Annotated in this window: 110 protein-coding genes, 2 pseudogenes and 2 riboswitches (2 of these 114 only partly in view); of the genes and pseudogenes, 58 read left to right on the top strand and 54 right to left on the bottom strand. The window is 65.0% G+C overall.

What is annotated here, in order from left to right; translation table 11 throughout:
• Window positions 1-1,354 carry the 5' portion of an ABC transporter substrate-binding protein gene (locus tag XH87_RS05865; RefSeq protein ID WP_271586492.1) on the bottom strand. It extends 257 nt beyond the left edge of the window, so only the first 1,354 of its 1,611 coding nucleotides appear in the window; its start codon is at window positions 1,352-1,354; its stop codon lies beyond the left edge, outside the window.
• Window positions 1,355-1,623: 269 nt separating this feature from the next.
• Here XH87_RS05865 and XH87_RS05860 point away from each other — a divergent pair, with 269 nt between their 5' ends.
• The 9 genes from XH87_RS05860 (at window position 1,624) to XH87_RS05820 (ending at window position 13,810) form a co-directional block, all read left to right on the top strand.
• Window positions 1,624-2,754 carry a M20/M25/M40 family metallo-hydrolase gene (locus tag XH87_RS05860; protein ID WP_035674943.1) on the top strand — a complete coding sequence of 377 codons (1,131 nt, stop codon included), beginning with the start codon at window positions 1,624-1,626 and terminating at the stop codon, window positions 2,752-2,754.
• Window positions 2,755-2,936: 182 nt separating this feature from the next.
• A riboswitch (glycine riboswitch) is annotated at window positions 2,937-3,041 on the top strand.
• 3 nt (window positions 3,042-3,044) lie between these two features.
• Window positions 3,045-3,148: riboswitch (glycine riboswitch) on the top strand.
• Window positions 3,149-3,215: 67 nt separating this feature from the next.
• On the top strand, window positions 3,216-4,517 hold the full coding sequence (locus tag XH87_RS05855; RefSeq protein WP_271586491.1) for a D-amino acid dehydrogenase: 1,302 nt from the start codon (window positions 3,216-3,218) through the stop codon (window positions 4,515-4,517).
• A gap of 182 nt (window positions 4,518-4,699) precedes the next feature.
• Window positions 4,700-5,641, top strand: coding sequence for an ABC transporter permease (locus XH87_RS05850; protein ID WP_271586490.1), 942 nt, complete (start codon window positions 4,700-4,702; stop codon window positions 5,639-5,641).
• 21 nt (window positions 5,642-5,662) lie between these two features.
• Window positions 5,663-6,550 (top strand): ABC transporter permease, encoded by an 888-nt coding sequence (locus XH87_RS05845; protein ID WP_035701965.1) that lies wholly within the window; start codon window positions 5,663-5,665, stop codon window positions 6,548-6,550.
• Window positions 6,551-6,564: 14 nt separating this feature from the next.
• Complete coding sequence (locus XH87_RS05840) at window positions 6,565-8,214, top strand: ABC transporter ATP-binding protein (RefSeq protein ID WP_271586587.1); 1,650 nt, start codon at window positions 6,565-6,567, stop codon at window positions 8,212-8,214.
• Between the two features lie 297 nt (window positions 8,215-8,511).
• Window positions 8,512-10,017, top strand: a complete 1,506-nt coding sequence (locus XH87_RS05835; RefSeq protein WP_271586489.1) for a M81 family metallopeptidase — start codon at window positions 8,512-8,514, stop codon at window positions 10,015-10,017.
• Window positions 10,018-10,030: 13 nt separating this feature from the next.
• Window positions 10,031-11,203, top strand: coding sequence for a M20 aminoacylase family protein (locus tag XH87_RS05830; protein ID WP_271586488.1), 1,173 nt, complete (start codon window positions 10,031-10,033; stop codon window positions 11,201-11,203).
• On the top strand, window positions 11,196-12,617 hold the full coding sequence (locus XH87_RS05825) for an amidase (RefSeq protein WP_271586487.1): 1,422 nt from the start codon (window positions 11,196-11,198) through the stop codon (window positions 12,615-12,617). The genes XH87_RS05830 and XH87_RS05825 overlap by 8 nt, the downstream gene beginning before the upstream one ends.
• 302 nt (window positions 12,618-12,919) lie before the next feature.
• Window positions 12,920-13,810, top strand: coding sequence for a crotonase/enoyl-CoA hydratase family protein (locus XH87_RS05820; RefSeq protein ID WP_271586486.1), 891 nt, complete (start codon window positions 12,920-12,922; stop codon window positions 13,808-13,810).
• Between the two features lie 101 nt (window positions 13,811-13,911).
• Here the strand turns inward: XH87_RS05820 and XH87_RS05815 are convergent, their stop codons facing one another.
• From XH87_RS05815 to XH87_RS05805, 3 genes are all read right to left on the bottom strand, one after another.
• Window positions 13,912-14,889, bottom strand: coding sequence for an NADPH:quinone oxidoreductase family protein (locus XH87_RS05815; protein ID WP_271586485.1), 978 nt, complete (start codon window positions 14,887-14,889; stop codon window positions 13,912-13,914).
• Window positions 14,889-15,497, bottom strand: coding sequence for a 2-hydroxychromene-2-carboxylate isomerase (locus XH87_RS05810; protein ID WP_271586484.1), 609 nt, complete (start codon window positions 15,495-15,497; stop codon window positions 14,889-14,891). Before XH87_RS05810 ends, XH87_RS05815 begins: the two co-directional genes overlap by 1 nt.
• 139 nt (window positions 15,498-15,636) lie before the next feature.
• Window positions 15,637-16,338, bottom strand: a complete 702-nt coding sequence (locus tag XH87_RS05805) for a glutathione S-transferase N-terminal domain-containing protein (protein WP_271586483.1) — start codon at window positions 16,336-16,338, stop codon at window positions 15,637-15,639.
• Window positions 16,339-16,471: 133 nt separating this feature from the next.
• Here XH87_RS05805 and XH87_RS05800 point away from each other — a divergent pair, with 133 nt between their 5' ends.
• Entirely contained in the window at window positions 16,472-17,494 is a 1,023-nt protein-coding gene (locus tag XH87_RS05800) for a methionine synthase (RefSeq protein ID WP_158671701.1), read from the top strand.
• 22 nt (window positions 17,495-17,516) lie between these two features.
• Here the strand turns inward: XH87_RS05800 and XH87_RS05795 are convergent, their stop codons facing one another.
• The 3 genes from XH87_RS05795 to XH87_RS05785 form a co-directional block, all read right to left on the bottom strand.
• Window positions 17,517-18,134, bottom strand: coding sequence for a hypothetical protein (locus XH87_RS05795; protein WP_271586482.1), 618 nt, complete (start codon window positions 18,132-18,134; stop codon window positions 17,517-17,519).
• A 107-nt stretch (window positions 18,135-18,241) separates the two neighbouring features.
• Window positions 18,242-18,769 carry a xanthine phosphoribosyltransferase gene (gene gpt, locus XH87_RS05790; protein WP_035702019.1) on the bottom strand — a complete coding sequence of 176 codons (528 nt, stop codon included), beginning with the start codon at window positions 18,767-18,769 and terminating at the stop codon, window positions 18,242-18,244.
• Window positions 18,770-18,797: 28 nt separating this feature from the next.
• Entirely contained in the window at window positions 18,798-19,535 is a 738-nt protein-coding gene (locus XH87_RS05785; protein WP_035702022.1) for a competence/damage-inducible protein A, read from the bottom strand.
• Between the two features lie 282 nt (window positions 19,536-19,817).
• Between XH87_RS05785 and XH87_RS05780 the strand changes: the two genes are divergently transcribed.
• From XH87_RS05780 to XH87_RS05755, 6 genes are all read left to right on the top strand, one after another.
• The gene (locus tag XH87_RS05780) at window positions 19,818-21,236 is read left to right on the top strand and encodes a circularly permuted type 2 ATP-grasp protein (protein WP_271586481.1); all 1,419 of its coding nucleotides are present in this window, start codon (window positions 19,818-19,820) and stop codon (window positions 21,234-21,236) included.
• A gap of 4 nt (window positions 21,237-21,240) precedes the next feature.
• Window positions 21,241-22,185 carry an alpha-E domain-containing protein gene (locus tag XH87_RS05775; protein ID WP_035702027.1) on the top strand — a complete coding sequence of 315 codons (945 nt, stop codon included), beginning with the start codon at window positions 21,241-21,243 and terminating at the stop codon, window positions 22,183-22,185.
• Between the two features lie 118 nt (window positions 22,186-22,303).
• A complete protein-coding gene (locus XH87_RS05770; protein WP_271586480.1) occupies window positions 22,304-23,152 on the top strand; it encodes a transglutaminase family protein in 849 nt (282 codons plus the stop codon).
• 67 nt (window positions 23,153-23,219) lie between these two features.
• Window positions 23,220-23,627, top strand: a complete 408-nt coding sequence (locus tag XH87_RS05765) for a carboxymuconolactone decarboxylase family protein (RefSeq protein ID WP_271586479.1) — start codon at window positions 23,220-23,222, stop codon at window positions 23,625-23,627.
• A gap of 210 nt (window positions 23,628-23,837) precedes the next feature.
• On the top strand, window positions 23,838-24,596 hold the full coding sequence (locus XH87_RS05760; RefSeq protein WP_158671708.1) for a proteasome-type protease: 759 nt from the start codon (window positions 23,838-23,840) through the stop codon (window positions 24,594-24,596).
• A gap of 26 nt (window positions 24,597-24,622) precedes the next feature.
• A complete protein-coding gene (locus tag XH87_RS05755) occupies window positions 24,623-25,381 on the top strand; it encodes an SDR family oxidoreductase (protein WP_158671709.1) in 759 nt (252 codons plus the stop codon).
• 218 nt (window positions 25,382-25,599) lie between these two features.
• Here XH87_RS05755 and XH87_RS05750 read toward each other — a convergent pair whose 3' ends face one another.
• Window positions 25,600-26,838, bottom strand: coding sequence for an MFS transporter (locus tag XH87_RS05750; RefSeq protein ID WP_271586478.1), 1,239 nt, complete (start codon window positions 26,836-26,838; stop codon window positions 25,600-25,602).
• A gap of 160 nt (window positions 26,839-26,998) precedes the next feature.
• Here XH87_RS05750 and XH87_RS05745 point away from each other — a divergent pair, with 160 nt between their 5' ends.
• The gene (locus XH87_RS05745) at window positions 26,999-28,267 is read left to right on the top strand and encodes a NupC/NupG family nucleoside CNT transporter (protein ID WP_271586477.1); all 1,269 of its coding nucleotides are present in this window, start codon (window positions 26,999-27,001) and stop codon (window positions 28,265-28,267) included.
• Window positions 28,268-28,380: 113 nt separating this feature from the next.
• On the opposite strand, the gene XH87_RS05740 is transcribed toward XH87_RS05745, so the two are convergent.
• Window positions 28,381-28,908 (bottom strand): cupin domain-containing protein, encoded by a 528-nt coding sequence (locus tag XH87_RS05740; RefSeq protein ID WP_271586476.1) that lies wholly within the window; start codon window positions 28,906-28,908, stop codon window positions 28,381-28,383.
• 214 nt (window positions 28,909-29,122) lie between these two features.
• Between XH87_RS05740 and XH87_RS05735 the strand changes: the two genes are divergently transcribed.
• Window positions 29,123-31,252 carry an O-linked N-acetylglucosamine transferase, SPINDLY family protein gene (locus XH87_RS05735; RefSeq protein ID WP_271586475.1) on the top strand — a complete coding sequence of 710 codons (2,130 nt, stop codon included), beginning with the start codon at window positions 29,123-29,125 and terminating at the stop codon, window positions 31,250-31,252.
• 8 nt (window positions 31,253-31,260) lie between these two features.
• Here the strand turns inward: XH87_RS05735 and XH87_RS05730 are convergent, their stop codons facing one another.
• Window positions 31,261-31,548 (bottom strand): usg protein, encoded by a 288-nt coding sequence (locus XH87_RS05730; protein WP_028177340.1) that lies wholly within the window; start codon window positions 31,546-31,548, stop codon window positions 31,261-31,263.
• A gap of 380 nt (window positions 31,549-31,928) precedes the next feature.
• Between XH87_RS05730 and XH87_RS05725 the strand changes: the two genes are divergently transcribed.
• Together XH87_RS05725 and groL are read left to right on the top strand one after the other, a co-directional pair.
• Window positions 31,929-32,243, top strand: coding sequence for a co-chaperone GroES (locus tag XH87_RS05725; RefSeq protein WP_025037205.1), 315 nt, complete (start codon window positions 31,929-31,931; stop codon window positions 32,241-32,243).
• A 45-nt stretch (window positions 32,244-32,288) separates the two neighbouring features.
• Window positions 32,289-33,929 carry a chaperonin GroEL gene (gene groL, locus XH87_RS05720; protein ID WP_128965592.1) on the top strand — a complete coding sequence of 547 codons (1,641 nt, stop codon included), beginning with the start codon at window positions 32,289-32,291 and terminating at the stop codon, window positions 33,927-33,929.
• A 169-nt stretch (window positions 33,930-34,098) separates the two neighbouring features.
• Here the strand turns inward: groL and lepB are convergent, their stop codons facing one another.
• Both lepB and XH87_RS05710 read right to left on the bottom strand, forming a co-directional pair.
• Window positions 34,099-34,845, bottom strand: a complete 747-nt coding sequence (gene lepB / locus XH87_RS05715) for a signal peptidase I (RefSeq protein ID WP_271586474.1) — start codon at window positions 34,843-34,845, stop codon at window positions 34,099-34,101.
• 103 nt (window positions 34,846-34,948) lie between these two features.
• A complete protein-coding gene (locus XH87_RS05710; protein WP_271586473.1) occupies window positions 34,949-35,788 on the bottom strand; it encodes a LysR family transcriptional regulator in 840 nt (279 codons plus the stop codon).
• Window positions 35,789-35,920: 132 nt separating this feature from the next.
• Between XH87_RS05710 and XH87_RS05705 the strand changes: the two genes are divergently transcribed.
• Both XH87_RS05705 and XH87_RS05700 read left to right on the top strand, forming a co-directional pair.
• Window positions 35,921-36,514, top strand: a complete 594-nt coding sequence (locus XH87_RS05705; protein ID WP_271586472.1) for a cysteine hydrolase family protein — start codon at window positions 35,921-35,923, stop codon at window positions 36,512-36,514.
• A gap of 11 nt (window positions 36,515-36,525) precedes the next feature.
• A complete protein-coding gene (locus XH87_RS05700; RefSeq protein ID WP_271586471.1) occupies window positions 36,526-37,155 on the top strand; it encodes a glutathione binding-like protein in 630 nt (209 codons plus the stop codon).
• A 7-nt stretch (window positions 37,156-37,162) separates the two neighbouring features.
• On the opposite strand, the gene XH87_RS05695 is transcribed toward XH87_RS05700, so the two are convergent.
• Window positions 37,163-38,263, bottom strand: coding sequence for a DUF2778 domain-containing protein (locus XH87_RS05695; protein WP_271586586.1), 1,101 nt, complete (start codon window positions 38,261-38,263; stop codon window positions 37,163-37,165).
• Between the two features lie 623 nt (window positions 38,264-38,886).
• Here XH87_RS05695 and XH87_RS05690 point away from each other — a divergent pair.
• Both XH87_RS05690 and XH87_RS05685 read left to right on the top strand, forming a co-directional pair.
• Window positions 38,887-39,411 carry a FecR domain-containing protein gene (locus XH87_RS05690; RefSeq protein WP_271586470.1) on the top strand — a complete coding sequence of 175 codons (525 nt, stop codon included), beginning with the start codon at window positions 38,887-38,889 and terminating at the stop codon, window positions 39,409-39,411.
• Between the two features lie 61 nt (window positions 39,412-39,472).
• Complete coding sequence (locus XH87_RS05685; RefSeq protein WP_271586469.1) at window positions 39,473-41,362, top strand: CHASE2 domain-containing protein; 1,890 nt, start codon at window positions 39,473-39,475, stop codon at window positions 41,360-41,362.
• Window positions 41,363-41,649: 287 nt separating this feature from the next.
• Here the strand turns inward: XH87_RS05685 and XH87_RS05680 are convergent, their stop codons facing one another.
• The 4 genes from XH87_RS05680 to XH87_RS05665 form a co-directional block, all read right to left on the bottom strand.
• The gene (locus XH87_RS05680; protein WP_271586468.1) at window positions 41,650-43,152 is read right to left on the bottom strand and encodes a glycosyltransferase family 39 protein; all 1,503 of its coding nucleotides are present in this window, start codon (window positions 43,150-43,152) and stop codon (window positions 41,650-41,652) included.
• Window positions 43,153-43,158: 6 nt separating this feature from the next.
• Window positions 43,159-44,292, bottom strand: a complete 1,134-nt coding sequence (locus XH87_RS05675; protein ID WP_271586467.1) for a glycosyltransferase family 2 protein — start codon at window positions 44,290-44,292, stop codon at window positions 43,159-43,161.
• A gap of 243 nt (window positions 44,293-44,535) precedes the next feature.
• Window positions 44,536-44,739: a hypothetical protein gene (locus XH87_RS05670; RefSeq protein ID WP_271586466.1), complete on the bottom strand. Its 204-nt coding sequence runs from the start codon at window positions 44,737-44,739 to the stop codon at window positions 44,536-44,538.
• 139 nt (window positions 44,740-44,878) lie between these two features.
• On the bottom strand, window positions 44,879-45,259 hold the full coding sequence (locus XH87_RS05665) for a hypothetical protein (RefSeq protein WP_271586465.1): 381 nt from the start codon (window positions 45,257-45,259) through the stop codon (window positions 44,879-44,881).
• A 117-nt stretch (window positions 45,260-45,376) separates the two neighbouring features.
• Between XH87_RS05665 and XH87_RS05660 the strand changes: the two genes are divergently transcribed.
• Both XH87_RS05660 and XH87_RS05655 read left to right on the top strand, forming a co-directional pair.
• Complete coding sequence (locus XH87_RS05660) at window positions 45,377-46,198, top strand: DUF72 domain-containing protein (protein WP_271586464.1); 822 nt, start codon at window positions 45,377-45,379, stop codon at window positions 46,196-46,198.
• Window positions 46,199-46,205: 7 nt separating this feature from the next.
• Entirely contained in the window at window positions 46,206-46,667 is a 462-nt protein-coding gene (locus tag XH87_RS05655) for a DUF488 domain-containing protein (RefSeq protein WP_158669735.1), read from the top strand.
• A gap of 61 nt (window positions 46,668-46,728) precedes the next feature.
• Here the strand turns inward: XH87_RS05655 and XH87_RS05650 are convergent, their stop codons facing one another.
• The 9 genes from XH87_RS05650 to XH87_RS05610 form a co-directional block, all read right to left on the bottom strand.
• Window positions 46,729-47,643, bottom strand: coding sequence for a PhzF family phenazine biosynthesis protein (locus tag XH87_RS05650; protein ID WP_271586463.1), 915 nt, complete (start codon window positions 47,641-47,643; stop codon window positions 46,729-46,731).
• 120 nt (window positions 47,644-47,763) lie between these two features.
• Window positions 47,764-48,582: an amidohydrolase family protein gene (locus XH87_RS05645; protein ID WP_271586462.1), complete on the bottom strand. Its 819-nt coding sequence runs from the start codon at window positions 48,580-48,582 to the stop codon at window positions 47,764-47,766.
• On the bottom strand, window positions 48,575-49,816 hold the full coding sequence (locus XH87_RS05640; protein ID WP_271586461.1) for an MFS transporter: 1,242 nt from the start codon (window positions 49,814-49,816) through the stop codon (window positions 48,575-48,577). Before XH87_RS05640 ends, XH87_RS05645 begins: the two co-directional genes overlap by 8 nt.
• A 48-nt stretch (window positions 49,817-49,864) precedes the next feature.
• Window positions 49,865-50,596, bottom strand: a complete 732-nt coding sequence (locus XH87_RS05635) for a GntR family transcriptional regulator (RefSeq protein WP_035715979.1) — start codon at window positions 50,594-50,596, stop codon at window positions 49,865-49,867.
• Between the two features lie 80 nt (window positions 50,597-50,676).
• On the bottom strand, window positions 50,677-51,984 hold the full coding sequence (locus XH87_RS05630; RefSeq protein WP_271586460.1) for an adenylate/guanylate cyclase domain-containing protein: 1,308 nt from the start codon (window positions 51,982-51,984) through the stop codon (window positions 50,677-50,679).
• Between the two features lie 106 nt (window positions 51,985-52,090).
• Window positions 52,091-53,254 (bottom strand): ABC transporter permease, encoded by a 1,164-nt coding sequence (locus XH87_RS05625; protein ID WP_271586459.1) that lies wholly within the window; start codon window positions 53,252-53,254, stop codon window positions 52,091-52,093.
• Window positions 53,251-54,183, bottom strand: a complete 933-nt coding sequence (locus XH87_RS05620) for an ABC transporter ATP-binding protein (protein WP_158669740.1) — start codon at window positions 54,181-54,183, stop codon at window positions 53,251-53,253. Before XH87_RS05620 ends, XH87_RS05625 begins: the two co-directional genes overlap by 4 nt.
• Window positions 54,180-54,968 carry an HlyD family secretion protein gene (locus XH87_RS05615; protein WP_271586458.1) on the bottom strand — a complete coding sequence of 263 codons (789 nt, stop codon included), beginning with the start codon at window positions 54,966-54,968 and terminating at the stop codon, window positions 54,180-54,182. Before XH87_RS05615 ends, XH87_RS05620 begins: the two co-directional genes overlap by 4 nt.
• Window positions 54,965-55,660 (bottom strand): TetR/AcrR family transcriptional regulator, encoded by a 696-nt coding sequence (locus XH87_RS05610; protein ID WP_271586457.1) that lies wholly within the window; start codon window positions 55,658-55,660, stop codon window positions 54,965-54,967. Before XH87_RS05610 ends, XH87_RS05615 begins: the two co-directional genes overlap by 4 nt.
• A 108-nt stretch (window positions 55,661-55,768) precedes the next feature.
• Between XH87_RS05610 and XH87_RS05605 the strand changes: the two genes are divergently transcribed.
• Genes XH87_RS05605 through XH87_RS05595 form a run of 3 tightly spaced genes read left to right on the top strand, consistent with a single transcriptional unit; the run spans window position 55,769 to window position 56,991 of the window.
• Window positions 55,769-56,104, top strand: a complete 336-nt coding sequence (locus XH87_RS05605) for an ArsR/SmtB family transcription factor (RefSeq protein ID WP_271586456.1) — start codon at window positions 55,769-55,771, stop codon at window positions 56,102-56,104.
• Window positions 56,101-56,562 carry an SRPBCC family protein gene (locus XH87_RS05600; protein ID WP_271586455.1) on the top strand — a complete coding sequence of 154 codons (462 nt, stop codon included), beginning with the start codon at window positions 56,101-56,103 and terminating at the stop codon, window positions 56,560-56,562. Before XH87_RS05605 ends, XH87_RS05600 begins: the two co-directional genes overlap by 4 nt.
• 15 nt (window positions 56,563-56,577) lie before the next feature.
• Entirely contained in the window at window positions 56,578-56,991 is a 414-nt protein-coding gene (locus tag XH87_RS05595) for a GFA family protein (protein WP_035715962.1), read from the top strand.
• A gap of 29 nt (window positions 56,992-57,020) precedes the next feature.
• Here XH87_RS05595 and XH87_RS05590 read toward each other — a convergent pair whose 3' ends face one another.
• From XH87_RS05590 to XH87_RS05535, 12 genes are all read right to left on the bottom strand, one after another.
• A complete protein-coding gene (locus XH87_RS05590; protein ID WP_271586454.1) occupies window positions 57,021-58,301 on the bottom strand; it encodes a family 4 glycosyl hydrolase in 1,281 nt (426 codons plus the stop codon).
• 19 nt (window positions 58,302-58,320) lie between these two features.
• On the bottom strand, window positions 58,321-59,346 hold the full coding sequence (adhP, locus tag XH87_RS05585) for an alcohol dehydrogenase AdhP (RefSeq protein ID WP_271586453.1): 1,026 nt from the start codon (window positions 59,344-59,346) through the stop codon (window positions 58,321-58,323).
• Between the two features lie 136 nt (window positions 59,347-59,482).
• Window positions 59,483-59,893, bottom strand: a complete 411-nt coding sequence (locus tag XH87_RS05580) for a DUF2000 family protein (protein ID WP_271586452.1) — start codon at window positions 59,891-59,893, stop codon at window positions 59,483-59,485.
• A gap of 124 nt (window positions 59,894-60,017) precedes the next feature.
• Window positions 60,018-60,407 (bottom strand): DUF4189 domain-containing protein, encoded by a 390-nt coding sequence (locus XH87_RS05575; protein ID WP_158669905.1) that lies wholly within the window; start codon window positions 60,405-60,407, stop codon window positions 60,018-60,020.
• 108 nt (window positions 60,408-60,515) lie between these two features.
• Window positions 60,516-62,120: a molybdopterin-binding/glycosyltransferase family 2 protein gene (locus tag XH87_RS05570; RefSeq protein ID WP_271586451.1), complete on the bottom strand. Its 1,605-nt coding sequence runs from the start codon at window positions 62,118-62,120 to the stop codon at window positions 60,516-60,518.
• On the bottom strand, window positions 62,117-62,818 hold the full coding sequence (locus tag XH87_RS05565) for an XdhC family protein (protein WP_271586450.1): 702 nt from the start codon (window positions 62,816-62,818) through the stop codon (window positions 62,117-62,119). The genes XH87_RS05570 and XH87_RS05565 overlap by 4 nt, the downstream gene beginning before the upstream one ends.
• Window positions 62,819-62,820: 2 nt before the next feature.
• A complete protein-coding gene (locus XH87_RS05560; protein ID WP_008564652.1) occupies window positions 62,821-63,144 on the bottom strand; it encodes an XdhC family protein in 324 nt (107 codons plus the stop codon).
• Between the two features lie 9 nt (window positions 63,145-63,153).
• The gene (locus XH87_RS05555) at window positions 63,154-64,356 is read right to left on the bottom strand and encodes a vWA domain-containing protein (protein WP_271586449.1); all 1,203 of its coding nucleotides are present in this window, start codon (window positions 64,354-64,356) and stop codon (window positions 63,154-63,156) included.
• A 127-nt stretch (window positions 64,357-64,483) separates the two neighbouring features.
• On the bottom strand, window positions 64,484-65,407 hold the full coding sequence (locus XH87_RS05550; protein ID WP_035707717.1) for an AAA family ATPase: 924 nt from the start codon (window positions 65,405-65,407) through the stop codon (window positions 64,484-64,486).
• A gap of 62 nt (window positions 65,408-65,469) precedes the next feature.
• Window positions 65,470-66,276 carry an FAD binding domain-containing protein gene (locus XH87_RS05545; protein ID WP_271586448.1) on the bottom strand — a complete coding sequence of 269 codons (807 nt, stop codon included), beginning with the start codon at window positions 66,274-66,276 and terminating at the stop codon, window positions 65,470-65,472.
• A 27-nt stretch (window positions 66,277-66,303) separates the two neighbouring features.
• Window positions 66,304-66,789: a (2Fe-2S)-binding protein gene (locus XH87_RS05540; protein ID WP_158669908.1), complete on the bottom strand. Its 486-nt coding sequence runs from the start codon at window positions 66,787-66,789 to the stop codon at window positions 66,304-66,306.
• Window positions 66,790-66,924: 135 nt separating this feature from the next.
• On the bottom strand, window positions 66,925-67,371 hold the full coding sequence (locus XH87_RS05535; protein ID WP_074123747.1) for an SRPBCC family protein: 447 nt from the start codon (window positions 67,369-67,371) through the stop codon (window positions 66,925-66,927).
• A gap of 170 nt (window positions 67,372-67,541) precedes the next feature.
• Here XH87_RS05535 and XH87_RS05530 point away from each other — a divergent pair, with 170 nt between their 5' ends.
• The 3 genes from XH87_RS05530 (at window position 67,542) to XH87_RS05520 (ending at window position 70,214) form a co-directional block, all read left to right on the top strand.
• Window positions 67,542-68,897: a 3-carboxy-cis,cis-muconate cycloisomerase gene (locus tag XH87_RS05530; protein ID WP_271586447.1), complete on the top strand. Its 1,356-nt coding sequence runs from the start codon at window positions 67,542-67,544 to the stop codon at window positions 68,895-68,897.
• A gap of 15 nt (window positions 68,898-68,912) precedes the next feature.
• Complete coding sequence (gene pcaD / locus XH87_RS05525; RefSeq protein WP_271586446.1) at window positions 68,913-69,695, top strand: 3-oxoadipate enol-lactonase; 783 nt, start codon at window positions 68,913-68,915, stop codon at window positions 69,693-69,695.
• Between the two features lie 126 nt (window positions 69,696-69,821).
• Window positions 69,822-70,214, top strand: a complete 393-nt coding sequence (locus XH87_RS05520) for a carboxymuconolactone decarboxylase family protein (RefSeq protein ID WP_158672182.1) — start codon at window positions 69,822-69,824, stop codon at window positions 70,212-70,214.
• Here XH87_RS05520 and XH87_RS05515 read toward each other — a convergent pair.
• Complete coding sequence (locus XH87_RS05515; protein ID WP_271586445.1) at window positions 70,176-70,715, bottom strand: hypothetical protein; 540 nt, start codon at window positions 70,713-70,715, stop codon at window positions 70,176-70,178. The genes XH87_RS05520 and XH87_RS05515 overlap by 39 nt on opposite strands.
• A 213-nt stretch (window positions 70,716-70,928) precedes the next feature.
• Between XH87_RS05515 and XH87_RS05510 the strand changes: the two genes are divergently transcribed.
• The 6 genes from XH87_RS05510 (at window position 70,929) to XH87_RS05485 (ending at window position 76,580) form a co-directional block, all read left to right on the top strand.
• A complete protein-coding gene (locus XH87_RS05510) occupies window positions 70,929-71,216 on the top strand; it encodes a hypothetical protein (protein WP_271586444.1) in 288 nt (95 codons plus the stop codon).
• A 226-nt stretch (window positions 71,217-71,442) separates the two neighbouring features.
• Window positions 71,443-72,360, top strand: a complete 918-nt coding sequence (locus tag XH87_RS05505; RefSeq protein WP_035707691.1) for an ABC transporter permease subunit — start codon at window positions 71,443-71,445, stop codon at window positions 72,358-72,360.
• A 27-nt stretch (window positions 72,361-72,387) separates the two neighbouring features.
• Window positions 72,388-73,683, top strand: a complete 1,296-nt coding sequence (gene livM / locus XH87_RS05500; protein ID WP_271586443.1) for a high-affinity branched-chain amino acid ABC transporter permease LivM — start codon at window positions 72,388-72,390, stop codon at window positions 73,681-73,683.
• Entirely contained in the window at window positions 73,680-74,537 is an 858-nt protein-coding gene (locus tag XH87_RS05495; protein WP_035707685.1) for an ABC transporter ATP-binding protein, read from the top strand. The genes livM and XH87_RS05495 overlap by 4 nt, the downstream gene beginning before the upstream one ends.
• Window positions 74,534-75,277 (top strand): ABC transporter ATP-binding protein, encoded by a 744-nt coding sequence (locus tag XH87_RS05490; RefSeq protein WP_050991029.1) that lies wholly within the window; start codon window positions 74,534-74,536, stop codon window positions 75,275-75,277. The genes XH87_RS05495 and XH87_RS05490 overlap by 4 nt, the downstream gene beginning before the upstream one ends.
• A gap of 184 nt (window positions 75,278-75,461) precedes the next feature.
• Entirely contained in the window at window positions 75,462-76,580 is a 1,119-nt protein-coding gene (locus tag XH87_RS05485; protein ID WP_035707683.1) for a branched-chain amino acid ABC transporter substrate-binding protein, read from the top strand.
• Between the two features lie 82 nt (window positions 76,581-76,662).
• On the opposite strand, the gene XH87_RS05480 is transcribed toward XH87_RS05485, so the two are convergent.
• On the bottom strand, window positions 76,663-77,049 hold the full coding sequence (locus XH87_RS05480) for a response regulator (protein ID WP_271586442.1): 387 nt from the start codon (window positions 77,047-77,049) through the stop codon (window positions 76,663-76,665).
• A 237-nt stretch (window positions 77,050-77,286) separates the two neighbouring features.
• On the opposite strand from XH87_RS05480, the gene XH87_RS05475 reads away from it, so the two are divergent.
• Window positions 77,287-80,112 (top strand): PAS domain S-box protein, encoded by a 2,826-nt coding sequence (locus XH87_RS05475; protein WP_271586441.1) that lies wholly within the window; start codon window positions 77,287-77,289, stop codon window positions 80,110-80,112.
• Between the two features lie 58 nt (window positions 80,113-80,170).
• Window positions 80,171-81,166, top strand: a complete 996-nt coding sequence (locus tag XH87_RS05470) for a P1 family peptidase (protein ID WP_271586440.1) — start codon at window positions 80,171-80,173, stop codon at window positions 81,164-81,166.
• Between the two features lie 148 nt (window positions 81,167-81,314).
• On the opposite strand, the gene XH87_RS05465 is transcribed toward XH87_RS05470, so the two are convergent.
• Window positions 81,315-82,100, bottom strand: coding sequence for an EF-hand domain-containing protein (locus XH87_RS05465; protein ID WP_271586439.1), 786 nt, complete (start codon window positions 82,098-82,100; stop codon window positions 81,315-81,317).
• 254 nt (window positions 82,101-82,354) lie between these two features.
• Between XH87_RS05465 and rpe the strand changes: the two genes are divergently transcribed.
• Both rpe and XH87_RS05455 read left to right on the top strand, forming a co-directional pair.
• Entirely contained in the window at window positions 82,355-83,056 is a 702-nt protein-coding gene (gene rpe, locus XH87_RS05460) for a ribulose-phosphate 3-epimerase (protein ID WP_035707671.1), read from the top strand.
• A 165-nt stretch (window positions 83,057-83,221) separates the two neighbouring features.
• Complete coding sequence (locus XH87_RS05455; protein ID WP_271586438.1) at window positions 83,222-83,365, top strand: hypothetical protein; 144 nt, start codon at window positions 83,222-83,224, stop codon at window positions 83,363-83,365.
• A 425-nt stretch (window positions 83,366-83,790) separates the two neighbouring features.
• Here the strand turns inward: XH87_RS05455 and XH87_RS05450 are convergent, their stop codons facing one another.
• From XH87_RS05450 to XH87_RS05430, 5 genes are all read right to left on the bottom strand, one after another.
• On the bottom strand, window positions 83,791-85,230 hold the full coding sequence (locus tag XH87_RS05450; protein WP_271586437.1) for a protein kinase domain-containing protein: 1,440 nt from the start codon (window positions 85,228-85,230) through the stop codon (window positions 83,791-83,793).
• A 6-nt stretch (window positions 85,231-85,236) separates the two neighbouring features.
• On the bottom strand, window positions 85,237-85,977 hold the full coding sequence (locus XH87_RS05445) for a metallophosphoesterase family protein (protein WP_271586436.1): 741 nt from the start codon (window positions 85,975-85,977) through the stop codon (window positions 85,237-85,239).
• A 116-nt stretch (window positions 85,978-86,093) separates the two neighbouring features.
• On the bottom strand, window positions 86,094-86,699 hold the full coding sequence (locus XH87_RS05440; protein ID WP_035707655.1) for a hypothetical protein: 606 nt from the start codon (window positions 86,697-86,699) through the stop codon (window positions 86,094-86,096).
• Window positions 86,692-87,378 carry a hypothetical protein gene (locus tag XH87_RS05435; RefSeq protein WP_035707652.1) on the bottom strand — a complete coding sequence of 229 codons (687 nt, stop codon included), beginning with the start codon at window positions 87,376-87,378 and terminating at the stop codon, window positions 86,692-86,694. The genes XH87_RS05440 and XH87_RS05435 overlap by 8 nt, the downstream gene beginning before the upstream one ends.
• The gene (locus tag XH87_RS05430; RefSeq protein ID WP_271586435.1) at window positions 87,375-88,145 is read right to left on the bottom strand and encodes a MotA/TolQ/ExbB proton channel family protein; all 771 of its coding nucleotides are present in this window, start codon (window positions 88,143-88,145) and stop codon (window positions 87,375-87,377) included. The genes XH87_RS05435 and XH87_RS05430 overlap by 4 nt, the downstream gene beginning before the upstream one ends.
• 198 nt (window positions 88,146-88,343) lie before the next feature.
• Here XH87_RS05430 and XH87_RS05425 point away from each other — a divergent pair, with 198 nt between their 5' ends.
• The 3 genes from XH87_RS05425 (at window position 88,344) to XH87_RS05415 (ending at window position 90,789) form a co-directional block, all read left to right on the top strand.
• The gene (locus tag XH87_RS05425; protein ID WP_271586434.1) at window positions 88,344-89,711 is read left to right on the top strand and encodes a sensor histidine kinase; all 1,368 of its coding nucleotides are present in this window, start codon (window positions 88,344-88,346) and stop codon (window positions 89,709-89,711) included.
• A gap of 7 nt (window positions 89,712-89,718) precedes the next feature.
• Complete coding sequence (locus tag XH87_RS05420; RefSeq protein WP_035707641.1) at window positions 89,719-90,372, top strand: response regulator; 654 nt, start codon at window positions 89,719-89,721, stop codon at window positions 90,370-90,372.
• Between the two features lie 111 nt (window positions 90,373-90,483).
• Window positions 90,484-90,789, top strand: coding sequence for a hypothetical protein (locus XH87_RS05415; RefSeq protein ID WP_035707638.1), 306 nt, complete (start codon window positions 90,484-90,486; stop codon window positions 90,787-90,789).
• A gap of 116 nt (window positions 90,790-90,905) precedes the next feature.
• Here XH87_RS05415 and XH87_RS05410 read toward each other — a convergent pair whose 3' ends face one another.
• A complete protein-coding gene (locus XH87_RS05410) occupies window positions 90,906-91,493 on the bottom strand; it encodes a TetR family transcriptional regulator (RefSeq protein ID WP_035707636.1) in 588 nt (195 codons plus the stop codon).
• A gap of 557 nt (window positions 91,494-92,050) precedes the next feature.
• Between XH87_RS05410 and purB the strand changes: the two genes are divergently transcribed.
• Both purB and XH87_RS05400 read left to right on the top strand, forming a co-directional pair.
• On the top strand, window positions 92,051-93,358 hold the full coding sequence (purB, locus tag XH87_RS05405) for an adenylosuccinate lyase (RefSeq protein ID WP_271586433.1): 1,308 nt from the start codon (window positions 92,051-92,053) through the stop codon (window positions 93,356-93,358).
• A 115-nt stretch (window positions 93,359-93,473) separates the two neighbouring features.
• Window positions 93,474-94,646 (top strand): M20 aminoacylase family protein, encoded by a 1,173-nt coding sequence (locus XH87_RS05400; RefSeq protein WP_271586432.1) that lies wholly within the window; start codon window positions 93,474-93,476, stop codon window positions 94,644-94,646.
• Window positions 94,647-94,753: 107 nt separating this feature from the next.
• Here the strand turns inward: XH87_RS05400 and XH87_RS05395 are convergent, their stop codons facing one another.
• Window positions 94,754-96,661 carry an acyl-CoA synthetase gene (locus XH87_RS05395; RefSeq protein ID WP_271586431.1) on the bottom strand — a complete coding sequence of 636 codons (1,908 nt, stop codon included), beginning with the start codon at window positions 96,659-96,661 and terminating at the stop codon, window positions 94,754-94,756.
• A 249-nt stretch (window positions 96,662-96,910) separates the two neighbouring features.
• Here XH87_RS05395 and XH87_RS05390 point away from each other — a divergent pair.
• The 7 genes and pseudogenes from XH87_RS05390 (at window position 96,911) to XH87_RS05360 (ending at window position 104,229) form a co-directional block, all read left to right on the top strand.
• Window positions 96,911-98,001 (top strand): annotated as a pseudogene (locus XH87_RS05390) (SecDF P1 head subdomain-containing protein).
• A 245-nt stretch (window positions 98,002-98,246) separates the two neighbouring features.
• Entirely contained in the window at window positions 98,247-99,053 is an 807-nt protein-coding gene (locus XH87_RS05385; protein ID WP_271586430.1) for a Crp/Fnr family transcriptional regulator, read from the top strand.
• Between the two features lie 164 nt (window positions 99,054-99,217).
• Window positions 99,218-100,015: a glutamate racemase gene (gene murI, locus XH87_RS05380; protein WP_035707621.1), complete on the top strand. Its 798-nt coding sequence runs from the start codon at window positions 99,218-99,220 to the stop codon at window positions 100,013-100,015.
• A gap of 61 nt (window positions 100,016-100,076) precedes the next feature.
• Window positions 100,077-100,850 (top strand): annotated as a pseudogene (locus XH87_RS05375) (HpcH/HpaI aldolase family protein).
• Between the two features lie 344 nt (window positions 100,851-101,194).
• Complete coding sequence (locus tag XH87_RS05370) at window positions 101,195-101,962, top strand: acyltransferase (protein WP_271586429.1); 768 nt, start codon at window positions 101,195-101,197, stop codon at window positions 101,960-101,962.
• Between the two features lie 236 nt (window positions 101,963-102,198).
• Window positions 102,199-102,816 carry a 30S ribosomal protein S4 gene (rpsD, locus tag XH87_RS05365; RefSeq protein ID WP_035707594.1) on the top strand — a complete coding sequence of 206 codons (618 nt, stop codon included), beginning with the start codon at window positions 102,199-102,201 and terminating at the stop codon, window positions 102,814-102,816.
• 345 nt (window positions 102,817-103,161) lie between these two features.
• A complete protein-coding gene (locus tag XH87_RS05360) occupies window positions 103,162-104,229 on the top strand; it encodes a threonine aldolase family protein (protein ID WP_271586428.1) in 1,068 nt (355 codons plus the stop codon).
• A gap of 112 nt (window positions 104,230-104,341) precedes the next feature.
• Here the strand turns inward: XH87_RS05360 and XH87_RS05355 are convergent, their stop codons facing one another.
• On the bottom strand, window positions 104,342-104,911 hold the full coding sequence (locus tag XH87_RS05355; protein ID WP_158671400.1) for an O-acetyl-ADP-ribose deacetylase: 570 nt from the start codon (window positions 104,909-104,911) through the stop codon (window positions 104,342-104,344).
• Window positions 104,912-104,914: 3 nt separating this feature from the next.
• Window positions 104,915-105,241 carry a Grx4 family monothiol glutaredoxin gene (gene grxD / locus XH87_RS05350; protein ID WP_035707586.1) on the bottom strand — a complete coding sequence of 109 codons (327 nt, stop codon included), beginning with the start codon at window positions 105,239-105,241 and terminating at the stop codon, window positions 104,915-104,917.
• A 238-nt stretch (window positions 105,242-105,479) separates the two neighbouring features.
• Here grxD and egtB point away from each other — a divergent pair, with 238 nt between their 5' ends.
• Both egtB and egtD read left to right on the top strand, forming a co-directional pair.
• On the top strand, window positions 105,480-106,778 hold the full coding sequence (gene egtB, locus XH87_RS05345; protein ID WP_271586427.1) for an ergothioneine biosynthesis protein EgtB: 1,299 nt from the start codon (window positions 105,480-105,482) through the stop codon (window positions 106,776-106,778).
• A 48-nt stretch (window positions 106,779-106,826) separates the two neighbouring features.
• Entirely contained in the window at window positions 106,827-107,798 is a 972-nt protein-coding gene (egtD, locus tag XH87_RS05340; protein ID WP_271586426.1) for an L-histidine N(alpha)-methyltransferase, read from the top strand.
• Between the two features lie 9 nt (window positions 107,799-107,807).
• Here the strand turns inward: egtD and XH87_RS05335 are convergent, their stop codons facing one another.
• Together XH87_RS05335 and XH87_RS05330 are read right to left on the bottom strand one after the other, a co-directional pair.
• A complete protein-coding gene (locus XH87_RS05335; protein WP_271586425.1) occupies window positions 107,808-109,001 on the bottom strand; it encodes a low temperature requirement protein A in 1,194 nt (397 codons plus the stop codon).
• 39 nt (window positions 109,002-109,040) lie between these two features.
• On the bottom strand, window positions 109,041-109,295 hold the full coding sequence (locus XH87_RS05330) for a BolA/IbaG family iron-sulfur metabolism protein (protein WP_035707582.1): 255 nt from the start codon (window positions 109,293-109,295) through the stop codon (window positions 109,041-109,043).
• Between the two features lie 195 nt (window positions 109,296-109,490).
• On the opposite strand from XH87_RS05330, the gene XH87_RS05325 reads away from it, so the two are divergent.
• A complete protein-coding gene (locus XH87_RS05325; protein ID WP_271586424.1) occupies window positions 109,491-109,850 on the top strand; it encodes a DUF427 domain-containing protein in 360 nt (119 codons plus the stop codon).
• Between the two features lie 133 nt (window positions 109,851-109,983).
• On the opposite strand, the gene XH87_RS05320 is transcribed toward XH87_RS05325, so the two are convergent.
• Entirely contained in the window at window positions 109,984-110,157 is a 174-nt protein-coding gene (locus tag XH87_RS05320) for a DUF1328 domain-containing protein (RefSeq protein ID WP_035707576.1), read from the bottom strand.
• Between the two features lie 181 nt (window positions 110,158-110,338).
• On the opposite strand from XH87_RS05320, the gene XH87_RS05315 reads away from it, so the two are divergent.
• Window positions 110,339-111,523 (top strand): acyltransferase family protein, encoded by a 1,185-nt coding sequence (locus XH87_RS05315; RefSeq protein WP_271586423.1) that lies wholly within the window; start codon window positions 110,339-110,341, stop codon window positions 111,521-111,523.
• A gap of 136 nt (window positions 111,524-111,659) precedes the next feature.
• Here XH87_RS05315 and purL read toward each other — a convergent pair whose 3' ends face one another.
• On the bottom strand, window positions 111,660-113,206 hold the 3' portion of the coding sequence (gene purL, locus XH87_RS05310) for a phosphoribosylformylglycinamidine synthase subunit PurL (protein WP_271586422.1). 664 nt of this gene lie beyond the right edge of the window; only the last 1,547 of its 2,211 coding nucleotides appear in the window; its start codon lies beyond the right edge, outside the window; it ends in the stop codon at window positions 111,660-111,662.

The following is a 113,206-nucleotide window of genomic DNA, read 5'->3' as shown; positions in this document are numbered from 1 at the left end:
CCCCGATCGAGACGTTGGCGATCGGATTCATCACGTCCGCGGCGACCCAGTTGGTGAAGAACATGTTCCATCCGCCCTCCTTCACCGGCTTCTGGCCGGCACGGCGGGCAACCACCGTCTGCCAGTCGGTCGCCTGGAGATCGACCTTGAAGCCGGCCTCACGGAGCAGCTGCGCGGCGACGATCGGCTGCGCCTTCAAAGTCGTGACGTCGCCGGGGGCCATGATCGCAATCGGCGTCCCGTCATAGCCGGATTCGGCGAGCAGCTTCTTGGCTTCCGCCATGCCGCCGCCTTTCACCAAGGTCTCCGAGCCGAGGTCGGTCGCGAGCGGCGTGTCGCAGATAAAGAAGGCGCCGCAAATCTTGTAGTATTTCGGATTGCCAACAAGGGCGTCCAACACGTCCTTCTGGTTCATTGCCAGAAGTGCAGCGCGGCGCACCTTGGGATTGTCGAAGGGAGGCAGCAGGAAGTTCATGCGGCCGAGCGTCTGGAAGCCGAACTTGTTCAGGACCTCGATCTTGAGGTCTTTATTGCCCTCGACGACCGGAAGCATGTCCCAGGGCACGTTCTCCATGAAATCGATATCGCCCGACTGCAGCGCGTTCACCGCGGTCTGGGAGTCCGGCATGGTAATCCACTCGACGCGATCAACCTTCACCACCTTGCCGCCGGCGGTCCAGCTCGCCGGCTCCTTGCGCGGCACGTAGTCGGTGTTCTTGACGTAGACCGCCTTCACGCCGGGCTGGAATTCCCCCTGCACGAACTTGAAGGGACCCGAGCCGATCTGCTCGGCAATTTGCTTGCCCGCCGGCGTTTCTGCGAGCCGCTTCGGCATCATGAACGGCACCAGCGAGGACGGTTTGCCGATCGATTCGAGCACCAGGCCGTAGGGCTGCTTCAGCTTCAGCACGATCGTCTTGGGATCTGGCGCCTCGATGCTGGCGGTGAAGTCCATGAGCTTCTGGCCCATGCCGTCGTTCCTGCCCCAGCGCTTCAGTGAGGCGACGCAATCCTCGGCAGTCACCGGCGCGCCGTCATGCCACTTCAGTCCGTCGCGCAGCGTGAAGGTGTAGGTCAGCTTGTCGTCGGAGACCTTCCAATCCGCCATCTGCGGCTGAATCTTGAAATTGGAGTCGGTCGCAAGCAGCGTGTCGTAGACCATGTAGCCATGGTCGCGCGTGATGTAGGCCGTGGTGAAGCCCGGATCGATGATGCGCAGATCCGAATGCATCACCGCCGTGATGGTCTTGCCGGCCGCAAGCACTGGCGAGGCCAGCGCGGTCGAAAGCGCGACGACCGACAGCGCAAGTTTGGAGGCGAACGCGCGGCGCCCCCGGCGCATGAAGTGGAACATAGAAAGTTCTCCTGACGTGAAACTGTTCAAAGGCAGGTGATTGGTTAAGCATTCGGTTCATTCGTTGGGCGAACTAACCTCATGCAATGCCTTTATCTTTTCGAGACTTGCAGACAGCGCCGAGCGCGTCAATCCGGTTTCGCTGCAAGCCCTTGCGGCGCGCGCAAGGGCTCCACAAAGATCGGTTTGGCCCTACAACACCCCCCGCTTGTCCTGCCCCGCGCCGATGCAATGCGCGTTCCATCTTTCGAAGCTTGAGAGACATTAAGATGAATCCTGCCAATCTTCCCTTTGATTCCGAGGCGATGCTCGAGGGCCTGCGCGGCTGGGTCGAATGCGAAAGTCCGACCTGGGACGCAGGCGCCGTGGACCGCATGCTCGATATCGCAGCACGGGATATGGCGATCATGGGTGCGACGATCGAGCGCATCGCCGGCCGTCAGGGCTTTGGCGGCGTCATTCGCGCGCGCTTTCCCCATCCGAAGCAGGGCGAGCCGGGCATCCTGATCGCCGGTCACATGGATACCGTTCACCCGGTCGGCACCATCGAGAAGCTGAAATGGCGGCGCGAGGGCAACAAGTGCTACGGCCCCGGCATCTACGACATGAAGGGCGGCAACTATCTCTCGCTGGAAGCGATCCGACAGCTCGCGCGCGCGTCGTTCACGACGCCGCTGCCGATCACCGTGCTGTTCACGCCGGATGAGGAAGTCGGCACGCCCTCCACGCGCGATATCATCGAGGCGGAAGCCGCGCGCAACAAATACGTGCTGGTGCCCGAGCCCGGCCGCGCCGACAACGGCGTCACCACCGGACGCTACGCCATCGCGCGCTTCAATCTCGAGGCGACGGGCCGGCCGAGCCACGCCGGCGCGACGCTGTCGGCGGGACGTTCGGCGATCCGCGAGATGGCGCGGCAGATTCTCGCGATCGACGCGATGACGACGGAGGACTGCACCTTCTCGGTCGGCGTGGTGCATGGCGGCCAGTGGGTCAATTGCGTTGCCACCACCGCGACCGGCGAAGCGCTGTCCATGGCCAAGCGTCAAGCCGATCTCGACCGCGGTGTCGAGAGGATGCTGGCGCTGTCGGGTACCACCAACGACGTCACCTTCAAGGTCACGCGCGGCGTGACGCGTCCGGTCTGGGAGCCGGATGCCGGCACCATGGCGCTGTATGAAAAGGCGCGCGGCATCGCCAAATCTCTCGGCGCGGAATTACCGCATGCAAGCTCCGGCGGCGGGTCCGACGGTAACTTCACCGGTGCAATGGGCATCCCGACGCTCGACGGCCTCGGCGTGCGCGGCGGCAATGGCCACACCCTGGAGGAGTTCATCGAGGTGGACAGCCTGGTCGAGCGCGGGCGCCTGATGGCGGGGTTGCTGGCCACGCTGGAATAGTGAACTCGTCATTCCGGGGCGATGCGACAGCATCGAACCCGGAATCTCGAGGTCCCGGGTTCGATGCTTCGCATCGCCCCGGGCCGACGAGGTGGGCTTTGCACTGCACAATGCGTTGGCAGTCGCGGTCGAAATTTAGCCTTGTCCAAAAATGAGGCGTATCGTACTGCTCCGCCTGTCCACGCGACGATGCGGGAGAGATCGCAACGAAGGCTTTCGGCCTCCGCTGCGGCGCCGACGGAGCAACCGCCCCGGAAACTCTCAGGCAAAAGGACCGTATCGTCAGGACGATCTGGAGAGAGACGGCACGATTCTGCGATCGTGACGTCCACCGAAGGGGATAGTCCGTCGCAAGGTGCGCGGCGGATCAAGCTCTCAGGTAACCGTGACAGATGGGGCGCCGCCAACGGCCTTTGGCCGGCGGTCAGCCGTCTCGAACTCACGGGAGCCCCGAACCTGACATGACCCATATCGCCATCATCGGCGCCGGCATCACCGGCGTGACGACCGCCCATGCCCTGCTCGAACGCGGCTACAGGGTGACGGTACTCGACAGGCACCGCTACGCCGCGATGGAGACGTCTTTCGCCAATGGCGGACAGCTCTCCGCATCGAACGCCGAAGTCTGGAACAGCACTGCGACGATCCTGAAGGGCCTGCGCTGGATGTTCCGGCGCGACGCGCCGCTGCTGATGAACCCGCGGCCGAACTGGCACAAATATTCGTGGATGAGCGAGTTCGTCGCCAACATCGGCAACTACCGCGCCAACACCATCGAGACCACGCGGCTCGCGATCGAAGCGCGCAGGCACCTGTTCGACATCGCGGCGCGCGAAGGAATCGACTTCGATCTCGAACGCCGCGGCATCCTCCACATCTATCGTGACAAGGCCGGCTTCGAATCCGGCCTGCGCGTCAACGCGCTGCTGCAGGAAGGCGGCCTCGAGCGCCGCCCGGTGACGCCGGAGGAAATCCGCAGCATCGAGCCGACACTGCGCAAGGACTATTATGGCGGCTTCTACACGCCGTCGGATGCGACCGGCGATATCCACAAGTTCACCCGCGGGCTGGCGGACGCCTGCAAGCGGCGTGGCGCGACCTTCATCCACGAGGCCAATATCGATTCGATCGCACGTGCCGGCAGCGGCTTCGTCATCGGCTGGGCCGATCTGGCCGCGAGCGATGGTGTGGCGGCCGCGCGCGGCGCACTGAGCGCGGACGGCGTCGTGGTCTGCGCGGGCGTTGCGAGCCGTCACTTCGCCGCCCTGCTCGACGAGCGCGTCAACGTCTACCCGGTCAAGGGCTACTCGATCACCGTGCAGCTCGACACTGCCGAAAGCCGCAACGCCACCCCGACGGTGAGCCTGCTCGACGAGGCCGCCAAGATCGTCACCAGCCGGCTCGGCGTCGATCGTTTTCGCGTCGCCGGCACCGCCGAGTTCAATGACTTCAATCGCGACATCCGCGCCGACCGCGTGCAGCCGCTGATCGACTGGGTGCGCAGCAACTTCCCCGCCGTCGAAACGTCGCGCGTCGTGCCCTGGGCCGGGCTGCGCCCGATGATGCCGAACATGATGCCGGTCGTGCGCGCAGGGCGGATACCTGGTGTGTTCTTCAACACCGGCCACGGCCATCTCGGCTGGACTCTGTCGGCGGCGACGGCGCAGATGATTGCCCAGACCATCGACGGCTGGCGCGGCCTCAACGCGCCACCGTCGGCACCTTCACTTGGGGTTGAGCGTGAACTGCGACATGCATCCTGAGTGGTCGATACCGTGGACATGCCGGCCTCTTGCGACAGCGCAGCCCTTGGCACACAATTTGCCCCCCCCGAGAGGACACCGTCTCCGGGCGGCCTTGCCAGCCCAAGCGATAGGCATGATAGACACGACAGAGTTCACGGGCGCCTCGGGGCGCCACACGTTCCGTAGCCGGAGATAGGTGCATGCTGGGTTATCTTATTCGCCGCGTTCTGGCCGCGGTGCCCGTGATGGGCGTCGTCGCGCTGTTCGTGTTCCTGCTGCTGCGGCTGACGCCAGGCGATCCCGCCGCGATTCTCGCCGGCGACAACGCGACGCCGGAACGGCTTGAGCGCATCCGCACCTCGCTCGGCCTCAACGAGCCGCTGATCGTGCAGTTCGTCACCTGGGTGAACAAGCTGCTACACGGCGATCTCGGGACTTCGCTGATCTCCAACCTGCCGGTGATGAAGATGATCGGCCAGCGCGTCGAGCCCTCGATCTCGATCGCGTTGTCGACCATCATCCTCGCCGTGATCGTCGCCGTTCCCTTGGGGGTGATCGCGGCGTGGAAGCACGGCACCTGGATCGATCGCTTCGTGATGGGCCTGTCCGTGCTCGGCTTCTCGGTGCCGGTGTTCGTGGTCGGCTATGTCCTGATCCAGATCTTCGCCATCGACCTGCGCTGGGTTCCGGTGCAGGGCTTTAAGAGCATCAGCGCCGGCTTCGGGCCGTTCTTCGAGCGCATCATCCTGCCGACCTGCGCACTGTCCTTCATCTACATCGCCCTGATCGCGCGCATGACGCGCGCGGCGATGCTCGACGTGCTCGGCGAAGATTACGTGCGAACGGCGCGTGCGAAGGGCATCAACGAGGTCGCTGTGATGATGCGCCATGCGCTGCGCAACGCCGCGGTGCCCGTGATCACCGTGATCGGCACCGGCTTTGCGCTGTTGATTTCCGGTGTCGTCGTCACCGAGAGCGTGTTCAACATCCCCGGCATCGGCCGGCTCACCGTCGATGCGGTGCTGGCGCGCGACTATCCGGTGATCCAGGCAATGATCCTGCTGACGTCGCTGATCTATGTCGTTGTCAATCTTCTCATCGACGTCGCCTACACCCTGCTCGATCCCCGGATCCGGTACTGAGGCAAGGATATAAGGACAAACATGTCAGTCGATACCCTTCCCCAGTCGTCGATTCCGATCACGTCGCCGCTGCGGCCGCGATTCGGGTTCCTCACCTCGACGCCCATCATCGCCACGGCGACAGTCCTGCTCACGTTGATCGTGGTGATCTCGATCCTCGCGCCGCTGATCGCGCCGCATGATCCGATCCAGCTCGCGCCGTCGCAGCGGCTCAAGCCTGCCTCCGCGCAATTCCTGCTCGGCACCGACGCCTACGGCCGCGACCTGTTGTCGCGCGTGATCTATGGCGGCCGCGTCTCGCTTCTGATCGGCATCGGCTCGGCGATCCTGTCGATCGCCATCGGGCTCGCGATCGGCCTCGTCTCCGGCTTCTTCAAGCTGGTCGATTCCGTCCTGATGCGCGTGATGGACGGCCTGATGGCGATGCCGAGCGTCCTGCTCGCGATCGCCGTGGTCTCGCTGTCCGGCGCCAGCATCTGGACCGTGCTGATCGCGATCACGATTCCGGAGATCCCGCGCGTGGCGCGCCTGGTACGCTCGGTCGTGCTGTCGGCGCGCGAGGAGCCTTACGTCGAGGCAGCGATCTCCGTCGGCTCCAGCCTGCCGAAGATCATGTGGCGCCACCTGATGCCGAACACGATCGCGCCGCTGATCGTCCAGGGCACCTATGTCTGCGCGAGCGCCATCCTCACCGAGGCCATCCTCTCCTTCCTCGGCGCCGGCATCTCGCCGGAGACGCCGACCTGGGGCAACATCATGGCCGAGGGCCGCCAGTACTTCCAGATCAAGCCGTCGCTGATCTTCTGGCCGGGCCTTTTGCTCTCGATCGCCATCCTCAGCATCAACCTGATCGGCGACGCCGCCCGCGACGCACTCGATCCGCGCATGAAGCAGCGGGAAGGCAAGTGATGAGCGATCAAGCGATGACCAATACCATCCTCGACATCAACAACCTCGTCGTCTCCGTCGGCAAGAAGCCGGGCGGACACAAGATCATCGACGGCATCTCGATCCAGGTGCGCGAGCGCGAGACGCTGTGTCTCGTCGGCGAAAGTGGCTCGGGCAAGTCGGTGACCTCGCTCACCACGATGGGCCTCTTGCCGAAGGGCACGCTGGTTCCCACCGGCGGCAGCGTCAAGCTGGTCGGCGAGGAGCTGCTCACGGCGACCGACCGCCGCCTGCGCCAGCTTCGCGCCACGCAGATGGCCATGATCTTCCAGGAGCCGATGACCGCGCTCAATCCGGTGGTGCCGGTCGGCCGCCAGATCGACGAGGTGCTGCGCGCGCACACCGATCTCGACGCGAAAGCGCGGAAGAAGCGCATCCTCGACATGATGGAGCAGGTCCACCTGCCCCAGGTCGAGCGCATCTTCGCCTCCTACCCGCACCGGCTCTCCGGCGGCCAGCGCCAGCGCATCATGATCGCGATGGCGCTGGTGCTGGAGCCGAAGCTGCTGATCGCCGACGAGCCGACCACCGCGCTCGACGTCACCACGCAGAAGCAGATCCTGACCCTGATCCGCGAGCTGCAGCGCGATCACGGCACCGCCGTGCTGTTCATCACTCATGACATGGGCGTGGTCGCCGAGATCGCCGACCGCGTCGCGGTGATGCGGCAGGGCCGCCTGGTCGAGACCGGCCCGCTCGAGACCGTGCTGCGCAATCCGACCATGGAATACACCCGAAACCTGCTCGCCTCGGTGCCGAGCCTGGTGCCGCGGCCGCCACGCGAGGAGAGCCGCGAGCCCGTGGTGCTGGAGGCCAACGACCTCAGCAAGGTCTACAAGGAGCGCGCCCTCTTCGGCAAAGGCCGCGAGGTCGTGGCCGCCGACAAGGTCACGCTGACGCTGCGCAAGGGCCGCACCCTCGGCATCGTCGGCGAAAGCGGCTCCGGCAAGTCGACGGTGGCACGCTGCATCGTTCGCCTGATCGACCCGACCTCCGGCGGCGTGCGCCTCGCCGGCCGCGAGATCGCCGACATCTCGCGGCGCCTGCTGCAACCGCACCGGCAGAAGATCCAGATCGTGTTCCAGGACCCCTACCGTTCGCTCAACCCGCGCGTCACCGTCGGCGAGAGCATCGCGGAAGGTCCGATCAATTACGGCGTCTCCCAAGCCGATGCGATGAAGCGGGCGCGCGAGCTGCTCGAGCTGGTCGGCCTGCCAGCGGATGCCGTGTCGCGCTATCCGCACCAGTTCTCCGGCGGCCAGCGCCAGCGCATCGCCATCGCCCGGGCGCTGGCGCTCGATCCCGACGTGCTGGTCGCCGACGAAGCGGTCTCCGCGCTGGACGTCTCCGTGCAGGCACAGGTGCTGGAACTGCTCGACGAGATCCAGAAGCGGCTCGGCATCGCCATCCTGTTCATCACCCACGATTTGCGCGTCGCCGCGCAAATCTGCGACGAGGTCGTGGTGATGCAGCATGGCCGCGTCGTCGAACAGGGACCTGCAGCCGAAGTGCTGACGCATCCGAGGGAGGCCTACACCAAGGCGCTGCTGGACGCAGCTCCGGGCCGCAACTGGGACTTTGCCAATTTCCGGCCGGTGACCGAGGGCGCGGCGGCCGCCGTGTAACGACGTTCTCGGTGTCGTCGCGGCGAACGCCGGGAGCCATACCGCGGAATCTATCGATAGTATGTGGGGCCAATCCCGAACGACCAATCTTCGCCAATCTCCTTCCTGGGGTTATGGGTCCCCGCGTTCGCGGGGGACGACACCGAGAGTGTGATTGGCGGAGCGGCTCACGACGCGCACCGCATCAGCAGCATTCCCAAAACGGCTTGAGGCCATGCACGATGCGATTGCTTCCCGGCTTGCTCTTGCGGCAAGGCCGGGGCTAACGTCGCGCACTTTCAATCGGGACTGAACTGAATGACACGCATCGCCGTCGGCGGCTTCCTGCACGAGACCAACACCTTCGCCCCGACCAAGGCGACATTCGCGGACTTCCAGCATGGCGGCGGCTGGCCGGCGATGACGCGAGGTGCCGACGTCTTGAAGGTGATGCGCCGCATCAATGTCGGCCTCGCCGGCTTCGTCGACAGCGCCGATGCCAATGGCTGGGAACTCGTTCCGACGATTGCCTGCGGGGCGAGCCCCTCGGCCCACGTCACCAAGGATGCCTTCGAACGCATCGTGAAGGTGATGGTCGACGGCATCAAAGCCGCCGGGCCGATCGATGCGGTCTATCTCGACCTGCACGGCGCCATGGTGACCGAGCATCTCGAGGACGGCGAAGGCGAGATCCTGGCCCGCGTGCGCCCCGTCATCGGCAAGGATGTTCCGCTGGTCGCAAGCCTCGACCTGCACGCCAACGTCACGCCCGACATGATCGAGCATGCCGACGCGCTGATCGCCTATCGCACCTATCCGCATGTCGACATGGCCGAGACCGGCCGCGCCTGCGCCAGGCACCTCGCGCTGCTGCTGAAGTCGAAGCAGCGCTTCGCCAAGGCGTTCCGGCAATTGCCGTTCCTGATCCCGATCAGCTGGCAGTGCACCAACGATCAGCCCACCAAAGGCATCTACGAGAAGCTCGCCGCGCTGGAGGGCGATGTGGTTCCAACGCTGTCTTTCGCGCCCGGCTTCCCCGCTGCCGATTTCCGCGATTGTGGGCCAAGCGTGTTCGCTTATGGCAAGACGCAAGCGGACGCCGACCGCGCGGCCGATGCGATCGTGAAGCTGATCGAAGGCCACGAGGACGATTTCGACGGCAAGATCTGGTCGCCTGACGATGGCGTGCGCCATGCGATGGAACTTGCGAAGAATGCGAGCAAGCCGATCATCATCGCCGATACCCAAGACAATCCCGGCGCCGGCGGCGATTCCGACACCACGGGCATGCTGCGCGCGCTGGTGCGCAACAAGGCAAGCGCCGCGACCGGCGCGATTTACGATCCGGAATCGGCCAGGGCCGCGCATGCGGCCGGCGTCGGCGCCACCGTGACGCTCTCGCTCGGCGGCAAGTCCGGCATTCCCGGCGACGAGCCCTATCGCGAGTCCTTCCTGGTCGAAAAGCTCTCCGACGGCCGCTTCACTGCACCCGGTCCCTATTACGGCGGCCGCGAGATGGAGATGGGACCGTCCGCGTGCCTTCGCATCGGCGACGTCCGCGTCGTCGTCTCCTCTCACAAGGCCCAGCTCGCCGACCAGGCAATGTACCGCTATGTCGGCATCGAACCGACGCGAGAGAAGATCCTGGTCAACAAGAGCTCGGTGCACTTCCGCGCCGATTTCGAGCCGATCGCGGCGAAGCTCCTGATCTGCGCCGCCCCCGGCGCGATGCCGGCCGACACCGCCTCCCTGCCCTGGACGAAGCTGCGCCCCGGCGTCCGCATCAAGCCGAACGGCCCCGTTTTCACGCCTCCCTCACGCTAACTGGACGGACCCTATGCCCACGATTGATCGCATCGACGGCTATGCCGACGAACTCACCGCTATCAGGCGCGACCTCCATGCTCATCCCGAGATCGGCTTCGAGGAAGTGCGCACCTCCGGCATCGTCGCCGACAAGCTGAAGAGCTGGGGCATCGAGGTGCATCGCGGCCTCGGTGGCACCGGCGTGATCGGCGTCATCAAGGGCAAGGGGACGGGCGGCAAGCGCATCGGCCTGCGCGCCGACATGGACGCGCTGCCGATGGAGGAGAACACCAATCTGAAGTGGAGCTCGAAGATCCCCCGCCGCTTCCACGGCTGCGGCCATGACGGCCACACCACCATGCTGCTCGGCACCGCGCGCTATCTCGCCGAGACCAGGAACTTCGACGGCACCGTGCACCTGATCTTCCAGCCGGCCGAGGAAGGCCTCGGCGGCGCCCGCGCCATGATCAAGGACGGCCTGTTCGAGAAGTTTCCCTGCGACGAGCTCTACGGCCTGCACAACGCGCCCGACCTCAACCACGGTGAGATCGCGATCCTGCCCGGCCCCGCGATGGCCAGCGCCGACTTCTTCGACCTCCGCATCACCGGCTACGGCGCGCATGGCGCGATGCCCGAACGCTCCAAGGACGCGGTGATCATCGCGACCACGCTGGCGCAGGCGATCCAGACCATCGTCAGCCGCAACGTCGAGCCGCTGCAGGCCGCCGTCATCTCGATCACACAGATTCACGCCGGTTCCGCCTACAACGTCATTCCCGGCGACGCGCATCTTTGCGGCACCATCCGCACCTTCTCGAAGGAAGTCCGCACCCTGATCGCCGAACGCATCCGCACGATCTGCGCCGGCATCGCGAGCGCCTATAGTTGCGTGATCGACGTCGACATCCGCGACACCTTCGACGTGCTGGTCAACCAGGTCGAGCAGTCCAAGGTGGTCGAGGAGGTCGCGCGCACCATCGTCGACCCCGCCAACGTAATCACCCGCACCCAGCCGAAGATGGGCAGCGAGGATTTTGCCGACATGCTGCAGACCGTCCCCGGCGCCTATTTCTGGGTCGGCCATGACGGCTCGGTACCGGTGCACAATCCCGGCTTCGTTCTCGACGACAAGATCCTGCCAATCGGCGCCAGCATGTTCGCCCGCATCATCGAGACGCGCATGCCGGTAGGCGCTCATGCATAAAAAGAGTGCCGAAGAGGCGGTCACCTCGCTGCACGATCTCTCCGCGGTCGATCTGATCGCGGGCTATCGCGCCAAGCAGTTCTCGCCGAGCGAGGTGCTGGAGGACGTGCTCGCGCACGTCGCTGCGTGGGAACCGCATCTGAAGGCGCTCTATGCATTCGATCCCGACGGCGCGCGCGAGGCCGCCAAGGCCTCGACCGCGCGCTGGGCCGGCGGCGAGCCGTCCGGCGCGCTCGACGGCGTGCCTGTCACGGTGAAGGACAACATCGCGACCAAGGGCGTGCCGGTGCCGCTCGGCGCGGCCAGTGTCAGGCTCGTGCCGGCTGAAAAGGATGCTCCGCCCGCTGCGCGGCTGCGCGAGGCCGGCGCGATCATCTTCGCCAAGACCACCATGCCCGATTACGGCATGCTGTCCTCCGGACTCTCCAGCTTCCACGCGCTGGCGCGCAATCCCTGGGACCTCACCAAGAATCCCGGCGGCTCCAGCGCGGGCGCAGGCGCTGCCGCAGCGGCCGGCTACGGTCCCTTGCATCTCGGCACCGATATCGGCGGCTCGGTCCGCCTGCCCGCCGCTTGGTGCGGCCTCGTCGGCCTGAAACCGAGCTTCGGCCGCGTGCCGATCGATCCCACTTATGTCGGCCGCGTTGCCGGCCCGATGGCGCGCACGGTCGACGACTGCGCGCTGATGATGAGCGTGATCGCAAAGCCCGACCGGCGCGACGGCATGAGCCTGCCCGCCGAGCCGCTAAATTGGAGGGGACTGGACAAGTCGCCGCGAAAACTGCGCATCGGCCTGATGCTCGATCCCGGCTGCGGCCTGCCGCTGGAGAAGCCGGTGCGCGAGGTCGCGGTGAAGGCCGCCAAGGCCTTCGAATCCGCAGGCAGCGTCGTGACCGAAGTGGACGGCATTCTCACGCGCGAAATGCTCGACGGCCTCGACAATTTCTGGCGCGCGCGGATGTGGGACGATCTGTCGAAGCTGACGCCGGCCGAGCAGGCGAAGGTGCTGACCTATATCTTCAAGTGGGGCGAGTCCGGTGCCAAGCTCTCCGGCGTCGACGTCATCCGCGGCTTCAATCAGACCATGGCGATTCGAGCCGCGGCTTCAAAGCTGTTCTGCGAGCTCGACTATGTGGTCTCGCCGACCGCACCGAACGTGAACTATGCGGCGGAATGGGCCTCGCCGACCAACGATCCCATGAAGCCGTTCGAGCACATCGCCTATACCGTGCCGTGGAATATGTCGGAGAACCCGGCGATCTCTGTCAACGGCGGCTTCGACGCCAAGGGCTTCCCGATCGGCGTGCAGATCGTCGGCCGCCGCTTCGACGACATCGGCGTGCTCGGCATGGCGAAGGCATTCGAGGGCCTGCGTGGTCCGCAGCGGCCCTGGCCCAGGCCGCCGGCGAAGTAAGACGCTCTCGTCATCTCGGGAAGCGCGCCCTTTAGGCGCAAGCCCGAATGACTTGGGACAGGCAGCATGCGGAGCCTCTTGCTTACCCTCCCCTGGAGGGGGAGGGTCGGATCACATTGAGCGAAGCAAAATGTGAGACGGGGTGGGGTGACGGTCTCTCCGCGTCCGACAGTGCCCGCGAGGAGAGATCACCCCACCCCGCTCGCGCTACGCGCGATCGACCCTCCCCCTCCAGGGGAGGGTGACGAAAACTTAAGCCCTCTGCCGTCTGCGCAGCGAAAAACTAAAGGAAGGAAACACCCATGGCGTATGAGACGATCAAATACGAGCTCGCCGAGCAGATCCTCACCATCACGCTGAACCGGCCCGACAAGCTCAACGCCTTCAATGCGCAGATGCAAGCAGAACTGATCGACGCGTTCGACGCCGCCGACAAGGACGACAACGTCCGCGCCATCATCGTCACCGGCGCCGGCCGCGGCTTTTGCGCGGGCGCCGATCTCTCCTCCGGCGCCGATACGTTCGATCGCGACGCGCGGCGCGGGCCGGTGAAGCGTTTTGCCGACGGCAAGGTCGACTACAGCGACCCGCAGGTGCGCGACGGCGGCGGGCAAGTGACACTGCGCATCTTCAAGTGCCTGAAGCCCGTGATCGCCGCGGTGAACGGCCCCGCGGTCGGCATCGGCGTCACCATGCAGCTCGCAATGGACATCCGCATTGCCTCGGACGTCGCGCGGTTCGGCTTCGTGTTCTCCCAGCGCGGCATCGTGCCGGAGGCCGCCTCCAGCTGGTTCCTGCCGCGCATCGTCGGCATCTCGCAGGCGCTGGAATGGTGCTATTCGGGCCGCGTTTTCCCCGCGCAGGAAGCGCTCGCCGGTCGTCTCGTCAGCAAGGTCGTAGCGCCTGACGATCTCCTGCCGACCGCTCGCGCGCTCGCCAAGGAATTTTGCGCCAAGACCGCACCGGTCTCGGTCGCGCTGATCCGTCAGATGATGTGGCGCATGATGGGCGCCGACGATCCCATGGAAGCCCACAAGGTCGACAGCCGCGGCATCTACGCCCGCGGCCGCTCCGACGACGTCAAGGAAGGCGTGGTGTCGTTCCTGGAGAAGCGCCCCGCGCAATTCAAGGACAAGGTGTCGACCGACATGCCGGACTATTTCCCGTGGTGGACGGAGCGGGAGTACAAATAGCTTCGTAGGGTGGGCTAGGTTAGCCGAAGGCGTAACCCACCTCTTTAGTGTCCGCGGTAACAGAAGCGGTGGGTTACGCTTCGCTAACCCACCCTCCTCCCTCACTCCATCATCAGCGCCACGCGCCCGATCGCCTTGCGGTCGATCAGCAGCCGCATCGCCTTCGCACAGTCCTCCAGCGGCAGGCGGTGCGAGACGTTGGGGCGCAGCTTGCCCTGCTCCGCCCATTGCAGCAGCGCGTTCAGGCGCACTTGTCCGAGCGCGGGGTTCTTCCGCACCGCCTCACCCGCGCGCACGCCGAGCACGCTGGCGCCCTTGATCAGCAAGAGATTGGTCTTCGCCGATCCGATGCCCCCCGTGAAGCCGATCACCAAGAGGCGCGCGCCCCAGGCGATGCAGCGCATCGAATCCTCAAAGACCTCCCCACCGACCGGATCGAACACGACGTCCGCGCCCCGCCCGTCGGTGATGCGCTTGACCGCATCGCGAAACGGCTCGCGGTCGTAACGGACGAGATGATCGGCGCCGCGCGCCTTGGCAATGGCGAGCTTCTCGTCGCTGGACGCGGTCGCGATTACGGTCGCGCCCAGCATCTTGCCGATCTCGACCGCGGCAAGGCCAACGCCGCCGCCGGCGCCGTGCACCAGCAGCACCTCGCCCGGCTCGACCCGGCCGCGATCGATCAACGCGTGGTAGGCGGTGCCGTGACCGGCGAGATAGGTCGCAGCTTCCGCGTAGTCGAACGTGGACGGCATCGGCGTGAGCTGCGACGGTACGACGACGGCTTCGTCGGCGAAGGCGCCGTGGCGCATCTTGACGATGACCTTGTCGCCGACAGCAACACCTCTCGCCTCCGCACCCACTTCGGTGACGTCGCCGGCCGCCTCCATGCCAGGTGTAAACGGAAGCTCCGGCTTGAGCTGATATTGGCCGGCGGCCATCAGCACGTCAGGGAAATTCAGGCCGGCGGCGCGAATCGCGACGCGCACCTCGCCCGGGTTCAGGGCGCGCGACGGAAACTCCTCCAGCCGCAGCGTCTCGGGCGGGCCAAGCGCGCGGCAGACGACAGCGCGCACCATCAGGCCGCGCTCGCCTTGTTGCGCAGCAGCGCTTCGCGGATCAACGGCAGGCGGTCGTTGCCGAAGTACATGTCGATCCTGTTCACGAAGATCGTCGGCGAGCCGAAGCCGCCGCGGGCGACGACCTCTTCGGTATTCGCCTTGAGCTGATCCTTGATCGCCTGCTCGGAAATGCCGGCGAAGAACTTCTGCTCGTCGATGCCGACCTTCCTGCAGATCTCGGCAAGCACGGAGTCCTGCGAAATGTCCTTGTCGTCGCCCCAATAGGCCTCGAACACGGCCGTTGCGAACGGCACCATGTCCTTGCCCAACCAGATGCAGCCGCGCATCGCCTTGACGCTGTTCACGGGAAACACCGTCGGCGGCATCTTGATCGCAAGGCCCGCCGAGCGCGCCCAGTCCTGAAGATCCTTCTTCATGTATCGCGCCTTCAGCGGCACCGGCTTCTCCCGCTGCGCATAGACGCTCGGATTGACCGTATTGAAGATGCCGCCGACCAGGATCGGCAGCCAGACGATCTCGGTGCCTAGCTCCTTGGCCAGCGGCTGGATGTTGTGGAAGGCGAGGTAGGTCCAGGGACTGGAGCAGTCGAAGAAGAATTCGATCATGACGTTTCCTTTGTATTGCTTGCGTTGCTCCCTCCTCCGTCATTGCGAGCGAAGCGAAGCAATCCAGGATCTTTCCGCGGAAACAGTCTGGATTGCTTCGGCGCTTCGCTCCTCGCAATGACGAGGATGGGGCGGAGGCCTACTTCCTTCCCAACACTTCCTTAGCCCTTTGCCCGAACATGATCTTGCGTGATTCCTCATCGAACGGCTCTTTCACGAATTTGCCGATCGCAAGTCCCGCCTGCACCTGCGGCCTGGCGCGGACCTCGGCATACCAGCGCTTGACGTTCGGATAGTCGTCCAGCGTAAAGCCCTGCGCCTTGTGGGTCATGGTCCAGGGAAAGCAGGCGATGTCGGCGACGGAATAGTCGCCGGCGACATAGGAACCGGTCTTCTCCAACTGCCGGTCGAGCACCCCATACAGCCGGGCCGCCTCATCGCGATAGCGTTCGATCGCGTAAGGGATCTTCGCCGCCGCATAGAGCGCGAAATGGCCGTGCTGGCCGAGCATCGGCCCGAGGCCGGCCATCTGCCACATCACCCACTGGATGGTGGTGGAGCGGCCGCGCAAGTCGGCGGGCAAGAAACGGCCGGTCTTTTCGGCGAGATAGATCAGGATCGCGCCGGTCTCGAAGGCCGAGAACGGTTCTCCGCCGTCGGCGGGAGCGTGATCGACGATCGCGGGGATGCGGTTGTTCGGGGAGATCGCGAGAAATTCCGGGCTGAACTGCTCGCCGGCGCGGATGTTGACGGGCTTCACGCGATAGGGAAGCCCGAGTTCCTCCAGCATGATCGAGATTTTCCAGCCGTTCGGCGTCGGCGCGTAATAGAGGTCGATCATGACCTTTCCCTTGAGATCTTCCTGGGCATTTCCTGTCGCCGCCGCCGGATTGGAGAGCGACTTTCGTTGTTCTGTACCTCGACGTTAGGACATGGCAGGAAGGGGCGCAACACAACCTGCCGGGAGGTCCGCCATGCTGTTTCCAACCACGATCGCCGGCTCCTTGCCGAAGCCCGAATGGCTCGCCGAGCCCAACATGCTGTGGGCGCCCTGGAAATCGCAAGGCGATGAGCTGCTCCGCGCCAAGCGCGACGCGACGCTGATCTGGCTGAAGATCCAGGAGGACGCCGGCATCGACATCGTCACCGAGGGCGAGCAGGCCCGTCAGCATTTCGTCCACGGTTTCCTGGAGAAGATCGAGGGCATCGACTTCGCCCACAAGGTCGAGATGGGCATCCGCAAGGACCGCTACAAGGCAATGGTGCCGCAAGTGGTCGCCCCGCTCCGGCTCAAGGGACGCGTCCATGCCTTCGAGGCGCGCGTGGCGCGCACGCATACCGGGAAGCAGCTGAAGTTCACCCTGCCCGGCCCGATGACCATCATCGACACCATTGCAGATCGCTACTATGGCGACCGCGTGAAGATGGCCTTTGCCTTCGCCGAGCTGCTCAACGAGGAGGCCAAGGCATTGCAGGCCGACGGCGTCGATCTCGTGCAGTTCGACGAGCCGGCCTTCAACGTCTACATGGACGAGGTCAACGATTGGGGTATCAAGGCGCTGGAGCGCGCCGCGCAAGGCCTCAGCTGCGCCACCGCCGTTCACATCTGCTACGGCTACGGCATCAAGGCGAACACCGACTGGAAGGAGACGCTAGGCAGCCAATGGCGGCAGTACGAGCAGATCTTCCCGGCGATCGATGCGAGCCCGATCCAGCAGGTCGCAATCGAATGTCGCAATTCGAAAGTGCCGCTCGACCTGCTGGCGCTGCTCAAGACCAAGATCGTGCAGGCGGGCGTGATCGACGTCGCCAGCGACACGGTGGAGACCGCCGAGGACGTCGTGAAGGTGATCGACGCGGTGTCGAAATTCGTGCCCAAGAGCAACATCATCGCCACCACCAATTGCGGCATGGCGCCGATGCGGCGGGAGATCGCTGAAGCGAAGCTGGCGGCGCTCGGCGCCGGCGCTGCGCTGGCGCGCGAGAAGCTGGGGTGATTACGACGTCGTCGGCCTCGCTTCAGCCCAGCGCCGTTGGATGTAGCATCGGCTGATAGCCGGCGATGATCGCGCGCAGTGTCGAGGGGGGCGTCAGCAACTTCACGTCGTCAAGCCGACGCGCGCCGGCGGCATAGCCCGCCGGCGACCACAGCAACGCCTTTCCCTGCACCACCAGGAAGCTCTCCTCGCCCTGCTCCACCATCGCCCCGTCGGGCAGGTCTGCCAGCGGCATCGGGAGCGGGTGCAACCGCTTGCGACTGCGTTCGAGACGCTCCCGATGCAGAACGGCATCCATCGTCTTCGCACTGATGTCGCTTGCAGCATTCCCCGCTTCCCATGCCGCGCGAAACCGTTTGGCATCGTCGCGGCGGCAGAAGAAGCACGGCCGATGTCCGGCTGCGAAGGCCGTGGCTTCGTCGAGAAAGAACAGCTCGGTCCAGCTCCGCCGCGCCATCACCGGCCGCCGCCAGCCGCGAAACTCACACAGACACGTAATCCAGGCCAGCGACGACCAGCGCTTCTTCAGCAGCGTCTTGGTCGCGGGATCGTGGATGATGCCGCGGTTACCGGTGAACATTCCGCGATGCGGCGTGGCGATGATGTCGCCAGTGGGGGTGACGCGATTCTGAAGGGGCACGGGTGCCTCCGCCCGTCATTGCGAGCGAAGCGAAGCAATCCAGAAATGCATCCGCGGAAGCAGTCTGGATTGCTTCGTCGCTTCGCTCCTCGCAATGACGGCGGCAGTCACGCCGCGCCGTCGCGAAGCGGCGGGTGATAGGACAGCGCGGTGTCCCAGGGGAAGAAGATCCAGGTGTCCTGCGAGACTTCCGTGATGAAGGTGTCGACCAGCGGACGTCCCATCGGCTTGGCATAGACGGTGGCGAAATGCGCGTCCGGCAGCATCTCGCGTACCAGCTTGCCGGTCTTGCCGGTGTCGACGAGGTCGTCGACGATCAGGAGCCCCTTGCCGGTGCCGCCGCCGAGCGTCATCGCCGCTTCCGAAATGCCCTTGAGGACCTGGAGTTCGCCCTGCTTGTCGTGGTCGTAGCTCGCGATGCAGACCGTGTCGATCACGCGCACCCCTAACTCGCGCGCCACGATCGCAGCCGGCACCAGGCCGCCGCGGGTGATCGCGATCACCGCGTGGAACGGACCGACCTCGTTGAGCCGCCAGGTCAACGCCCGGCAGTCCCGGTGGAACTGGTCCCACGAGACCGGAAAGGCCCTGCCAGCCTTCTCCTGCGCGTTCGGTTCCGGTGCTTCACCAGCCATCGTCGTCTCCTGCTTCGTCAGGGCCGTGCTAGCGGCTGATGTTCAATCCCGCCAGCATTTCCTTCACCGCAGCCATCGCCGCCGCCAGCTTCTCCGGATCGCGCGAGCGCACCACCAGATTGGTGTTCGGCCTCTGCTCCTCGTCCATGAAGGGATAGCTGCCGATGATGGTGTCGGGATGGGCGGCGGCGATCGCCCGCAGCGGGCCGCCGATGTCTCCCTCGCGCGCGTTGGCGCGGACCGACTCGGAGAGCATGCGCACGCCCGATTTCAGCTTGGGAGAGACGATGTCCATCATCGCCTGCATGATCGACGGCACGCCCGCCATGACGATGACATTGCCGATCTTGAAGCCGGGAGCGAGTATGGTTGCGCTCTGGATCAGTTCGGCACCGTCGGGGATGCGAGCCATCCGCAGGCGGGCCTCGTTGAGATCCTGCTCGCTCCAGCGCTCGCGGAAGCGGGCGACGACCTCCGGGTGATGATCGATACCGACGCCAAACGCCTTGGCGACGGCATCGGCGGTGATGTCGTCATGAGTCGGGCCGATGCCGCCCGTTGTGAAGACGTAGGTGTAGCGGTGCCGCAGTGCGTCCAGCGCGGCGATGATGTCCGCCTCGTCGTCGGAGACGACCCGGACCTCCTTCAGGTCGATGCCGATATTGGTCAGATATTCGGCGATGAAGCCGATATTCTTGTCCTTGGTCCGGCCGGACAGGATTTCGTCCCCAATGACCAGAATGCCCGCCGTGACGATGTCGCTCATGCCTTAAGTCCCTCACCTGTAGCACCGACTTTGCCGAGGTAACGCGTTGAAGTCACGCGGTTTTGCTTCTGAAATAAGCAGTCCTCAGCCATTTTTTCAGGCAAGCCACCGGCCGTCCGCGGCAAATGCCCCTCCTCAATGCTTATCGCGCTGGCCCGGCCCTTGCTACCTCCTATGGAAGTCATGCACTCTCACGGCATGGTCACAGGACGTTGCGGTCGTCAGCAAGGCCGAAACGACCTGATCGATGGCGCAACGCCTGGGGAAGAACAGTCGGAATCTATGGCAGTCGCGTTTGACGAAATGTATATTCCCGGCGGAGACCTTCGCCCCGCCTATCAGGAGCTGGCGCGCTGGCTCGAGGAGACGCCCCCCGAAGCGCTCGAGTATCGGCGCCAGGAGGCCGAGCTCCTGTTCCGCCGGATCGGCATCACTTTCGCGGTCTACGGCGATTCCGAGTCAACCGAGCGCCTGATCCCGTTCGACGTGATCCCGAGGATCATGTCCGGCAAGGAATGGGCGCGGCTGGAGAAGGGCCTGAAGCAGCGCGTGCGCGCGCTCAACATGTTCCTGCGCGACATCTATCACGGCCGCGACATCCTCCGCGCCGAAATCGTGCCCGACGATCTGATCTTCCAGAATCCGGTGTTCCGTCCCGAGATGAACGGCCAGCAGGTGCCGCACGACGTCTACGTGCACGTCGCCGGCATCGACATCGTCCGGGTCGACGCCGAGGACTTCATCGTGCTGGAGGACAACGCCCGCACGCCGTCGGGCGTGTCCTACATGCTGGAAAACCGCGAGATCATGATGCGGCTGTTTCCGGACCTGTTCGCCCGCCACAAGGTGGCGCCGGTCGAACGCTATCCGGACGAGCTGCTCGCGGCCCTGCGCTCGGTCGCGCCGCTGAGCGCGTCCAGCGAGCCGACCGTCGCCCTGCTCACGCCCGGCGTCTACAATTCGGCCTATTACGAGCACTCGTTCCTCGCCGACAAGCTCGGCATCGAGCTGGTCGAAGGCCGTGACCTCATCGTCAAGAACAACGAAGTGTTCATGCGGACGACGGAAGGGCTGAAACGGGTCGACGTGATCTATCGCCGCGTCGACGACGATTTCCTCGATCCCCTCACCTTCCGTCCCGACTCCGTGCTCGGCGTGCCCGGGCTGATGTCAGCCTATGCGGCCGGAAACATCACCCTCGCCAACGCCGTCGGTACCGGCATCGCCGACGACAAGGCGATCTACTCCTACATGCCTGACATCGTGAAGTTCTATCTCGGCGAGGAGCCGATCCTGAAGAACGTGCCGACCTGGCGCTGTCGCGAGCCGAAGGACCTCGCCTATGTGCTGGACAATCTTGGCGATCTCGTCGTCAAGGAAGTGCACGGCTCCGGCGGCTACGGCATGCTGATCGGCCCCGCTGCGACCAAAGCAACGATCGAAGCGTTCCGCGACAAGCTCAAGCGCGAGCCGGAAGGTTTCATCGCGCAGCCGACGCTGGCGCTCTCGACCTGCCCGACCTGCACCGCATCCGGCCTCGCCCCGCGCCATGTCGATTTGCGGCCCTTCGTGCTCACGGGCAGCAAGAGCACCACCATCGTGCCAGGCGGGCTCACACGCGTCGCGCTCAAGGAAGGCTCCCTGGTGGTGAATTCGAGCCAGGGCGGCGGCACCAAAGACACGTGGATTTTGGACGAGTAGAGAGATGCTGTCGCGTACCGCCGAAAACCTCTACTGGCTCGCCCGCTACGTCGAACGGGCCGAATATCTCGCGCGCACCATCGACGCGACGCTGCGCGTCACCGCGCTTCCCGCCGCCTATATCGGCAAGACCAATGAGTGGGACTCGGCGCTGCTCACCGCCGGCGTCGCCGCCAGCTTCTATCAGACCTATGAGGAAGCCAACGAGCACAACGTCGTCGACTACCTCTCCTTCTCGCCGAACAACCCGTCCTCGATCAGGAACTGCATCGAAGCGGCGCGGCTGAACTCGCGCTCGGTGCGCACTGCGCTGACCAGCGAGATGTGGGACACCATCAACTCGGCCTGGATCGAGCTTCAGGCGGTGTGGAGCAAGGGCACCTCGACGCGCGAGGATCTCGCGAAGTTCCTGCGCTTCGTGCAAGAGACCTCGCTGCGCTTCGACGGCTCCGCCTACCGGACCATGCTGCGCAACGACGCCTACTGGTTCTCGCGAATGGGCGTGCATCTTGAGCGCGCCGACAACACCGCGCGCATTCTCGACGTGAAATATCATGTGCTGCTGCCCGAGGAGGAGCACGTCGGCGGCCCGCTCGACTTCTATCAGTGGAGCTCGATCCTGCGCTCGGTCTCGGCGTTGACCGCCTATCACTGGGTCTATCGCGAGACGCTGAAACCGTGGCTGATCGCGGACCTGCTCATCCTCAACGACACGCTGCCGCGCTCGCTCGCCAGCTGCTACGGCAATCTCGTGCGCAACCTCGACCAGATCGGCGTCGCCTATGGCCGCCAGGGCCCGGCCCAGCGCCACGCCCGCGGCATCCGCAACCGGCTGGAACACAGCAACATGAACGACATTTTCCAGCATGGCGTGCATGAATTCATTCAGGAATTCATCGCGGACAATTCCAGGCTGGGCGAAATCGTTACGAAGCAGTATTTGATCTAGCCGAGACTGAAACCTTCACTTTTCGTCATTCCGGGGCGATGCGAAGAATCGAACCCGGAATCTCGAGATTCCGGGTCTGGCGCTTCGCGCCATCCCGGAATGACGGAATCGAAACACCATGCGCCTGCGAATCCAGCACACCACGACCTATCGCTACGAGCCGCCGGCCACCAGCGTGATCCAGATCCTGCGCATGACGCCGGGCAGCCATGACGGGCAATACGTCGCGGAATGGCAGATCGACGTCTCCACCGATACCAAGCTCGACATGCATGAGGACGCGTTCGGCAACGTCACCCACGTGCTGTCCTGCGGGCCTGTCGGCGACATCCAGATCATCGCCGAAGGGCTGATCGAGACCCACGACACCGGCGGCGTGCTGCGCGGCACGGATGAGCGTTTCCCGGCCGGCATGTTCCTGCGCTCCACCGATCTCACCGCCGTCGATCCGGCGATGACGGCGGTTGCGCGCCAGTTGCGCAGCGAGGCCGAGAGCGACACGCTGGGCTTCCTGCACACGTTGATGACGCAGATTGCCGATCACATGACGTTCGACGAGGACCCCACCAACAGTGGCACGACCGCGGCGGAGGCGTTCGCGCTCAAGCGCGGGGTCTGCCAGGACTACGCGCACATCTTCATCGCCTGCGCCCGCGCCGGCGGCGTTCCGGCGCGCTTCGTCTCCGGGCACTTTCTGCGTTCGGACGAGACGGTGCATCAGGAGGCCGGCCATGCCTGGGCGGAGGCTTACGTGCCCGATCTCGGCTGGGTCGGCTTCGATCCCGCCAACAGCATCTGCGCCACCGACGCCCATGTCCGCGTCGCGATCGGGCTCGACTATCTCGGCGCGGCTCCCGTGCGCGGCACGCGCTATGGCGGCGGCACGGAGACGCTGGCGGTGGCCGTGAAGGTCGAACAGGCCGGCCGCGGCGGGCAGTCGCAATCGCAGTCCCAGCGGCAGAGCTAGGCACTGCCGGCCGAGCGCATGCGCCGTGCTACAATTGCAGGATCAGATCAGACCGGCGAGGTAGCCCATGACGACCGTAAAACTGCTTTCGGATGATGAACTCTCCGCCGAGGCGCGCGCCGTCTTCGACGATATCCGAAAGGTGCGGCAGTCGGATTTCGTCAACAATTTCTGGCGCGCGCTGGCGCATGATCCGAAGACGCTGCGGCGGACCTGGGAGAGCATCAAGGAAGTGATGGCTCCGGGTGCGCTCGATCCCAAGGTCAAGGAAATGCTCTATGTCGCGGTTTCGATCGCCCATGGCTGCAGCTACTGCATCCATTCGCACACCGCCGCGGCGCGGGCCAAGGGCATGACCGAGGCCGAATATGGCGAGCTGCTCGCCATCGTCGGCATGGCCGCGGAGACAAACCGGCTGGTCACGGCGCTCGGCGTGCCGGTCGATCAGGCGTTTCTCGTCGACGCGGCGGATTGAGGCCGATCGCGGTCGCAGAGTTCACTGTCATTCCGGGGCGCGACGAAGTCGCGAACCCGGAATCCAATCATCCACCAACTCTGCGGCCCAATGGATTCCGGGCTCGCGCTGACGCGCGCCCCGGAATGACGGCCTCTCGCGGCAATCGGGGGTTGGAGCGGCTCCGGAAATTGGCTAGTAATTCCGCGCAAACGCGTTCGGGGACTGGAAATGACCTATTGTTGCGGAATCCTGGTTCGGGACGGTCTGGTGATGATCGCCGACACCCGCACCAATGCCGGCCTCGACAACGTCTCGACCTTCCGCAAGCTCCACATCTTCTCCAAGCCCGGCGAGCGCATCATGGCGATCGCCAGCGCCGGCAATCTCGCGATCAGCCAGTCGGTGCTCTCCACCCTGACCGAAGGCCTGGAGGATCCCAACACGGGCGAGATCGAGACGCTGATGAACGCACCGACCATGTTCCAGGCCGCCCAGCGCATCGGCCGGGCGATCCGGGCGGTGCATGCCACCGAAGGACCGGCGCTGAAATCCGAGGACGTGTCCTTCGACGTCTCCTTCCTGTTCGGCGGCCAGATCAAGGGCGCGCGGATGCGCCTGTTCATGGTCTACACCGCCGGCAATTTCATCGAGTGCACCACCGACACGCCCTATTTGCAGATCGGCGAGCACAAATACGGCAAGCCGGTGCTCGACCGCGCCATGCACTACGACGTCGAGCTCTACGAGGCGCTGAAGACCGGCCTGATCTCGATGGACTCGACCATGCGCTCGAACCTCGGCGTCGGCCTGCCAATCGATGTGCTGGTGGTGCGCGCCGACGCCTGCGAAGCCGATCTCAACCACCGCATCGAGGCGGGCGAGCCCTATTTTCACGATCTGCGCTCGCGCTGGTCGGCGGCTTTGCGCGCGGCGCATCAGAACATTCCGCGGCCGCCCTACAAGAACGAAAAAGAACCCAAAACCTGACAGCAGAAGAGAAAAGGCAGGAAACGATGAGTGAAGCGAAAAAGATCGCAGTGGTGACGGGCGCCGGCACCGGCGTCGGCCGCGCGGCGTCGCTGGCGCTGATGAACACCGGCTTCACCGTGGTGCTCGCAGGCCGCCGGCTCGACATGCTCGAGGAGACGGCGAAGCTCGGTCCCGCGGGAAAAAGCCTCTGCGTCACCGCCGACATGACCAAGCCGGACTCCATCGCTGCGCTGTTTGCCAAGGTGAAGGACACCTATGGCCGCCTCGACGTGCTCTTCAACAATGCCGGCATGGGCGCGCCGGCCGTGAACTTCGAGGACCTCAGCCTCGAGCAATGGCAGGCGGTGGTGAACACCAACCTCACCGGCCCGTTCCTGTGCACCCAGCACGCCTTCCGCATCATGAAGGACCAGACTCCGCGCGGCGGCCGCATCATCAACAACGGCTCGATCTCGGCTCACGCGCCGCGGCCGTTCTCGGCCGCCTACACCTCGACCAAGCACGCCATCACCGGCCTGACCAAGGCCAGCAATCTCGACGGCCGCATGTACGACATCGCGGTCGGCCAGGTCGACATCGGCAATGCTGCGACACCGATGACCGACCGCATGGTCAACGGCCCCGGCGTGCTGCAGCCCGACGGCACCACCAAGCACGAGCCGCGCATGGACGCCAAGGCGGTCGGTGATGCCGTGGCCTACATGGCCGGCCTGCCACTCGATGCCAATGTGCTGACCATGACGGTGATGGCTACGAAGATGCCGTTCGTCGGACGGGGCTAACTCAAAAACGCGAAAACAACCCCATGCACAGTAGGGATGCCATTGATTTCCCTACGCTCTATCCACGACCGTGCCCCGGACGCAGCGCGGCATGAAATGACGCGCTGCTGAGCCGGGGCCCACGCCACCGCGATCTTGTTCTGGATCTTCTGGGTCCCGGCTCTGCGCCGCAACGCTGACGCGTTGCAGCTTGTCCGGGACGCGAGACCGTCTCTCCCCTACTCCAAGCTCTCCACCTTCCGCAGGCTCGGAAACAGCTTCATCCAGAGCAGCGCCACTGCGACGGTGGCGACGCCGCCGAGCACGGCGGCGGGCATGGCGCCGAACAGTGCCGCCGCCACCCCGCTCTCGAACTGGCCGAGCTGGTTCGAGGCGTTGATGAAGAGAAAGTTGACCGCGCCGACCCGGCCGCGCATCTCGTCGGGGGTGGACAGCTGCACCAGCGAGAAGCGGATCACGACGCTGATCGTATCGGCCGCACCGAGCACGGCGAGCGACAGCGCCGACAGCCACATCCACGGCGACAGCGCAAATACGATCGTGGCGAGACCGAACACGATCACCGCCTGGAACATGCGCAGGCCCACATGCCGCGAGACGGCGTGACGCGCCAGCACCATGGTCATCAGGAGCGCGCCGACAGCCGGCGCGGCGCGCAGCACGCCGAGCCCGACCGGGCCGGTCTGGAGGATATCGCGGGCATAGATCGGCAGCAGCGCCGTGACGCCGCCGAACAGCACGGCGAACAGGTCGAGCGAGATGGTGCCGAGGATGGCGGGATTGGCGCGGATGAAGCGGACGCCGGCGAAGATATTGTCCGAGCTCGTCCCCTCCTGCGCGATGGCCTGCGGACGCGGCCGGATGAAGCCGGTCAAAATCATCCCCAAAATCCAGAACAGCACCATCACGGCATAAGCGAGATGCGGGGCGACGGCATAGGCGAAACCGCCAAGCGCCGGCCCCGTGATGGTCGCGACCTGCGCCGCGCCGCTGGAAATGGCCGTGGCGCGCTGGAGCGAACCTTGCGGTGCGATCAGCGGCAACAGCGCGGCCGTGGTCGGGCTCTCGAATGCGCCGGCAATGCCGAGCACGAAGGTCGCGATGAAGATCTGCACCTCCCCGATTGTCCCGAAACAGGTGGCGAATGCGAGATAGAGCGCAGTCGCGGCCTCCACGAGCTGGCAGAGCTGGACCACGCGCTTGCGCTCGTAGCGGTCGGCGGCGTGGCCGGCGACGAACACCAGGAGCGCGGTCGGCAGGAACTGCACGAGGCCGACCATGCCGAGGTCGAACGCCGAGCCGGTGAGATCGTAGATCTGCCAGCCGATCGCGACCGCCGCGATCTGGCTGGAAAACCGCGACAGGCTGCGCGAGAGCAGGAAGAACAGGAAGGCGTGGTGGGACAGGAGCACGCGGGCGGTAACCGGCGAATTCGCTGCTGATGGCTGCTCTGGCATCGCCTCTCGGTGCACCCCTGGGTCGCTTGCGCCCTGATCTCGACGTGCCCCGCGTGGCCGAGGCGGATTTGCTTGTCAACAGCGAGACGCTCTCCGCCGCTTGCCGGCATTGCCTTTGCAGCGCCTGCCCGGCCATAATCATTGAGGGTTTGGGAACATCATGCTGCGGCTGCAATCGGCACTGGGCATTTTCGCATTGCTGCTGATCGCCTGGGCGCTCAGTGAGAATCGTCGCGCGGTCTCGCTGCGCCAGGCGGCGATCGGCCTCGTCGTCGCTTTCGTCACCGCAATCATCCTCCTGAAGCTTCCGGTCGTCGCACATGCGTTCGGCGCCATCAACGACGCGGTCGGCGCGATCTCCGCGGCCTCGCGCGCCGGCTCCTCCTTCGTGTTCGGCTATGTCGGCGGCGGCCCCCCGCCGTTCGATCTGAAGGTGCCGGGCGCCGATTTCATCCTGGCGTTCCAGGCCCTGCCGATCGTGCTGGTCATGAGCGTGCTGACGACATTGCTGTTCCATTGGCGGGTGCTGCCGCCGATCGTGCGCGGCATGGCCTGGCTGCTCGAACGCACGCTCGGCGTCGGCGGCGCGGTGGGGCTGTCAACCGCCGCCAATATCTTCCTCGGCATGGTCGAGGCGCCGCTGTTCGTGCGGCCGTATCTGGCACAGATGACCCGCAGCGAGTTGTTCCTGGTGATGACCGGCGGTATGGCGGGCATCGCCGGCACGGTGCTGGTGCTCTATGCGACACTGCTTGCGCCCCTCATCCCCGACGCCGCCGCGCATTTCGTCATCGCCTCGGTGCTGGGCGCACCGGCCGCGATCCTGGTCAGCCTGATCATGGTGCCCGAGACCTCCGACAAGCGCACCGGCGGCGCGCTGGAGGATCCCTGGGTCGCCAGCGATCCCGGGATGAACGTGTCCGGCACGATGGATGCGATCGTGAAGGGCACCACCGCCGGCCTCGAATTGTTGCTCAACATCGTCGCCATGCTGCTGGTGCTGGTGGCGCTGGTCCATCTCGTCAACGCCACCCTCGGTCTCTTGCCTGATATCGGTGGCGCCGCGATCTCGTTGCAGCGCCTGCTCGGCCTCGTCATGGCGCCGGTATGCTGGTTGATGGGATTGCCGTGGGATCAGGCAGTCACCGCCGGCAGCCTGATGGGCACCAAGACCGTGCTCAACGAATTGATCGCCTATGTCGACTTCTCGAAGCTGCCACCCGACGCGCTCGATCCGCGCTCGCGCCTGATCATGCTCTACGCGATGTGCGGCTTCGCCAATTTCGCCAGCCTCGGCATCATGATCGGCGGCCTCGGCGTGATGGCGCCGGAGCGGCGCGAGGAAATCAACGCGCTCGGGCTGAAGTCGATCGTGTCGGGGACACTGACGACGTGTCTGATGGGTGCGATGGTGGGGGTGCTGAGTTAGGCTACCTCCCCGCCGTCATTGCGAGCGAAGCGAAACAATCCAGAAATGTATCCGTGGAACAAGTCTGGATTGCTTCGTCGCAAAAGCTCCTCGCAATGACGACGGAGAGAACCCTACGCCTTCAACTCCACCGTCTTGAACTCCGCCGGCAAAATCACTTCCAGCAGTTCCACGTCGTCCGAATAATCCAGAATCATGTGCTTGATCTTCGGCGGCTGGGTCCAGGCGCTGCCTTGCTTCATCAAGGTCTCGCCCTGCCCGTCCATATAGGTCTTCACCCAGCCCTTGAGCACGTAGACCATCTGGAATTCGACGTCGTGATAGTGGAGCTTGGAAACCTCGGCCGGATTGCAGGGGCCTTGCAATCGGATCACATGCGCCTGCGCGAGGCCATGGGTCGCCTCGGCGATGCCGAGATCGCGGTACTTGGCATAGGCACGCAGGCCGTCGGCCTTGAAGTCTTCCTCGCGGTGATGGCTGATGGCGATGCGCTGCTTCGGCCGCACGGACTTCTTCGGAGCGACGGTGGGCGCCTTCGCCTTCACCGCCTTGCGCGCTGAGGATCGTGCCGCAGCCTTCACGCCGCTCCGCTTCTTCACCGCGGTCTTCGTTGCCGGTCTTGATGCCTTTTGCTTGGCCATTGTCTGCCTCCCTGATCTGAGCCGCGCCCTCCGGACGAGCCCGAAGGCAGACTATCCAGTCTTGGACGAGGCAGCAATTGCGGAGCTTGGGGCCAACTACTCGATGCCCCGATCGGTCGTAGCTTGCCCCAGGCTGTCGTGGCGAACGGTCATCGTCTCGTATTGGTTTTCGCGCTGAAATAATCTCACCGCGAGATTCTGGGGGAATTGATTCATGAGCAGCAGCGTCGGTCAGCGTGCATTTCAGAATGCCCGGCTTCAGAAGCGGCAAAAAGCCGAAGTGCTGCCATTGCTCGGGCGCGCACTGCAGCTGCACAAGAAGGCACTACTCTCCGAGGCCCGGGCTGCCTATCGCCAACTCCTGCAGATCGCGCCCAACCAGTTCATCGCACTGCATATGTTCGGAGTTCTGGAGTCTGATGCCAAAAACTATCAGCAAGCCGAAACTCTACTGAGCCGGGCGGTTGCCGTGGATCCGCGATCTGCCGAGGCTCATATGAGCCTGGGTGTCGCGCTGAATGGGCTAAAACGCCACGCCGAGGCCCGCGAGAGCTATCGAAAGGCCCTCGCCTTGCGACCCAGCTACGCCCTGGCCCTGTCCAATCTCGGCAATGCGAGCGCGGCCCTTGATCTGCACCAGGAAGCGCTCGAGAGCTACGACAGGGCGCTCGTAATCGACGGAAACCTTGCCGAAGCCCACAACGGCCGGGGTGGGGTACTCTGCCGACTGCGCAACTATGATGAGGCTCTCGCAAGCCTCGACCGCGCGCTCTCGATCAAGCCTGACTATGCCGCGGCGCTGGCAAACCGCGCCGTTGCCTTGCGGGAGCTTCAGCGATTTGACGAAGCCATGGCGGATTGCAATCGGGCAATCGCGCTGGCGCCCGACGACGTGAATGGGTGGCTCTGGCGCGCCAATGTCCTGCTCCAGACACGGCAAATTGCCCAGGCAATGGCCGATTGCGAGAGGGCTCTCGCGATCGCTCCCGATTCCGCGCAAGCTCATCTGGTGCTCGGCCTTTGTCTCGCCGGACTTGGCCGGGTCGACGAAGCGCTCGCCAGCTTCGACCGGGCCCTCGGCATCCAGCCTGACCTCCAGAGCGCGATCTCCAGCAAGATATTCACGCTCGACTTCGTGGCGGACGCCAGCGTTGAACAGCATCAGCTGGCGCGGCAGGTATGGTGGGAGCGGATCGGGGCAAAAATCGCGTCAGAAGCTGCGGCACCGCATGACAACAGCCGAGACCCGGATCGCCGTCTCGTGCTTGGCTATGTCTCCTCGGATTTCAACGCGCATTCGGCCGCGTTCATTTTCAAGCCGGTCCTGCAACACCATGACCGGGCGCGGTTCGAGATCGTGTGCTACTCGTGTTCGTCAAAAATGGATGCGACGACCAGCGAATTTCAAGGGATCGCCGATCGCTGGCGCGACGCCTCGCAATGGACCGACGATCGCCTCGCCGCTCAGATCCGCGCCGATCGCGTCGACATCCTGATCGACCTGTCCGGCCACACCAGAGGAAACCGCCTCGGCGTGTTTGCGCGCAAGCCGGCACCGATCCAGGTCCATGGCTGGGGCCACGGCACCGGCACCGGACTGCCAACGATCGATTATCTGTTCTCGGACCCGGTCGCTATCCCTGTCGCGGTGCGGCACTTGTTTGCGGAGACCGTTGTCGACCTGCCGTGCTTTGTGACGCTGGCGCCGCTGCCGGCCGGGATTGCGCGGGCGGAGGCGCCGGCTCTCTCGAACGGCTTCGTCACGTTCGGCGTCTTCAACCGCATCAGCAAGATTTCGGACGAGGCGGTTGAAGCCTGGTCCAGGATTCTCGAGCGGGTGCCGGGTTCACGACTTCTGGTCAAGGATTTTGCGCTGGACGATCAACTGGTCCGCGACGGTCTGCTGGCTCGGTTTGCAGCTTGCCGGTTGGCGGCCGAACGCGTCGATCTGGTCGGCGCCACCTCGCGAGACGAACATCTGGCATCGTTCAATCGCGTCGATGTTTGCCTCGATACGTTCCCGCAGAATGGCGGCGTCAGCACTTGGGAAGCCTTGCAGATGGGCGTGCCGGTGGTCGCGAAGCTCGGCAATAGCCTGCCCGGCCGTGCGGCCGGCTCCATCCTTGCGGCGCTTGGCCTGCCGGACTGGGTCGCGGAAAGTGATGAGGCGTATATCGAAATCGCGGCTGGCCATGCGGCGCAGATCGGCGACCTCGGTCGATTGCGCCGAGGACTGCCCGGACAGATCAACGCTGCGACCGCCGGCAACCCTGTCTCATATGCGCGAGCGGTGGACGATGCCTATCGCGCGATGTGGACACGCTATTGCAAGGACGGCGTCTGATCTCCGCCTCAATGCAGCCGGAACACGCCATCCACGGCGCGCAGCTCGGCCGGCTTGATCAGCTTGGAGTGCGCGACGGTGACCGAATGGAGGGGGCCATCGAGCTTCTCCTGCCAGAACGCCAGGAAATCCTTCAGCGCCGGAAATTTCGGAAACATGTCGTAGTTCTGCCAGACGTAGGTCTGGAGTAGCGAGGGATGATCCGGCATCCGATAGAGAATTTGCGCCGTCGTCAGTCCGTAGCCCAGCATCTGTTTCCGGAAATCCTCGGAAACGCCCCCACTCCGCAGTCCCATGCCAAACCTCCTTTGCAGGAGCGCATTCAAGGGGCGGCCTGATCGGTGTGCGCCTTACGAGCCACCCGGTACTGATGCGCTCACATGAGAGAAATGTGACGCAAACTGATAATCCATCTCAAGCCCAAAAGTTTAACAAGCTGTTGAAATTCAATGCGTTAGCAGCAGACATGACTCCGTGCTAATACGGTTTCGGGCGCGGGTTAACGATGGACATGAGATTCTGGCAGTCCGCGCTTCCGGGTGCTGATTTTTCTGCTAGAAGCCCTTGCCCCCGCAAAAATCCTGTCCTATCTCTGCCTCGCTCGTGCTAGCACTCGCGGGCAACGACTGCTAACAATCCAAAATCCTCAACACGTGCAATTGCTTAGGAGGACTGCATGAAATTCCGTCCGCTTCACGACCGCGTCGTGGTCAAGCGCATCGACGCAGAAGAGAAGACCGCTGGCGGCATCATCATTCCCGACACTGCCAAGGAAAAGCCCTCCCAGGGCGAAGTCGTCGCCGTTGGCCCGGGTGGCCGCGACGAGGCCGGCAAGCTGATCCCGATCGACCTGAAGGTCGGCGACCGCGTGCTGTTCGGCAAGTGGTCCGGCACCGAGGTCAAGATCGACGGCCAGGACCTGCTGATCATGAAGGAGAGCGACGTGATGGGCGTTCTCGAAGTCAGCGAGTCCAAGAAGAAGGCGGCCTAAGAGCCTCCTCTCCCTCCCCAGTCAAACACCTCAAGGAAAATCCAGATGGCAGCCAAAGAAGTCAAATTCTCGGTTGAAGCGCGCGACAAGATGCTGCGCGGCGTCGACGTTCTCGCCAACGCGGTGAAGGTCACGCTCGGTCCGAAGGGCCGCAACGTCGTGCTCGACAAGTCGTTCGGCGCTCCCCGCATCACCAAGGACGGCGTCACCGTCGCCAAGGAGATCGAGCTCGACGACAAGTTCGAGAACATGGGCGCCCAGATGGTGCGCGAAGTCGCCTCCAAGTCCGCTGACGCGGCCGGCGACGGCACCACCACCGCAACCGTGCTCGCCCAGGCGATCGTGAAGGAAGGCGCCAAGTCGGTCGCCGCCGGCATGAACCCGATGGACCTCAAGCGCGGTATCGATCTCGCGGTCGAAGCCGTCGTTGCGGACCTGCAGAAGAACTCCAAGAAGGTCACCTCGAACGACGAGATCGCCCAGGTCGGCACCATCTCGGCCAACGGCGACCAGGAGATCGGCAAGTTCCTCTCCGACGCCATGAAGAAGGTCGGCAACGAGGGTGTCATCACCGTCGAGGAAGCCAAGTCGCTCGAGACCGAGCTCGACGTCGTCGAGGGCATGCAGTTCGACCGCGGCTACATCTCGCCCTACTTCGTCACCAACGCCGACAAGATGCGCGTTGAGATGGACGACGCCTACATCCTCATCAACGAGAAGAAGCTCTCCTCGCTGAACGAACTGCTGCCGCTGCTCGAGGCCGTGGTGCAGACCGGCAAGCCGCTGGTCATCGTCGCCGAGGACGTCGAAGGCGAGGCCCTCGCGACCCTCGTCGTGAACCGCCTCCGTGGCGGCCTGAAGGTCGCGGCCGTCAAGGCTCCGGGCTTCGGCGATCGCCGCAAGGCCATGCTGCAGGACATCGCGATCCTGACCGGCGGCCAGGCGATCTCGGAAGATCTCGGCATCAAGCTCGAGAACGTCACGCTCAACATGCTCGGTCGCGCCAAGAAGGTGATGATCGACAAGGAGAACACCACGATCGTCAACGGCGCCGGCAAGAAGGCCGACATCGAGGCGCGCGTGGCCCAGATCAAGGCGCAGATCGAGGAGACCACCTCGGACTACGACCGTGAGAAGCTCCAGGAGCGTCTGGCCAAGCTCGCGGGCGGCGTCGCGGTGATCCGCGTCGGCGGCGCGACCGAGGTCGAGGTGAAGGAGCGCAAGGATCGCGTTGATGACGCGATGCATGCGACCCGCGCGGCTGTCGAGGAAGGCATCGTCCCGGGCGGCGGCGTCGCCCTGCTCCGTGCCTCCGAGCAGCTCAAGGGCCTGCGCACCAAGAACGACGACCAGAAGACCGGCGTCGAGATCGTGCGCAAGGCGCTGTCGGCTCCCGCTCGCCAGATCGCGATCAACGCCGGTGAAGACGGCTCGGTGATCGTCGGCAAGATCCTGGAGAACAAGACCTACAATTACGGCTTCGACTCCCAGACCGGCGAATATGCCGACCTCGTCAAGAAGGGCATCATCGACCCGACCAAGGTGGTCCGCACCGCGATCCAGAACGCAGCCTCGGTGGCCGCGCTCCTGATCACCACGGAAGCCATGGTCGCCGAACTGCCCAAGAAGGGCGGCGCCGGCCCCGCGATGCCCCCCGGCGGCGGCATGGGCGGCATGGACTTCTAAGGCGACGAAGTCGTCCCGGACGCGGTGCAGGCGCAGCGGTGCACCGCAGATCCGGGATCTCGCTCCACAACTACGAAACCCCGGCAGTGATGCCGGGGTTTTTGTTTGAACTCCGTCATCCGGCGCGCCTTTGGCGCGCGCCCGGAATGACGAGACGGGGGACTGCTCCCTACTGCACTTTCCCCATCCGCTCAGGGCGCAGTTCGCCCCTGGAGTCCAGCGACCAGTAGATCCGCGTCACCTTTCCGACCAGATTGTCCAGGGGGATGAAGCCCATCGCCGACTGGAAGCGACTGTCGGTCGAGTTGTCGCGATTGTCGCCCATCGCGAAGAAATGGCCTGGCGGCACGGTGAAAACAGCGGTGTTGTCGACATAGCCGCGGTCGACGCAGTCGTAGGTGACATAGCTCGCGCCGTTCGGCATCGTCTCGCGCCAGCGTTTGGCTCTCGCGCCCGGTTCGGCTCCGCAGGCGGAGCCCGCGGGCAACGCCGTCAGAGCGACGCGCGTCACCGGCTTGTCATTGAGAAACAGCTGCCCTTCCCGCATCTGGATGCGGTCGCCGGGCAGGCCAACGAGGCGCTTCACATAAACGTCCGACGGGTCCTTCGGCGTCGCGAACACGACGATATCGCCATAGGCGGGATCGGCGGCGCCGAAACGGCCAGAGATGAAGGACGGCGCATAAGGGAACGAATAGCGGCCCCAGCCATAGGCATATTTGGCGGCCAGGACGTTGTCGCCGACCATCAACGTCGGGATCATCGAGCCTGAAGAGATATTGAACGGCTGAAACAGGAAGGTGCGAAACAGGAACAACGGCGACCACAGCACCGGGATCATCAGGATCAGGATGACGATCGCCTTCCATTCCCGCGATCGCGCGGAGGGACGGATGGTCTGCTCGAGCGTGGTCATGAATCTGCCCTGATCAAGATGGTGGTTGCGAGCTTACGCAACCTGCACGCGCGCGCAACCCATGACTTGGTCGCGCGCGCCGCGGATCGCGTTCACGTGACGATCAGCGGTTCGAGAGATCCCTGAAGCAGGACCGCACCCAGTCGATCGTCACGCGCGTCGCCGGATCGCGCTTGAGATGGTTCTGCACCAAGAGCCAGACATCGCGCCGCTTTGGCAGCAAAGTGGCGCGCAGGCTGCGATCCGACAGCAATGTTCTACAACTATGCTCGGGCAGCACGCCGACGGCCTGATGCGACTGGATCATGGTCCTGACGATGCGGACATTATCGGTGATGCAGCGCACGTTGGTCAGACGCTTGGCGCGGAGGAATTGCTGCTCGGGGATCGCGTCGAGCTCGTCGGGATAGACGCAGGCCACAGGCTCACCGCCGCCGCGGTCCGCGGGCTCGAAGAAATACAGCCTGACCTCGCCGAGCTTGGAGATGGTGAAGTCGCCCTTCTCCGGCTTGCGGAGGCGAATGGCGAGATCGGCCTGCCAGCGCGAGAACTTGACGTTGCCGCTGGAGGTGAGGAATTGCAGCGTCAGCCCCGGGTGATCGCGCAGGAAGCTGCTCGCATGCGGCGCCAGCAGCTCTTCGGCGACCGCATTGGTCGAGGCGATGCGCAGCCGCCCGACCGGGCCCACCTCGCTCTCCCTGATGCGATCGATCGCGGCGACATGGACGGCCATCGCGCCGACATGCTCGAGCACCGCCTCGCAATGGCGCGTCGGCCGGCGCAGGCCGTCCACCGCCTCGAACAAGGGGACGCCGAGATCGCGCTGGATGCGTGCCAGCCTGCGGCCGACGGTGGTCTCGTCGATGCGCAGCCGCGCGCTGGCGCCGGCATAGGTGCCCTCGTCCCTCACCGCGGCAATGATGCGCAGGTCGTCCCAGTTCATGAGGCTGAGCCTAGCAGGCGGCGGTGCCTTCCTGCAAATTTGCAGCCATATGCCGCAATATTCCGGCACAATGGCAGGCTCCGGCTGCGCTAGTGTCGGCTCATCCGACATTCCCCAGAAGGCCGCACCAGCATGACCGCTCCAAAGACCCTGCTCGAACTCGCCGGCGCCGATCTCAATCCGCCGAAGCTCAACGAGGCCTGCCTCGTGCTGATCGACATCCAGAACGAATACTGCGCCGGTCCGCTGGCCCTGCCCGATGCACAGCCAGCGATCGCGGCGGCTGCGCGCCTGCTCGCGCGCGCGCGGGAGAGCGGCGCTGCGATCATCCACGTCGCGCACAGGGGCCGCGCCGGCGGCCTGTTCGACCGCGAGGCCGCGCGCGGCGCGATCGTCGAGCGCCTGACGCCACTCGCCAGCGAGCCCGTGATCGAGAAAGCGCTGCCAAATGCCTTTGCCGGCACCGACCTGCAGGCCCGGCTGGCCGCGACCGGACTCAAGAACATCGTGCTGGCCGGCTTCATGACGCATATGTGCGTGTCTTCGACCGCCCGCGCCGCGCTCGATCTCGGTCTGCGCACGACGATCGCAGCCGACGCCTGCGCCACCCGCGACCTGCCCGATGGCCGCGGCGGCAGGCTGGACGCCCGGACGATCCATCAGGTCGCGCTGGCCGAATTGTCGGACCGCTTCGCGATCATCGCGCAGGTCGAAGCACTGACTTGATGGAGCATGCGATGCTGCAGCTCTATTTCTTTCCGATGGCCTGCTCGCTCTCGAGCCGCATCGCGCTGATGGAGGCCGATATCGAGGCGCAGTATCACCTCGCCCATATCTGGACCAAGAGGATCGTGGACGACGGCAGCGATTTCCGCGACCTGTCGCCGAAGGGCGCGGTGCCGGTCCTGGTGCTGGAGAACGGCGAGCGGCTGACCGAGAGCGCAGCGGTGCTGCAATACATCGCCGATCTGAAGCCGCAGGCGGGCCTCGCGCCCCGCTTCGGCGATCCGGACCGTTATCGGCTGCAGGAATGGCTGAGCTTCATCGGCGCCGAGATCCACAAGGCGTTCCTGTTTCCGACCTTCTGGTACAAGGACGAGGGCTCGCTCGCCAAGCCGCGGGCGCGGATCGCGCAGACATTGTCGGTGCCTGCTACGCACCTTGCGAACCGCGAATTCCTCGTCGGCAACGGCTTCACCGTCGCGGATGCCCATCTTACCTGGGCCTTGCTGCTGCTGAGTCCCGCAGGAATAGACATCGCGCAATGGCCGTCCTTGTCGACCTATCTCGAGCGCATGCAGGCGCGGCCCGCGGTGAAAGCAGCGATCGTGACCGAGATGGCGCTGCGCAGGGCGATGGCGGCGTGAGGGCTCCTCACTCCACTCGCGCCAGCACCGCGAGCTTGCGGATGCCCTTGTTGCGGTAGGCGTCGAGGAACGCGTAGTAATCCTTGAACGACACGCAGCCGTTGGAATCGCCGTTCGGCCCGAGCATGAAGGTGTGCGCGAGCAGGCCGTCGCGGCCGTAGATCGCGCTCTCGCCGCCGATCGGGGTCAGGCGCAGCGCCGGCACGCCGTGGAACAGCGCCTCGCGCGGCTTCAGCGTGTAGATGTGTGGCGGCGTCACGCCGCGCATGCGGATTTTCGAGGAGCGCGGATCGTCGAGATTGGAGCCGAGGCCCGAATGCGCCTCGAGCTTGGTGCCGTCGGGCAGATACACCGTTCTGGCGGTGATGTCGTAGACCGCGGTGTCGCGCTCATAGGGCGGCGCGCCGCCGAACATCGGATTCTGCTCCTTCGGCGCGATGGACGCGGTCACGCTGGCATCGGCCGAGGCGTAGGCGAGCAGCCCGCCGGACGGCTCGCGCTTGCCCCAGAGCTTTTCGACCATCGACTGGCGCGGACCGGTGATCGACATCACCGCGGCCTTGGCGCGATCGGCGAACGATTTCGGCTTGGCCTCGGGCGCCGGCACGATCTGGGCCGGATCGGCCGAGGCCAGCTGCATCTGGGCATCCGGCGCACGCTTGGCCTTGTCGGCCGCCTTGTCAGTGGTCCTGTCAGCAACCCTGGCTGCCGTCTTCAGCGCTTCCGCGGCCTTCGCGATCACGCTCTGCTTCGGGGCGTCCTTCGAAGATTCCCTGGCCGCCGCAACCTGGGGCGCGGGCGCGGCGCTCGCCGCATTCGATGGCACGCCCTCCGTCCCAGCCGCGGCAAAGCGCTCGTTGAACATCTCGCGCGAGATCGGAGCTGCGACCTGGAGCCGGTCGGGCAGCAGCGCGAAGGTTTCCCTGATGGCCGCGCCGGCCTCGCGCAGCGCCATTTTGGGCGCACGCTTGATCACCGGCTCGTCGTAGCCGATGCCGCCGACGGTCGGATAGACGCTCGCGCCAAAAACGTTGCTGTAGATGGTCCAGCCGGCGCCCATCACGACGCAGCCGATCGCCGCGGCGCCCAGCCAATTTGTCGTGGTTATTTTCCGGGAAGGCTTCCGAAGAGAATTCTTGCCAGGATTTTCGGACTTCCGTGCCGCGTTACTTTGCGCAGCGATACTCGTACTCATTCGCCTTGCGTCCAGGACGGTGTCACTCAGTCCCCCTTGAAAGTGCCGCTGGTCACGATCCGGGAACAGCATCTCGCAGAGGGCCGGAGCGTCATTAAGGCGACTTTTAGTTAAATGCAGATTAAGTTCGGGCGGATGTGGGGCAACGCGTTAACGCTGTCCCGTTTCGAGAAAAAAGCCCGAAGAACTACGGACTTAGTCGCATTTGTTAACCATGTTTCTAGACCAGCTGGCGTCAGTTCTTCGACGCTTGCGGCCGTACCCACGAGACATTCAACAACGTCATTTTCGTGGTCGCCAAACTGGCCCTGACCGTAGCGCGGAACCGTTGCGCGAGGCTGGTGGGCTCGGCGTCCGGCCGGCCCTGCGTCCCACACGGGGCACGGCGCCGTGACCGAAAGTTGATCAGGTCGGTTCTGGAAATCGCCGCCACGAGAAAGTAGCTCCTACATCGGCACTTTTCAGCAGCCTCTGCGCGTGATACGGTACCGTATCGATTGCCCTGAACTGTGCCGTGCACGTAAACGGAGGCTGGCATGAGAGGGATCGCGCGCGCAGGTTTTTTCGCCCTGGCGGGGTCGTTTCTATTGATTGGATCTGCCACTGCACAGCCTGCGGCCAATGCGGGCTGCACCGCATCGCCGTCGGCTGCCGGGACGCAGACCTGGCGGTGTGACAACGGCGTCACCATCGTTGCGGAAAACGGCGCCAAGTTTGAACTTAAGGACGCCAACCGCGACGGACATATAGACTCCGCGGAGTTGAGCAGCAAAGCGCTGCTGATCGAGGTGCCCAGGAGGCGCGGCGGCAATCCCTTCAAGGTGTTGACGCCGCAAGCGATTGCCGCGGTGCGCGGCACGAAATGGGCGGTCGATGTCGCTGACATCAAGACCTCCGTATTCGTCGCCGACGGCCGGGTCGGCGTGACCCGGAGGGCTCGTGGACGCGGCGTCGTGCTTGGGCCCGGCGAAGGCGTCGATGTCGAGCCGACCGGCCCGTTGACCGTCAAGACATGGGGCCAGCCGCGCGTCGACGCCCTCATGGCAAGACTCGGACAATAAGACCGGGTCAACAAGGCTCGACCTATGAGATTTGGACAATAGAAGATTGCAGGACGACCGCATGCGCAGCCGACGCATTCAGATCCTGGTGGCGCTCGTCCTCACCGCGCTGTGGGGCGCCGGCATCTTTGCCGCGCACGCCAACGGCCATCTGCGCTTTCTCGATCGGCTCGAGGCGACGCTGACGGATTGGCGGACGCAGGTCCGCGGCGTGAAGGCTCCGCCCGATCTCGTCACCATCGTCGCGATCGACGATACCGTGGTGAAACGCGGCGGCAGCTATCCGCTGCCGCGCGCCGATCTCGCCCGCGTCGTCGACACCATCGTGCAGTTCAAGCCGAAGGTCGTCGCGATCGATCTCCTGCTCGTTGATCGCAGCGCTGCGATCGGAGACGCCACGCTGGCCAACACGCTCGCCACCGGTCCCATGGTGCTCGCCGCCGCGGCGATCTTCCCCTCCGCCAGCGAAACCGTGGATCCCAGCAGCGAAGGTCCCCTCGCCGTGCTGCCGCAGGCCGAACGTTTCCTGCGGCCATTGCCCGCATTCGCCGATCACGCCGAGGTCGGCGTCGTCAACGTCGCGACGGGGCAGTCGGGCTCGCCGCTATCGGTGCCGATGCTGTTCCGGACGCGCGACAAGGTCGAGCTGTCGTTCCCCTTGCGCGTCGCGGCCCGCGCGCTCGACCAGCCGCTGACGGTCGCGCCGGACCGCCTCATGCTCGGCGATCGCGCGGTGCCGACCGACAGCGATTTGGCATTGCCGATCACCTATTATGGCCCGCGTCGCACGATCCGTACCGTCAGCGCACAGAGCATCTTCGACGGCACGCTCGATCGCGCCGCGATCGAGAACCGGATCGTCGTGATCGGCGCCTCGGTCGCCGGCGGCGGCGATTTCTATCCCACGCCGTTCGATTCCCTGATGCCCGGCGTCGAGGTGGTCTCGACCGCGATCACGCATCTGGTCGCCGGCGACTCCATCGTGCGCGACCGCAGGGTCCGTATTGCCGACGCGCTCACTGCGATCCTGCTGCCGATGCTGCTGGTCGGCCTGCTCGCCTGGCGGCGTAGTGCGCTCGGCATCATGGCGGCAGCCGCGGTGATGACGGCCTGGGCCGGGCTCAACCTGTACGCGTTCACGCACGGCATCTGGCTGAACGCCGCGACCACGCTCGCGGCGGCAGTGCCGCCGGTTGCGGTCTTTGCCGGCGTGCAGCTGTGGGCCGGAGGCCGCCGGACGCAATATTTCGCCGCCAAGAGCAGGTCGCTTGCGCAATTCCAGGCTCCGGCGGTACAGGAATGGCTGGCGCGAGATCCGGACTTCCTGTCGAAGCCCGTCCGGCAGGATGCAGCCGTGGTCTTCGTCGATCTCTCCGGTTTCACCGGTCTGAGCGAGCGGATTGATCCGGACGAACTCAGGGATATTCTGAAGACTTTTCACGCGCTGATCGACAAGACCGCGATCGATTGCGGCGGCATGATCACCGGCTTTCTCGGCGACGGCGCCATGATCCTGTTCGGGCTGCCGCGCGCGATGCCCGACGACGCGGCGCGCGCGCTGAAATGCGCGATCAATCTGCATCGCGGCCTCGAACACTGGATCGCCTCGCTACCGCCGGCAATCGCAGGTCAGCTCGGTTTCAAGATTGGCGCGCATTGCGGCCCGATCGTCGCATCCCGGCTCGGCGAAAGCCATCAGCACATCACAGCGACGGGCGACACCGTCAACGTCGCAAGCCGGCTGATGGAGATTGCCACCCAGAACGATGCGCGGCTCGCGCTGAGCGATATGCTGCTGGACACTGCCGACTTCCGGGGCGCGCCCGACGGCGTCCTCTCTGGCCCCCTGCTCGCGCAGGTCCGCGGCCGCTCCGGCGTCGTGGCAGTCTGGTTCTGGCGCGACCGGGATGGGCCGGCTCAGGCGTCGACCAAGGCCGAGGCTGTCGACTAAATAGCCGCAGCTGCTTGCCGACACTCCGCTGTCGTCCCCGCGAAAGCGGGGATCTACCACAGGGAGAGGTTTGGCGAAGACTAAAGCGCGATGAGATTTGGATGAATCGTCATCGCGCTTTAGGTTGTTGTTTAAGCATGATCTTTTCGGAAAACCGCTGCGCACTTTTCCGGATCATGCTTTAGCACTGACGAGGTTGTTGTCGGTACACGCATCTGCCCTCAAGATAGATCACGCGGTATGGGTCGCTGCGTTCGCAGGAACGACAGTGTGGATATAGTAGGGCCTTACCGCGCTTCCGGCGGCGGCGAGCGGTCGAGCACGTCGCCCCTGGCGCCTTCCAGCAGATCGATGCCGTAGGTCTCGACCACGAGCGGCCCGCGCTTGCGCTGCAATTGCGCAATCTGCGTCACCTGCGCAAAGAGAGCGTCGAGGGCGGGATGGCCTCCTGCGCGCAGCTCGTCGACATAGAGCAGCTTGCCGGCGAGCAGCTTGGAATCTGGCTCGGGCATATTGACCCAGCGGATCCGCTGGGTCTGCTGCGCTACGCAGGTGCCGCGCGGCAGATAGAATGCGAGCCAGCCCGTGGTGCCGTAGTCCTGCGCGAGCACACAGCTCGCGCCATTGCGCGCGCGCACCGTTTCGATCTCGGCGGCGAGCTCGCGCCAGCCGACGCCGACGCTGCGCACCGTGGCATCGCGGCGATATCCCGACAGCCAGCCGGTATTGGCCTGCACGATCAGTGCTGCAAACATCACGATGCCTGTCGGCGCGGCCCAGCGCAGGCAGAAATCGACCAGGCGCCGCTGGCGCGGCTTCCACTGCACGAGGTTGGCGGCGGCGGCCGCGGCGACGACGAAAGGCGGGTAGACCGGCGCGAACCAGTTGGCCTCGACGCGGGCGTGCAGCGAATGCCAGACGAAGTAGGCGACGATGGTCCAGAACATCGTCTCGATCAGCAGGCGCGAGGCCAGCGCGCCGGCCCGGTGCCAAGTCAGCGCGTGCAGGCCCATCGCGCCGAGGATGAAGACAAGCGGGGTCGCGAACGCGATCTGAGTCGGGATCAGCTCGGCGATGAAGACCGGGCGGAAGTCCTCGATTCTCGCGCGGCCGAGCTGCTTTGCGAACGAGACCCATTGATGGTCCGCGTTCCAGAGGATCACCGGCGAGAACAGCGCGAGGGCAACCAGGCCGCCGAGATACGGCCAGGGCGAGAGAAACCAGCGCCTTAGCTTCGGCACGCAAGCGAGCCAGATCAGGATGGCCGGCCCAAAGAACATCGCAGTGTATTTCGACAGCAGCGCTGCGCCGACCGCCGCACCGACCGCGAGCCACCAGGCGCCCCGGCCGGTCTCCAGCACTTTCGCGAGAAAGAAGAGCACGAAGCTCGAGGCGACCAGAAGAGGCGCATCGGGCGTGACGATCAGCGTGCCGACCGAGGCCATCATCGTCACATTGAGCAGGATGGCGCTGGTGGCGGCGACACGCGCGCCGCCGAACAGGATCGCGGCCGAGCGGTAGACCGCATAGCTCATGGGCAGCGCCAATAGAATCGAGACAAGCCGGACGCCGAGCTCGGTGTCTCCGGCGATCATGGTTCCGGCGCGGATCACGTAGGCCACCATCGGCGGGTGGTCGTAGTAGCCGCCCGCCAGATTCTTCGACCACATCCAGTAATAGGCTTCGTCGAAGGTAACAGGCGTGAACGCAGCCGCGACCAGCCGCAGGGCCACCAGCGCGAGAATCAGCAGCGCGGTATTGCGGACGATCCGCGCGTCGGCTCCGCCCATCGCAGGCTATTTCTTGCGCCAGACGAACAGTCCGGACATCGCGTAATTCCACACCACGCCCATCAGCGCGCCGGCCATGCCTGCCAGCCACCAGATCGGCTCCTGGTCGTAGACCGAGAAGGCGACGCCGACATTGGCGAGCAGGCCGACGCTGCACACGATGTAGAAGGCGATCAGGCCGCGCAGCAGCGCAAGACCCTTCAGCCGCTGATCGCGATAGGTGAGGAAGTTGTTGAGGACGAAATTGCTGGTCATGGCGACGATGGCGCCGGCAGCCTGTGCCTCCGCGAACGGCGCCTTGAACAGCTGAAGCGCGACGAACAGCGTGGTCAAATGCACCACGAGGCCGATGCCGCCGACCATCGCAAACAGGATGAAGCGCAGCGAGACGATGTCGTTGCTCAGCTTGGCCAGCACAAGTCCGAGGAAGTCCAGCGCGACCATGGAATCGAGCTTGCTCTCGCCGTGCTGGCGGGCGCCGAAGGTGTAGGGAATCTCGACGGCGCGTAAGCTGCCATGTGCGGTCGCGACGAGGTCGAGCAGGATCTTGAAACCGTGCACGGAGAGCTTTGGCGCGAGCTGCTCGAACCGGTCGCGGCGGATCATGAAGAAGCCGCTCATGGGATCGGCGATCCCGACTCGCAGCATCTTCCTGGCGACCTCGGTCGCGAGCGCACTGGCGCCGGCGCGCTGCTTGTTGAAGCCTTCGCTCTTGTAGCCCTCGATGTAGCGGCTGCCGACCACGAGGTCGGCCTGATCGCTGGCGAGCAGCAACAGCATCTTCGGCAGTTGCGTCTCGTCGTGCTGGAGGTCGGCATCGATCACGGCCACGTAGGGAGCGCTCGAGGCGAGGATGCCCTCGATGCAGGCGCCCGACAGGCCGCGGCGGCCGATGCGGCGGACGCAGCGCACGCGGCTGTCGCGCTGCGCCAGCGCGCGCACGACGTCCCAGGTGCCGTCGGGCGAGTTGTCGTCGACGAACACGACTTCCCAGGCGACGTTGGCGAGCGTCGCCTCCAGCCGCCGGTACAGCACCGTGACGTTATCGCGCTCGTTGAAGGTCGGGACGATGACCGACAGTTCCGGCCCCTCTTGAGCCTGTGGCGGGTTGTCGGCGCCCGGTCTGATCGCTTCATTCATGACGGCAGCGTATATCCGCCGCGTCCTGCGCTGCCAAGCCGGGGTCTCTGGGGAACGGCCGAAAAGGGCCCCTAAAATGCCAACGACCCCGGAACGGCGGACCGCGCGTACATCCGGCGCAGGCCTGAGCTATTCCAAGGTCGTCCCGGCAACGGAGTTCTTCGCTCAACGTCGCCGTTACAAGCCAGATGGGGACGGCAAAAGCGCTTCGCAAGGGGGGTGAAAACCCCAATTTTCCCTGTCTTATTGGTTGGGCACTTCCCGGATTATCGGCCCGCGCGGCGCGGGCGCGGCGGGCGCTTCCGGTGCCCCCGCCGGAGCCGGCTCGACTTTCGCCGGCCTGGGCGGCTTGCCGTACTGGCCGATCGGCCCAAACACTACGGCAACCGCGAGCACGATCGCCGCGACGATCGCCCCCAGAATGCCCCCCACCGACTCAGACGACATGGAAACCCATCCCTGTTCCAGATGCGGCCAGTGATATCATGGATGCGCGCGGCGCCGAAAGGGCCCGGGGCGAATGGCGAGCAGCGAATGAGGGAAGCCTGCCTTCTCGCCCAATTCGCTATTGGCGATTCGTCACTCCCTATCTCGCCGGCGGCCGGTGCTTGACGAAGGCCGTCACGATATCCTTCTGCGCCGCCTCGACCGCCCTGTTCGCGGTGGCGAGATGGGCGCCGGAATCGATGTTCGGATACTGCATGGTGAGATAGTCGAGCAGCGCCACCCGGTAATATTGCCGCTCCGATGGACAGGCGCCCGCAACCGAGCGGCCGAAATCCTGTTCCGACAGACCCCGATTGCTGTCGCGCGAATATTCCCGCGCCAGGCAATGCCAGTAGTCGTCGCGGCCCTGCTGGGCGAGCTTCTGTGCGCCTTTCGCGTCGTCGTCATCCGCCAACGCAGAACATGTCATGGCAGCAGATGTCATCATGACGAGCGCGGCTCCCAGCAAGAGCGTCCGCATCTTGTTCTCCTTCTTCGCCGGTCCTCTTGCGAGCTTAGACGGGGCGGGCCAACTGGCCAATCACATCTGGTTTGACTAGGATGAAGCCCTTCCTTCTCCATCGATGCGAGACATTTCGTGGCCAAAGCAAAAACCGCGTCAAAAAAATCCGGCAACATCTTCATCGGCATCGGCGGCTGGACCTTCGAGCCGTGGCGCGGCGTGTTCTATCCGGAGAAGCTGGCGCAGGCGAAGGAACTGTCCTATGCCGCCTCGAAGCTGACCTCGATCGAGATCAACGGCACCTATTACGGCTCGCAGAAGCCGGAGAGCTTTCGCAAATGGGCGAGCGAAGTTCCTGATGGCTTCGTGTTCTCGGTGAAAGGACCGCGCTTCGCCACCAACCGCCGCGTCTTGGCCGAAGCCGGCGATTCCATCAAGCGGTTCTACGATTCCGGCGTGCTGGAACTGGGCGACCATCTCGGGCCGGTGCTGTGGCAGTTCGCCCCGACCAAGAAATTCGACGGCGCCGATTTTGGAAAATTCCTCGAGCTGTTGCCGCGCAAGCTCGAGGGACGCGCGTTGCGTCATGTCGTGGAGGTCCGCCACGACAGTTTTTGCACGCCGGACTTCATTGCGCTGATCCGCGAGTTCGAGACGCCCGTGGTGTTTGCCGAGCACGGCAAATATCCTGCTATCGCTGATGTCGCCGGCGATTTCGTCTATGCAAGGCTGCAGAAGGGCAATGACGAGATCAAGACCTGCTATCCGCCGAAGCAGCTCGATGCCTGGGCCAAGCGCTTCCAGGACTGGGCTTCGGGCGGTGAACCGGACGACCTGCCGAAGGTTGACGAGACCAAGCCGAAGAAGGAGCCGCGCGACGTATTCGCCTATGTCATCCACGAGGGCAAGGTGCGCGCGCCGGCCGGCGCGATGGAACTGATTGCGCGGGTGAGCTGAGGGCTATATGGCAAAGGCGAAGAAACTCTTCACCATCGGCTATGAGCAGACGCCGCCCAAGGCCGTGCTGGACGAGTTGGAACAAGCCGGCGTCAAGCTCGTGGTCGACGTGCGCGCGGTAACGTCGTCGCGCCGACCGGGCTTTTCCAAGAAGCAGCTGTCGGCGGGCCTCGACGAACGGGGCATCGCCTATGTCCATCTCGCCGGGCTCGGCACGCCGAAGGAGGGCCGCCTCGCCGCGCGCAGCGGCCAGTACGACGCACTGGAGAAGATCTATTCAAAGCACCTGAAAACCCCGCAGGCGCGGGAAGAGATGGACGAACTCTCCGCGCTGGTGAAGAAGGCCGGCCCCGTGTGCCTGCTCTGCTACGAGCGCGACCACACCCACTGCCACCGCCAGATGATCGCGGAGATCATCGAGGAGCGCGACGGGGTGACGGTGAAGAATCTGACGGGGCGGCAGGTGTAGCTGCTGCCGTCATTCCGGGCTCAGCGCTTCGCGCTGCCCCGGAATGACGCGCTGAAAGAGCTCAGCCCTCCCCCTCCAGCCTGAACGTTCCTTCCATCATCCGAACGCAACTCCCGCCGACATGGGCGGAGACGATCTTGCCGTCCTGCTTGCGCACGCGGGTGAGAAGCATGCTCGGACGGCCCATGTCAAAGCCCTGGCCGATGGTGAGCCTCAATTCGCCGTCACGCGTGGGGTCGAGATCGGCGAACAACGCCGCGGCGGCCACCGTCGCACTGCCGGTGGCCGGGTCCTCGATCAGGCCGCTTGCGCCGGGAAAGAACATCCGCGCCTGACGCTCGCAGGGCGCCTCCGCTGCCGGCACATCGCGCGTGTAGAAGTAGACCGAGAAAGCGCCGTCGCGCGGCAGCATCCGGCCAAACGCTGCCGCGTCGGGCTTGGCCCTGCGCACGGCTTCGCGCGATCGCACCTCCGCCACCACGAACGGCGTTCCGACGCCGACGACTTGCGGCGCATGATGATCGGTCTTGATGTCATCCGCCGCCAGGGAAATGCATGCGGCGACGTCGGCTGCGGGTAGCTGCGCAAGCCTCGCCAGCTTCTGTGGCGCGGTGAGTTCGGCGCTGATCACCCTGCCCTGCTCCCGCACGATATCGACCGGGACCAGACCGGCCTTCTCCTCGAACAGCAGCCGCGGCTTCGACTCCTTGGCGATCGTTGCCAGCACGAACGCCGTGCCGACATTGGGATGGCCCGCAAAGGGCAGCTCCCGGACCGGGGTAAAGATGCGCACCTCGGCGTCGTTGGCCTTGTCGCGCGGCGGCAGCACGAAGGTCGTCTCGGAATAGTTGAACTCGGTGGCGATCGACTGCATCTGCCCTGTGGAGAGGCCGCCGGCATCGAGCACCACGGCGAGCTGATTGCCGCCGAAGGCGCGGTCGGTGAACACGTCGACGGTGACGTAGCGGCGCTGCATCGTCTCTTCCTCATGCAAGTCGCGGCCGCGACCGGCCGCTTCGCCGGCACTCTACAAGCCGGCCACGTCGCTCGTCATGCCCCAAAATTCGGAGCAATCGGAGCAATCGCGGGAGAGATTTTAGAAGCGGAAGAGCTGATGCGGCGAGGCCAGCACGCGCGCACGCTCACCTTCGTCGGCGATCAGCATGTCGAGAAACTGGCGGTTCTTCGCGTAGGTCTGTGTTGCCTCGAACTGCGTGTGGGGCCAGTCGCTGCCCCACAGCAGGCGATCGAGTCCATAAGCGTCGCGCAGCAACGCGTAGGCCTGCTTCGCAAAATCTTGACCGGCAGCGCCATGGCGGTACGGCGCCGAGACCTTGACCCAGACGCTTCTCGTCGCGCCGAGCTTCAGTACCGACTGGAAGCCGGGATCGGCGACGCCGAGCTTGAGATCGGGCAGTGCGTAATGATCGAGCACAGTTGTGACGCCGCAATCGAGCAACTGCGGCACAAGCAGCGCGAGGTCGGATGCATTGCGCTGGACCTCCACCTGCCAGCCCATGGATCTCACGTTTCCGAGCAGCGCCTTCCATTCGCCGGCGGCGAGGTCCGGCAAAGGCTGGCCGACGAGATTGAGCCGAATGCCGACGACGCCGGCGCGATCGAGCGCGCGTAACTCTTCCGTAGTCGCCGCGGGATCGACCACGGCGATGCCGCGCAGGCGGCCACTCGCCTGCTTCAGGCACGCGACCAGATAGGAATTGTCGGTGCCAAGAAAGCTCGGCTGCACCAGCACGCCATTGCTCATGCTGCTCCGGTCGAGTTGCTCCAGATAGCGCGCCAGCGGCGCGTCGTAGCTCGGCGCATAGCGCCGGCCCGACGCGAGCTTCAGGCCGCGGTGAAACACGTGGGCGTGGGTATCGATTGTCGGCGGCAATGTCGTCTCGATGTCAGGCACGCTTCGTCGCGGCCTGCTCAAACACCTTGCCGCGCGTCTCCGGCAGCAGCAGCACCGCGATCAGCACCAGCGAATAGGCAAAGGCCGCATCGATGCCGATCGCCGGCCCGAGCCCGATGCGGTCGCTGAGGAAGCCGACCAGAAACGGGAACGCCGCGGAGACGATGCGGCCGAAATTGTAGCAGAAGCCGACGCCGGTGCCGCGCACGCCGGCCGGATAGAGCTCGCTGAACAGTGCCGCCATGCTGGCGGGAATGCCCGCGGAGAAGAAGCCGAGCGGAAAGCCGAGCACCAGCATCTGCCCATTGGTCAGCGGCGCGAAGATGTAGATCAGCACCGTGACGATGCAGGCGCCGGCGAAGAACGCGACATTCGCCCGGCGGCCAATACGATCGCTGACGATGCCGCTGGTCACGCAGCCGCAGAAGAACGCGACGATGATGACGGCGAGATAACCGCTGGAGCCCAGCACCGACAGATGCCGCACTTCGCGCAAGTAAGTCGGCAGGAAGGTGGTGAGCGCGGCATAGCCGCCATGGGCTCCGATGCCGAACAGGCCGCCGATCAGCGTCGAGCGCAGCACGTCGCGATGGAAGATGCCTGAGAGCGTGGCGAAGAACGGCGTCTTCGCGGCCGCGACCGCGCGCGGCGGCTCCTTCAGCCCGCGGCGGATGAAGATGATGAGGAGCGCGGGCAACAGCCCGAGCGCGAACAGCAGCCGCCAACCAATGTCCGCCGGCGCATAGGTAAAGACCAGCGCCGAGAGCAGCACGGCCGCGCCCCAACCCACGGCCCAGGCGCTCTGCACCGAGCCGAGCGCCTTGCCGCGATGCTCGGGGCGGATGATCTCGGCCATCAGCACCGCACCGCAGGCCCATTCCGCGCCGAAGCCGAGGCCCTGGATCGCCTTCAGCACAAGGAGCTGGGTGTAGGTCATCGCGAAGGCACAGGCGAAGGTCGCCAGCGCAAAGGTCGCGACGGTGATCTGGAGCGCCTTGACGCGGCCGAAGCGGTCGCCGAGCGCGCCGCCGAACCAACCGCCGAACGCGCCGAAGAACAGCGTGATCGAGCCGAGCAGCCCGGCATCGGCCTTGCTGATGCCGAAGGCTGCGATCAGCGCCGGGATAGCAAGGCCGAACATCTGGACGTCGAGCGCATCCAGCGCCCACCCGCCAAAGCTTGCCCAAAACGTCCGCCGCTCCAGCGGCGAGCTTTCGCTGTACCAGTTCGACATTTTCCTACCCCTGTACTCGTTTTTGCTTGATGTCGTTGAAGTCCGCCTTCACCGGATCTCGGCGTGATAGCGGAAGCGGTCTGCGGGCCCGCGCGACCGTCGCCATTCGATCGGCCGCCGCTCCAGGTCGAGCGCAAGGCGCTCGATCACGATCAGCGGGGCATGAGGCGCGAGCCTGAGCAGGCGCGCCTGCATCTCGTTGGCGGTCTCGACGGTCAGGATTTCCTCGGCGGACACGACCACCTCGCCGCAGCGCTCCTCGTAGAGCGGATACAGGAGGTCGCCAAATTCCGCGGTGTCGATCTCAAGGATCGGCGCAAAGCGCGACTGCTGGAGCCAGATCTCTTCGGCGAGCAGCGGCACATCGTCGATCAGGCGCAGGCGCGACAGGCTGATCACGGGCTCGCCGACTGGAATGCGCAGTGCCGATGCGACGGCCGATGTCGCCGGCACGCTCTTGCGGCGGATGATGCGGCTCTTCGGCACGCGCCGCTCGCCGCTCTCGGACTGGAAGCGGAAAAAGCGGAACAGCGAGGAATTGAAGCGTGCACGGCGCACGAAGGTGCCGCGGCCCTGCTGCCGCTCCAGCACGCCATCTGCGACGAGCTGGTCGATCGCCTTGCGCACGGTGCCGATCGCGACGCCGTAATGCGCGCCGAGCTCGGCCTCCGACGGGATCGACTCGCCCGGCCGCCATTCATTGCGGTTGATCCGCGCGGCGAGGTCGTCGCGCAGGCGCTGGTAGCGTGGCAGGCGGTCGTCGAGCGGCGCTGAATTCATGTAGTCATGTAGATGACTATATGAGACCGGAGTCAAGAACTACCATGGCACCGTCACCGTGCGCTCCTTGCGGGGCGTCCTCACCCCAGCTGAAACACCGCCACCGGGCGCTCGTAACCGCGCACCTCGACCTCTCCGAGCTCGACGGCGTCGCTGCCGTCGTCGCCCAGCGCCTCGCGCACGGACGCGGAGATCAGGAGCTGCGAGCCGAACTCCTTGTTCAGCGCCTCCAGGCGCGAGGCGAAGTTCACGGTATCGCCGATGACGGTGTATTCCTTGCGCCTGGGCGAGCCGATATTGCCGGCGACGACCTCGCCGAAATGGATGCCGATCCCGATCCGAAGCGGCCAGCTCGACTCTGCGTTGATGCGATCCATCGCGCTCAGCATCTCGCGGCCTGCGGCAACCGCACGCTGCGCAGCGTCGGAGGCCTCCAGCGGCGCGCCGAACAAGGCAAGAAAACCGTCGCCCAGGAACTTGTTCACGATGCCGCCGTGGCGATCGAGAATATCGACCAGCACGGCGAAGGCGCCGTCGAGCCGATCGACGACCTCTTGCGGCGTGCGCGACCGCGCACCGGCCGTAAAGCCGCGGAAATCGACGAACATCACCGCGACACGGCGGACGTCTCCCCCCGTGCTGGGGCCCGCCGCTATCAACCGCTCCACGACCTGCGGAGAGACGTGCTGGCCGAACAGGTTCGTCACCCGGTCGCGCGCGGTCGCCGCCGCAATGCTCGCGGCAAACTGGCGGCGCAGCTGAGCGCCGACGGCGCCAGCCAGCACGCCGCAGATCAGGATGATGGTGCTGCGGACGGCGTGGAAATAAATCAGGGGTTCGTCGGCCTCGCCAGTCGAGTTGTAGTACAGCGCGATGGTCAGAAGCCCGGCCGCGGCCACGAAACCTGTGAATGCAGAGAGCCAGAAGTCGAGCCGCAGGGTCGAGAGGATGACGAAGATGAAATACATCAGCGGCACGGCGAAGCCGAGCGCCTGGGCCGCGCCTATGGTCCGGATCTGCAGGATGAGGATGACCGTGGGCAACGACGTCTCGATCAGCGTGCCGATATAGCGCCTGATCACCGGCAGATCGCGATCGAGGCGGAGGTTCTTCCTAATCTGGGTGTGAACCCAGACTTCGAACAGGATGAAGCCGAGCAAGAGGCCGTAGATCTCGATGACCCCCTCTGTTCCGCGCCAGACCCGGTTCACGACGGCGGGATCAATCAGATAAATCGTGGTGAGGAACAGCATCATGGCGCAGCCCGTCAGGATCAGCGCGCGCACCCGCAACAGCTCGGTGCGCAGCACCTCCCGCGTCAGCTCCCGCTCGAAATCGCCCGATAGCACGGCATGCAGCCGTGTCTTCCTGCTCGCAAACCTGGCCATTCCATCCCCCAGTCATTCCGGGGCAACGGCAAGCGTGAACCCGGAATCTCGAGATTCCGGGTTCGCACTTCGTGCGCCCCGGAATGACATCGGAGGACAGTTTGCCTCAATCCAGCGTGCGGCGGAAGCGCGTCACGGCGATGGTCATGGCGAGCAGCATCAGGGCGGCCAGCGCCAGCGTGTCGAAGCGCAGGTTCTGCATGGTCGCGCCCTTGAGCATGATGGCGCGGACGATGCGCAGATAATGGGTCAGCGGCAATCCCTCACCGACATATTGCGCCCACGCCGGCATGCCCGCGAACGGGAACATGAAGCCGGAGAGCAAAATGCTGGGCAGGAAGAACATCATCGACATCTGCATCGCCTGGAGCTGGTTCTGCACCAGCGTCGAGATGGTATAGCCGATCGACAGATTGGTGGTGATGAACAGCGTCGAGAGCAGCGCCAGCAGGACGAGGTTGCCGAGCACGGGCACGCCGAACAGGCCGACGCCGATGCTGATGATCAGGAAGGCCTGGACGAAGCCGACCAGCACATAAGGGATGATCTTGCCGAACATCACCTCGACCGGCTTGATCGGCATCGACAGCAGGCTCTCCATGGTGCCGCGCTCGACCTCGCGCGTGACCGACAGGGCGGTAAAGATCAGCATGGTCATGGTCAGGATGGTGCCGACCAGCCCTGGCACGATGTTGAGGCTGGAGCTAGCTGCCGGATTGTAGCGGGCATGCGCCCGGATCTCGAACGGCATCTCCGGGGGATCGCCGATGTAGAGATCGTGCTTGAGCGCGGTCTGCACGACCATGCCGAGCGAGCCGATCGCCGCGCTTGCTGCGACCGGATCGGTGGCGTCGGCGGCAACCAGCAGCGCCGGCCGGTCGCCGCGTCGCACCGCCCGCTCGAAGCCGCGCGGGATCTCGACGCCGAACAGCACCTTGCCTGACTTCAGCAGGTTGTCGAAATCGTCGACGTCGTGCACTTCATAGAGGAAGCGGAAATAGGCGGTGTTCTCCAGCGCCTTCAGGATCGAGCGGGCGAGATCGGAGTCCTCCTGGAGCAGCACGGCGCTCGGCAGATGGTGCGGCGTGGTGTTGATGGCATAACCGAACAGCATCAGCTGCATCACCGGCAGCATCACGATCATCGCGAACGAGACGCGATCGCGCTTGAGCTGGATGAACTCCTTGACCAGCATCGCATAGGAGCGGCGCAAAAAGCCGAAGCGCTCGCGGATTTCGCGTCGTGGTGCAGGACGGTCGACTGCGCTCATTGGAAATTGTCCCTGGAGCGCCCCATCAGCTCGATGAACACGTCTTCGAGCGACGGTTGCGACTTCTGCCAGTGCAGTCCGCCCTTCTCGCGCCAGGGCGCGATGCTGTCTTCGAGCGCCGCGACGTCGCGGCCGGAAACATGCAGCGAGGTGCCGAACGGCGCCACCATGTCGATCCCGGGCTTGCCCGGCAGCGCAGCCCCAAGCTCGTTCAGTCCTTCGCCCGTGACGGTGTAGGTCGTCAGCGCGGATTTCGCGATCACCTCCTCCACCGTGCCGTGCGCCAGCAGATAGCCGTAGGCGATGTAGGCGATCTCGTGGCAGCGCTCGGCCTCGTCCATGTAGTGGGTCGAGACCAGCACCGTGAGGCCCTCGGCGGCGAGTGCGTGGATCTCGTTCCAGAAATCGCGCCGCGCCTTGGGGTCGACGCCGGCGGTCGGCTCGTCGAGCAGCAGGAGTTGCGGATTGGGCAGCGTGCAGGCCCCGAGCGCCAGCCGCTGCTTCCAGCCGCCGGAGAGCTCGCCCGCAAGCTGCTCCTCCCGCCCCGAGAGCCCGAGCCGCCTGATCATGTCGCGTGCGGCGCCGCGCGCGTCGGCGAGGCCATAGAGCCGCGCGACGAATTCGAGATTCTCGCGCACGGAGAGATCCTGATAGAGGCTGAAGCGCTGGGTCATGTAGCCGACCTGGCGCTTGATCTTCTCGGCATCGCGGCGGATGTCGTAGCCGAGGCAGGTGCCCTCGCCGCTGTCAGGCGTGAGCAGCCCGCAGAGGATGCGGATGGTCGTGGTCTTGCCCGAGCCATTGGGTCCGAGGAAGCCGTAGATCGAGCCGCGCTTCACCTGCATCGACAGGTCGTGCACGACCTCGCGACCGCCGAATGACTTCGTCAGGCCCTTGACGTCGATCGCGATGCCGTTGCCGCCGTTCATCGCTTGTCCGCCACCGGGGTTTTTGGATTGAGATAGACGTCGATCGGCTGTCCGACCCGCAGCGCGTCGGGGCGCGATGGCCGCGCCTGGATCAAATAAACCAGCTTGTTGCGCTCATCGAGGCTGTAGATGACAGGCGGGGTGTATTCGGCCGAGGTCGCGATGAAATAGATCTTCGCGGTGAGATCGGCAGCGCAATTGTCGCAGGAGACGCGCACCGTATCGCCGATCGCGAGCTTGGGCAGCTCGGTCTCCGGCACGAAAAAGCGCAGCTTCATGTTGCCGGGAGGCATGATCGACAGCACCGGACGCTGCGCCGCCACCATCTCTCCCTCGCGAAAATAGATCTGCTGGATGGTGCCGGCGACGGGCGCAAAGCCCTTGCGCCGCGCCATCCGCGTCTCCGACGTCGTCACCCGCGCTTCCGCGACGCGCAAGGCGGACACTGCGGAATCGAGATTGGCCTGTGTGCCGGAGCCGGTCTTGCTCAGCGAGGCCGCCCGGTCATAGGTCTGCTGCGCATTCGCCAGCGTCGCCTTGTTCTGATTGAGATCGGCGCGCTGGAGATCGTCGTCGACGGAATAGAGGGCATCGCCGACCTTGACCTCGTCGCCTTCGCGGACGTTGAGCTTGGTGACCCGCCCGGCTTCGTCCGGGCTGACGAAGATCATGTCGGCCTCGACCCAGCCCTGGAAGCCGGGATCGCGCTTCTCGTTGCACCCGGCAAGCCCGGTTGCGAGCACGATCGTCAATGCAAGACTGAAAATTGCTTGTAACGACGTCATGTCGTCCTCCGTTCGCCAAAAATCAAATCGAGATGGACGCGCAGCATCTCTTGCGCGTCGAGCGGCGCATGCCGCGCAAACAGGCTCTGCCAGATCACCGCGATCATCGCGGGTGCGACCAGGATCTGCGGATAGCGCGCAAGGTCCTTCTGCCGGATCTCGCCGCGGGCGATGCCGAGCTCGATCAGCGCGCGCATGGCGGCGATCCCGCGCGAGACGACCTCGCGGTAGTAGAAGTCGGCGACGGAAGGAAAGCGCGGCCCCTCCGCCACGATCAGACGCACAAGATCGCCGCGACGCGTGTTGATGACCTCTGCCAGAAAGTTGCTGGCAAAGCTCTCGACGAGATCACGCACCGAGCCCGTCGGCGGCGGTAACTTCGTGAGGCGGGTAACCACCGGCACGATCACGGTCCGCACCAGCTCCTCGAACATCGATTCCTTGTCCTTGAAGTGCAGGTAGATCGTGCCCTTCGCCACGCCCGCCCGCCTGGCAATGTCGTCGAGCCGTGTCGCCGCAAACCCGCGCGAGATGAATTCCTCCATCGCCGCCTCCACGATCGCCGCACGCCGCTGCGCGGCGCGCGTGGCGCGGTTGGAGGCGGGAGCGCCTCCGCTGGCTTCGAGCGCCTGGCCCCACTCGCTGGTGCGAGCCTGAGACGGCGGCACGGCCTTGTCCGGTTTCTTCGTCATTCTTAAAATATGACTGACTAGTCAGTCATAGTCAATATCAACCTGTATCTCCCAACAGCACGACGAATTAGTATTGACTAATGTATTAGTATCTACTAATTTGATTTCATGATCGAAGCCGCTGCAAACCCCGTCACCACCGTGATGCGCGCCCTCGCCGACCCGACACGGCGCGCCGTGTTCGAGCGCGTGTTCGAGAGCAAGGAGATCAGCGTCGCCGAGCTGACGCGCGGCAGCGGCGTCACCCAGGGCGCGATCTCGCAACATTTGAAGTCCCTCAAGCAGGCCGGTCTGGTCGCCGAGCGCGCAGAGGGCCGCAACGTCTACTACCGCGCCGCGCCGCAAGGACTCGAGCCCCTGGTCACCTGGATGGACCATTACGGCGTCTTCTGGCGCGAGCGTTTCCAGAATCTGCGTGACCTCTTGAAGGAGATCGATCCGTGAGTGCTGCCGAGTTGAAAGCCGAAACAAGGGACATCGTCATCGACGAGGTCTTCCCGCACACGCCCGAGACGATCTGGAAGGCACTGACCAGCGCGCAATTGATCGCGCGCTGGCTGATGCAGCCGACCGGCTTCGAGGCCATCGAAGGCAATAGCTTCACCTTCCAGACGACCCCGGGCGGCAACTGGGACGGCGTGATCCATTGCCGGGTTTTGGAGGTCGTGGCTTGCAGGCGCCTCGTCTACGCCTGGAAGGGCGGCGACGAGCGCAACACCGGCTATGGCGCACCGCTCGACACCGTTGTGACGTGGTCCCTCACCCCGGTCGAAGCTGGCACGCGGATTCGCCTGGTCCATGCGGGCTTCGTCCTGCCCAGGAACGAGTCGGCTTACACGGTCATGAGCGGCGGCTGGAAGAAAGTCGTCCGCCAGCTCGACGAGATCAGTGGCGAAGAGTGAGCGGGAGATATCGCGATGGAAAAGCCCTATACCGGCGGCTGCGCCTGCGGCGCGATCCGCTATTCGATTCCGGGGGAGCCCCTGTTCAGCAATCACTGCCAGTGCCGGGACTGCCAGCGGGAAAGCGGCAGCGGCCATGGCTCGTACGCGACGTTCGCGCGCGCCGGCGTCACGCTGACCGGCGAAGCAAAGCATTGGGACATGGTTGCCGACAGCGGCAACGTGAAGACGCGCGGCTTCTGCACACAATGCGGCGTGCCTGTCTACATGACCTTCGCAGCACAGCCCGCGGTCTTCACGATCCGGGCGGCAAGCCTTGACGAGCCCGCCCGCTACAAGCCGCAGGCGGTCACTTTCGCCGCGCGCGGTCACGGCTGGGATCATCTTGATCCCGACCTGCCGAAATTTGCAGGCATGCCGCCGACGTAAGGTACGACGCGCTGAGACTGGTCGGTCGCTCAAATGCATGGCCGTATGTAAGGTCGGTTGATCTCCCACAACTCCTCGAGCAGGCCGCGCGCGGCCTGCTCGGAATGAATAACAGGGTCGAGCAGCAGCGCTTGCAGCGCCATTTCCTTCGAGGCATGCATCGCCGCCTCCACTGCCATCTGCTGAACCTGAACCTGGATCGTCATCAGCTTGGCCACGCCATCGGGCAGCGGCCCGAGCGAGACAGGATGAATGCCCGCGGCATCCACCATCACCGGCACCTCCACCGCGGCGTCGGCCGGCAGGTTCGGGATCACCTGTCGATTGTGAATGACGGCGGATTCGACGAATTGCTTGCGGTTATGAACGCTGGCGGCGATGATGCTGATCGCGCGCTCCCCCGACGGCATCGACCACCAGTCCGGCGCCTCGGCACGACCGGCGAGCACGTCATCGATCAGGCGCGTCAGTTTCGCGCGCTCGCTCTCGTCCCATTCGAAATTGTAGCCGCCCTCGCCGGCCTCCCAGCCGAACGAGAGATACTCGCCAACGTGACTGTCGCCGCAGCCGAGCCAGTAGCCGAAGGCATGCAACAATTTGCGCGTCAGGGGTGAGAAGGCGGGATCGAAATCCCTCTCCTTCTCGCGCAACAGCGGATAGAGGTTCTCGCCCGTCTCGCGATCCCGAATTTCGGTCAGGCACTGGAAGTGATTGAGGCCCGCACCCCACACATCCACTCGGCTCTCCGGCAGTCCCAGAATTCGGGCGACATCACCGCGGGCCATGAATATTCCGTGGCAGAGGCCGACGCTGCGAATCCCGCTGTACCGCCCGAGCGCCAGGATGATGCGGCTTTCCGGATTGGAGAAGTTGATGAAGGTCGCTTGCGGGCAGCGGAGCTCCATCTCGCGGACGAAGTCGAAGACGACCGGCAAGGTGCGCAGCGTGAAGAACAAGCCGCCGGGCCCACCGTTCTCACCCAGCGTGTGATGAATGCCAAACTTGCGCGGAATCTCGAAGTCGAGCCGCCACAGCCGATTGCGATCGATCGCGGTGGAATGCACGACGAACTCGGCGCCGTCGAGCGCAGCGCGCCAATCCACCGTGGCCTCGATGGCGTAACCGGCGCCGGATCTCTCGTTGAGCAGCTTCGCGAGCCGCGTCGACCGGCCAAGACGTTCGACGTTTCGTCCAACCAGGACCAGTGTCGAACCGGCCAGATCGCGGGTCGAGAACAGATCCCGGAACATGCTCATCCCGAAGGATGCGCTGCTGGCGCCGAGAAAGACGATCTTCGTTGGCCGGACCATGCTCTGCTCCCTGCAGAGACTAGTTGAACTCGAGCACCATGCGGCCGTCGATCTTGCCGGCCTTCATCCGATCGAAGACGTGGTTGATCTCCGCGAGCGGCACCTTGCTCACTTCGGCCTTCACCTTGCCGTCGGTGGCAAACGCAATGGCTTCGTCGAGGTCGCGCCTCGTACCGACGATGGAGCCGCGCACCGTGATGCGCTTGAGCACGACGTCGAAGATCGGCGTCGGAAATTCTCCCGGCGGCAGGCCGACGAGGCTGACGGTGCCCTTGCGGCGCACCATCTTGAGCGCTTGCGCGAACGCGGCCGTCGAGACGGCCGTCACCAGCACGCCATGAGCTCCGCCCCCGGTTGCCGCCAGCACCTTGTCCACGGCGCCCGCTGCGAGCGCATCGACCGCGAGATCGGCGCCAGCCTCGCGTGCGAGCTTGAGCTTGTCTTCGGCAATGTCGACCGCGGCGACCTTGAGCCCCATCGCCTTGGCGTACTGGATCGCGACATGGCCGAGCCCGCCGACGCCTGAGATCACCACCCACTCGCCGGGCTTGGCCTCGGTCTCCTTCAATCCCTTGTAGGTGGTGACGCCGGCGCACAGGATCGGCGCGATGGCAGCAAAGTCGACCGTCGCCGGCAGCTTTGCGGCGAACGCCGCCGAGGCGATCACATATTCGGCGAAGCCCCCGTTCACGCTGTAGCCGGTATTGTGCTGGTGCTCGCACAAGGTTTCCCAGCCAGTCTCGCAATATTCGCAAGCCATGCAGGCGTCGTGGAGCCAGGCGACGCCGACGGCATCGCCGATCTTCAGATTCGTCACGCCGGGCCCGAGCGCGGCGACGATGCCGGCGGCCTCATGGCCGGGGATGAAAGGCGGCGCCGGCTTCACCGGCCAGTCGCCGGACGCCGCGTGCAGATCGGTATGGCAGACGCCGCAGGCCTTCACCTTGACCAGGACCTCGCCGGGACCGGGCTCCGGCACCGGCACGTCCTCGATCACCAGCGGCTTGCCGAATTGTCTGACGATTGCGGCTTTCATGGTCGGCATGTCTCTGCTCCTTCGCATTGCGAACGGCAGAGTAGCGGCCCGACGCCGCTGGTACTTGATCCGGGTCAAACCGCCCAATCGTTGCGCAGCGTGCGCCATCACGACAACGCGATGACAGGTCTTCCGCAGCCGGATATCAGCTATGGAACTTCAGGCCATCGACGATCTTGTCGATCATCTTGCGCTCGGCGCGCATGGCGATGCCGACGAGATTGAGCTCGGTGCGCGCGACCGCCCTCACCGCCTCGCGGTTGGCGGCGTCGTGCGTGGTTCTGAACATATCCTCGGTATAGACGGCTGGCGTAACGTTCCGAGTGAGCGCGCGCTCCAGTGCGCGCGACAACGCCGGACCGTCGGCGCCATAGATCAGGATCGGCTGGCCGATCAGCGCGTGATACTTCGTGCCCGAGGCGTCTTCATAGGCTTCGCCGACGCAGTCCGGAAAAGCCGCGGCGATGCCGCTAGTGAGAAAGGACGCGACGTTGAGCTTCTGCCAGGCCTGGAGATCGGTGCGGATCACGACCGCGATCTTGGTGTCGAACTGCATGTGGTTCCCTCGATTGTCATTCCGGGGCAACGCGCCGCACCGAACCCCGGAATCTCGAGATTCTCAGGTGCGCAATTGCGCACCATAGTTCGCGCTGCCGCGCCCCGGAATGACAATACAAGAATCAACCCCTAGCGTCGCAGGCCCAGGCGCGGATCACGCATTCCTTGCCGCCGTACTTGTAGCACTCGCGCGTAGCGGCGTTGAGCGAAGCCGAGATCTTCGGCTTCACGGCATAGCCATAGGCGCCGCAGGGGTTGGTGAGATCGACCGACATCGCGGCGCAGGCGCGCTTCATCGTCACGGTCGTGCAATCGCCCTTGCACTGCTTCTGCGCCGCGATGCGGGCTTCGTGCTCGGAGTTGTAATCATACGCCTGGCCGTAGGCGCCGCACTTGCCGACCGCAAAGGCGCCAGCGGCATGGGCTTCGGTGATGTAGCGGGCACCGGCGACACAGACGGACAGCGCAAAGAAAAACATCGCGCAACGGCGCGCGACGACGTTCGAAGCCATGGAAAAACCCCTCCCCCCAAGGCAGGTGGAGGCGACTCTAAGCGGCGGTCGTTTCCAGATGGTGAACGGGTGGTTGAAATCGGGGGCCCATATCAAGCCGGAACATCGCTACCCGCGTCTTGCCGCTTCCAGCGCCTGCGGCGTGTCGATGTCGAGAAAGGCGCTCTCGCCGTCGACGGGCACTTCGGCCACGGCCTCGGCATGCTTGGCAATCAGGTGGCGCGCGCCGACGTCGCCGTCGAGCGTCATCAGCTCCCTGAAGAAGCGGCGCGACCACAGCACGGGATTGCCGCGGCGGCCTTCGCTGACGGGCACGACGATGAGATTGCCACGGTCGGGCGCAAAACTGTCGATGAGACGGTCGATCAGGCCGGCGTCGATCAGCGGCATGTCGCCGAGACACACCACCGCGCCGTCGCAGGTCTCGGGCACGGCCGCGATGCCCGCCTTGACCGAGCTGGCGATGCCGCCGGCGAAATCCGGATTGCGGACGAATTGCACCTTCAGGCCTTGCAGCGCCTGCTCGACGAGTTCGGCCTGATGGCCGGTGACGACGATCACTTCGGATGCTTTCGAGGCCAGCGCCTGCTCGGTGGCGAGGCGGACCAGCTTCTTGCCGTCGAGTTCGGCGAGCAGCTTGTTCGAGCCGCCCATGCGGGTCGACCGGCCCGCCGCGAGCACGATGGCCGCGACCTGGCTGTTGCCCTCGGTCTCCGGCTTTGCGCGCGGCTGCGGGCGCGTCACGATCTCCATCAGCAGGCCGCCGACGCCCATGCCCATCAGCTCGGACCGCGTCACCTCGATGCCGGCGAGGAGCCGCATCAAGACCCAGTCGAAACCGTTCTCGACCGGCGAGCGCGCACAACCCGGCGCGCCCAGCACCGGGACGCCATCGGCGCGGGCGATCAGCAGCAGATTGCCGGGATCGACCGGCATGCCGAAATGCTCGATCTCCCCGCCGATGCCGGTGACGGCTGCCGGGATGACGTCGCGTCGGTCGGCGATCGCGGAGGCGCCGAACACAATGACGAGCTCGGCACCGAGACCGAGCAATTCCTTGATCGCGGCCGACAGCGCCTGCTCCTCATGCGGGACACGCCGCTCGGCAATGACGCTGGCGCCGGCCGGCGCAAGGCGCTCGGCGGTGACGCGCAGCGTCTTGTCGATCACCTTCGAGGACAGTCCCGGCAGCAGCGTCGAGACGACGCCGACGCGCTTGATCACATAAGGGGCGATCGTCAGCACGTCCTTGCCGGCCGCCTTCACCGCGGCATCGCGCAAAGTGCCCTCGACGCCAAACGGGATGATCTTGACGGTGCCGACCATCTCGCCCTCGACCACCGGCTTGTAGGCCGAGAGCGTGGCAAAGGTGATGGCCTCGTCGACATTGTTGATGCGGTCGACCGCGGCGCGGTCGATCACCAGCACGCCCGGGCGCGCGGCGAACAGATTGGCGCGGCCGGTGAAGGCGCGCTCGACATGAATGCCCTCGCCGCCGACGGCAAGCGCGATGCTGGCGGCCGCGACGTCCTCGGAGACGTCGCCCGCCTCCATGCGCACCACGACGATGTCCTTGATGCCGGCACGCTCCAGCGCTTCGACCTCGGCGGCGCCGATCGTCGTGCCCTTCTTCAGCACCAGGGGGCCCTGGCGCAGTGTGTGGACGGTCACCCCGCCGATCGCATCCCTCGGGCTCGCCGGGCCGAACTTCATGCCGCTTCTTCTTTTTCTTTTGGTGGCAGGCGGAGCACCGCCGTGATCTCGGCCATGATCGCCACCGATATCTCGGATGGCGAGACCGCGCCGATCGCAAGACCAATGGGCGCGTGGATGCGCGCGATGTCGCTTTCCTTGGCACCCTGCGCCCGCAACCGGTCGGCCCGCTTGGCATGCGTCTTTCGCGAACCGAGCGCGCCGATATAGAAGCAGTTGCGCTCGAAGGCGTGCAGCAGCGCGGGATCGTCGATCTTGGGATCGTGAGTCACCGCCACGAACGCCGTATAGGCATCGACGTTGAGCGGCGGCAGCGCCGTGTCGGGCCATTCGGCGATCAGCGGAATGTCCGGGAAGCGCTCGGGGCTCGCGAATGCCGTGCGCGGATCGACCACGGTGACATCGTAGCCGAGCGAGCGCGCCAGCGGCGCCAGCGCCTGGCTGATATGGACCGCGCCGATGATGACGAGCTTTGCCGTCGGCGCGTAGACGTTGAGGAACAGCTTCTTGCCGCCGGCCTCGATGCCGGCGCTCTTGCCCATGCGAAGCTGCTTCTCCAACTCGGTGCGCAGCGGATCCTTGGTGAAGTCCCTGGCCTTCACCAGCCGCTGCTCGCCGCTCTCGGTGTCGGTCACCAGGATCACCGGCCGGCGCGCTGCGCGCTCGGCGTTGAGTTCGTGCAGGATTGCGAGCTTCACGGCTAGCCGACCTTCTCGACGAAGACGCGGATGGTGCCGCCACAGGACAGCCCGACATTCCAGGCCGTCTCATCGGCGACGCCGAACTCCAGCATCTTGGGTTTGCCGCTCTCGATCACGTCCATGGCCTCGGTCACCACAGCGCCCTCGACGCAGCCGCCGGAGACCGAGCCGAGGAAGGTGCCCTCATCGTTGATGACAAGGCTCGAGCCGGCCGGGCGCGGCGCCGAACCCCAGGTCTCCACAACGGTGGCGAGCGCGACGCCACGACCGGCCTTCTGCCAGTCCTCCGCCGCCTTCAGAATATCCTCGTCGCGATCGAGCATGGGTGCCTCTCAAGCTGCGGAGCGGATCAGGCTGCGGTGATGCGGCGGCAGCGGCCGGGAGAGCGTCGTGATCAGCTCCTGGATCGAACTCAAATTATGCACGGGGCGGAATTCGTCAACGTGGGGAAGCATCATTTTGATGCCCTGCGCCTTGGCCTCGAAACCGCCGAACCGCAACAGCGGGTTGAGCCAGATCAGCCGCCGGCAGGACCGGTGCAGCCGGTCCATCTCGAAGGCCAGTCTGGAATCGGCCTCCCGTTCCAGCCCGTCGGAGATCAGCAGCACGATGGCGCCCTGGCTCAACACGCGCCGCGCCCACAATTTGTTGAAGTTGTGCAGCGAGGCCGAGATCCGGGTGCCGCCGGCCCAGTCCTCGACCGAGGCCGAGCAGCTCGCCAGCGCCTCGTCGGGGTCGCGCTGGCGCAGCGCGCGGGTGACGTTGGTGAGACGGGTGCCGAACAGGAACACCGAGACGCGCTTGCGCGCATCGGTGATGGCGTGGAGGAAGTGCAGGAACAGGCGGGTGTATTCGCTCATCGAGCCCGAGATATCGAGCAGCGCGACGATCGGCGCCGGCTTCTCGATCCGCCCGAGGCGATGGATGTCGATGATGTCGCCGCCGGTGCGGAGCGATGCGCGCAGCGTGCGGCGCAGGTCGAGTCGCAGCCCCCGCGGATCTCGCTGGTGCCGGCGCGTCAGAAGCTCGGCCTGCGGCAGGTGCATCCGCTCGACGGCGCGGAGCGCCTCGGCGATCTCGGCCGCGCTCATCTGCGCAAAATCCTTTTTCTGTAGGATCTCCTTGTCGGAGACCGACAGGCGCAGATCCTGCTCCTGGTGCTGCGGCGTCTCGGTCATGCGCGGCTGCGACATCGCCTCCTGCACGCGGCGCGCGCCGGCCTGCGGCTTCTTCTTGGCCTCTTCCGGCAGCGGCACCGAATCCAGCATGTGCTTCCATTCTTCCGAGGCGCGGAAGAACAGGTTGAAGGCCTGCTTGAAGATCAGCGCATGCTCGTGGCGCTTGACGAAGATTGCCTCCAGCGTGGTGAAGACGTCGGCGCGGTTGCCGATGTCGATCACCTGCAGCGCGCTCATGGCATCGATGACTGCGCCGGGGCCGACCGGCATCCCCGCCGCACGCAGCGCGCGGGCGAAGCCGACGACGTTGTCGGCGAACTGCTCGGTCTGCTCCGGGGCAAGGTGGTTGATGGCCATGGTCAATCCTCGCTCTGTCATTCCGGGGCGCCGCGAAGCGGCGAACCCGGAATCCAGAGTTTGTGGCGCGAGATTCCGGGTTCGGTGCTTCGCACCGCCCCGGAATGACGAACTCAATTGAAGCGCGTCAATTCTCGCTCGTCGCTTCCTTCAGCACCTTCTGCAAGGCATCGCCCTGCATCCGGGTGATGTCGTCCTGGTACTTGAGCAGCGCGCCCAGCGTGTCGCCGACCACTTGCGGGGTCAGCGAACGGGCGTCGAGCTCGGACAGGGCGGTCGCCCAGTCGATGGTCTCGGCAACGCCCGGCGACTTGTAGAAGTCTTGGTTGCGCAGCGCCTGCACGAAACGCACGACCTGCTGCGACAGCTTGGCGGAGATGCCCGGCACGCGCGTCTTGACGATCGCAAGCTCACGCTCGGCGGCAGGATAATCCACCCAGTGATAGAGACAGCGCCGCTTCAGCGCGTCGTGGATCTCGCGGGTGCGGTTGGAGGTGATGATGACGATCGGCGGATGCGGCGCCTTCACGGTGCCGAATTCGGGGATGGTCACCTGGAAGTCGCTGAGGATTTCGAGCAGGTAGGCTTCGAACGCCTCGTCGGCGCGGTCGAGCTCGTCGATCAGCAGCACCGGCGGGCCGGCGACGTCGGGCTCCAGCGCCTGAAGCAGCGGCCGCTTGATCAGGTAGCGGTCGGCGAAGATGTCGCTCGATAGCTGGTCGCGATCGGTATCGCCGGCGGCTTCCGCCATCCGGATCGCGATCATCTGCGCGGCGCTGTTCCACTCGTAGACAGCGGAGGAGACGTCGAGGCCCTCGTAGCACTGAAGGCGGATCAGCTTCCGCCCCAGCGCCGCCGAGAGCACCTTGGCGATCTCGGTCTTGCCGACGCCGGCCTCGCCCTCCAGGAACAACGGCCGGCCCATGCGCAATGAGAGGTAGGTCACCGTCGCAAGCGACCGCTCGGCGAGGTAGCCCCGCGACGTCAGAAGTTCGAGCATCGCATCGACCGATGCCGGCAAAGCACCGGACGAATTGGGCGTTGAAGTCATGAGAAAGCCAGTCTTACTACGCCCTCATCGGGACATGTTCGGGGCCGAGGCGTGAGGTCACCTCACGCCTTGGCGTTGGCGGCATCGACGGCACGCCGCGTCAGCACCCCGATGAGGTGCGCGCGGTATTCGGCGCTGCCGTGGATATCGCTGTTGAGACCTTCCGCCGGCTCCGCGATGCCTTCCAGCGCCTTCGAGGCGAAGCGCTTCTTCAGGGCTTCCTCGAATGCGGTGACGCGGAACACGCCTTCGGAGCCGGCGCCGGTGACGGCAACGCGCACGTCTGAAGGACGCCGCGCGACGAACACGCCGACCAGCGCGTAACGCGAGGCCTGGTTGCGGAACTTGATATAGGCCGCCTTTTTCGGCAGCGGGAACATCACCTTGGTGATGATCTCGTCGGCTTCGAGCGCCGTCGTGAACAGGCCCTGGAAGAACTCTTCCGCCTTGAGGCGGCGCTTGTTGGTGACGATGGTGGCCCCTAACGCAAGCACCGCGGCCGGATAGTCGGCGGTCGGATCGTTGTTGGCGAGCGAACCGCCGATCGTGCCCTTGTGACGCACGGCGGGATCGCCGATTCCGCCGGCAAGGTTCGCCAGCGCCGGGATCGCCTCACCGACGATCGCGGAAGTCGCGACCTCGGCGTGCTTGGCGGTGGCGCCGATCACCAGCGAGCGGCCCTTCATCTCGATCGAATTGAGCCCCTCGATATGGGAGAGGTCGACCAGATGCGGCGGGCTTGCGAGGCGCTGCTTCATGACGGGAATAAGCGTGTGACCGCCGGCGATCACCTTGGCGTCTTCGTTCTTCACCAGGAGGTTGGCCGCCTGGCGAACGGTCCCAGGGCGATGATATTTGAATTCGTACATCTGAATGTCCTGATCGCGGGATGCGCGTTACGCGAGGTCGGATTTCGCCATCGCCTTCGCGCCGGCGGAGATCGAGGCGACGATGTTCTGATAGCCCGTACAGCGGCAGAGATTGCCTTCGAGCTCCTCGCGAATCGTGTGGTCGTCGAGTTCGTGGCCCTTGCGATGCACGATGTCGATCGCGGTCATGATCATGCCGGGGGTGCAGAAGCCGCACTGCAGGCCATGGTGTTCGCGGAAGGCCTCCTGCATCGGATGCAGCGGCGCGCCGTCGGCGGCCAACCCCTCGATCGTCCTGACCTCGTGGCCGTCGGCCATCACCGCAAGCGTGGTGCAGGACTTCACGGCCTTGCCGTCGACATGCACCACGCAGGCACCGCACTGCGAGGTATCGCAGCCGACATGGGTGCCGGTCAGCCGCAGATTCTCGCGCAGGAATTGCACCAGAAGCGTGCGGGGATCGACATTGGCCGTCACAGGATTGCCGTTCACGATGAGGGAGATTTTTGCCATAAGCACTCTCTATCAGCGCCCCGACGGGTCCCGTCGAAGCGGTTCTTATAATTATTCCAACCCATCATATGGGCCATTGTCCCCTGGGGCAACATCACCCCGGACGCAAGCCGCCATGCCGAAAGGCGATAGGTTTCAGCCCTGTACCGCCTTGGCGAAGTTCGCGAAAAACTCGTCGGCGAGTTTCTTGGCGGCGCCGTTGATCAGGCGCTGGCCGAGCTGCGCCAACTTGCCGCCGATCTGCGCCTCGACGTCGTAGGAGAGCAGCGTGCCGCCGTCCTTCTCCGCGAGCTTGACCGCCGCGCCGCCCTTGGCGAATCCGGCGACCCCGCCCTCGCCCTCACCCGAGATCTTGTAGCCATTCGGCGGGTCGAGATCGGACAGCATGACCTTGCCCTTGAAGCGCGCCGACACCGGCCCGACCTTCATTTTTGCCGTCGCGCGAAAGCCGCCGTCGTCGGTCTTCTCCAGCTCTTCGCAGCCGGGAATGCAGGCCTTGAGCACCTCGGGATCGTTGAGCTTGGCCCACACGGCCTCGCGCGGCGCCGCAAGCTGGACCTCGCCGTTCATCGTCATGGCCATGAGATCTCTCCCGGATCGGTAACTATAGTGCTGATCAAGTAACGCAGGGACGCGACAAAAGAAAGGGCGGGGCCGGGTCACGTGCAATGCATATTCGCAACTGCAAAAAGACGTGTGCGGGCGGTTGGGGATTGGCACAGCCGGGCCATGGTGATTAGGTCGCGCGCAACATGAGCACATCCCTCTCCCCCCTGCTGGCGCCGATGCTGTCAAGCGCGGCCATGCGCGTGGTCTGCGACGACCGCTCTACCCTGCAGAACATGCTGGATTTCGAGGCAGCCTTGGCACGCGCCGAGGCCGCCACGGCACTGATTCCTGCGTCCGCCGTGGGTCCGATCGAGGCCGCGTGCAAGGCCGATTCCTTCGACTTGGCCGCGCTGGCCGAGGCTGCGACGCGATCGGGCAACCTCGCAATTCCCCTGGTCAAGACGCTGACTGCCAATGTCGGCAAGCTTGACGCGGAGGCCGCCCGCTACGTGCATTGGGGCGCGACCAGCCAGGACGTCATCGACAGCGCGACCATGCTGACGCTTCGCGCCGGCATCGATGCGCTGGACGCTGACCTCAGCCGCGCCATCAAGGGCTTTGCCGCGCTGGCGCGCAGCCATCGCAACACCGCGATGGTGGCGCGAACCTGGCTCCAGCACGCGCTGCCGATGCCGTTCGGGCTGAAGGCGGCCGAATATGCCGCAAGCCTTGCCCGCGCCCGCTGCCGCCTGCGGCGGCTCTCCCGCGAGGGACTGGCGCTGCAATTCGGCGGCGCGGCCGGTACGCTTGCGGCTCTCGGCGACAAGGGGCTCGCGGTCGCCGAACGGCTGGCGCAGCAGCTCGATCTGCCGCTGCCCGAGGCGCCCTGGCATACCCATCGCGACCGCATCGCCGAGGCTGCATCCTGCTTCGCAATTCTCGCCGGCAGCTGCGGCAAGATCGCACGCGATGTCTCGCTGTTGATGCAGACCGACGTCGCCGAAGCGTTCGAGCCCGCCGGCGAAGGCCGCGGCGGGTCCTCGACCATGCCGCACAAGCGCAACCCGGTCGCCGCCGCGAGCGCGCTGGGCGCCGCCACCATGGCCCCGCAGCTCGCCGCGACGATCTTTGCCGCGCAGGTGCAGGACCACGAGCGCAGTGCCGGCCCCTGGCACGCGGAGTGGCCGACGCTGCCGCAATTGATGCTGGTCGCTTCCGGCGCGCTTGCGGCCATCGTCGACATCGCCGAGGGTCTCGAGGTCGATGCCGCGCGCATGCGCAGCAATCTCGATGCGACGGACGGGCTGATCATGGCCGAGGCGGTCACCTTCGCGCTGGCCGAGACGATCGGCAAGAGCGAGGCGCATCATCTGATCGAGGCCGCCAGCAAGCGCGCGGTCGTCGAGAAGAAGCATCTGCGCAAGGTGCTGTCGGCCGATTCGCGAGTTACCGCGCACCTTCCGCCGGAAAAAATTGCGGCATTGTTCGAGCCGATGGCCTATCAAGGGGCGTCGCAGGCCTTGATCGACAGCCTGCTCGACAGCCTCGACCGCGAATAGATACGGAGACGCCGCATGCCCATGATCGATGCCGACGGTTGCCTGCTCAACGTCTCCGTCGAGGGCCGCGACGGTGGGCCGACCCTGATGCTGTCCAACTCGCTCGGCTGCACGCTGCAGATGTGGGAGCCGCAGATGAAGGCGCTGACGCAGGTATTCCGCGTCATCCGCTACGACCGCCGCGGCCACGGCAAGTCCAACGTTCCGCCCGGCCCCTACACGATGGAGCGGTTCGGCCGCGACGTGCTCGCGATCCTCGACGATCTCAACATCGAGAAGGTGCATTGGTGCGGCCTGTCGATGGGCGGCATGGTCGGACAATGGCTCGGCGCCAACGCACCTGAAAGATTCGGCAAGCTCATCCTCGCCAACACCTCCTGCTACTACGCCGAGCCGACCAGATGGCTGGAACGCATCGACGCCGTGAAGAAGGGCGGCATCGCGGCGGTGGCCGATGCCGTGATCGCCGGCTGGCTCACCCAGGATTTCCGCGAGCGCGAGCCTGAGATCACCGCGAAGATGAAATCGATGCTGCTCGCCTCCCCGGTCGAGGGTTACCTTGCCTGCTGCGAGGCGCTATCGACGCTCGACCAGCGCGCGCTGCTTCCCAGGATCAAGAGCCCGACGCTGGTGATCGCCGGCCGCCACGACATGGCGACGCCGATCTCGGCCGGTGAATTGATCCGCTCGAACATTCCCGGTGCGAGCATGACCATCATCGATGCCGCGCACATTTCCAACGTCGAGCAGCCGCACGCGTTCACGGATGCGGTGGTGGGATTCCTGACGCAGCGCTGATCGCGCCCATCGTCATTCCGGGGCGATGCAAAGCATCGAACCCGGAATCTCGATCGGCATTCACAACCTCGAGATTCCGGGTTCGCCTCTTCGAGGCGCCCCGGAATGACTCACCGGAGACGAAACATGGACGATCAGAACCGCCGCGATGCCGGCATGAATGTGCGCCGCAAGGTGCTGGGCAATGCCTGGGTCGACAAGTCAATCGCCAACCGCAACGCGTTCAACACCGACTTCCAGGACATGATCACGCGCTACGCCTGGGGCGAGATCTGGACGCGACCGCATTTCGACGAGCGCACGCGGCGGGTGCTCGTGATCGGCACCATGGTCGCGCTCGGGCAATGGGACGAATTCCGCCTGCACGTGCGTGCGGCGCTCGCCGAGGGCGGCTTCACGCCCGATGACATCAAGGAAATCCTGCTCCAGCAGGCAATTTATTGCGGCGTCCCGGCGGTGAACCACGCCGTCAAGGAAGCCTCAGCGATTGTGCAGGAGCTCGGCCTGCTCAAGACCTAACGGCTGAAGACTTGGCGGCGCGGCGATCTCCGACGTCTTCGGCGCTGCCGCCGGCTTCTCGATCACCACCACAATCGCGGCACCGAGCAAGAGCAGGAGCTCGGTGGCATGCAGCCGGAGCGCGGCCATCTCGCCGACCTTCGAGGCCATCACCATGCTGGCAAACGAGATCAGGCTGCCGATCGCCAGCGCAATGCCGAGCGCCTCGTCGCTGCCGCCGTTCCTTCGCATTCGGGGCATGCAGAGCAGCACGAGATAGATCGCAAGGAACGCCACGACCGTCAGCCGGCCCAGCGCAAGCAGCCAGGCGGCGCGCACCGTTTCCATCCCCGCCATCTGGAGATGGTCGCTGAGGAACAGCGCAACGGCGACGCTCGGCCTCTCGTAGAGGCCGTGCACAGGCGCGACAATGATGTTGAAGGCGACGAGGGTCCAGGCCGGAATGAAATAGGCCGCCAGCATCGCGCCATTGACCGAACCGATCCGCCAATTCCTGAACATGCCGCTTCCCGCTTCGCCTGCCGTTCGCCTTCGCTGGAAGGCTTTGCCGGGAGCTAACTCGCATCAGACTGCGGCGGCAATTTAAACCCTTTGTTTACCTTAACCGGCCTCGCAATCGTCATTCCGGGGCGGCTCGCAGAGCCGAACTATGGTGCGCAATTGCGCACCTGAGAATCTCGAGATTCCGGGTTCGATGCTTCGCATCGCCCCGGAATGACGAAGCAGAAAGCCAAGGACGAGAAAAAAGGCCCCGCCCTTCGGCGGGGCCTCCTTCTCTCCTGGGCTCCCAAGCTAATCCTGATCGCGCTGGCCGCCCTGCTGGCCGGGACGATCGCCCTGGCGCATCGGGTCATTCTGCTGCTGCTGTCCAGGCTTCTGACCGCCGCCCTGCTGCTGCCCGGGGCGCTGCTGGCCGGGGTTCTGACTCTGCTGACCCGGATTCTGGTTCTGCTGCTTCGTCATTCGGGGAACTCCCTTGTTGGACGTCAGAGAGGGAATTAACGGCCAGCACTCACTTTGGTTGCCAGGGAACCCGATTCCTTCGCTGCGAGGAACCCGAGCGCGAAATGATCTCTGTACAAGCCCCTTGTGCCGAGGCCTGGGCAGTTGCAGCCGCCAGTTCCCTCCTGTTACAAAAACGGAAGAACGCTCAAGGGCTGCCGGGGCCCAAGAACTCTCTCTCGAAGAGCTCCCTTTGAGCCCGCGTCAGGTGTGGTAACGGCAGCCTATGGACTATTTCGCCCAGCAGCTCATCAATGGCCTCGTGCTCGGCTCGATCTACGGCCTGATCGCGATCGGCTACACGATGGTCTACGGCATCGTCGGCATGATCAACTTCGCCCATGGTGACGTCTTCATGATCGGCGGCTTCATCGCCCTCATCACCTTCCTGATCCTGATCTCGTTCGGACTGACCGCCATCCCCGTGATCCTGCTCGTCGTGCTGCTGGTCTCGATGGCGATCACCGCGCTCTATGGCTGGACCATCGAGCGCATCGCCTACCGGCCGCTGCGCCATTCCTTCCGTCTCGCCCCGATGCTGTCGGCGATCGGCATGTCGTTCGTGCTCACGAACTATTCGCAGGTGACGCAAGGCGCGCGCGTCAAGCCGATCCCGCCCTTCATCACCGGCGGCTACACGCTGCATGAGAGCGCGGACGGCTTCGTGATCCAGCTCTCCAACATCCAGATCATGGTGGTCGTCACCACCATCGTGCTGCTGGCGCTCTTCACCTGGCTGGTCTCCAGGACCCGGCTCGGGCGCGACATGCGCGCCTGCGAGCAGGACCAGACCATGGCGGCGCTGCTCGGCGTCGATGTCGACCGCACCATCTCCATGACCTTCGTGATCGGCGCCGCTCTCGCTGCGGTCGCCGGCCTCATGTACCTGCTCTATTATGGCCTCGTCGATTTCTTCATGGGCTTCGTCGCCGGCATCAAGGCGTTCACCGCCGCCGTGCTCGGCGGCATCGGCTCGTTGCCCGGCGCCATGCTCGGGGGACTTGCGATCGGCCTGATCGAGACGTTCTGGTCGGCCTATTTCTCGGTCGAATACAAGGACGTCGCGGCATTCTCGATCCTGATCGTCGTACTGATCTTCATGCCGACCGGCCTGCTCGGTCGTCCCGAAGTCGAAAAAGTCTGACGGTCGCGCGTGGCAGCTCCCTCACCCATGAAGGCCAAGCCGGGCATCCCCTCCATCCTGAAGACGGCGCTCGTCAACGCGGTGATCGCGCTGGTGCTGTTCTCGCTGATGGTCGGCATCCGCACCGAGGCGGGCTCCGACGGCCAGCTCACCTACTGGACGCGCTTCGGCGAGCTCGCCTCCCTTGTGGCTGCGGTATTCGGCGGCTCGATCGTGATCGAGCTGCTGCGGCAATGGATCGGTCCGACCGGCGCCGAGAAGCTGGTGCCGCCAGCAGTGCAGAGCGGCATGTCCTTGATCGGACGCTACCTCGCGCCGGCGCTTCTGATCTTCACGGTTCTGGTGCCCGTCATCTTCTATGACCAGCGCTACATCCTGGACCTCGCGATCCTCGTGCTTACCTACGTGATGCTGGGCTGGGGGTTGAATGTCGTGGTCGGGCTCGCCGGCCTGCTCGATCTCGGCTACGTCGCCTTCTATGCGGTCGGCGCCTATTCCTACGGACTGCTCGCCACCAATTTCGGCTGGTCGTTCTGGATCTGCCTGCCGCTCGCCGGCATCCTCGCCGCGTTCTGGGGCGTGCTGCTCGGCTTCCCCGTGCTCCGCCTGCGCGGCGACTACCTCGCCATCGTGACGCTCGCCTTCGGCGAGATCATCCGCCTCGTCATCATCAATTGGCAGGATCTGACCGGCGGTCCAAACGGCGTCTCCGGCATTCCCCGCCCCACCTTCTTCGGCATCCCGCTCGACAACAGCGATGACGGGCTCGCCGCCAGGCTCGGCATCGAGTACTCGCCGACCCACCGCATCGTCTTCCTGTTCTATGTGATCCTGGCGCTTGCGCTCCTCACCAACTGGGCCACGATCCGCCTGCGCCGCCTGCCGATCGGGCGGGCTTGGGAGGCCTTGCGCGAGGACGAGGTCGCCTGTCGCGCGCTCGGTATCAACACCACGACGACCAAGCTCACGGCGTTCGCGACCGGCGCCATGTTCGGCGGCTTCGCCGGCGCGTTCTTCGCCACCCGCCAGGGTTTCATCAGCCCGGAATCGTTCACCTTCCAGGAATCGGCGCTGGTGCTCGCCATCGTCGTGCTCGGCGGCATGGGCTCGCAGCTCGGCGTGGCGCTTGCCGCGCTCGCCATGATCGGCGGATTCGAGCTGTTCCGCGGCCTCGAGACCTATCGCATGCTGGTGTTCGGCATGGCGATGGTGCTGATCATGATCTGGCGGCCGCGCGGCCTGATCGGCCATCGCGCGCCCACCGTGTATCTGACCAAGGCGCAGGCGATCTCCTCCGACCTCGTCAAGGAAGGGCACGGATGAGCGGCGACAAGATTGGCGACAAGATAAGCGACAAGATTCTTGGCGTCGACCGGCTCACCATGCGCTTCGGCGGCATCGTCGCCGTGCAGGATCTGTCCTTCAGCGCGGAACGGAAGAAGATCACTGCGTTGATCGGACCGAACGGCGCCGGCAAGACCACCGTCTTCAACTGCATCACCGGGTTCTACAAGCCGAGCGGCGGCGCCATTCGCCTCACCCATGACGACGGCAGAGTGATCGCGCTGGACCGGCTGAACGATTTCCGCATCGCCAAGCAGGCCAAGGTCGCGCGCACGTTCCAGAACATCCGCCTGTTTCCCGGCATGACCGCGCTGGAAAACCTGATGGTGGCGCAGCACAACGCGCTGATGCGCGCCTCCGGCTTCACCCTGCTCGGCCTTGTCGGTGCCCCCACCTACCGCGACGCCGAAAAGCGCGCGATCGACCTCGCCACCGATTGGCTGAAGCGGGTCAACCTGCTCGACCGCGCAGACGATGCGGCCGGCAATTTCGCCTATGGCGACCAGCGCCGGCTGGAAATCGCGCGCGCGATGTGCACCGAGCCCGCGCTTTTATGCCTGGACGAACCCGCGGCCGGCCTCAACGCGCGCGAGAGCGCGGCCCTGAGCGAGCTCCTGCTCTCGATCCGGGACGAGCTTGGCACCTCGATCCTGCTGATCGAGCACGACATGTCGGTGGTGATGGAGATCTCCGACCACATCGTGGTGATGGACCATGGCGTGAAGATCGCGGAAGGCACGCCGCGCGAGGTCCGCGACGATCCGAAGGTGATCGCCGCCTATCTCGGCACCGACGAGGACGAGGCCGTGGCCGTGATGGAGAACGGGACGTGACATCGGCGCCCACTCCCCTGCTCGCGATCCGCGGTCTTCGCGCCGCCTACGGCAAGATCGAGGCGCTGAAGGGCGTCGACATCGAGATCAATGCCGGCGAGATCGTTGCCCTGATCGGCGCCAACGGCGCCGGCAAGTCGACGCTGATGATGACGATCTTCGGCAAGCCGCGCGCCCGCGCCGGCCAGATCCTTTATGAAGGCCGCGACATCACCGACGTGCCCACCCACGCGATCGCGCATTTGCGCATCGCGCAATCGCCCGAGGGCCGCCGCATCTTCCCGCGCATGAGCGTTGCGGAAAATCTTCAGATGGGCGCGGACTCGACCGAATGCACCGACGCCGAACGCGAGGCGACGCTGCAACGCGTGTTCACACTGTTTCCGCGGCTGAAGGAACGCTATGCCCAGCGCGGGGGAACCCTGTCCGGCGGCGAGCAGCAGATGCTGGCAATCGGCCGCGCCCTGATGAGCCGCCCCCGCCTGCTTCTGCTCGACGAGCCCTCGCTCGGGCTGGCACCGCTGATCGCACGCCAGATTTTCGATGCGATCCGCACCCTGAACCGGCAGGACGGCCTGACCGTCCTGATCGTCGAGCAGAACGCCAACCATGCGCTCAAGCTCGCCCATCGCGGCTACGTCATGGTCAATGGCCTGATCGCGCTGGCCGGGACCGGCACCGAATTGTTGCAGCGACCCGAGATTCGCGCCGCCTATCTGGAAGGCGGCCGCCACGGCTGACCTGGCCCCAGACCTGGCCCCAGAGTTGGCCCCAAGGCGGACGAGTGCAGCCGAATGTGGCGAGATATCTCCGCCAATGCCCGTATTTTGCCGGTGACTTCTCCTCGAATTCATTCAAGAATGGCGCCGGTTTGAACCGGGCATGCCCGGCAACTTCCACAGGCGACCACCCGCGAGGTATCTCATGAAATCACTGAAGCTCATCGGTCTGGCATTCGGCGCATCGATCGCGCTGTCGAGCGCGGCATTGGCGCAGGATGTCACCGTCGCAGTCGCAGGCCCGATGACCGGCGGCGAGTCCGCCTTCGGCCGCCAGATGAAGAACGGCGCCGAGATGGCCGTGGCCGATATCAACGCCGCCGGCGGCGTCAACGGCAAGAAGCTCGCGCTCTCCGTCGAAGACGACGCCTGCGACCCGAAGCAGGCGCGCTCGATCGCCGAGAAGATCGCCGGTTCGAAAATCCCGTTCGTGGCCGGGCACTATTGCTCGTCATCGTCGATCCCGGCCTCGGAAGCCTATGCCGACGGCAACGTGCTCCAGATCACGCCGGCCTCGACCAATCCGCTGTTCACCGAGCGCAAGCTCTGGAACGTGGCTCGCGTCTGCGGCCGTGACGATCAGCAGGGCCTGATCGCGGCGCAGTACATCGCCAAGAACTTCAAGGGCAAGAACATCGCCATCCTCAACGACAAGACCACCTACGGCAAGGGTCTTGCCGACGAGACCAAGAAGGCGCTCAACAAGGCCGGCGTCACCGAGAAGATGTACGAGTCCTACAACAAGGGCGACAAGGACTTCAACGCGATCGTCTCCCGCCTGAAGCGCGACAACATCGACCTCGTCTATGTCGGCGGCTATCATCAGGAGAGCGGCCTGATCCTGCGCCAGATGCGGGACCAGGGCCTCAAGACCGTGCTGATGGCCGGCGACGCGCTCGCCGACAAGGAGTATGCCTCCATCACCGGCCCTGCCGGCGAGGGCACGCTGTTCACCTTCGGCCCCGATCCGCGCAACAAGCCGACCGCGAAGAAGATCGTCGAGGCTTTCAAGGCCAAGAACATCGACCCCGAGGGCTATACGCTCTACACCTATGCGGCGATGCAGGTGTGGTCGCAGGCGGCCAAGAAGGCCGGCACCACCGACGCCAAGAAGGTCATGGCGGCGATGAAGGCCGGCAAGTGGGACACCGTGATCGGCCCGATCGAATATGACGCCAAGGGCGACATCAAGCAGATCGACTACGTCGTCTACAAATGGGATGCCAAGGGCGGCTACGCCGAGATCGCCGGCGGCGGCACCTAAGGCGCGCTTGCGAGGCCTTGGGCCACGATGCAATCGTCACCGCGCCCCGGCTTACCCCGGGGCGTTTCTTCCTGCGGCGGGATCAGACGGCTGCGGACAGTTCGCCGTCGGCCGCAGTCTGGGCATTCCGCATCGCTTGCAGGAGATCGTTCGGCCGAAACGGCTTTTGCAGGCAGACCACGTTGGCGAGGTGAGGCGATTGGTCCATGAAATCGAGCGCCGTCATCCCGGAGACCGCAATGACGGGGAGCGCCGGCGCGCGTTCGCGCAGAGACGCAATGACGTCGACGCCGCTGGTGTCGCCCAGGAAGATGTCGACGATGGCCGCGTCAAACGGGCTTTCCGCGAAGGCCTTCAGGCCCGCCGCACCGCTGTCTGCCTCCACGACCTCGAAATGATTGACCCGAAGCAGGATCGCGACCATCGCACGGACGTCCTTCTGGTCGTCGATGATGAGAACGCGGGGCATGGAGGAACAACTCCCGATATCGGAATCAAAATTGCCAGATTCAAACCTGGAACCCGCCGCGGCGGAGGGCGATCATGGCATCGCCCAGTAAAGGGCACCTTACCAAATCCCTATTCCGTGTTCCCACCGAGGTTAAGTAAGCGGTAACCTTCGGTTGAGTCGTGACTGGTCCCGTGCACGACCCGCGCTCAAAACCGCTACTATGAACGGACTGCCGGCCGAATGAGACTCGCGGAGATGCTCAAACCCGACCTGCTCAAGACCGCCCCGCAAGAGGTGGGCGTGCCTGCGACGATCGACCGAAGCACGTTTCTTTCGACCCTGCCGGCCACTTCGACCGACCGCACTGCAGCATTGACGGTTGTCGGCGTGTCCGCCCTCCTGTTCGCGGCAGCCGTGCCTTTCGCAGGCACCCCGCTCCTGCCGGTCCCGGCCTTCGTCGCCAGTTATCAATCGGCGCTCGCCGTGAACGACATCGTCACGGCAGTGCTGGTGCTCTCGCAATTTGCGGTGCTGCGGACCCGTGCGCTGCTGTGGCTCGCGACCGGCTATCTCTTCACTGCTGCGGCGGCGCTGGTTCACGCCCTCACCTTCCCCGGACTGTTCGCACCGACCGGGCTCTTCGGCGCGGGCGTGCAGACCACGGTCTGGCTCTACATGATCTGGCACGCCGGCTTTCCGCTGTTCGTGATGGGGTATGCCTGGCTGAAAGAAAAGGACGGTGGCCCGCGGATCCGCGGCGCGGCCAGCAGCGCGATTTATGCCAGCGTGCTCGGCGTCATCGCCGCGACGGCCGTCTTCGCCTGGATCGCGACCGCGCAGCACGATCTGCTGCCGGTGCTGTTGCGCGACGGTCGCTACACGCCAACCATGATCGGGGTCGTGTCCTTCGTGTGGTCGCTGAGCTTTGCCGCGCTGGTCTCGCTCTGGTTCCGCAAGCCGCATGCGGTGATCGACGTCTGGCTCATGGTGGTCATGTGCGCCTGGCTGTTCGACATCGCGCTGTCGGCCATCGTCAACGTCGCACGTTTCGATCTCGGCTTCTATGCCGGCCGGCTCTACGGCCTCGCCGCGGCGACCATCGTGCTCGCAGTGCTTCTCATCGAGAATGTCCGCCTCCAGGCGCGTACCGTGGGCCTCGTCGGGAGGCTTCGCCAGCAATCGGCCTCGGAACGCGACTATTACGGCAAGCGCCTAGCGCTGTACGGCGCGGTGGTCGAGTCGTCCAATGACGCCATCATCACGAAATCGCTCGACGGCGTCATCACCGGCTGGAACAAGGCCGCCGAGCATCTGTTCGGCTATTCCGCTGCCGAGGCCATCGGCAAGCCGATCGACATCATCGTGCCGCCGGATCTCAAGGGCGAAGTCAGGAGCATCCTCAACCGGATCGCCGGCAACGAGTCGATCGCCCAGCACGAGACGATCCGTATCCGGAAAGACGGCCGTCCGCTGGACGTCGTCCTGAATGTTTCCCCCCTGCGAACAGACCATGGAGAGATCATCGGCGCTTCCAAGATCGCCCATGACATAACCGAAGAAAAGCAGGCGAGAGAGAAGCTGCGTCGCGAGATCGAAGAACGCCAGCGCATCTTCGAGACATCGCAGGACCTGATCCTGGTCACCGACGGCTATGGCAATTTCGTCCAGGTCAGCCCGAGCGTGAAGAACATTCTCGGCTACAGCCCCGAGGACATGGTCGGACATTGCGCGACCGATTTCATCCATCCCGACGATCTCGAGAAGGCGCGGAACGAGATGCGCGCAGCCCGTCGTGGCGCGGTCAAGCGCAGCTTCGAGGCGCGCTACTACCATTACGACGGTCACGAGGTCACGCTGAACTGGATGGGCACCTGGTCCGAGCCGGTGAAGCGCCACTACTTCATCGGCCGCGACCTCACCGACCAGCAGGCCGCCGAGGCCCAGCTCCGACAGGTCCAGAAGATGGACTCGATCGGCCAACTGACCGGCGGCGTCGCCCACGACTTCAACAACGTGTTGACCGTCATCACGGGCACGATCGGCATTCTCAGCGACGCGGTCGCCGACCGGCCCGAGCTCGCCGCCATCACCAAGCTGATCGACGACGCCGCCGAGCGCGGCGCGCAGCTGACCAGGCACCTGCTCGCCTTCGCCCGCAAGCAGCCGCTCCAGCCACGCGAGATCGACGTCAATGCGCTGGCGCTCGAAGCCGCCAAGCTGCTGCATCCGACGCTCGGCGAACAGATCACCATCATGCCGCAGCTCACCGAGGATGCCTGGCCGACGCTGGTCGACCCGGGCCAGCTTTCCACCGCGATCCTCAATCTCGCGCTGAATGCGCGCGACGCCATGCCTGACGGCGGCACCCTGGTGCTGGAGACCCGCAACGTCTTCCTCGACGACGGCTATGCCAGCATGAACCCCGACGTCGTTGCCGGCAATTACGTGATGATCGCGGTCAGCGACACCGGTAGCGGAATTCCCGCGGAGCTGATCGACCGGGTCTTCGATCCCTTCTTCACCACCAAGGAGGTCGGCAAGGGTACCGGCCTGGGCTTGAGCATGGTGTTCGGCTTCGTCAAGCAGTCGGGCGGCCACATCAAGATCTACAGCGAGCAAGGTCACGGCACGAGCGTGAAGATCTACCTGCCGCGCTCGACCGGGGTGCAGGAGACCGAGTTCGAGGCGCTCCAGAACGCGCCCATCACCGGCGGCAACGAGAAGATCCTGATCGTCGAGGACGACGCGCTGGTGCGGCAGTATGTCGTGACGCAGGTCAAGAGCCTCGGCTATACCGCGCTCGAGGCCGCCAACGGCGCCGAGGCCCTCAATATCATCGACAGCGACGAGACCATCGACCTGCTCTTCACCGACATCATCATGCCCGGCAACATGAACGGCCGCCAGCTTGCTGACGAGGCGGCCCGGCGCCGCCCCGACCTAAAGACGTTGTTCACCTCCGGCTACACCGAAAACGCCATCGTCCATCATGGCCGGCTCGATTCCGGCGTGCTGCTGCTGGCCAAGCCCTATCGCAAGACCGAGCTCGCCAAGATGCTCAGGACCGCGCTCGCCAGTTGAGCCTGCGGCATCGCTGCGCTATCGCAGATGGCAAATTGCTCTCAACGACGAGGCCATCTTGAAAAACCTTCTCACCGATATCGCCGGCGTCCGGGTCGGCCATTCCGGGAATATGAAAGTGGCCTCCGGCACGACCGCCGTCATTTTCGACCAGCCGGCCGTCGCGGCGATCGACGTCCGCGGCGGCGGACCCGGCACGCGCGAGGTCTCGCTGCTCGACGTCGCCAATACGGTCGAACGGGTCGATGCGATCGCGCTCTCCGGCGGCTCCGCCTTCGGCCTCGATGCCGGCGGCGGCGTGCAGGCCTGGCTCGCCGAACAGGGCCGCGGCTTCAGGGTCCGCGAGGCCGTGGTCCCCGTCGTCCCGGGCGCGATCGTGTTCGACCTGCTCAACGGCGGCGACAAGGCCTGGGGCCGCTTCTCGCCCTATCGCGATCTCGGCTATGCCGCGGCTGCTTCCGCCGGCACCGACTTCGCGCTCGGCAGCGTCGGTGCGGGCCTGGGTGCGACCACCGCCACCTTCAAGGGCGGCATCGGCTCGGCGTCGGCCGTTACAGTGAACGGCATCAAGGTCGCCGCGATCATGGTGGTGAACGCGGTCGGCAGCGTCACCGTCGGCGACGGCCCCTGGTTCTGGGCCGCGCCGTTCGAGGAAAACGGTGAGTTCGGCGGACGCGGTCTGCCGCCTGCGTTCACGCCCGACATGCTGGCGATGCGGATCAAGGGCGGGCCGGCAGCGAGTGAGCGCGAGAACACCACGATCGGCCTCGTCGTCACCGACGCGATTCTGAGCAAGGCGCAGGCCAAGCGGCTCGCGATGATCGCGCAGACCGGATTTGCCCGCGCGATCTATCCGGTGCACGCTCCGCTCGACGGCGACGTGCTGTTCGCCGCGGCCACTTGCGAGAAGCCGATCGAGCCGCTGGTGGAACTCACCGAGCTCGGCATGGTCGCCGCCAACGTGGTCGCACGCGCGATCGCAAGCGGCGTGTACAGCGCGACCGCGCTGCCGTTCCCCGGTGCGCAGCCGGCGTGGAAAGACAAGTTCGGTTAGCGCCTCACATCAGGTGTCATCGGCCGGCGAAGACCGGGCGATCCAGTATTCCAGAGACGGTTGTGGTTAAACCGGAAGGCCGCGGCGTACTGGATGCCCCGCTTTCGCGGGGCACGACAGCGTCATTTGCCGAAAGAGCGCTCTTAGCTCACACACTCATCGACATGGACGAGCCGGCAGTCGCTGAGGCGCCTTGGCCCTGCCCGCCTTGCCGCTGCATCAATTGCGCGAACAGATCGTAGGCTGAATTGGCGGAGGGCCCGGAGGCGCCGGGGACCGTCGTCGACATCTTGAATCCGTCGGCATAGGTGACGGTGGTGGTCGTCGAGCCGTCGGCATTGGTCGTCGTGGTCGAAGTCGAACTGCCGCTGGATTGCGACGAGGACTCCGAACCGTCGCCCGCGCCGCCAGCACCTTGCGCATGATGATGGCCGTGGCCGCCCCTCAGCGCCTTCGTCATCTCTCCGAGATTGATGCCGCCATCCGCATTCGCATCCATCTTCGAGAACACGTCGTCGGCCTGCGCCAGGTTGGTGCCGCCGGCGCCGAGCGCGTCCTCGAACTCGGACTTGGTGATCCTGCCGTCGCCGTCCGCGTCGATCTGCGAGAACAGGTCCTTCAAAGCATCTTCGCGGCTCTTCGATGCCGAGGAGGCAGCCCCCGTCGAGGCCGAGTTGCTCGCACCGCTCGTGCCCGCCGACTGGCTCTGCGCGGCGAACAGCGCGTTCATCGTCTCCGGCGAGATCTGCGGATATTTGCCTGCATTGACCGAAGAGGTCGCGCCGCTGGAGATGCTGCTGCCGCTGTCGATCGCGAACGGATTGGTGGCGCCTTGCGCCGGTCCCGTCTTGTGCGTCGACGAAGACGATTTCGAGTTCGTCAGCGACTGGATCGCATCGAGCGCACTCGAGACCGCGCCAAGGGCGAACAGCATTGCACAACTCCAACGCATGCCGCATGCCGCGGCCGATGTTCTATCGGGTGACGTCAGCAAGCGTCGTGCCAGCGCGAAAATGTCAATGAAATCCGCTTTTCCTGTGCCTTGCACGGCCCGGGAACACCGGCAATTCGTGCCGGTCGCGGCAAGAATTTCCGCCCACAGGAAGCACCGCTCCCCTGCATTGCCCGCCACGGAGGCCCATGTTAGGCGAAGCCCATCCTTCACGGCCGCCACGGGAAAACCGCGCCATGACCCAAGCTTTTGCTCCCCGCCCCCTGGCAATCGCCCCCTCGATCCTGGCCTCGGATTTCTCCAGGCTCGGCGAGGAGGTGCGCGCGGTGGACGCCGCCGGCGCCGACTGGATCCATCTCGACGTGATGGACGGGCACTTCGTACCCAACATCTCCTACGGCCCTGATGTCATCAAGGCGATGCGCCCGCACACGAAGAAGATCTTCGACGCGCATCTGATGATCTCGCCCTGCGATCCCTATCTCGAGGCCTTCGCGAAGGCCGGCTGCGACCACATCACCGTGCATGCGGAGGCCGGTCCGCACCTGCACCGCTCGCTCCAGGCGATCCGCGCGCTCGGCAAGAAGGCCGGCGTCTCGCTCAATCCGGCGACGCCGATCAGCGCGCTCGAATACGTCCTCGACCTCGTTGACCTCGTGCTGGTGATGTCGGTCAATCCCGGCTTCGGCGGCCAGGCTTTCATCCCCTCCGCACTCGCCAAGATCCGCGACATCCGCGCGATGACGGCGGGCCGTCCGATCGACATCGAGGTCGACGGCGGCGTCGGTCCCGATGTTGCGGGTGCGCTCGCCGCAGCCGGCGCCAACGCCTTCGTCGCCGGCACCTCGGTGTTCAGGGGCGGCACGCAGGACGCCTACAAGACCAACATCGCCGCGATCCGCAACGCGGCGCTGGGGGCCCGCGGCGAAGCGATTTGAGCTGGATCGAGCGGCGCAGGCGATGAGGAGAAATCCCGCGGCTCGTACCAGCCCTGCAGAGCGCGACGCATCAAATCGCGATCTTGATCCGTACTCATCCGGACTTCACTGATTCGCGCAAATCACCGCAAGTGACTCCTGCCTGCTTTTTGACGGGAGCACATCATGACGACGACCCTGATTTGGACTGGCGTGGCGTTGTGGTTCGGATTCAATGCGGCGATCGCTTCTTGCAGCCTCTACGCGGCACGACCGGTGAAGGCCGTAGCTTCTGCCCGCATCATCCATTTTCATCGTCGCCGGGGCTGAGCGCCATGCAGATCCCGCTCGTGAAGCGCCAGCCGAAACGCAGGTGCCGTATTCCACGGCGCCCGCATCCGAGCCTCGACGACTTCTTCGGCCGCCTCGAGCGCGCCGATGGCGCGCCGGACGATGATGCCGGGCTCGACAATTCGGACCGCGATCGCTCGTTGGCCCTCGCAGCGCCGCCACTGAGACTTCTTTTGCGGACCGTCCCATGAAACCGCATTGCCCGAACTGCCTGACTGAAATGACCAAGGCATCCGCGTCCCGTAACCTGTTCAGTTGCGAGCCCTGCCGCGAGATCATCCAGTATTTCGGCGGCAGCGCGGATCACGGCGAACCCGGCCCGCGATTCTCCTGGCCCATCCGCCGCAAGCGCGCCGCCCAAAGCGCTCACGCGGGCTGATCCATCCCGCAAGACGCCAGGCGGCCTAACCCGTCATTTCGCCGGCCTCTGACCCGCCGACATCCCCGGCCATCCGCGGCGGCCGTACCACGGTGACGGTGCAGATCGCTTCCGAGGCCACCTTGGCCGAGACGCTGCCGAGCAGCGTGCGGCGGAACGAGCCCTGCCGCGCGCCAATGATGACGTGGTCGACCTGGTTGGCTTCGGCGAATTCCAGCAGCGCCGCCGCGGGATCGACGGCCTCCAGCACGTGAACCGACAGCCGGCTTTCGTCGAGCTTCAGCGGCGTCGCCCAATGCCTGAGCGCGACCAGGCGGTCGATATGCTTGTTGGATCCCTGCTCGTCCAGCGTACGGTCGATCGCGATCCGGTTCAGCTTGAGCACGTTGACGCAGGCAAGTCGCGCCGACGGCAAGGTGGCGAGGATGCGCTCGGTGGTCACGCGCAGCGCCTCGTTCAGCTCCGGTGTGCCTTCCATCGTGTCGAGCGCGACAGCGAGGATCGGGCTCGATGCGATCTGGGCGGCGACATCCGATTTCGCGCGCGGCGCCATGGCGCCCTGGTTGAAACGGCGCCGCCAAACAACGCTGAGCGGGTCACGCTTCAGCCGCTCCGAACGCGCGGTGAGCTTGACCTGGTCCGGATGGGCGAGATCGAAGGCGAGCTGGGACGCCGTCGGATAGCGCCACACCGGCTCGATCTCGAGACACCGCAACACCACCTCCTGAAGCCAGGGCGGATAATCGGCGCGAAGCTTCCGCGGCGGATGCGGGTCGCGCCAGAGCCTGCGCCGCATCGCGCGCAGCGTCTCGCCCTCGCCGAACGGCCGCTCGCCCGTGGTGAAGAAATAGAGCAGCACGCCGAGCGAGAACAGGTCGCTGCGCGGATCGTCGCGCACGCCCAACAGCCGCTCGGGTGCCATATAGGGCGCGGTGCCGTAAGGCAGACGAAATTCCTCCTGCAACAGATCCGGCAGGTGGTTGTGATGCGACAGGCCGTAGTCGATCAGCACCGCCTCGCCGGAATCGCGGAACATGATGCTGCTCGGCTTGATGTCATGATGGATGACGTTCTGCCGATTCAGATCAGCAAGCGCAGTTGCGATCTTGGCGACGAGCTGCCGCGCCTCGTCATAAGGCAGCGGCAGCTCGGGGAGCCGCTTGTAGAGCGTGGCGCCTGGGATGCGCTCGATCACGACATAGGCCTGGCGGGCGAAATCACCGGTGCCGAAGCAGGCCGGCACATGCGGACCCGCGAGCCGCGGCAGGATCATCATCTCCATCTCGAAGGAGACGATCGCGGCGGGGTCCTCGCCCTCCGACACCCGCGGGATCTTCATCAGCAAGGGCACGTCGATGCCGGGATGGGTGACAGTCCACAGCGTCGCCATGCCGCCGGCGTGGACGCATTCACCGATGGTGTAACCGTCGATCTCCGCGCCTGACTTGACCAGGGGTTTCGGCATCGGCCTCTAGCGCCCCTGCGACAGCCGGTCGGCGAGCCAGTGCGGCAGGCCGTTGTCGCGGATTCTGCCTGCTGCGGTCGCGATGTCATAGGGGGCGCGGCAATAGGTGATCTGGCACGAGACCGTCTCGAACAGCACGAAGGACGCCGAGGGATCGCCGTCGCGCGGCTGGCCGACCGAGCCGAGCACCGCGAGCCATTGCCGCCCGCGCAGGAGCTGCACGGGAACGTCGGTCTTCGGCACGAAGCTCGTCATCTTGGCCGTCACCGACATCGAATAGAGCGCGGGGCGGTGGATATGTCCGCAGAACGTGACATGGGCGGGCGTCGCAATCAGGCTCTTGGCGGCATCCGTCGTCGAGCGGACATAGTGCCAGCGCTGGGGGCTGGACGCTTCCGAATGCACGAACAGGCGGTCGCCGTCCTGCACCAGCATCGGCAATTCGGCCAAGAATCGCCGCTGCGCGGTGTCGAGCCGGCCGCGGGTCCATTCGATCGCGATCTGCGCCTCGACGTTCATGGTCTCCGTCGAGGAATTGACCGCCTGGTCGTGATTGCCGCGCACGGCGACCGCGCCTCCGGCAACCAGCTCCATCGCGGTATCAACGACCCATTCCGGGTCGGCGCCATAGCCGACGAAGTCGCCGAGCAGGACGAAGCGCTCCGCGCCCCTGGCGCGGGCCACCTTCAGGCAGGCCTCGAACGCCTGCCGGTTGCCGTGGATATCCGAGAAGACAGCGATAAGCACGCACCCTCCACCCTCAAATTCTTATTGGAAGCCGATAAGGCCAAATTGAGGGAGGTCAAAGGATGCGCCGGCACACGGCGGTTTACCAGCGTGCCCCTGCCGCGATGGTGTAGGGCCTATTGCTCGTCCTTCGGCGGCATCCGGGGCGGCGGGATGGGCGTGAACACCGCGCCCTGCGCCCCGGCGGGCGGGGCAATGAACTCGCCGGTCGAGGAATCGCCGCCGCTCGTCTCCATGATGGTCTTGGGGGTCACATATTCCCGGACCATGTCGATGAGACTGCCATCGCCGCCGCCAAAATCCGCTGCGCGGCCGCCTTGCGGATGGCCTGCCGCAATCTCGTTCTCGGCCGCATGGGTCTTGTCGGCCAGCCTGTCATTGTAGGGCACCCGAAAGGCCCGCGGGATGCCGCTCGGCCGATTGTCCTCATCGAGTTCCTCGACCCAGAGATAGATCGAGCCGGGATCGCCCTCCAGCGAATGCGGCTCGACGATGCGGGCCTTCAGCAGCTTGAAGGCGGTGGGCAGCCGGTCGGCGCTGGCCCAACCGAGCAACCCGCGCATCTCGGTGAAGCTGACCACATAGAAGGCGCTCGTGATGACGACGGCCGTCGCCTTCAGCGACCAGTGCAGCCGCGCATAGACGAGCACCACCAGGAGCAGTGCGCCGATGACGGCGTAGGCAATCGACAGCGTCAGGATGACCGTCTGCAGGCTAGTCACGGCGTATCCTCGCAGTGTTCCTGCTCACACCAGTCCTCGCGTCGAGATCGGCGCCGTTGCGCCAGCTGCTGCGGAACGTCTCCAGCAGGGATTTCGGCCGTTGGTCCACATTGACGACCTTGCCCTCTGCATCGAGCCGGAACCGGACCGCGGTCTTCTCGTCGCCGGTATGGTCGAGCGTGAACTTGTTGTCGAAGATCACCTGCGCGGTCGGATTGAGCTTTTGCACCTTCACATTCGCGGTCACGGGCTCGCCGGTCGTGGCCACGAAATGCGAGACGTTGACGGTGTATTCGCCGGCAAGAATGCCACGCACGGTGACGATCTCCTCGCGGATCGGCGAGGCGATCTTCTTGCCGGCAACCATGATGAAGTCGTTGGCCCCGCCGCGGTCGTCGCGATCGAGCGTGAGGAAGCCCGCCTCGCGGTGGCGGTACCAGGCGATGTTGCCGGCGGGATCCTGCACGAACAGGTCGAGATCGTCCGGGTGATTGTCCGGCCAGTCCAGCGTGATCATGAACTCGGCCTTGGAGTCGATCTTGCCCTCCTTCGCATCGGGAGAGACCGCGAGCAGCGCGAGGAAAAACAGGAACGCGATCACCTGGAGCGCCTTGAACAGCATCACGCCCAGCGGATCGAACGGCTCCTCGCGCGGATAGAGGCCGAAATCATCCATCATGACCGCGCACCGGAACCCTTGCGCTCCAGCACCGGCGTCACATAGGTCTCGGTCAGCACCACCGCGTCCGAGAACACCCGCTGGGTCGCGGCGTCAAGCATGTAGTATTGGATGCGGACCAGGATCGAGCCGACGAGGCCGGCGAGCGTCGTGTACATCGCGACCGCCATGCCGTCGCTCATCAAGCCCATCGAGGAGCGCATCGCGACCTTGTCGGCGGCGTCCAGGCCCGCGATCGGCGCCAGCATGATGATGAAACCGATGATGGTGCCGAGCAGGCCGAGCTTCATCAGCGTGTCGGAGACGAAGGCCCCGAATCCATTCGAGCCGCGCAGGCGGTCGGCGAGCGTCCGCAGCAGCAGCGTCTGATCGACCGGGCGATAGTCCTGGGCGGCGGCCTTGGTCACCAGGCTCTCGATGTGGTCGCGCACCAGCCCGCGCGGCAGCCCCGCCGCGCTCGCATCGAGCGCCTTGCTGCCGCCGGCCGCCGACAGCACCGCGCGGCAGCTCCGTGCTGCCGCCCCCTCCCGCGCGATCGCCCGCGTTCGCAGGAAGCAGTGGCCGCAGGTGACGACGTAGAGCACCGCGATGACGCTCGAAATGTAGGTGCGGTCCGAGGTCAGCATGAGATGGATCAGGCCGAACCGCCACAGCAGCACGACGGCGAAGATCGAGAGCCCGGTGAAGATCATCCAGAACAGCAGCGCGCTGCGCTCGGACGAGTCGGTCGTGGTGCCCGCGATTGATCCAATCGTCATCGAACTCATGCTGCACTGCTCCCGGCTTGCAGGGATTGGCCTGCAACGATTCCACCCAATTAGATCAAAGCCGTCGCGCCCGGTCCAAAGACCCATGCCCAATCCGGCTTGGGAAATTTGCCCGAGCTGCCATCCCGGCCCACCCCGCAATTGGCAAGGCGCGGCGGCGTTGTTAGGCTGACCTTACCAAACGTCGGGGGTGATCGCATGCGCCTCGTGCTTCAGCTTGTCGCCCGTCTGCTGCTCATCGTCGCGCTCTGCCTCGGAGCCGCGACCGTCTGGGCGACGTTCGACGCCTATCGCAGCGTCGATCGCGCGACTGCGGCCTCGGCGCAGCGGGTCGCGCAGGCGCTACAGGCGCTGTATTGGCGCGAGCTTTTGCTGCGCAGCAGCAGAGCGCGCGAGCATCTTCTGCCGGTTCCAGACTGGCGCACGCTGGAGACGATGAAGCTGATCTCGCCCGGCGTCTGCGTCGAGTTCCAGCCGGCCGCGGCATTCGAGAAGCCGCTCTGCGGCCAGAGCGAGGGGCTGGGCAAGCTGCCGCCGCGCTGGTTCGCCGCCATTGTGCCCACCTTCCTCGGCAGCCACGCCGAGGCAATCCGGCCCGTCAGTCCCCGCGCCGCTTCCGCCGGCACGGTGGTCGCAACGCCGGATGGTGCGGCGGCCGTCTCGCTGGCCTGGGAGTACGTCCTCAACGTGATTGACGTCGCGCTGTTGATGGCGGCGGCAATTGCGCTGCTGGCTTCGCTGGCGATCGCACATGCGCTGGCGCCGGCGCGAGCGATTGTGACGGCCTTGCAGCGCATGGCGCGCGGTCAATATCGCTCCAAGCTGCCGCGCTTCCGCTCGATGGAGCTGGCGATGATCGGCAGCGCCGTCGGCGAACTCGGCGGCCGGCTGGAGGAAGCCACCGAGCAGCGCGCCGCGCTGACGCGGCGCCTGATTGAAATCCGCGACGACGAGCGGCGCGCCCTCGCCCGCGAGCTGCACGACGAGTTCGGGCAGAATCTCTCCGCCATTCTCGCTTTCGCCAACATGATCGAAACAGCGAGCTCGAAGAACAAGGACGACGGAATCGCGCAGGATGCGCGCATGATCTCGCAGGCCACCCATCATCTGATGGTCTCGCTCCGCGATGCGTTGAAGCGTCTGCGCAATCCGCTACCCGAGGAGCTCGGGCTCGAGGCAAGTCTCGTCAATCTCGTCGACAGCTGGCGCGCGCAGAGCGCGGCGCGGCCGACGATCCAGCTCGATCTCAGGGGTGACCTCACGGACATCAGCGGTCCGGCCGCCACCACGGCCTATCGCGTGGCACAGGAATGCCTGACCAACGCGCTGCGCCATGGTGCTGCGCGCGAGATCAGCTTGCGCATCGAACGGCGGGCCGGCGATGATGACGCGCTCCTGATCCGGGTCGAGGACGACGGCGGCGGCGATGCGGAACGCGTGGCGCAATCGGCCGGCTTCGGCCTCACCGGCATTCGCGAGCGCGTCACGGCGGCCGGCGGATCGCTGTCGATCCTGCCTGCCCGTGGCGGCCTCAGTGTCGCCGCCACCATCCCGCTCGCCGCGTGAGGCCGGAATGAGCGAGGCTGCGGCAACAGGCATCTCCGTCTTGCTGGTCGACGATCACCCGATCGTCCGGCAAGGCTATCGGCGCGTGCTGGAAAGCCAGGGCGATCTGCATGTCGTGGCGGAAGCCGACAACGCCGCGGACGCCTACGGGGCGTTCAAGGCGCATGATCCTGACGTCGTCGTTCTTGACATCTCGATGCCCGGCGCGAGCGGGCTGGAGGCGATCCGCAACATCCGGGCGCGCAGCCCGCGGGCGCGGGTCCTCGTCTTCACGATGCACAACGAGGCCGTGCTGGTGAAGGCCGCCTTCAGCGCCGGCGCCAGCGGCTTCGTCACCAAGAGCAGCGAACCCTCTGCCGTCGTGACCGCTATACGCAGCGTCGCCCGCGGCGAGCGCGCCATGAGCGACGACATCGCGCATGTTCTGGCTGAGGAGAGTCTTTCGCCGACAGGTTCAGCGCTGGATCAACTGGGCGAACGAGAAATCGAGATCCTGCACCAGTTCGCCGGCGGCGCCACCACTGAAGAGATCGCGGCGCGTCTCAATCTCAGCGTGAAGACGGTCCAGAACTATCACTATCTGATCAAGACCAAGACCGGCGCGCGCACGGATGCGCAGCTGGTGCGGCTGGCGGCGACGTGCGGGCTGACGAGGATCTAGCAGCGGAGCTGCCGCATTCCGCGAGCGACCTGGCGTTCGCGAATCTGCTGGCCGGGATGGAACGGAGGCCATCCAGCCCCGGTTAGCAGTAGAGTGGAGGAGTAAATCGCCATGAGCAAGGTTCATCACAAGGCAGTCGACCACCCCCCGATCATTACCGTAGGCGAACTCATCGACGAACTTTGCCGCCTGCCTGACACCGCCGTCGTCCACTTTCGCTGCCCCATGCTCGAACAGGAGCTGACGTTCTACCGCCTTCGAAAGCGGTCGAAGGATGCCGTCGAAATCGCGATCAACGCATATCCAGAGTGCCCGCCGGTCGTACCGGCGGCGAATGGCGCATATCACCCGCGCAAGCATGCGACCGCCTCACCCTCCGTTCACGAGAGCGCGCATCTTCACAAGGCGAGAGGGTGATTTAGGCGTCGCGGTCTAAAGCGCGATGAGATTTGGATGAATGATCATCGCGGTTTAGGTTGTTGTTTACGCATGATCTTTCCGGAAAACCGCTTCGCACTTTTCCGGATCATGCTTTAGGCCGCCTTCAGCCCGCGCAGCAGCAGTGCGAGCGTCGCATCGACGCGCGCCGAGAGATCGGCGTCCTTCCACTCGTCGGCATGGGCCGGATGGTGAAAGCGGACGGTCGCATCGAAGATCGCGCGCGCGGTCGCCTTGACGTCACCCGCGGCGAACTCGCCCTGCTTCACGCCGTCGGTCAGGATCGCCGCGATCTGGTCGATCATGGTGTCCTTGTGACATTTGACGGCCGCGCAGGCCTCGCGCGCCAGCGTCAGATAGGTCTCGAACATCTCGGGATCGTCGAGCACACGCGAACGCTTGGCGGCGAACAGCGTGCGCAGCCAGCGGTCCAGCCTGTCAGGCGCCGGCCCCTGCTCCCTGGCGATCGCCAGCAACGGCGCGTCGATGCGGTCCAGCCAGCGTTTGGCAACGGCCTCGCGCAGCGAAGCCTTGCTGGGGAAATGGCGATAGACGCTGCCGTGGCTCACATCGAGCGCACGGGCAACGTCAACCACGGTGGCCTTGGCAAGTCCGTAGCGCCGCAAGACGTCCTCGGTCACTTCGAGGATCCGCTCCGGCGTCAGGATAACGGCTTCATTCATGCCAGCACCATGTTCCCGTTTGGGGCTCAGTTACCCGGCAGTAGGGCTGCTTCCGAAGCGCCCTCGCCGGTCGTTCGGAAAGCCTATGCCTTAATGAGGCAGTTTTGCAGCCTGCGCCGCGATCTGGCGCGCCACCAGCAAATTGAGCCAATGCCCAATCACACCGGTGAAATTGAGGATTTCGGTCGTCATTGTCTTAAGTCTCCATTCGTCCGCGGTCCCCGTTCTTCCATCCGCCCTCCGATCCGAGCTTGGTTCGGATGTCGGGCTCCCCGGGGCTTGTCGCGGGACGCCCCATCGGAACGTCCGGGACGGATATACACGTCTCGCTGACAGATTTCAATATCTGTCAGTCAATGATCCGTGATTGACCGCTAATAGTTGCGGCCGGGCTGCATCCCCTGCGAACCGGTCCGGTGGAAAGCTTGGCGATCCCCCCTCTCCCGCAGCCCAGACCGTTTGTTTCACCCCGCCAGCTCTGTTAAATCACGGCGTAAAAAGCATTTTGGCCGGCGCCGCATTGTCAGGATCGTCCGCCCACCTTCTGGAGCCCTCCCATGATCCCCCGCTATACCCGTCCCGAAATGGCCTCGATCTGGGAGCCGCAGACCCGGTTCAAGATCTGGTTCGAGATCGAGGCGCACGCGGCGGACGCCCTCGCCGAGCTCGGAACCATCCCCAAGGAGGCCGCCAGGACCGTCTGGGCCAAGGCCAAGGACGCCACCTTCGACGTCGCCCGCATCGACGAGATCGAGCGCGAGACCAAGCACGACGTCATCGCCTTTCTCACTCACCTCGCCGAGATCGTCGGCCCCGAGGCGCGCTTCGTGCACCAGGGCATGACCTCCTCCGACGTGCTCGATACCTGCCTCAACGTCCAGCTCACCCGCGCCGCCGACCTGTTGCTCGCCGACCTCGACAAGGTCCTGGCCGCGCTCAAGAAGCGCGCCTTCGAGCACAAGATGACGCCGACCATCGGCCGCAGCCACGGCATCCATGCCGAGCCTGTCACCTTCGGCCTCAAGCTCGCTTATGCCTATGCCGAGTTCACGCGCGCCAAGGAACGCCTGATCGCGGCGCGCAAGGAGGTCGCGACCTGCGCCATCTCCGGCGCGGTCGGCACCTTCGCGCAGATCGACCCGCGCGTCGAAGAGCATGTCGCAAAGGCCATGGGCCTCGTCCCCGAGCCGATCTCGACCCAGGTGATCCCGCGCGACCGTCACGCCATGTATTTCTCGACGCTCGGCGTGATCGCCTCCTCGGTCGAGCGCATCGCGGTGGAGATCCGCCACATGCAGCGCACCGAGGTGCTGGAGGCCGAAGAGTTCTTCTCCGAGGGGCAGAAGGGCTCGTCCGCGATGCCGCACAAGCGCAACCCGGTGCTGTCGGAGAACCTCACCGGCCTCTCGCGCATGGTGCGCGCCTATGTGACGCCGGCGCTGGAAAACGTCGTGCTCTGGCACGAGCGCGACATCTCGCACTCCTCGGCCGAGCGCATGATGGGTCCCGATGCCACCGTGACGCTCGACTTCGCGCTGGTGCGCCTCGCCGGCCTGATCGACAAGCTCCTGGTGTACCCCGCCAACATGCAGAAGAATCTCGATCGCCTCGGCGGCCTCGTGCATTCGCAGCGCGTGCTGCTGGCGCTGACCCAGAAGGGCGCGAGCCGCGAGGACGCCTACAAGCTCGTGCAGCGCAACGCCATGCCGGTCTGGCGCGGCGAAGGCGACTTCCTCCAGCTTCTGAAGAAGGACGCGGAGGTGAAGAAATATCTCACCGACGCCGAGATCGAGGAGCAGTTCGATCTCGGCTATCACCTCAAGCACGTCGACACGATCTTCAAGCGCGTGTTCGGCGAGAGCTGATATTTTCGTCATTCCGGGGCACGCGAAGCGTGAATCCGGAATCTCGAGATTCCGGGTTCGATGCTTCGCACCGCCCCGGAATGACGACAACGCCCACAAAAACGGATCCCAACCCATGCCCATCGTCAACCGCGTTGCCGCCCTCTCCGACGAAATGGCCGCCTGGCGCCATGACTTCCACGAGAATCCCGAATTGCTCTACGAAGTCCACCGCACCGCCGGCATCGTCGCCGAGAAGCTTCGCGAGTTCGGCTGCGACGAGGTCGTGACCGGCATCGGTCGCACCGGCGTGGTCGGCGTGATCCGCGGCCGCAAGTCGGCTTCCGGCAAGACCATTGGCCTGCGCGCCGACATGGACGCGCTGCCGATCATGGAGACGTCGGGTGTGCCTTACGCCTCGAAGGTGCCCGGCAAGATGCATGCCTGCGGCCATGACGGCCACACCGCCATGCTGCTGGGCGCGGCCAAATATCTCGCCGAGACGCGCAATTTCGACGGCACCGCGATCATGATCTTCCAGCCCGCCGAGGAAGGCGGCGGCGGCGGCAAGGCCATGGTCGAGGACGGGCTGATGACGCGCTGGAACATCCAGGAGGTCTACGGCATGCACAACATGCCGGGCCTGCCCGAAGGCCATTTCGCGACCACGCCCGGCGCGATGCTCGCCTCCTCCGACAACATCCAGATCACGGTCCGCGGCAAGGGCGGTCACGCCGGTGCAGGCCCGCACAAGTCGGTCGACAGCGTGCTGATCGGCTCGCAGATCGTCAATGCGCTGCAATCGATCGTTGCGCGCAACGTCGATCCGTTGAAGTCGGCGGTCATCTCGATCACGCAATTCCATTCCGGCACGGCCTTCAACATCATCCCGGAGGTCGCCGAGCTCGGCGGCACCGTGCGCACGCTCGACCCCGAGGTGCGCGATCTCGTCGAACGCCGCATCGGCGAAGTCGCCGACAGCGTCGCCCGCGCCTATGGCGGTTCGGCCGAGACCAAGTACACGCGGATGTATCCGGTCACCATGAACCATGCCCGCGAGGCCGGCATTGCCGCCGAGGTCGCCCGCGACATCGTCGGCACTGAGCGCGTCAACGACAAGTTCATCCCGATGATGGGCGCCGAGGACTTCTCCTTCATGCTGGAGGCGCGTCCCGGCGCGATGGTGCTGGTAGGCATGGGCGACGGCAACGAGTGCCACCACCCGGCCTACGTGTTCAACGACAACATCCTCGGCCACGGCGCCTCGTTCTGGGCGCGTCTCGTTGAAACGCGGATGCCGGCGGGTTGACACCGCAATCGCTGCGCTCGTGGCCCGAGTGAGCGAAGCGACACCCGGGAAGCTACACCCTCCCGGATATCGCTTCGCTCGTCCGGGCTACAGTTCAACGCAAGCACCTACGCCTGCACCACCTCGTGACGCATCACGAACGGTGCAAGCAGCTTGTGCACCTCGTTCGCGACGGCCTCACGCTGGTCCTCCGCAACGCTGGCGAGCGTCACGGTCGCGATCGAGCCGTGGCTGCCGTGCGGACCGACCTTCACCTTGCAGTCGATGCCGCGCTCGACCAGCGGCGCCAGCACCTTGGCGAATACGCGCTCGGCCGCGTCCCAGCGCAGCTGCGGCTTGAACACCTTTCCGACACCGGTTACCGGCATCGGATCGATCGGAATGACCTGCACCGGGACGGCGGCGCGCTCCGGTGTACGCTCGCGCACCCAGGCTTCCAGCTCGCCCGGCTCGACCTTTGCGCCCGGCTTCAACTGCACATAACCCACCGGCAGCTCGCCGGCATAGGCGTCGGGCTGGCCGACCACGGCGGCGAAGCCGACGGCGGGATGGCGGAACATGATCTCCTCGATCGGTGCCGGGTCGATGTTGTGGCCGCCGCGGATCACGAGATCCTTGGCGCGGCCGGTGATCCAGAGATAGCCGTCGGCATCCAGGCGGCCGAGATCGCCGGAGTTGACCCAGACCTCGTCGACGAAGGCGCCCTTGTTGTGCTCGTCGTTGAGATAGCCGCCGAACACGCCGGGCCCGGCCATGATGACGACGCCGATCTCGTTCGGCTTGCAGTCGCGGATCAGGCGGCCATCGGCGTCGAGCTGCACGACACGCACCCGCGCGTAGGGCATGGGAAGGCCGACCGAGCCGAGCCGGATCGGCCGGCCGGGGTAAGCGAGCGTGTGCACGCTCGAGGTCTCGGTCATGCCGTAGACCTCGACCACCGGCAGCTTGAGCTTGTCCTGGATCGCGGAGCCGACGGCGACTGGGATCGCCGAGCCGCCACCCGCGGCGTATTTCAGACTCGAAATATCGGCATTGTCAGGCGGCACCGCGAGCGTCGCGGCAAGCACCGTCGGCACGCTCGACAGCGCCTCGGGTTTGAAACGCTCGACGAGCTGCCAGATATTTTTCACCGCATTCGGATTGCGCCAGCCGCTCGGCGACAGCACGACCAGCGAGCCCCCGCTCGACAGCGTCGTCAGCACCTGTGTCAGCGATCCACCGACGTGAAACAGCGGCATGCCGAACAGCAGATTGGCGCCGGGCTTCGCCTTCAACAGCAGATTGAGCGCCCAGGCCTGATAGACCTGGTTGGCATGGGTGTGCCGCACCAGCTTCGGCGTGCCGGTGGTGCCGCCGGTGTGGAAATAGGCGGCAATGTCGGCACCCGAAATCTTGCGCCCGCTGACCAGCCGGTCCGACGGCTGCTGCTTGATCAGGTCGCCAAAGGCGAAGATGCCCTTGTCCGGATCGCCGCCGCCGAACACCTGCACGATGGCCTTCAGATGCTTGAGCTGCGGGCGGATCTGCTCGACCTTCTGCCAGATGTCGGTGCCCGGCATCGGTCCGAGCGCGACCAGGATCCTGGTGTTCGCGGCCTCCAGGATCTCCGCGATCTGGTGCGACTCGAGCAGCGGATTGACGGGATTGGCAATGCCGGCGGCCTCCGCGCCGAACAGAGTGACGAAGGCATCCGGTACCAGCGGCAGCATGAAGCTGATGACGTCGCCCTTCTCGGCGCCGAGCGCGTGAAACATGTTGGCGGCCTGCGTGACGCGCGCCATGAAATCGCGATAGGTGACGACCAGCGGCGCGTCGGCGAGATCGGCATTTTGCAGGAACTGGATCGCCGCACCGTCAGGGTTGCGCGCCGCACCAAGCCTGATGGCGTCATAGGTGCTCTCGGCGGCAATGCGGTCGACGTAGGGGACCTGCTCGAACGCCCGGACCTCTTCGTCCGTCAAAAGATCCGGATAGTCGTTGCCGATGAAACGATCGAGCGCGTGGATGCCCGCCATGGAATTCCGTCCTCCCTCAGATGCATTTTCCCGCCCCTGTCTTTTTGACAATTGGTTCGGCGAGGCCTCGGCCGATGGCCGGCCGAGCGGGGAACAGAATGATGGATGATTGAGGCTTCGTCCATTCCCTAACGACTGCGGCGATCAAGGCCGGCTTGGACGGCCATTGAACCTCCGCGCCCAGACCGGGGACCAAGAACAGGCATTGGATTCGTCTGTCAGCGTCCTGCCGCAAGACTTGAGGTGATTATGGCTACGCCTCCGCGGAATCGCTCCCCTCGGCTATTCGCCGAGATCGCGATGACATCAGTGATCATGGCAGTAGCGATTGCCCCGCCCTCCGCCGCGCTCGCCGAGAGCCAGTTCAAGATGCGTGCCAGGATCGCGGCCTTCATCACCGACAAGATGGAGAAGCTGGGCGGATCGCACATCGTCTACAAGGTGGACACCAACGCCTTGCAGGAGGCGATCGTCACGGATCTGCGCGACGATGTCTACAAGACCCTGCGCGAGGGCCGGATCGCCTTCTCCGGCCTTGCGATCCGCGACGGCGGCGTCGACGTGAAGATCGCGAATGCCAAAAGTCGCGAACAGCTCACGCGCAAGCTCGCGGCGGCGGCGGAGGGACTGCCCGCGCATGCGCTCACCGTGACTGGTGGCGGAGACGGTCTGATCAGGCTCGCACCCGCCGATGCGGCATCCGCCGAGCGGCTGCGCGACCTCGTCGAAGATTCCATCGCCATGATCGAGCAGCGCCTCAAGGACGCCGGCATCAAGCTTGCCGGCGTTCAACCCGATGGGACAGACCGCATCCGCATCTTTCTGCCCGGCATGATGGAGCCCGAGCGCGCCACCGCGATCTTCGCCAGGAAGGTCACGGTCGCCTTTCGCCTGATCGACATCTCCATGTCCGCGGAGCAGGCGCAATCCGGCACGCCGCCCGCGGGCACGGAAGTTCTGCTCGGCTTCAAGGTCAAGCTTCCTTATCTCGTCGCCAAGGACAGCGCGCTCGACGGCGGCGACATCGGCCATGCCGGCCCGGGATTGACGAGCGACACAAAGGAGCCGATCGCCTCGTTCCGCTTCAACGGCCGCGGCACGCGACGCTTCGCCCACATCACCGCAGAGAACGTCGGAAAACCCTTCGCCATCGTGCTCGACGACAAGGTGATCTCCGCTCCAGTGATCCGCGAGCCCATCACCGCGGCTCGGGCCAGATCGCCGGCAACTTCACCCTGGAAGAGGCCAACAGCGTCGCCATGCTGCTGCGCGCCGGCTCGTTGCCAGGACGCCTCGGCCTCGTCGAGCAGCAGGTCGTGCAACCCGCCGCCAACCCGTAAGCGACGGTCGCGCCCGCCCCGGCCGCGTCCAGGCCCTCCGCGACGGCAAAGCCTGCCCCGCTGCCCCGAATCACGGCCGCGCCGCGGCCAGACGCGCAACCAACGGGCAATTGCCGAAACGCCCGATCAGGCTAAAATTTGCCTCTTGCGGCATGACGGCCGGAAGCGTCATTCAATCGGTCGTCATTCGATTTCGGCTATACGAGTGCCGACCACGACCGAAGGCCTTACGCGGGGACCAGATCATGCCGTCCGGCAGCGCAGACATCTCGTCGATCCTCGACCGCATTCTCGATGCGGCAACCGATAACCTCAGGATCGCCAAGGTCCTGGTCCAGATGGGCCTCGACCCGAACAACGTCACTTACGATGCGATCTTCAATCGGCTCCTGGAGATCTTCGTCCACAACATCACGCTGGCCAATCTGTTCGCCGCGGTCGGCGCCGGCTTCTTCGTCGCCACCCTGTTGATGCGGACCATGGTGCCGCTGCGCGTCGCCAATATGATCGGCTGCGCGTTGTTCGCCGTTTTCGGCGCACTCTCCGCCAATGTCGCGACGTTCCTGCTGTATCTTCTGTTGCTTCCGATCAACGGCCTGCGCCTGCGGCAGATGCTCAAGCTGGTGAAGAAGGCGCGCCATGCGGCCGAAGGCGACATGTCGATCGAATGGCTCAAGCCGTTCATGACCGAGCGCAAATACCGCCGCGGCGACACGCTGTTCAAGCTGGGCGATCCCGCCAAGGAGATGCTCCTGACCGTCACCGGCAAGTTCCTGGTCAAGGAGATCAACGTCGAGATTCTACCGGGCGCGCTGATGGGCGAACTCGGCTTCCTGACGCCGGACAACCGCCGCACCGGAACCATCGAATGCATCGAGGACGGACAGGTGCTGACGATCACCTACGACCGGCTGCTGGAGATCTACTTCCAGGATCCGCAGTTCGGATATTATTTCCTGGTGCTGACCAGCCAGCGCCTGCTGCAGAACATCGATCGCTTGCAGAGGCAGCTTGCGACGGAGCGCGCGGCCACCACGAACAGGATCGCGTGACCGTGCGCGCGTCCCACGTGAGGCCGCACATGACGACGTGATGTGGAGAAGAAGGCGCGCTCTCGCGTCCGGGACACGAGACGTCGCCCCCCGGTCTTTGCGGGGGTCCGCCGCAAAATCGCCCCAAAAACCGAATGGTAACCATGGCGGGCTAGGGTATTGACGTGACCAATTCTCCGACGATCCTGGTGTTCGATTCCGGCCTTGGCGGGCTCACGGTGCTGCGTGAGGTCGTGGCCGCGCGCCCGGACGCGCATTTCGTCTACGTCGCCGACGACGCCTTCTTCCCTTATGGCCACCATAGCGAGGACGAGATCATCGCCCGTGTCGTGCCGTTGATGGGGGAGCTGATCGGCACGCATGATCCCGACCTCATCGTCATCGCCTGCAACACGGCGTCCACCCTGGTCCTGTCGCATCTGCGCGCCGCTTATTCCCTGCCCTTCGTCGGGACGGTGCCGGCGATCAAGCCGGCCTGCGCGCAGTCCAAGACACGCCGCGTCTCGGTGCTGGGCACCAAGGGCACGGTGAAGCGCGAATACACCAAGGCGCTGATCCGCGATTTCGCGCAGGGATGCGAGGTGACGCTGGTCGGCTCGCCCGAGCTCGCCTCGCTCGCCGAGGCCGCGCTTGGCGGCGATGCGATCAGCGACGGCGACATCCTCGCCGAACTCACTCCCTGCTTCGTCGGCGATGCCGCGGACGCGAGCGCGCGCACCGACACCGTGGTGCTCGCCTGCACCCACTATCCGCTGCTGCTCGATCGGCTGAAGCGGCTGGCCCCCTGGCCGGTCGACTGGATCGATCCGGCGCCGGCGATCGCGCGCCGCGTCTCGGACCTGCTGGGTGCGCACAGCGGCGGCATCGCACAGTCCGGTGCCGAGATGATCTTCACCTCGAACCGTGTTCATGGCCTTTCGGCCACGCTGACACCATTCTTCGGCGGGCGCGTGCTGGCCTGACCTTGCGCCGCAACCGGGCGCTGCTAGGCTCGCCGTCGTCATTTTCTTGCAGGCATTTTCCATGTCGGTCCCGTCCACGCCGCTCAACCGTCTCCGTCAACTCTGGCGCGAGGGCCGCCCCGCCTTCGGCGCCATTGCGACGATTCCGAGCGTGCAGACCGTGTAGATCATGGCGCGCTCGCTCGACTGGATCATCGTCGATCTCGAGCACGGCCCGATCGGATTGACCGAAGCACATGCGATGATCGCCGCCACGACCGGCACGGCCTGCACCCCCTTGGTGCGGATCGCCGCAAACGAGCCGTGGCTCGCGAAGGCACCGATGGACATCGGTGCCTTCGGCATCAACTTTCCGATGATCACCACGCCCGCAGAAGCCGAGAAGGCGGTCCGCAGCGTGCGCTACCCGCCGCGCGGCGACCGGCTCTGGGGTCCGTTCCACGCCCCGTTCCGCTGGGGCCAGTCGATGCCGGACTACATGGCGAGCGCCGATGACGAGATGATCTGCATGATCACCATCGAGCATGTCGACGCGGTCAATCGCATCGACGAGATCATGGCGACGCCGGGCATCGACGTCGCCGTCATCGGCCCGGGCGATCTCGCCACCTCCATCAACAAGCGCGGCCAGATGGACGACCCGGAGCTGCTGGAGCTGATCGCGCGCGCCGAGGCCGGCATCCTCAGAAGCGGCGTGCCGATCGGCGGCGTGGCGCGCACCGCCGACCAGGCCAACGCCCTGATCGACCGCGGCTACCGCGCGATCGCGCTCGGCTTCGACTGGTCGCTGTTCCAGCGCGGCATCGTGGCGGCGTTCGAGGGCATCAAGCGCTGAATCGCCGCAACGAGCGGGTCGGCCTTGCCGTGAACCAGGACGCTGCTAGGGTCCGCGGTTCAGGGAGGAAAAACATGCTCAAGAAGACTTTGCCCGCGTTGTCCTTTGCCGGTCTCGCCTTTGCCGGTCGGCCGGCGCAGTGCACGACGCCGCGATCCACGGCGACAAATCATTGAAATTGTTGATCATTCACGCCACCGGCAAGACCACGCCGCTGACTTCGCCGGCGCTCTGAAAGCGTCGAACCCAGCGGCCCCAGGCCGGTTGGTTCATGCTAAGCACGCGGCGAGCGGTCGACGTGCTCGTTGCACATGTTTTAATCTTATCCCAGGAACCGGAGACCAATGCGCGGGACGCCAAAGACCATTTCGCTGCGGCGCCGCCTGATCTGCGACCTCATGCACGCTTCGATGGGCGTGCCCTTCGTTTCGCTCTCCCGTTCGCTCGATATCCGCCCTCTGCTGGACGCCCGCGTAGGCGCAACAGCGCCCACCGGCTGGGCCGCGATGTTCGTCAAGGCCTTCGCCCTGGTTGCCCGAGACGAGCCGATCCTGCGCACCGTCTACGCCAAATGGCCGTGGCCGGCCCTCTATGAGCTGCCGAAAAGCGTGGCGCTGGTGGCGATCGCCCGGGTCGAGGCCGGCGAGGAATGCGTGATGCCGCAGCGAATCGCCGCGCCGGAGGCCCTGTCGCTGGCGGCAATCGACGCCGAGATCCGGCACGGCAAGACAGCGCCGATCGCTGACGTCCCGATGTTCCGCAAGATCATGCGGGCGACCCGCCTGCCGCTGCCGCTCCGACGCCTGTCCTGGGCCATCGGCCTGAATTTCGGCCGGCAGCGCGGCAACTGGTTCGGCAGCTTCGGAGTGAGCTCGGTGGCGGCCTATGGCGGCGGCGAACTCCACCCCATCACGCCGGGCCCCTTTATCATCAGCTATGGGCGCGTCGAGCCCAACCAGACCATCCATGTCGTGATCCGTTGGGACCACCGGGTCACCGACGCCGCCCCGATTGCCCGGGTCCTGACCCGGCTGGAACAGGTCCTGAACACTGAAATCGCTGCCGAATTGCGAGCGGCCGGCTCGAAGCCGATCCGGGCGGTCGGGACCTGAACGCGTGGCGGGTCATCCCGGTGCTGCGGGCGCCCCGGAATGACGGCTAAAGAATTGACAGCGAACCCCAAACTCCCCTAAAAGCCGCTTGCTCGCGGGCCGATTTCGGCCCGCGAAGCGTTTCGCGACCCGTGGTCAAGTCCCTTAAGCTTTGGGGATCGGACCTGTCGGTGCCGGGCCAGGCCCGTCACACAGGAGGGCGCGTTTCCTCAAACCATGCAACCGAAGAGGACGCGATGACTAAGCGCAGTGAGGCGAAGTACAAGATCGATCGCCGTATGGGCCAGAACATCTGGGGCCGCCCGAAGAGCCCCGTGAACCGCCGCGAGTACGGCCCCGGCCAGCACGGCCAGCGCCGCAAGGGCAAGCTCTCCGACTTCGGCGTGCAGCTCCGCGCCAAGCAGAAGCTGAAGGGCTATTACGCCAACATCAGCGAACGCCAGTTCCACGGCATCTATGTCGAGGCGAGCCGCCTCAAGGGCGACACCGGCGAGAACCTGATCGGCCTGCTCGAGCGTCGTCTCGACGCGGTCGTGTACCGCGCCAAGTTCGTCTCCACGATCTTCGCCGCCCGCCAGTTCATCAACCACGGCCACGTCAAGGTGAACGGCCGCAAGGTCAACATCTCGAGCTATCAGCTCAAGGTCGGCGACGTGGTCGAGGTCAAGGAAGCCTCCAAGCAGCTCGCCCACGTGCTCGAAGCCAGCCAGCTGCCCGAGCGCGAGGTCCCCGACTATCTCGACGTCGACCATGGCAAGATGACCGCGAAGTACACGCGCATCCCCGGCCTCTCCGACGTGCCGTTCCCGGTGCAGATGGAGCCGCATCTGGTCGTCGAATTCTATTCGCGCTGATATCTCCGCGATCCATTGCTCAAAGGCCCCGGTTTTCCGGGGCCTTTTTGTTTGATAGCGTGCTTTCAATGTCTCAGATGGCCAACCAGTCCGCCAACACTCTGCCTTCGGCAGCGCCGACTGAAGCGGCGCTTCGAGTATGGGAGGCTCTCCCCCGCGACGAGCAGATCTGCCGATATCAGGGGCTGTTCGCTCTGCCTGATTGCAATATCTTCACAGCTGACACGCCAGACGACATCCTCCTCGCCGCGCGGCAGCGCGTCGCTCAACGTTCTCTTGGCTGACAGGTCATCGGGACACGCACGCAATACGTCGCAATTGTTCGACTCGTGAATGAGACACGCCATGCTCTACACCCCTCCCCCCATCGATCCCAAGGCGCCACCGGTGCGCATCAATCTGCTGTCGGACACGCAGACCAGGCCGACGGCCGCGATGCGCGAGGCGATGGCGCGGGCGGAGGTCGGCGACGAGCAGGTCGGCGACGATCCGACCGTCAATGCGCTGTGCGAGCGCGTCGCGGATCTGCTGGGCAAGGAAGCGGCGGTCTACATGCCCTCCGGCACGATGTGCAACGTCACTGCGACGCTGGTGCATTGCCGTCCCGGCGACGAGATCCTCGCCCATGAGACCGCGCACATCATCGCCCGCGAGGGTGGCGCGCATGCCGCGATCGGCGGTTTCCAGGTCACCCAGCTCAAGGGCGATGGCGGCCAGTTCACGCCGGAGACCTTCCGGAAGGCGCTGCACCCGCGCACGCGCTACCAGCCGCCGCAGACCGTCGTCAGCGTCGAGCAGACCGCCAATATTGGCGGCGGCACGATCTGGAAGAAGGCCGCACTCGACGAGATCGTCGCGATCGCCAGGCAGCACGGCCTCGTCACCCATATGGACGGCGCGCGCCTGCTCAACGCGACCGTGGCCAGCGGCATCTCTCCGCGCGACATGACCGCGGGCTGGGATTCGGCCTGGATCGACTTCTCCAAGGGCCTCGGTGCGCCGATCGGCGGCGTGCTCGCGGGCTCGCGCGCCTTCATCGATGCGGTGTGGCAGTGGAAGCAACGCCTTGGTGGCTCGATGCGGCAAGCCGGAATCTGCGCGGCGGCCTGCATCTACGCGCTCGACCATCACGTCGATCGCCTCGCCGACGACCACGCCAATGCGCGGGCGCTCGCCCGCGGACTGTCGCAGATCTCAGGCATCGAGGTGCAGGAGCCCGAGACCAATCTCGTGTTCTTCAAGCCGGACGGCGCCGGCGTTCCCGGCGACAAGATGGTCACCGCGCTCCGTCAGCGCGGCGTGACGCTTGCGATGATGGACGGCCGCATCCGCGCCTGCACCCATCTCGACGTCAATGCGAGCCAGATCGAGGAGACGATCGGATACGTCCGCGAGATCGTGCGCGGCGCTTAAGCACCGCCCCATCGCCTGATGGATCAGCGTCTTCAGCTCGAGTTGAATCCGGCTGCGCTGCGACGGGTCTACGCCAGGTGGACGAAGAAGAACATGTCCTGCTTCAGATCGATCATGAAATAGCACCGCCGATCCCGCCGGGGCCGCCGTGTCGCGCAAGCGCCTCGGCATGGAGTTTGGCGCCTGGCTCGGCGAAGCAGCAGAACACCACGCGCGCAACGAACGGCGCAGCAGCGAGCGCTTCGATCGTCGCGCGCACGGCGATATCGGCCGCCCGGTCGGCAGGAAAGCGGAAAATGCCGGTCGAAATCGCGGGGAATGCCACCGAGGTCAGCCGGTGCTTGCCGCACAGCTCCATCGATCGGCGATAACAGGAGGCGAGCAGCTCGTCCTCGCCGAGCGTGCCGCCATTCCACACCGGACCGACGGTGTGGATCACATGTGCGGCCTTGAGCCGATAACCCCTGGTGATCTTCGCGTCACCCGTCTTGCAGCCGTGGAGCATGCGGCATTCGGCGACGAGCTCGGGCCCGGCCGCCCGATGGATCGCACCGTCCACGCCGCCCCCGCCAAGGAGCGACGTGTTGGCGGCGTTGACGATGGCGTCAACGCCGAGTGTCGTGATGTCGGCAACGATGACCTCGAACTCGGCGCCACCGATCCGGCGCGCCAGCACGGTCATGTATCAGGCCGCGACGGCGACGCCCTTTTCGGAGAAGAGCTGCTGCAATTCGCCGGCCTGGAACATCTCGCGAACGATGTCGCAGCCGCCGACGAACTCGCCCTTCACGTAGAGCTGCGGGATGGTCGGCCAGTTCGAGTATTCCTTAATGCCATTGCGCAGCTCGGCGGATTCGAGGACATTGAGGCCCTTATAGCCGACACCGATATGGTCGAGGATCTGGACGACCTGGCCCGAGAAACCGCACTGCGGAAATTGCGGCGTACCCTTCATGAACAGAACCACGTCGTTCGACTTCACTTCGTTGGCGATGAATTCCGCGATGCTCATATCCGTGTCCTTCTGGGGCAGAGCCCTCACCAATTGCTTCGGGCCGGCTCAGCCGATTTAACCCGATACCTGCCTATATATGTAGCCCAAACCGTTGTGCATCCAAAGTAAAATGGCGGCGACAGGTCCCGGGCAATCATGCCGAGCCCAACAGGTCCATAGGCTGATGACATCAATATCATCACCGGAGAGGACTTTCATACCGTAACAGAGCCCCTATCTAGGACGAACGCTCGTTATGGAACCGGGTCGCGCCAACAACGTTCTCTTGTCCTGTCTGGAGAAAAACGTGACGAAACCAGCCTCAGCTACGGCCGCCCCCCAGCTTTCGTCACCGTCCTTCCACCCGGACGACCTCGCCCAGCGGCTCGAGGCGGCGTTTCTCACTGTCCGCAATGAGACCGAACGGCGGGCAGCACCGCTGTCACCGGAGGACCAGCAGATCCAGTCCATGCCCGATGCCAGCCCGACCAAATGGCACCGGGCTCATACCACCTGGTTCTGGGAGCAGTTCCTGCTCGGCGAGCACGCTGCGGGCTATCGGCCCTTCCACCCCGATTTCGCGTTCCTGTTCAATTCCTATTACGTCAGCGCCGGCCCGCGACATGCCCGCAATCATCGCGGCGACATCACCCGGCCGAGCGCCGACGAGGTCGGCGCCTATCGCAAATACGTCGATGCTGCCGTCGTCGAATTCTTCCGCGGGGCTGGCGAGGACAAGCTTCGCGCAATCGCGCCGCTCGTCGAGGTGGGGCTCAACCATGAGCAGCAGCATCAGGAATTGATGTCCACCGACATCCTGCATGCCTTTGCGCAGAACCCGATCTACCCGACCTATGACCCGGACTGGCGCTTCCCGCCCGCAACGCGTAGCGGCGATGACTGGCTGACACTCAATGAAGGCATCCACACCGTCGGCCATGTCGACGACAGCTTCCATTTCGACAACGAGAAGCCGGCGCATCGTGCCCTCGTCGGTCCGGTCAAGATCGCCCGCAACCTCGTCACCAATGCCGAGTGGCTCGCCTTCATGCAGGATGGCGGCTACCGGACCGCAACCCTGTGGCTGATGGACGGCTTTGCCGCGGCCAGCAGGGACGACTGGCAGGCCCCGGGCTACTGGCGCGAGGTCGACGGCGCATGGCAGACGATGACGCTGGCCGGCCTCAAACCGGTCGATCCCGACGCTCCGGTCTGCCACATCAGCTACTATGAAGCCGACGCCTTTGCGCGCTGGTCCGGAAAACACCTGCCGACCGAGATCGAATGGGAGGTCGCGGCCCGGGCTGGCCAGCTCAACGATGCCTTCGGCATCGTCTGGCAATGGACCCGCAGCTCTTACTCGCCCTACCCCGGTTATCGCGCCGTCGAAGGCGCGCTCGGCGAGTATAACGGCAAATTCATGGTCAACCAGCTGGTGCTGCGCGGCTCCTCGCTTGCAACTCCGCAAGGTCACAGCCGCATTACCTACCGCAACTTCTTCTATCCGCACCACCGCTGGCAGTTCACCGGACTGCGCCTCGCCGACTACGACTAGAAATTCCGACGACAAATGCGCGCCGGACAGCGCGTTCAGGAGAGCATCATGAATGTGCGCGCCAGCGCTTTGGCCGAAGCCCATCTTCCCGACCAGCAGACCACCGCCTTTGCCCGCGAGGCCATCGAAGACCTCTCGCAGCAGCCGAAGAAGCTATCGCCGAAATACTTTTATGACGCGACGGGATCGGAGCTGTTCGAGGCGATCACGCGCCTGCCGGAATATTATCCGACGCGCACGGAGCTTGCGATTCTGAAGGAGCGCGGGGGCGAGATCGCAAAAATCATTCCGGAGCACGCGGCGCTTGTCGAGTTCGGTGCCGGTGCGACTACAAAGGTCCGCCTGTTGCTGGGTCACTGCAAATTCGCAGCCTATGTGCCCGTCGACATCTCGGGCGACTTCCTGAAGGCGCAGGCGAATGGGCTGAGGCGGGATTTCCCCGAGCTCGGCATCTATCCGGTCGCCGCCGACTTCACCGCGCCGTTCGAGCTGCCCAAGCAGGTCGCATCGATGCCGAAGGTCGGCTTCTTCCCCGGTTCGACCATCGGAAATTTCGAGCCGCAAGAGGCCCAGGCCTTCCTGAAGAGCGCCCGCGCCATTCTGGGCCGGGGCGCACAGATGATCATCGGCGCCGACCTCGAAAAGGACGAGCGGGTCCTCTTTGAGGCCTATAACGACGCCGCCGGCGTCACCGCGCGCTTCAACCTCAATGTGCTGGTCCGCATCAACCGCGAGCTCGGCGGCAATTTCGATCTGTCCGCCTTCACCCATCGCGCGATCTATAATCGCGAGCGGCACCGCATCGAGATGCACCTGATCAGCAGGAAGAGCCAGACCGTTCGCCTGCTCGGCACCAGCTTTGCGTTTCGCCCCGGCGAGAGCATCCATACCGAGAACAGCTACAAATACAGCCTCGACCGTTTCGCCGCGCTGGCGCAGGGCGCGGGCTGGCGCGTTCGCGAGAGCTGGACGGACGCGGCGAACATGTTCTCGGTGCACGCGCTCGAGGTCGCGGAGTAGCGCCGGGGTTCAATGCTCCGCCGCTTCTTCCGGTGTCGCCCCCAGCGACACCGACTCCCACACCGCCACCACGATCAAGATCGTCGTGGTGGCGACCGACAGCCGCAGCGGGGAGAGGTCGGCTGCAAACCAGCTCAGCGCCAGCAGCAGGATGATGCCGACGCCGTGCGAGAGCTGGAGAAAGCCGCGGATCGCGTGCTTGAACAGGATGGTGCCGACCAGGAACACCAATGGACCGCCGATCGTGCTCACGATGGTGCGGGTGTCGGAATGGCCGGTCGGGTGCTTCAGCACCAGCTCGTCCGACACCGCGGTCAGGATGATCCCGGCGACGATCGGCATGTGCAGATAGGTGTAGGCGAGCCGCGCCAGGCGGCCGGATTCGGCTGACTTGGATATCCGCTCGGAGCCGGCCTCCGCGCCCTTGTGGAAATAGATCCACCACATCGCGATGGCACCGACCAGCGCCGAGACGAAGGCCAGGAGATTGTCCGCGGTCCAGTCGAGCTCCGCAAAAGTGGCGCCGTTGACGACGATGGCTTCACCGAGCGCGATGATGACGAACAGCGCGCAGCGCTCGGCCATATGGCCGCCTTCGACGGCCCACGCCTCGACCGACGAAAACCCGAGCTTCGGGACCCAGAAGCGCGCCGCCGGCGAGATGTACTCCCAGGTCACCGCCGCGATCCACAGCCACAGCCGCGCGTCCCCCTCGGACAGACCGCCTGCAATCCACAAGACCGCCGAGATCGAGAGCCAGGTCAGGATGCGGATCGCATTGTGCCGCACGGCCGTTCGATGCCGCGGCGTTGCGAGCAGCCAGAACGCGGTACGTCCGACCTGCATGGCCGCATAGGCAATTGCAAACCCCAGGCCACGTCCCTCGAAGGCAGTCGGGATCGTCGTCGACAGCACGAGGCCGCCCAGCATCATCGAAAAGAGCAGGAGGCGGACCGGCGTCAGCTCGGGATCGAGCCAGTTGGTGACCCAGGCGGTGTAGACCCACACCCACCACACCGCGAGAAACAGCACCGCGACGTGCACCGCGCCGAGCGGCGTGAAATGGTGCAGCAGCGAGTGCGAGATCTGCGTGACGGCAAAGACGAAGACGAGGTCGAAGAACAGCTCGACAAAGGTGACACGGCTGTGCTGGCTCGGCACGATGACACGAAACATCGCGCCGCGCGGGTTGTCTGCAGCCATCATCGCTCCCCGTCGCGGCAGATCACGTAGCCGGTCAGATCAAGTGCCCGGCACCCCAGGTCCGCCGGGTACTCCGGTCTGCAGCGCCAGCGCGTGCAGTACGCCGCCCATCTGGCCGCGAAGGGATTGGTAGACGATCTGGTGCTGCTGGACGCGGGACTTGCCGCGAAAGGATTCCGAGATCACGGTCGCGGCATAGTGGTCGCCGTCGCCGGCGAGGTCACGGATGGTCACCTCGGCATCGGGGATCGCTGCCTTGATCATCGCCTCGATATCGTGGGCGTCCATGGGCATTCGGGTCTCGCTCCTTATGGTCCAAGTTATGGTCCAAGCGTTCGAATCGGTGCCGGGGTCCCCGCTCCGGCAGGTTCAAACTTAGCGTGAACGGCCTTCTCCGTCACGCCTTCCGGCACTATATCCGTGATCCCATCAGGATAAAGGCACGACAAAGTGCCGCGCGCGGCAGATTGATCGAAAAGGCGTGAAATCATGAAGCTTCCAGGGCCCGACCACCCCATCACCATCACCCCAAATCCCCGACGCGTCCGCGTGACCGCGGGCGACATCGTGATCGCCGAGACCAGCAAGGCCCTGACCCTGAAGGAGGCCAGATATCCGGCGGTGCAATATGTGCCACGAGAGGACGCCAATATGGGCCTGCTGGAGCGCACCGACCGCGTCACCCACTGCCCGTACAAGGGGGACGCGAGCTATTTTAGCGTCAAGGCCGACGGCAAGACGCTGGACAACGCAATCTGGACCTATGAGACGCCCTTCCCCGCCATGACCGAGATTGCCGGCCATCTCGCCTTCTATCCGGACAAGGTGAAGATCGAGGAGGTGGGGTGATCGACGCTGTACGCCGCCGTCATGGCCGGGCCTCGTCCCGGCAATCCACGTTCTTGGCGGCAATCGATAGGGAAGACGTGGATGCCCGCGTCAAGCGCGGGCATGACGACTGAAAGTGTGGGGCGCAAGCCCGCTAAGCCCTGAAGATCGTGAGGCCCAGTACCAGCAGCACGAGGAAGATCACGACAAAGACGTAGAACAGGAAGCGGGCGATATCGGCGGAGGCGGCCGAAATGCCGGTGAAGCCGAGCACACCGGCCACGATTGAGACAAGCAGGAAGATCAACGCCCATTTGAGGATTGTCATTGCGCGCTCCGCGACCACCATGGCCGCGGCAACGGCGGCCGATCCATTCACTCGTTCTAACTGCGGATTGCGTCACGGGTTCCGCAACAACCCGGAGCGGAGCTGTCGAGGCATGATTCGGCCTTGCTGAATCAGGTTCCCCGCTGCAACATTTGACGACATAGCCTGCTGGGAGGCGTGCATGACATCGATTTCCACCGTGGGGCATGCCGACGTCAGCGCAGTGCCCAAAGCCAAATCGCGAAACCTGGCGCTTGATCGCGCCCGCACCTTCCTGACGCTGGTAGTGCTGCTCCACCATGCCGTGATTCCCTATACCTATTTTGGTCATACCGATCCGAAGTACTTCTTCGGCTTCGACATGATCGTGCTCGCCACCGACAGCTTCTTCATGGCGATGTTCTTCTTCCTGTCGGGCCTGTTTGCGTGGTCGGGCATCGCCCGCAAGGGACCGCTGAACTATCTTGCAGATCGCCTGCTTCGGCTTGGCCTGCCGTTCGTGATCTGCGCATTCACGGTCATTCCGCTCGCCTATTATGCCATCTCCCTCCGGCACCAACCCGAGATCGGCTTTTCGGAATACTATTGGAATATGATCACGAAGGGCCCGTGGCCGAGCGGGCCGATCTGGTTTCTCTGGGTCTTGCTCGGCTTCGACCTGGTTGCCTGCCTGCTGTACCGGCTGTCGCCCAATCTGCTCGATCCGATCAACCGGCTCTCGCTGTACGGTCGCCGCCGGCCCGCGGTGTTCTTCGCAGTGATGCTTGCCGTCACCGCGGCGTTCTATGTTCCCGGGCTGATGCGTTATGGCCAAAGCAGCTGGTTCGAATTCGGCCCATTCTCGGTCCAGCACGGACGCGTGATGCTCTATGCGAGCTACTTCTTTTTCGGGGCCGGCATCGGCGTCGCAAATATGGATCGCGGACTGCTCGCAGCAGACGGTCGGATGGCGAGGGTGAGCTGGGACTGGATGGTGCTGGCGATCGTTCCGTATTGCCTGCTCTGGGTGCTGATCTTCATCAAGCGCGAAATACTGGGAAATCCGTCGCCGTTGCCGAACTGGTATGAGGGGCTCTATGCCCTCTGCTTCGCTGTCTTCAGCGTGGCCATCATGTTTCTGATCCTGGCCTTTTTCCAGAGGTTCAAGCAATCAGGCTCGGCCAAGCTGCTCGATCCAATGCAGAGCGACGCGTACGGCATGTTCCTGGTGCACTATCCATTCGCACTGTGGCTGCAATACTGGCTGTTCGACTATGACCTGCCGGCAATCGTCAAGGCCACGATCGGCTTTGTACTGACAGTCGCGGCGAGCTGGGCGCTTACGCGAGCGTTGCGGCAGATCCCGGGCGCCTCGCGCGTACTGTGAGGCATGGCCTCTCCACTCGTCATTGCGAGGAGCCCTTGCGACGCAATCCAGACTGCCTCGGCGGAGGGATCCCGGATTGCTTCGCGGAACCTGTCATCGGGCCGCCCTTCGCAATGACAGAGTGTGTGGCACCGACTTACGCCGCCTTCCCACCCATGTACTCCGGCAGCCAGCGCTCGAACGATTTGCGCAGCGTGTCGATCGCGACCGGCGCCTCGCCTGCGATCGCGATCGCATCGCCGCCGGTGGTGCCGATCCGCACGCAGGGCACCTCGCAGCCACGCATCTTGGCGAGCACGCGACCGGCTTCCGTTTCCGGCACGGTGACGAGATAGCGCGCCTGGTCCTCGCCGAACCAGTAGGCATGCGGCACCAGCGCGGCCGGCGCCGCGAGCAATTTTGCGCCGATACCGCTCGCCATCGCCATCTCGGCAAGGGCGATCAGGAGGCCACCGTCGGAGAGGTCGTGCACGGCGGTCGCGGTGCCCGCATGGATCATGCCGCGCACGCAATCGCCGTTGCGCTTCTCTGCGGCGAGATCGACCGGCGGCGGCGCGCCTTCCTCGCGACCGCAGATGTCGCGCAGGTAGACGGACTGGCCGAGCCAGCCATGGGTCTCGCCGATCAGGAGGATCGCCTCGCCTTCGGCCTTGAAGGCGAGCGAGGCGGACTTGGTGAAATCGTCGAGCAGGCCGACGCCACCGATCGAGGGCGTGGGCAGGATCGCGCGGCCGTTGGTCTCGTTGTAGAGCGACACGTTGCCGGAGACGACCGGGAAATCCAGCGTGCGGCAGGCTTCCGAGATGCCCTTCAGACAGCCGACGAACTGGCCCATGATCTCGGGCCTTTCAGGATTGCCGAAATTGAGATTGTCGGTGATCGCGAGCGGCTTGCCGCCGACCGCGGTGATGTTGCGCCAGGCCTCCGCCACCGCCTGCTTGCCGCCCTCGAACGGGTCGGCTTCGCAATAGCGCGGCGTGACGTCGACGGTCAGCGCCAGCCCCTTCGGCCCGTCCTGCACCCGCACCACGGCGGCATCGCCGCCGGGACGCTGCATGGTGTTGCCGAGGATGACGTGGTCGTACTGCTCCCAGACCCAGCGCTTGGAGCACATGTCGGGCGTGCCGATCAGCTTCTCCAGCGCGCTACCTAAGCCCATAGGCGCCGGCACCTCGCGCGCATGCACGACCGGCAGCGCGGCGGAGGGGACATGCGGGCGGTCATAGACCGGCGCCTCGTCGCCGAGCTCCTTGATCGGCAGGTCGGCCATGACGTCGCCGCCGTGCTTGACCACGAAACGCTTGCTCGGCGTGGTGTAGCCGACCACGGCGAAGTCGAGTCCCCACTTCCTGAAGATCGCCTCGGCTTCCTGCTCCTTCTCGGGCTTGAGCACCATGAGCATGCGCTCCTGGCTCTCCGAGAGCATCATCTCGTAGGCGCTCATGCCGGTCTCGCGGGTCGGCACCACGTCGAGATCGAGGTCGACGCCGAGATCGCCCTTGGCGCCCATCTCGACCGCCGAGCAGGTCAGGCCTGCCGCGCCCATGTCCTGGATCGCAATGACGCAGCCCTTCTCCATGATCTCGAGGCAGGCCTCCAGCAGCAGCTTCTCGGCGAAGGGGTCGCCGACCTGCACGGTCGGACGCTTCTCCTCGGACTTGTCGTCGAACTCGGCCGAGGCCA

Origin of the sequence: Bradyrhizobium sp. CCBAU 53415, from assembly GCF_028128735.1 — a bacterium.
GTDB lineage: Bacteria > Pseudomonadota > Alphaproteobacteria > Rhizobiales > Xanthobacteraceae > Bradyrhizobium.
This window is presented reverse-complemented; position numbering and strand designations above follow the sequence as displayed.

Coding starts and splice junctions, on each gene's coding strand:
- XH87_RS05475 (WP_271586441.1), top strand. CDS start 77,287: ATGCTCAAACCCGACCTGCTCAAGACCGCCCCGCAAGAGGTGGGCGTG.
- XH87_RS05745 (WP_271586477.1), top strand. CDS start 26,999: ATGCTGCGGCTGCAATCGGCACTGGGCATTTTCGCATTGCTGCTGATC.
- XH87_RS05355 (WP_158671400.1), bottom strand. CDS start 104,911: ATGACCGTGCTGGCGCGCCGGATCGGTGGCGCCGAGTTCGAGGTCATC.
- XH87_RS05530 (WP_271586447.1), top strand. CDS start 67,542: ATGAGCACATCCCTCTCCCCCCTGCTGGCGCCGATGCTGTCAAGCGCG.
- XH87_RS05760 (WP_158671708.1), top strand. CDS start 23,838: ATGACCTATTGTTGCGGAATCCTGGTTCGGGACGGTCTGGTGATGATC.
- XH87_RS05690 (WP_271586470.1), top strand. CDS start 38,887: ATGAGAGGGATCGCGCGCGCAGGTTTTTTCGCCCTGGCGGGGTCGTTT.
- XH87_RS05550 (WP_035707717.1), bottom strand. CDS start 65,407: ATGACTTCAACGCCCAATTCGTCCGGTGCTTTGCCGGCATCGGTCGAT.
- XH87_RS05805 (WP_271586483.1), bottom strand. CDS start 16,338: ATGATCGACCTCTATTACGCGCCGACGCCGAACGGCTGGAAAATCTCG.
- XH87_RS05860 (WP_035674943.1), top strand. CDS start 1,624: ATGAATCCTGCCAATCTTCCCTTTGATTCCGAGGCGATGCTCGAGGGC.
- XH87_RS05705 (WP_271586472.1), top strand. CDS start 35,921: ATGACCGCTCCAAAGACCCTGCTCGAACTCGCCGGCGCCGATCTCAAT.
- XH87_RS05370 (WP_271586429.1), top strand. CDS start 101,195: ATGCGCGGGACGCCAAAGACCATTTCGCTGCGGCGCCGCCTGATCTGC.
- XH87_RS05670 (WP_271586466.1), bottom strand. CDS start 44,739: ATGTCGTCTGAGTCGGTGGGGGGCATTCTGGGGGCGATCGTCGCGGCG.
- XH87_RS05575 (WP_158669905.1), bottom strand. CDS start 60,407: ATGGCTTCGAACGTCGTCGCGCGCCGTTGCGCGATGTTTTTCTTTGCG.
- XH87_RS05800 (WP_158671701.1), top strand. CDS start 16,472: ATGCTGTTTCCAACCACGATCGCCGGCTCCTTGCCGAAGCCCGAATGG.
- XH87_RS05625 (WP_271586459.1), bottom strand. CDS start 53,254: ATGAGCGCAGTCGACCGTCCTGCACCACGACGCGAAATCCGCGAGCGC.
- rpe (WP_035707671.1), top strand. CDS start 82,355: ATGACCCAAGCTTTTGCTCCCCGCCCCCTGGCAATCGCCCCCTCGATC.
- XH87_RS05510 (WP_271586444.1), top strand. CDS start 70,929: ATGACGAAGCAGAAAGCCAAGGACGAGAAAAAAGGCCCCGCCCTTCGG.
- XH87_RS05810 (WP_271586484.1), bottom strand. CDS start 15,497: ATGATCGAATTCTTCTTCGACTGCTCCAGTCCCTGGACCTACCTCGCC.
- XH87_RS05765 (WP_271586479.1), top strand. CDS start 23,220: ATGACGACCGTAAAACTGCTTTCGGATGATGAACTCTCCGCCGAGGCG.
- XH87_RS05415 (WP_035707638.1), top strand. CDS start 90,484: ATGAGCAAGGTTCATCACAAGGCAGTCGACCACCCCCCGATCATTACC.
- egtD (WP_271586426.1), top strand. CDS start 106,827: ATGAATGTGCGCGCCAGCGCTTTGGCCGAAGCCCATCTTCCCGACCAG.
- XH87_RS05505 (WP_035707691.1), top strand. CDS start 71,443: ATGGACTATTTCGCCCAGCAGCTCATCAATGGCCTCGTGCTCGGCTCG.
- XH87_RS05685 (WP_271586469.1), top strand. CDS start 39,473: ATGCGCAGCCGACGCATTCAGATCCTGGTGGCGCTCGTCCTCACCGCG.
- XH87_RS05400 (WP_271586432.1), top strand. CDS start 93,474: ATGCCCATCGTCAACCGCGTTGCCGCCCTCTCCGACGAAATGGCCGCC.
- XH87_RS05330 (WP_035707582.1), bottom strand. CDS start 109,295: ATGCCCATGGACGCCCACGATATCGAGGCGATGATCAAGGCAGCGATC.
- XH87_RS05395 (WP_271586431.1), bottom strand. CDS start 96,661: ATGGCGGGCATCCACGCGCTCGATCGTTTCATCGGCAACGACTATCCG.
- XH87_RS05315 (WP_271586423.1), top strand. CDS start 110,339: ATGACATCGATTTCCACCGTGGGGCATGCCGACGTCAGCGCAGTGCCC.
- adhP (WP_271586453.1), bottom strand. CDS start 59,346: ATGCCGACCATGAAAGCCGCAATCGTCAGACAATTCGGCAAGCCGCTG.
- XH87_RS05320 (WP_035707576.1), bottom strand. CDS start 110,157: ATGACAATCCTCAAATGGGCGTTGATCTTCCTGCTTGTCTCAATCGTG.
- pcaD (WP_271586446.1), top strand. CDS start 68,913: ATGCCCATGATCGATGCCGACGGTTGCCTGCTCAACGTCTCCGTCGAG.
- XH87_RS05845 (WP_035701965.1), top strand. CDS start 5,663: ATGTCAGTCGATACCCTTCCCCAGTCGTCGATTCCGATCACGTCGCCG.
- XH87_RS05515 (WP_271586445.1), bottom strand. CDS start 70,715: ATGTTCAGGAATTGGCGGATCGGTTCGGTCAATGGCGCGATGCTGGCG.
- rpsD (WP_035707594.1), top strand. CDS start 102,199: ATGACTAAGCGCAGTGAGGCGAAGTACAAGATCGATCGCCGTATGGGC.
- XH87_RS05615 (WP_271586458.1), bottom strand. CDS start 54,968: ATGACGTCGTTACAAGCAATTTTCAGTCTTGCATTGACGATCGTGCTC.
- XH87_RS05495 (WP_035707685.1), top strand. CDS start 73,680: ATGAGCGGCGACAAGATTGGCGACAAGATAAGCGACAAGATTCTTGGC.
- gpt (WP_035702019.1), bottom strand. CDS start 18,769: ATGGCTGGTGAAGCACCGGAACCGAACGCGCAGGAGAAGGCTGGCAGG.
- grxD (WP_035707586.1), bottom strand. CDS start 105,241: ATGAGCATCGCGGAATTCATCGCCAACGAAGTGAAGTCGAACGACGTG.
- XH87_RS05605 (WP_271586456.1), top strand. CDS start 55,769: ATGATCGAAGCCGCTGCAAACCCCGTCACCACCGTGATGCGCGCCCTC.
- XH87_RS05785 (WP_035702022.1), bottom strand. CDS start 19,535: ATGAGCGACATCGTCACGGCGGGCATTCTGGTCATTGGGGACGAAATC.
- XH87_RS05450 (WP_271586437.1), bottom strand. CDS start 85,230: ATGCCGAAACCCCTGGTCAAGTCAGGCGCGGAGATCGACGGTTACACC.
- XH87_RS05825 (WP_271586487.1), top strand. CDS start 11,196: ATGCATAAAAAGAGTGCCGAAGAGGCGGTCACCTCGCTGCACGATCTC.
- XH87_RS05425 (WP_271586434.1), top strand. CDS start 88,344: ATGCGCCTCGTGCTTCAGCTTGTCGCCCGTCTGCTGCTCATCGTCGCG.
- XH87_RS05650 (WP_271586463.1), bottom strand. CDS start 47,643: ATGCAGCGCCGCTACGTCACCGTCGACGTGTTCACCGACCGCGCCTTC.
- XH87_RS05430 (WP_271586435.1), bottom strand. CDS start 88,145: ATGAGTTCGATGACGATTGGATCAATCGCGGGCACCACGACCGACTCG.
- XH87_RS05610 (WP_271586457.1), bottom strand. CDS start 55,660: ATGACGAAGAAACCGGACAAGGCCGTGCCGCCGTCTCAGGCTCGCACC.
- XH87_RS05740 (WP_271586476.1), bottom strand. CDS start 28,908: ATGGCCAAGCAAAAGGCATCAAGACCGGCAACGAAGACCGCGGTGAAG.
- XH87_RS05665 (WP_271586465.1), bottom strand. CDS start 45,259: ATGCGGACGCTCTTGCTGGGAGCCGCGCTCGTCATGATGACATCTGCT.
- XH87_RS05640 (WP_271586461.1), bottom strand. CDS start 49,816: ATGTCGAACTGGTACAGCGAAAGCTCGCCGCTGGAGCGGCGGACGTTT.
- XH87_RS05590 (WP_271586454.1), bottom strand. CDS start 58,301: ATGGTCCGGCCAACGAAGATCGTCTTTCTCGGCGCCAGCAGCGCATCC.
- XH87_RS05735 (WP_271586475.1), top strand. CDS start 29,123: ATGAGCAGCAGCGTCGGTCAGCGTGCATTTCAGAATGCCCGGCTTCAG.
- XH87_RS05435 (WP_035707652.1), bottom strand. CDS start 87,378: ATGATGGATGATTTCGGCCTCTATCCGCGCGAGGAGCCGTTCGATCCG.
- XH87_RS05455 (WP_271586438.1), top strand. CDS start 83,222: ATGACGACGACCCTGATTTGGACTGGCGTGGCGTTGTGGTTCGGATTC.
- XH87_RS05770 (WP_271586480.1), top strand. CDS start 22,304: ATGCGCCTGCGAATCCAGCACACCACGACCTATCGCTACGAGCCGCCG.
- XH87_RS05480 (WP_271586442.1), bottom strand. CDS start 77,049: ATGCCCCGCGTTCTCATCATCGACGACCAGAAGGACGTCCGTGCGATG.
- XH87_RS05775 (WP_035702027.1), top strand. CDS start 21,241: ATGCTGTCGCGTACCGCCGAAAACCTCTACTGGCTCGCCCGCTACGTC.
- XH87_RS05820 (WP_271586486.1), top strand. CDS start 12,920: ATGGCGTATGAGACGATCAAATACGAGCTCGCCGAGCAGATCCTCACC.
- XH87_RS05840 (WP_271586587.1), top strand. CDS start 6,565: ATGACCAATACCATCCTCGACATCAACAACCTCGTCGTCTCCGTCGGC.
- XH87_RS05750 (WP_271586478.1), bottom strand. CDS start 26,838: ATGCCAGAGCAGCCATCAGCAGCGAATTCGCCGGTTACCGCCCGCGTG.
- purB (WP_271586433.1), top strand. CDS start 92,051: ATGATCCCCCGCTATACCCGTCCCGAAATGGCCTCGATCTGGGAGCCG.
- XH87_RS05595 (WP_035715962.1), top strand. CDS start 56,578: ATGGAAAAGCCCTATACCGGCGGCTGCGCCTGCGGCGCGATCCGCTAT.
- XH87_RS05725 (WP_025037205.1), top strand. CDS start 31,929: ATGAAATTCCGTCCGCTTCACGACCGCGTCGTGGTCAAGCGCATCGAC.
- XH87_RS05730 (WP_028177340.1), bottom strand. CDS start 31,548: ATGGGACTGCGGAGTGGGGGCGTTTCCGAGGATTTCCGGAAACAGATG.
- XH87_RS05830 (WP_271586488.1), top strand. CDS start 10,031: ATGCCCACGATTGATCGCATCGACGGCTATGCCGACGAACTCACCGCT.
- XH87_RS05335 (WP_271586425.1), bottom strand. CDS start 109,001: ATGGCTGCAGACAACCCGCGCGGCGCGATGTTTCGTGTCATCGTGCCG.
- XH87_RS05360 (WP_271586428.1), top strand. CDS start 103,162: ATGCTCTACACCCCTCCCCCCATCGATCCCAAGGCGCCACCGGTGCGC.
- egtB (WP_271586427.1), top strand. CDS start 105,480: ATGGAACCGGGTCGCGCCAACAACGTTCTCTTGTCCTGTCTGGAGAAA.
- XH87_RS05555 (WP_271586449.1), bottom strand. CDS start 64,356: ATGGCCATCAACCACCTTGCCCCGGAGCAGACCGAGCAGTTCGCCGAC.
- XH87_RS05535 (WP_074123747.1), bottom strand. CDS start 67,371: ATGGCCATGACGATGAACGGCGAGGTCCAGCTTGCGGCGCCGCGCGAG.
- groL (WP_128965592.1), top strand. CDS start 32,289: ATGGCAGCCAAAGAAGTCAAATTCTCGGTTGAAGCGCGCGACAAGATG.
- XH87_RS05325 (WP_271586424.1), top strand. CDS start 109,491: ATGAAGCTTCCAGGGCCCGACCACCCCATCACCATCACCCCAAATCCC.
- XH87_RS05540 (WP_158669908.1), bottom strand. CDS start 66,789: ATGGCAAAAATCTCCCTCATCGTGAACGGCAATCCTGTGACGGCCAAT.
- XH87_RS05675 (WP_271586467.1), bottom strand. CDS start 44,292: ATGAATGAAGCGATCAGACCGGGCGCCGACAACCCGCCACAGGCTCAA.
- XH87_RS05620 (WP_158669740.1), bottom strand. CDS start 54,183: ATGAACGGCGGCAACGGCATCGCGATCGACGTCAAGGGCCTGACGAAG.
- XH87_RS05655 (WP_158669735.1), top strand. CDS start 46,206: ATGGCAAAGGCGAAGAAACTCTTCACCATCGGCTATGAGCAGACGCCG.
- XH87_RS05635 (WP_035715979.1), bottom strand. CDS start 50,596: ATGAATTCAGCGCCGCTCGACGACCGCCTGCCACGCTACCAGCGCCTG.
- XH87_RS05520 (WP_158672182.1), top strand. CDS start 69,822: ATGGACGATCAGAACCGCCGCGATGCCGGCATGAATGTGCGCCGCAAG.
- XH87_RS05570 (WP_271586451.1), bottom strand. CDS start 62,120: ATGAAGTTCGGCCCGGCGAGCCCGAGGGATGCGATCGGCGGGGTGACC.
- XH87_RS05580 (WP_271586452.1), bottom strand. CDS start 59,893: ATGCAGTTCGACACCAAGATCGCGGTCGTGATCCGCACCGATCTCCAG.
- XH87_RS05700 (WP_271586471.1), top strand. CDS start 36,526: ATGCTGCAGCTCTATTTCTTTCCGATGGCCTGCTCGCTCTCGAGCCGC.
- XH87_RS05780 (WP_271586481.1), top strand. CDS start 19,818: ATGGCAGTCGCGTTTGACGAAATGTATATTCCCGGCGGAGACCTTCGC.
- XH87_RS05755 (WP_158671709.1), top strand. CDS start 24,623: ATGAGTGAAGCGAAAAAGATCGCAGTGGTGACGGGCGCCGGCACCGGC.
- lepB (WP_271586474.1), bottom strand. CDS start 34,845: ATGACCACGCTCGAGCAGACCATCCGTCCCTCCGCGCGATCGCGGGAA.
- XH87_RS05465 (WP_271586439.1), bottom strand. CDS start 82,100: ATGCTGTTCGCCCTTGGCGCGGTCTCGAGTGCGCTCGATGCGATCCAG.
- XH87_RS05560 (WP_008564652.1), bottom strand. CDS start 63,144: ATGCTCGATCGCGACGAGGATATTCTGAAGGCGGCGGAGGACTGGCAG.
- XH87_RS05815 (WP_271586485.1), bottom strand. CDS start 14,889: ATGGTGCGCGCTGTCGTCTGCCGCGCGCTTGGCCCGCCCGAGACGCTG.
- XH87_RS05630 (WP_271586460.1), bottom strand. CDS start 51,984: ATGGCCAGGTTTGCGAGCAGGAAGACACGGCTGCATGCCGTGCTATCG.
- XH87_RS05420 (WP_035707641.1), top strand. CDS start 89,719: ATGAGCGAGGCTGCGGCAACAGGCATCTCCGTCTTGCTGGTCGACGAT.
- XH87_RS05545 (WP_271586448.1), bottom strand. CDS start 66,276: ATGTACGAATTCAAATATCATCGCCCTGGGACCGTTCGCCAGGCGGCC.
- XH87_RS05835 (WP_271586489.1), top strand. CDS start 8,512: ATGACACGCATCGCCGTCGGCGGCTTCCTGCACGAGACCAACACCTTC.
- XH87_RS05485 (WP_035707683.1), top strand. CDS start 75,462: ATGAAATCACTGAAGCTCATCGGTCTGGCATTCGGCGCATCGATCGCG.
- XH87_RS05680 (WP_271586468.1), bottom strand. CDS start 43,152: ATGGGCGGAGCCGACGCGCGGATCGTCCGCAATACCGCGCTGCTGATT.
- livM (WP_271586443.1), top strand. CDS start 72,388: ATGAAGGCCAAGCCGGGCATCCCCTCCATCCTGAAGACGGCGCTCGTC.
- XH87_RS05410 (WP_035707636.1), bottom strand. CDS start 91,493: ATGAATGAAGCCGTTATCCTGACGCCGGAGCGGATCCTCGAAGTGACC.
- XH87_RS05385 (WP_271586430.1), top strand. CDS start 98,247: ATGCCGTCCGGCAGCGCAGACATCTCGTCGATCCTCGACCGCATTCTC.
- XH87_RS05850 (WP_271586490.1), top strand. CDS start 4,700: ATGCTGGGTTATCTTATTCGCCGCGTTCTGGCCGCGGTGCCCGTGATG.
- XH87_RS05710 (WP_271586473.1), bottom strand. CDS start 35,788: ATGAACTGGGACGACCTGCGCATCATTGCCGCGGTGAGGGACGAGGGC.
- XH87_RS05855 (WP_271586491.1), top strand. CDS start 3,216: ATGACCCATATCGCCATCATCGGCGCCGGCATCACCGGCGTGACGACC.